This is a genomic window from Novosphingobium sp. BL-S-24 (genome assembly GCF_055521575.1).
Window position 1 is genome coordinate 2578880 of the sequence record NZ_CM145488.1, and the last position, 115343, is coordinate 2694222.

Here is a 115343-nt window from a genome sequence, read left to right on the forward strand (position 1 = left end):
GGGGCGCTCTCGGTGCCGGAAGGCATGGTGGCGATTTCGTGCCATGAAGATGACGGCCACGCCCGCATCGAATGGATCGAGCGTGGTGGTCCGTTGGTACAGGAGCCACTGGACTATGGCTTTGGCAACAAATTGATCGAACTGAGCGTCACCCGGCAGATGGGCGGATCGATTGAGAGGGTATGGTCGCCCGACGGCCTGCAGGTCGTGATCGAAACGAACAAGTCGGCTATGCTGCGCCCCCCGAAACCGCAGCCTGCGTAGCCAACTCAGGTTCGGCAGGACGAGCTTCATCTCGGTCGCCCGTGGCTACGGCAGCAGCCTCGAGAATCACGGCGTCGGTGAACGGTTTGGGGATGCACCTGACCATCGTGGCCGCCGGCTCATCGATCTGCCCTGGGTTCGCCGTGACATAAACGACCCGCACCCCGGAATTAGCCAGTTCTCGCGCGATATGCGGCCCAGTTGGACCGTCGCGAAGATTCAGGTCAACGAAAGCCATGTCTGCATCGCCACCAGACCGAAGGGCTTCCTGCTGATCGGCTGCAATCCCGATCACGCGATACCCCGCCTGTTCCAGAATGCGCTCGATTTCCATTGCGATGAAAATCTCGTCCTCAACGATCAACACCGACTTCAATGGTTTACCTTCCTGTCGCTCAATGGAAACAATGCGGCATGCGACACGTCGTTCCACTGCAATGCACAATAAGGTAGCCGTGAAAGATAACTTGAGCCCAATTCGGGTGGAAGCGCGTCCCCTTCCTTTACGCTTCCAGCGCCATGCACCCGAGTTTCGGGTCGTCGGTGAAGATGCCGTCCAGCCCTTCTGCCAGATAGCGGCGCATTTCTGTGATGCTGCCATTCGTATTACGCGTGTCGTCGCCCCCGTCGTCGCGAAAATTGGCAGCAAGAAAACGGTTTTCGGGACGGAACGTCCAAGTACCCGCCAGCAAGCCCGCGCGCTGAGCGGCGGCGGCAAGCCCGGTCGATGCGGCCAGCTTGCCCGATGCATCTAGCGGAATGTAGGCTCGGATGGGGGGCGCCAGCCAGTCCGCATATGTGGCGATTTCTGCAAGTCCGTTGGCTGACAGCATGTCGGCATAGGTCTGTTTTTTGCCCGCCGCCACGAGATCGTAGGGCGCTCGCTGAGGAGCATCGATTAACTGCATCAGTTGGACGTTCGCGAAACGGGAGATCTTCGATCGTAGCGCCTTGAGGTTGCCGACTTCGAACGACTGCAGGACGATGGGGGCTCGGCGCAGATAGCCGTCGCGCTCGAACATCGGGAGAAGGCGCGGTTCCAGCGCAAGGCCGATCCCGGTGAAATAGGTGCTGTGCTTCAGTTCGGGGATGAGCCCGATTGGCCGACCGCGCGCGGCAGCTTCGGCAGCGGTAAAATCGACGATTTCCTCGAAGGTGACGATCTGGAAGGCACCATCGTAGGATCGGCTTTCGGATCGCATCGTCTTAAGCCGCTCGCATGCTCGTAGCTGCTTCAGTTCGGCTAGCGTGAAATCCTCTGTGAACCAGCCGATCACCGGCAGGCCATCGATAACCTTGGTCTTGCGTCGGTCGCCAAAGCGCGATTGCGCCGCAACGTCGGTTGTCTCGGCAATGTTGTTTTCGTGGCGGGCGACCAGCACGCCGTCCTTCGTCGCCACCAGGTCGGGCTCGATAAAGTCCGCGCCATCCTCGATCGCCTTGGCATAAGCGCCAAGCGTATGCTCGGGCCGCAGCGCCGAAGCGCCGCGGTGACCGATTACCAGCGGGCGGGCAGGCCGTTTCGGCGCGGCCGTTGCCGGAAGGGCAGCGGCGCAGGCAAGCGCCGCGCCGCCGATCATCGTTGTCCGCCGGGAGAACATGGCGATCAATAAGCCGCCGAAAGCGTCAGGAACCACTGGCGCGGCGCGATCGGATAGGCCGAATAGCTGTTCGTGGCCGATCCGATCGAAAGGGTGGAGACGCCTTTCTTGTCGGTCAGGTTCGTGACGTTGAGCGCCAGTTCCACCTTGCTCAACGGCAGCGTTCCTTCAGGTACCCGCCCGGCGACGCGCAGCGACGTCAGGAAATACGATGATACGCTGGCGTCGTTGGTGAACGTGGCGAACCGACGGCCGACATAGTCGCCGATGGCCTGCACTTCGAAGGGGCCGACGTTCAGGGTCGCCACCGTCTTGTTCATCCACTTTGGGGTGCCGGGCAGCTGCTTGCCGCACGTCGGCACGATGCCTCCGGTGACGACGAAACCGCCGATGCAGCTGTCGGTTGCCGCTCCAATGCCAAGCGCGGTCGACGTATAGTCGTTCTGATACTTCGACAGGTTGTACGACACCGCGTTGTAAAGCGAAAACGTGTTGCCAAAGCGCACGGTGAGGGCGGCATCGACGCCGTCCGTTTTCACGTCACCGACGTTGACGAGCGTGGACGTGCCACCGGTGATGCCGCTGCCGGCAATGCCGCCCGGATTGGTCGGGATGGCGAGGAGGCGGTTGCTGAAATCGACGTGGTAGTAGTTGACCTGCGCCTGGATGGCGATGCCGTTGTCGAACGTGCGATTGGTGCGCAGTCCCGCTTCATAGGTCCAGCTGGTTTCCGGCTTGCCCTCGTCGGCGAAGGCATCGAACGCCGCCTGGCTTCCCGTGAACCAGGGGCCGCCGCCGCCCGCGAGATAGGCCTGATACTGCCGCAGGTTCTTCTGGACGTTGAAGTACACCTGTTCATGCCCGTTAAAATCATACGTCGCGCCGAATGCTGGCAGGAACCAGTTCCGGGTATTGATCTTGCCCTCGGGCAGCGCTGTCGTTCCGCCCAGCGAGCCGACTTTGGGCTGCACCGGGAAGCGCCCGCTTGCCCATTGCGCGCTGGGCTTGAAACCGCCCTGCACCAGCAACTGGTCGTTCACCTGCCAGGTGTCCTGGATATGCAGCTGCAACTGCTTGATCCGCGCTTCGCCCTGATACTGGGTGAACAGCGGATCCATGACTTCCCGCGGGCGCACGTATGGCGTGCTCAAGCCCGGGTTGGTCACAGGAACCGCGTACCAGCGGCGCCATTGGGTCGTGCTGTTGTGTTCGAACCAGCCGCCGAATTCGATGGTGTGGCGATCAAGTTCGATGGTTGCGGCAGAGATCACGCCCGCACGGTCGATGCGGTATTCGGTGGTGCGGGTAATCATCCCCGATCCGCCGCTTGCCGCCACCAGAGCTGCTCCGGACGCCGCTGCCTGTGCGCTTGTGAGAGTGGTGCATGCAGCGGGGCGGATGCCGTTGGCGTTCGCGGTAAAGCGGCAGTTGCTGGGAAGGGTGGCGTAATTGGGATCGAGGTATGCTTGCGCCGTCGTGATCGACTGGCCGAGCGGACCCGCGACGACGCCGACGCCGTTGTTGTGGTGGTAATAGCCGGTGGTCGACCAGGTGATCTTGTCCGACAGCCGCGCATCATAGCGGACGTAACCGAGGTAATCGGTACGCTGGGCGTCAGAGTAATAATTGCGATAGTTGCTGCCTTCGGCCGCCGGAGAGTTGCCGAGCGGGCTAAGGTAGCTGGTCCGGTACGTGTCGAAATCCGGGTAGAAGAAAGGCTTGGTATACGGGGTGAACAACTGAGCCGCAGTAGCCGTGCCGCCTGCCGAGGGCTTGAAGAACACGGTCGCGTCCTCGTTCGGCTGAGTCATGTCGTTGTAGTCGAAATAGAGCGTCAGCTTGCCGGCATCGTCGTCGTGGACGAACTTGGCGTTGGCCTGCCAGCCTTTCTGAATGCCGTTGAAATCCCAGGCCCGCGCCCTTTGGCGGACGCCGGAAATGTAGGCGGAATTGCCGCCACCGATGTCGCCACTATCGATACGCACATACGTTCTGGACGTATCATAGCTGCCCACGGTCTGCGCAGCCCGGATGCCGAATTCGGCCTGCGGATCGGATGAGAATGTTTCGACCGTGCCGCCAAGGTTGCTGTTGGAGGCGGTGGCGAGATCGCCCGCGCCGGTCGCCACGACGACGCGCGCAACGTTCTCGGAAATGACCGCGCGCTGCGGCGACAGGCCGTTGTAGTTGCCATAGCTTTGGTCGCCCAAGGGGATGCCATCCATCGTATAGCCAAGCTGGTTGCCGGCGAAACCGTGGACGAAGATCTGGGCGTTCTGCTCGTTGTTACCCCTGGGATCGGCGGTGATGTACAGCACGCCGGGCAGGGTCTGAATAGCTTTCAGGGGTGATACGCCGGGCAGGATCTTCTGAATCTCCGCTTCGGAAATGGCGGTGGCCGAACGGGTCGACTTCGCACCGGTGACGATGATCGAACCGGCATCGGCGGCGCTTTCCGCATCGGCTGCAGCAGTTGCGTCAGCCGCGTCGTCGCGCGCCATAGCCTGTGTCGCGGTGCACAGCGAAAGGGCGGATCCTGCGAGCATCGCCCAGCGCGCGGCGGCGGATGCCGATCGAATTGCCGTCATGGATTGTCTTTTCCCTAAACCTTTCCGGGCGGTGGAGTCGCCTTGGTGAACGGTCGGTTAGACAAGCATCGTGGCGGTTTGACTTACCTTTGGTGACGATACGACGGCAGTGTGCAAAAAGATGAACAAAACCTCTTGCTAGTGCGAGTGACTCTCAATATCAGCGCGTCAGTCACTTCCAAGGGGGAATACCATGCCTACTACGCCGTCCCATTCGGCTGCCCGCCGCACGTTCTTGGCCCTGTCCTGCATCGCGCCCGCCTTTGCGCCGGTTGCTTCTCTGGCGCAGGATGTTCCGGCCGAGCGTAGCCTTGGCGGGGTAACCGTTTCGGACACCGTATTGGAGGACGTTCCAGGTCGTCGGTTGGAATCCCCCAAGCGCACGCGTCCTGTCCGCGACACGCCGCAGACGATCACGGTTCTCAGCAACGAAGTGATCGAGCAGCAGAACCTGCTTACGCTGCGTGACGTGCTTTCAACCGTTCCCGGCATCACGTTCGGCGCGGGTGAGGGCGGCACTGGCCCTGGCGACAACATCACCTTCCGCGGATATAGCGCAGCCAACGACATCACCATCGATGGGGTTCGCGACAGCGCGCAGATCACGCGGACGGATTCGTTTAATCTCGATCAGATCGAAGTCACCAACGGGGCGAACTCGGTGATCTCGGGCGCCGGTTCGGTAGGCGGCAACATCAACATCGTCACCAAGCGGCCCAAGGCGGAAGATGCCTATGTCGCGACTGCCGGGATCGGCACCGACAACTATTATCGTGCTACGGTTGACCTGAACAAGCGGGTCAACGATCTGGTGGCGTTCCGTCTAAACGCCATGTGGCATCGAAATGACGTTCCGGGCCGTGATGTCGACAACTACAAGCGATGGGGTGTCGCGCCTTCGGTGACGATCGGCATCGACAGCCCCACGCGCCTGACGCTGCAATACTGGCATCAGGAAGATAACAATGTCCCGCAATACGGCGTGCCTTATTACGGCGGCAGCATTGTTCCCGGCGTCGATCGCAGCGACTACTTCGGCTACCGCAACGTCGACAAACAGCGGATCAACGTCGACCAGCTGACCGCCATCTTCGAGCATGAGTTCAGCGATACTGTATCCATCCGCAATCTCGCGCGCTGGCAGGATTCCCGCCAGTTGACGCGGGTCAGTCCGCCGCAGGGCACTTATTGCCTGGCCGATACCAATCGCACGCCCACCGGCGGAAGCTGCACGGTTGCAGCAGGTACGGTCCCGGCAGGATACTACCTGATCGGCGGGCCACGCGGGAACACACGGGACACCCGCAACCAACTGATGTTCGATCAGCTCGATATCAAAGCGGTTTTCAACACCGGCACCATCGAACACACGCTCAATATCGGTGGTGCGGCGACCTGGGAAAAGTATGACCTGTTCACCGGCAACTCGCTTCGCGCCGCGAACGGAGCGGTTGTTTACAACCCTTACCCGCTGGTCAACATTGGCAACCCAAGCGATGTCGTCGTGGGGCCACCAAGCGCTTCGTTCACGTACGGCAGCAACATCTATGTCGGACCGGTGAACTTCATCCGCGCGGGCCACACCATCGGAGAGCAGACCAACGTCGCGGGTTACCTGTTCGACACGATGAAGCTCGGCAAGTTCGAGCTAAGCGGTGGTGCCCGCATCGAGCGTAACGTCGGCACCAGCCGCGCTGATACCATCTGCACCACCGTGGGTGGATGCACGGTCAACGGAAGCCCGGTTGGTCTGGGCAGCGTCACGGCTGCCGGAACCGAGGCGCGCAACGCTGACACGCTGTTTTCCTACCGCGTCGGTCTGAACTACAAGCCGGTGGAGGCGGTGAGCTTTTATGCCGCCTATGGCAATTCGCGCACGCCGTCGAAGAACTCGGTCAACGGATCGTGCACGGCCGACACGCCCGGCGTCCCCAACACAACCTGCAACATCAACCCGGAATCCGCGAAGAACTACGAGATCGGCGCTAAGGCCGAACTGTTCGACGGTGGCCTGCTGTTGACCGCAGCCGCTTTCCGCAACGAGCGTGACAAGTACGCCGTCGTTTCCGGTGACCCGACGGTGCCGAACCAGCAACTCGACGGGAAGTCCCGCGTGGATGGCATCGCCCTTGGCGCGTCGGGCACCATCACTCCGGCCTGGACAGTCACGGCAAACTACACGTACCTGAAGGCCAAGCTGTTGCAGTCAGTTTCGGACAATTGCCTTGCCAATCCCGGCACCGGCGCCTGCACCAATACGCCCGCCAACCCCAACCCAGGCGCCGGGCAGTACCTCCCGCAGACCCCCAAGCACTCCGCCAGCCTATTCACCACCTATCGCCTGCCGTTCGGGCTGACGATCGGCTATGGCTTTACCTATCAGGGCAGCTTCCTGCTGACCGCCGCCACGCCGACTGCAGCAGCGGTTCGTTCCGATGACTTTCTGATTCATCAGGGCTATCTGGCGTACGACTTCTCTCCAAATCTGTCGGCGCAACTGAACGTCAAGAACATCGGCGACAAGCTGTACTTCACCCGCATCCGCAACAACGGATGGGCAACGCCCGGTGACGCGCGTTCTGCGGTGCTGACGCTGACCGCCAAGATGTAAGCGGAAGAGGGCGTCGTCAGGTGACGGCGGCATCAAAATGACAGGGCGCAATCACCAACGTAGCTCAGGTGGTTCGACAATTCGTTGCCGCCGTTGCGATACCACAGAGAAAGTCGGACGCGCCTATGTCGAATTATTAGGCAGCACACCCGCAGCGGATCTGGAATGAAGCTAAATGTATAGAAACGATCTTTAATTAAGCGGGAAATCCAAAGAAATACTCCGTTGAGCTACATCTGCTTTCAGCTTGCCCCGTTCTTCAAACAAAAGGTCTGGTTGGTTGCAACTGGAATGGGTCGGCAAGCGCTTGTGACGTGTAAGGCAGAGCGCATCTGCCGTTCACAGGAGAGTTTGCATGAATAAGCTTGCGATCGCCGTCGCCTTGTCGGTTGGCATGATTCCGGTTGCTTCGATGGCTCAAACCACGGGCACCACGACTACCACAACCAACCCCGGGACTGGGACCAACCCCGGAACCAGCAACAACCCGATGGGCAATGGGCCCACAGCGCAAGGCTCCACGATGGATCCTGCTCCGTCCACAGGGACAACGACCACAACCCGCAAGAACGATCGGACCAAACATAGTGGTCGTCATGGCGGCAAGACTGCGCCATCTGGGACCGCTACCGGTTCGACATCTGACACCGAAGGAACCATGTCCGGGTCTGACGGATCGACCGACACCATGGGCGGCACGACTGGGACCACAACCGGCAGTATGGGAACCGGCACCACCTCGGGCACCTCTACCTCGGGCGGTATGGGTCAGTAATCCTTTAATCAGGTATGAGGAAAAGGGGGCTTTACGCTCCCTTTTTCTTGTCGTGAGTTAAGGGCTGTTCACCAGCATGTCGCGTATTGCATCTATGGGGACATGGCGGCAGGGAGCGATGATGCGGATTGCTCTTTTCGAACCTGAGATCGCCGGAAATGTCGGCGCCATATTGCGCCTGGGAGCGTGCATGGGCGTGGAAGTCGATCTGATCGAGCCGATGGGATTTACTTGGGAAGACAGAAGGGTGCGCCGGGCCGCGATGGACTACATTGATCACGTCACGGTCGAGCGTCATGTCAGTTTCGAAGCTTTCAGGGAAAAGATCGGTGCGCGCAGGCTGATATTGTTCACTACCAAAGGCTCCGGATCTGCCTTTGATTTTCGGTTCGAGGTCGACGATGTGCTGCTATTCGGAAAAGAGAGTGCAGGGGTTCCGGCATTCGTGTCAGACGTATGCGATGCACGGGTACGCCTGCCCATGCGCCCGCAGGTTCGTTCGATGAACCTGGCGATGTCCGCTGCTATCGCACTTGGTGAAGCGCTACGTCAGTCTGGCAGCCTACCCGCCTGACGCCGCCCTAAGCTTGTCCGGCGTAGCCATCATTTTTTACGGAACGGTTCGCTGATCGACTGGTTGGCTCCTTGAACAGGGAGCCTTTTGAATGCCCATCACGCCTACCGCTGATAACTACGGAAACGATGCAGACCGACCGACAGTTATTCCCGCCGCCGGGTGGAAGCAGATCGCAATCCGTAGCTGGAAGGAAGCCAGCGAAGACAATCTGGGGCTGATTGCGTCTGGCGTGGCGTTCTGCGCTGTGCTTGCTTTGGTACCCACATTGGGTGCCATTGTGTTGACTTATGGGTTGATCGCCACGCCGGAAACCGTGTCGGCCAACATCGGGTCCCTGACCGCGATGATGCCGGAAGACGCGGCGCGGCTGATCGGAGAGCAGCTTGCCAATGTGGTCAACTCGTCGGACGGCAAGAAAGGGATCGGCCTGATCGTGGCTCTGGCCATCGCATTATATGGTGTGATGAAAGGGGCGTCTGCGCTGATTACGGCCCTGAACATTGCTTATGATGAAAGCGAGACACGCAGCTTCGTGCGCCTTAATTTGCTGACGCTCGGCATCGCGACGGGGAGCATTGTGGTAGCGATCCTGGCCATGATGGCGATCGCGGCGATGGCCAGCCTGAACAGCCTGTTCCCCGCCGCACCGTCAAATGTAACGACTATCGGCACGCTGATCTCCTATCTGCTGGTGGGAGCGGTAGGTGTCGGGCTGGCAGCTGTGGTGTACCGCTACGGGCCGGACCGGGAGCATGCCAAATGGAAGTGGCTTAGCCCCGGGTCCATCTTCGCATCGGTGTCATGGATGCTGATCACCTTCGGGTTTGGCATGTATGTCGCCAACTTCGGCAACTACGATGCGACCTATGGGTCGCTTGGTGCGGCGATGGTCTTGCTCACATGGCTGTATCTGTCCGCTTACGCGCTCTTGCTTGGTGCGGAATTCAACTGTGAGATAGAGCGGCAGACGGAGAAGGATACAACCACCGGCCACGACCGCCCCATGGGTTCACGCGGCGCTTATGCGGCCGATACAATGGTTGACCCGGCGGTGCCGTCCCAATCTGGTTGAGCCTTGATGTCTGCCGTCGCAAAAGATCTGACACTACGCCTTTTGCATTCGCGACGAGACGGCGCGACTGTGTGTCCCAGCGAGGTGGCGCGGGCGCTTGTCGCACAAGGCCCTGATCAGCAGGCAAGGGAATGGCGGAGCGTGATGCCGGAAGTTCACGAGGCAGTTGATGAACTGCTGGTTGAAGGACTGATCGATCTCAGCTGGAAAGGCAGTCGGCTTGATCGCCGATCCGGGCCATATCGGATCGGTCGCAACAGAAAGTGACTTATCTGCGCAGGATGACGGGTTGATCTTTTGACGTTCGGAGTGCCTAGTGGATGGTATGAATCCACATACTCGCGCCATAATTGCCGCTTCCGCCTTCAGTTTCGTCACCGGCAAGAAAGTCGCGGGCGTTTACGACCACTCAGCCGGACAGGACCGGCGGATAGCGTCGGAGGTAAGGGGCGACCGTATTCGGGGCTTCGATGAAAGCCGGGGCGCTAAATTCGGTGGTACGTTGCCAGAGTTGTTCGACGAGCGTGATAAGGCATATTTTTCGTGCGAAGTGGCAGGCAACACCGCGAAAGGATATGATCGCCTCTCTTCGCATTTCTATGAAGCCAATGTAGCCGATGGGATGGTTCAGGTGTATGATCACGGCGAAAGCGCGTGGTTCTCTTACGACATCCAGGATGCCAACGCCGCTGAAAGCTATTATCGCACTGGGGCGACAGGGGACTGATCTGCGCTAAGGCATTTGATGGCGCGACCGTGTATACGACCGAGCCATCAAATGGTGTATCAGCGTTAGTCTGCCGATCAGGACGCAGCCGTGCTGCGATGTTGTGCGGCGATGGTATTCAGGTGTATTGTCGGCTACTTTATGGACCCTACCAATGCCTGAAGATCCATCAATCCTCGGCCCATTGAAAGGCCCTGTGGTCCCGCGATGAAGCGCGGCTCCCACATCGGCGAGAACTTGTCCTTGTAAGCGCGAAGTCCTTCAAAGCCATAGAACGCCTCGCCATGCTTGTAGAGCAATGAACCGAGTTTGGACCAGAGCGGTGCCAGACGCCTCGCCTCAAGGCCTGCGAGCGGCGCCATGCCGATGTTGAACCGACCGTAGCCCTCGCTTTTTCCCCACAGGATCAGGTGAAGAAACAGGTAATCCATCGTGCCATAAGGCATCTCGTCGTCATGGCGCATAAGGTCAGTGGAAAGCTCTGTTTTGTTCGCGGTTTTCCAGATGTTGGCAAAAGCTACGATCCGTCCACCGACTTTGACAACGGCGCAGTCGAATCTGCTCACGTAATCTTGTTCGAAACGACCGATGCTGAACCCTTTTTCCCGATTGCCTTTTGATCGAAGCCAGCGTGTGGATATCGCTTCCAACTCTTCCATTATCTCAGGCAACCGCGCTGCGGGAATAATCTCGAAGATGGCTCCATCGCGGACCGCGCGGCGATCGGCATATCGCAACTGTTTTGCCGCCGGGCCCTCCAGAGTGAAGCTGTGGAGATCGATCAGTGCCTCTTCGCCGTACTTTACGATCTGAAGGCCAAGATCGATGGCGATCGGCAACACATCGAGGCTGATCTGGTACAGAATCAGACGGCCTTGCGCGGCATCGGCTTGCTCGCGCAATTGGCATAGAAGATCGTCCCATTCAGCCTTGATGCCGACAGGATCGCCCATGACGATCCAGCTATGTCCCTGGATCGCGTACATCACGAAGCATTGACCCGAAGCGGACACCAGGAATTGCTTGTCGCCTGTGTAGGCCAGATTGGCGTCGGTACGATCCGCAAGCGCGAGCATCTCGGTGCCGGGCATCTCTGAAGTGCTGCCTGCGGCGGGCCGTGCCGACGCCGGTCTGAGCAGGCGCCAGAACGCCACCGCAACCAGAAATACGGCCACACTGAAGCTGGCCCGCAGAAATTTGGATGGGTCGTCTTTCTGGGCGACGTGCCACCACAGGTCATTATTATAAGCGACGTGCTTGTACGCGAAAAAGCCAATCCAGATGGAAAGGCCGATAGCAATGGCCACGGTTGCCAACCATCCGGGCGTGAGGGCATCGGCGGTGAACTTTGTGCGGCGGTAGAATGCCGGCCGGGTCCATTGCAGAAGTCCGGCGATGACCAGCATCACCGTCGCTTCCTCGTAATCCAGACCCTTGGACAGCGAGAACACAGCGCCCGCAAGCGACACGAGCCGCGTCAACCAAAACGCGCCGTCCAGTCGCTTGTATAGGCCCGGAGCAAGCACCAGCAATGCGGCCCCTGCCAGGCTTGCTGCCATATGCGACGCTTCCATGAACGGAAGAGGGAGCAGTTCGACCAGAGTCTTTGTGCGCGACTGCAGGGCTGGAAGCGACCCCGAGACGAGCAGCACCATCCCGCCCAGAAAGACCAGCACCGAGATCATGGTGGGAGCAAGCCCGGAGGCGAAGGCTTGTGCGCCGCGGAAGGTCGCCGCGAAAGGATGCCACCATCACCGCCTCGAACACGCCAATGCCGCCCGGAACATGCGTCACCAGAACGATGATGATCGCCAGCGTATAGCCTACGAAGAATACCGGCCAGTCGGACAGGTGCACTTTAGGAACCAACAGGAACAGTGCGCCGCTTGCAGCCGCAAGGTCTGTGACGACGACGGCGATCTGCGTCAGCGCGAGATCGAAGCCCGGAATGGGCAGCGACCACTTGCTTAGGGAAAGAGTTCTGCCTTTCGGTCCGGACCCACCAACAGTGTCGCGATCGCGATCAGCATCACGACCCCGATCTTCAGGTGCTGCGGATCAATTTGCGTTATCGTTGAATAAATGTCCGCCCCATCGCGGGTACGTAAACCTGACCCTGCCATCGCCCTTGTCCTGTAGTCTTGACCCCGCCCTCGCGGCACGGACATCAGTGTGCTCGCAAATGCGATCGCGGCTATGATGATGAGCGTAAGAGCCAGCCCGACCAAGCGGCGTGCGGAGCACCCCCTACGTCCGCTGGGATCAAAGAAAATCGGCGTCATGTCCCGCACCCTCTGAAACAGGCGCATGTACATTGCGCCACACGATCGTAGATCGCATCAGACGGCATAGAAGGACGCGTATAAAGCGATGCTATTCGCTGTATTAAGTTTTGGTCATGAAAATGGCCGGCCGAATGCGCAAAAGTCTGGCAGGACAGGGCGCTCAATCTCTTTACGAGCGCCCTTTTAGAAACTGCCTGTCAATCGCGCCGAAGCTTAGTCTTTAAAGCATCTATACGTTTTGATGCTTCTGCCTTGTCGAGGTCTGAGGAAGGAAGTTCCTCTCCCGCTTCCTCACAAAGAGTGGTTAGATAGGAAGCCTGCGCTCCGGTCATCGGATCGTGACCAGACACCCAATTGTCCGGCGATTTTTCGGTATTAGAACCGGGATGTTCATCCATTTTGGGGTTGTGGGGCTGATCAGTCATGTCATCACCTTAGTTCTCTTTTTGTTCTAGCGTAACATAGTTGGTGCTGAAAAGGTTCCCTTCATCGACCTTGTTGCAACCGTAAGGGGCAAACCCGCGTTGGCGGTACCGGGGCAGATAAAGCTGCAGGAACAACAAGGAGAGATAGCATGAAACTCTACTATGCACCTGGGGCATGCAGCCTTGCCGACCATATAGCCTTGGTCGAAAGCGGACTGTCGTTTGAAATTGAAAAAGTAGACCTGAAGGCGCAGAAAACCGAAAGCGGTGCTGATTTCAAATCCATCAATTCCAAAGGCTATGTGCCGGCGCTAGAGCTGGAGGACGGTTGTATACTCACTGAAAACATAGCAATACTGAGCTATATCGCGGATCGGTCAGGCAAGCTGGTCCCTGCCGATAGCATGCAGCGATTTCGTATTCTTGAAGCGCTCGCCTACATCTCGACTGAGTTGCACAAGAATTTCAAGCCGTTTTTCAAGCCTGATGCAACGGCCGCTGAAAAGGAAGCCGCTCGCGAGGTACTAACCAAGCGGTTCGCATTCTTCGAACCGGCATTGCAAGACGACGGCTACCTGCTCGGCGACTTCAGTTTAGCTGATTGTTATCTGTTTGTGATGATCTTCTGGGCAACGAAAAAGGTCAAAATGGATATCTCCCCTGCACTACAAGCTTATTTCGATCGCGTATCCGGTCGTGAAGCGGTCAAGACGGCGTTGGGCAGTGAAGGTATCGGCTGACTGGACTGATTAACTGACCGAAAATATGTACTAAGAGCGCCGGATTTCCCTAGCGCTCTTAGTTTTATTCCCGTTTTCAATATAGCGGCAAGCCACTCCGGCTGGCTCATTTCTTGTGCAGTGCCTCAGGTTTATGAGCAGCTCGCTTGCCTTCATCGGTCTTCACCAGATATTCTGGATCATCTTTGGAAGCAGCTACCTTATGTCCTTTTATCGTGGTCGGCTTGGTCAGCTTCTTCACGACTTCGCCATGCGCTTCTCCGCCGTGGCTTTTCCAGCTAACCGCGTCGCCTGCTTTTAATGACTTTGCCATCGCATGTGTCTCCTTCATTTGGAGAACACCCGTCGGCATAAAGAGTTTTCAGAGCCTTTAGCACTTTGTCCCAAATCAGAGGTAATCCGTTTTATTTAGCGCGCATGTCATCGACAAAGTCGCGGCGTGGCGAAATGCATTGTCGTAAACCTCTAGCATTATTAACTAGCCCATAGCAGAGCACTGCGGTGACGCGGCAGACCCCGCGAACCGCAAAATCAGATATAAGAGGAGACGCAGATGCCGCATACCTTGGAAATCAATGACCGGGATGCAGCATATGCAGGTTCCCTTGAACAGTCTGATGCGTTCTGGCTTGACCAGGCATCGCGGCTGGAGTGGTTGACAGCGCCGACGGAGGCGGGCGATAGCTCGTTTGCCGAGGATGACTTTCGCATTCGCTGGTTTGCGGACGGGGTGCTCAACGTCTCGGCCAACTGCATCGACCGGCATCTGGCCGAACGGGACGAGCAGACTGCGATCCTGTGGGAGCCGGACGAGCCGGGCGAGGCATCGCGTAGCTTCACGTATCGCCAGGTGCACGAACAGGTCTGCCGCTTTGCAAATGTGCTGAAGGGGCTGGGCGTCGCCAAAGGCGACCGCGTCACGATCTACATGCCGATGATCCCGGAAGCGGCGTTCGCGCTGCTCGCCTGCGCGCGGATCGGCGCGGTGCACTCGGTGATCTTCGGCGGTTTCTCGCCCGAAGCGCTGGCCGGGCGGATCGAGGATTGCGAGAGCCGGATCGTCATCACCGCCGACGAGGGTCGGCGAGGGGGCAAGCGGGTGCCCCTCAAGGCCTACGTCGATGAAGCGGCGCAGATCACCAAACACATCGAGACGGTGCTGGTGGTGCAGGCGACCGGCGCGGATGTCGCGATCCAGGACGGGCGCGATCATTTCTATGCGCCGCTGGCGGCAAAGGCGGAGCCGGATTGCGATCCCGAGCCGATGGCGGCCGAGGATCCGTTGTTCATCCTCTACACCTCCGGCTCCACCGGCAAGCCCAAGGGCGTGGTCCATACAACCGGCGGCTATCTGCTGTGGGCGGCGATGACCCATGCCACGGTGTTTGACTATCGCGCTCCCGAAGTGTTCTGGTGCACTGCTGATATCGGCTGGATCACCGGGCACAGCTATATCGTCTACGGTCCGCTCGCCAACGGCGGGACCACGCTGATGTTCGAAGGCGTGCCGAACTGGCCGACGCCCAGCCGCATCTGGGAAGTCGTCGATCGCCATCAGGTCGCGACGATCTACACTGCGCCCACGGCTCTGCGCTCGCTGATGAAGGAAGGTGACGGCTTCGTGACCGCAACCAGCCGCGCGTCGCTGCGCCTGCTGGGCACGGTGGGCGAGCCGATCAACCCGGAAGCGTGGCGCTGGTACCATGATGTCGTGGGCGATGGGCGCTGCCCGGTCATCGACACATGGTGGCAGACCGAAACCGGCGGGCACATGATCACGCCGCTGCCGGACACTCCGCTCAAGCCCGGATCGGCGACACTGCCGTTCTTCGGCGTCGAACTGGCGCTGCTCGACAACGACGGGCGTGAACTGGACGGCGCGGTGGAGGGCAACCTTGTCATCAAGCGCAGCTGGCCCGGGCAGATGCGCGGGGTGTGGGGCGACGACAAGCGCTTCTTCGAGACGTATTTCCGCGCCTTCCCAAATGTCTACACCACCGGCGACGGAGCCCGGCGGGACGAGGACGGTTATTATTGGATCACAGGCCGCGTCGATGACGTGATCAATGTGTCAGGTCACCGGATGGGCACCGCCGAGGTGGAGTCCGCGCTCGTGCTTCACGATCAGGTGGCGGAGGCGGCCGTTGTCGGCTTCCCGCATGATGTGAAGGGGCAGGGCATCTACGCCTATGTCACGCTCAACGCCGGGATCGAAGGCGACGATGCGCTGCGCCGCACCTTGCGCGACTGGGTCCGCCGCGAAATCGGCCCGATCGCCACGCCCGACGCCATCCAGTTCGCTCCCGGCCTGCCCAAGACCCGCTCCGGCAAGATCATGCGCCGCATCCTGCGCAAGATCGCCGAAAACGAAACCGGTGCCCTAGGCGATGTATCAACCCTCGCCGATCCCGCCGTGGTCGATGACCTCGTCGCCAATCGTCAGGTTCAGGGCGAGCCGAAGCCAGCGGCCTGATCAGATCGGGCGGTCATTCTTCACGGAATGGGTCGGGCGTCCATCGTTGGCGCAGAAATTCCAGAAGTGCGGCCGCTCCGGAGGATAACCGTCCGCGCGGATGGACGGCATAGATACCCGCGCGGTCCGATCCACGCACGTCTGGCAGCACCCTGACCAGATCGCCACTGGCGAGCTCTTCGCTCACGTCCCACAACGACCTCAGGGCTATTCCCGATCCAGCCACGGTCAGTTCACGTATCAATTCGCTGCTGTTGGTTCTGACGCGACTTTTGACATCAAGGCTTAGTCGCCCATCCGGGCCAATCAGCTGCCATGGACTTTGGCCATCGGCAGCCAGGAAATTATGTTTCCCGAGATCTGACATCGATGCGGGGGTGCCGTGGGATTTCAGATATCCAGGTGAAGCGCAGAGAACCCGGCTATTCTCTGCCAGGCGGTGTGCGACCAATGACGGCGACGGAACTGACGTGATGCGGATCGCCAGATCGAAGTTGTCGCGCAAAATGTCGGTGAACCCATCAGACAGCTCGACCCACAGATCGACACCGGGGAACAATTGAAGGAAGGGTTCGATGCAGGGGGCAAGGTGGAGACGACCGAAAGAAGTCGGGGCGGTTATCCTCAACGGACCTTCCGGCACGGCGGTGCCATCCGTGGCTCGCGCTTCAGCTTTGGAAATAGTTTCGAGTATCTGGACGAGATCTTCGAAAAAGCGCCTTCCGCGTGCCGTGGCGTCCAGCGTTCGTGTCGTACGATCAAGCAAGCGCACGCCAAGCCGGGATTCTAGACGCGCCACGCGTTTTGACACCATCGCCGGCGATATACCGAGGTTTCTAGCAGCGGCACTCATGCTGCCAGCTTCCATCACTCGCACAAATAAAGTTAGATCAGGGTCCACATCTTTTCTCTGGAAGAAAAACTGAAATTACGTGATTTCTTCCGATGATCAAGGCAATCCGGGGGCAATCGAGCTATACCGAAGTTCGAAATATAACAGGAGCGACATGATGGACCGGATGGTGACACGTGCAGGCCTTAAAGTTGATCAAGACCTGGCTGCCTTCATTGAAGAGCAAGCCCTCTCGGGTACGGGCTTGGATACCGCCGAGTTTTGGTCAGGCGCCGCCAACCTTTTTGAGCGTTTTGCTCCCCGAAATCGTGATCTGCTTTTCAAGCGGGATGCGCTGCAGTCGCAAATCGATGCGTGGCATCATGAACGCGCTAGCGGGGTGATCGATGCGGACGAATATCAATCGTTTCTCCGTCAGATCGGCTATTTAACCGACGAACCCGCACCCTTCCAGATCGCCCCAGGATCATTGGATCCAGAGATCGCCAGCACGGCAGGTCCGCAGCTCGTAGTTCCTATCCTCAACAGCCGCTTCCTGCTGAACGCGGCCAATGCCCGTTGGGGCAGTTTGTATGACTCGCTTTATGGTACGGATGCACTGGAGGCACCAAGTTCCGCAAAGGGTTACGATGCCGAGCGCGGTGCAAAGGTCATCGCATGGGCCAAAACATTCCTCGATGAAGCCGTGCCCCTCGCCACCGGCGGATGGGCCACGCTTACCGGACCTGAAGCGATGACGCTGAAGAAGCCGGAGCAACTGATCGGGACGTCGGCAAACGGCTATTTGTTCCGCAACAATGGCCTTCACATCGAAGTGGTGTTCGATCGCGACCATCCGATCGGCAAGAATGATCCGGCGGGCATTTCGGACGTAATCCTGGAATCAGCGCTTACGACGATCTGCGATCTGGAAGACTCCGTCGCCGCAGTCGATGCTGAAGAAAAGATTGCCGGGTATGCCAACTGGCTGGGGTTGATGCGAGGAAATCTGGAAGCGACATTTGCCAAAGGCGAGGGCTTCATGACTCGCCGCATGAATGCTGACCGTCAATACAAGGCGGTTGATGGCGCGGAGATTACTCTTGCTGGGCGCAGTCTGCTTCTGGTTCGCAACGTCGGGCACCTGATGACCACGCCTGCGGTACTCCTGTCGGATGGTGGCGAAGCACCCGAAGGGATCCTCGACGGCATCGTCACCAGCCTTATCGCGATGCACGATCTCAACGGCTCGGGCGAGTGTGGAAATAGCCGCAGCGGTTCCGTCTATATCGTGAAGCCCAAGATGCATGGGCCGGAAGAAGCGGCGTTCACCAACGATCTTTTCGATGCGATCGAAGACTTGCTGGGGCTTGCCCGTCACACTCTCAAAGTCGGTGTCATGGATGAGGAACGGCGTACGTCGGCCAACTTGGCTGCGTGCATCGCCGCGGTGAAAAACCGCATATTCTTCATCAACACCGGCTTCCTCGATCGCACTGGTGACGAGATGCACACCTCGATGCACGCAGGCCCGATGATCCGCAAAGGTGAGATGAAAAGCAGCTCTTGGCTGACCAGCTATGAAGACCGAAATGTCCAGATCGGGCTGGCTGCTGGATTTTCCGGCAAGGCGCAGATCGGCAAGGGGATGTGGGCAGCCCCGGATCGGATGGCTGATATGCTGGAACAGAAGATCGGTCATCCGAAATCGGGCGCAAGTACGGCCTGGGTGCCATCGCCAACTGCTGCGGTCCTGCATGCCACTCACTACCATAAGGTCGATGTTTTTGCCCGGCAGGCGCAACGTGCTGATGAACCGGTGGCGTCCCTGTCTGATCTTCTTACGATACCGGTGGCAAGTGGCCGCAACTGGTCGTCAGAGGAGATCGAGCAGGAACTGGAAAACAACGCTCAGGGAATTTTGGGCTATGTCGTGCGTTGGATCGACCAGGGAATCGGATGTTCCAAGGTTCCGGACATTCATGACGTTGGTCTGATGGAAGACCGTGCGACCTTGCGCATATCTTCCCAGCATATTGCCAACTGGCTCCTGCACGGCATCGCAACCGAGGAGCAAGTCGATGCCGCGTTTCAAAAGATGGCGGCCAAGGTCGACGAGCAGAATGCGGGCGACCCGAATTATGTCCCGATGTCCGGAAATGAGGCGAACAGCGTGGCTTATCAAGCGGCGAGGGACTTGGTGTTCAAGGGGACATCGCAGCCCAATGGTTACACGGAGCCTCTGCTTCATGCCTTTCGGCTCAAAGCAAAAGATCAGAACGGGATCGCGTTGCCGGCGTAAGTCCAACCGGCCTCAGAAACAGTGAGACACATTCGGTTGTCACAAACGACATGAAAGTGTCATCAAAAAGTCATACGCCGCGCTTCGACAGATTCGGAGTGACGCGGGATGAAGCAGAGAGTTGCATCGGTAGCAGGCGTGATCGTCAGTCTTCTGGCGGTCGCGCCCGCCTGCGCATCTGAGGATGAACAGGCTTGGGTAGGCGGTACGGCCACCATCAAGCTCAGTGACAAATGGCGCTTTTCTCAAGAGGTGGTGTCGCGTTTCAGCAATGACCGCAACGGGCTGTACGAAGTGGAGATGAACTCCATGATCGGGTTGAAAGTGGCGGACAAAGTAACGGTTTGGGTGGGATATACGCATGATCCCAACTATGAAGCGGGTCATTTCACGGTGATGGAGCATCGTGCACGCCAGCAGGTCACGTTCGACAATTTTCTAAAAATCGGGCCAGGCAAGCTCAGCGCCAGACTACGGACCGAGGAGCGTTGGCGCGAGGGCATTGATGGTACAGCGTACCGAGTTCGCCCCTACGTCAAATATGTCGTGCCCTTCCACCCGGGCGGAAAGACCGCGCTGGTGCTCAGCCATGAGAGCTTCATTGACTTAAATAAGACCAATTTCCAGCGTGTTCAGGGCGAAGAGCGAATGCGCAATCAGGTTTCGGTAACCTCCGCCCTGACCAAGAAGATGAGCTTGGAAGTAGGCTATCTTCATCAGCATGGCTTTCGGCCGGATGCGGACGACAGCAATGACAATGTCGCAACCGCGTCTCTCAGTTTGAGTTTCTGACCGTCTGAGAATGCAAAAAACAGCCCGGGCAGTTGACCGCATCGCTTAAAAGCGTGAAGTCCCCCTTGGAGTATCGCGAGCGAGGCTGCTCAGCGTTTGGGGGGCGGATGTCGTACAGATTCAAAGTGATGCTTCAGCATCTGTTGCCCAAGCGTCACTTGACGACCTTTGCCGGCCGTGTAGCTCGCGCTCAGGCCGACAGATTAACGACCGGCCTCATCTCGTGGTTTGTCGGCAAGTACAAGGTCGACATGACCGAGGCGGCGGAACCTGAACTACGCCATTACAAGAGCTTCAACGACTTTTTCACTCGTGCTCTGAAACCGGGGGTCCGACCGCAGGCGGACGCTGACTTTGTGTGCCCCGTGGATGGAGCGATCAGCCAGTTTGGCGCAGTGGACGACCACCATATCCTCCAGGCAAAGGGGCATCGGTTCACCGTCACCGAACTGGTGGGTGGCGACCAAACCCTGGCGGTCCCGTTTAGGCACGGCAGCTTCGCGAACTTGTACCTGTCGCCAAAGGATTACCACCGGTTGCACATGCCGTGCGCTGGCAGGTTGAGGCGGATGATCTATGTTCCGGGGTCGCTGTACTCAGTCAATCCCGCCACCGCTCAGGGTGTACCCAAGCTTTTCGCCCGTAATGAGCGGGTCGTCTGCGTGTTTGATTCCGCCGATGTCGGGCCTTTCGTTATGGTGCTTGTGGGCGCCACGATTGTTGGAAGCATCGCGACGGTATGGCATGGGGTCGTCAATCCGAAGCGTACCGGCACCATGGCGGAATGGACCTATTCCGATCAGGAAATCGTTCTCGCAAAGGGCGAGGAGATGGGCCGGTTCTTGCTGGGGTCGACGATCGTAATGCTGTTCCCGTCCGACACAATCACGTTTAATCCGCAGTGGGCGCCAGAACGAAATGTCCGTCTCGGTGAGTACATGGGCAACCGTCCTGAACGATAGATATCCTTACCGCGCTAAGAGACGAGTGCTCTAAAAAGGTTACTCTAGACATCTTGCCAATCTTGCAATGAAACGCTAGCCGCAGCTGCCCGCAACTTCTTTGAGCTGCGGGCAAGATCGCGTTGGTGCTTCGCAAGGAGCTTAAAAGGGAACGCGGTGAGAAGGGTTTTCCCTTCGATGCCGAGGCTGTCCCTGCAACTGTAAGCGGTGAGTGCGATGCATATTCGCGGCAGGCCAAGGTGCCCTGTCGCAGCCACTGGGCCGGACGCTAACTCCTGCGAGGCCTGGGAAGGCCGTGCATCGTGCGATGACCCGCAAGCCAGGAGACCTGCCAGCGTCCGGTCGCTCTTGCCTGGGTCCAGGGGATGGCCAAGGCACGGTGTACTCCGTCTGAGCGACGACCGCGCGGCAAGGGGCCGCAGCGCCGGGGGGATCCGGCGGGTGTTGTTGCGCCCGCGCTCCCGCGTTGCAACTGTTTCGGTACGTTGCCGAAACGCCTCCCCTACCGTTCGTAACTTGCAGCTACGCCGCCTGCTTCTGCAGGATTTCGGCGTCCATGAACGGGGGAATGAACTTTGACTAATATCCAATTGCCCGCCCATCGTAAGTTGGCGGCGGGCGCATCCGTCTTCGCGCTGCTTCTAGGCTTGCCGGCTCGTGCGGAGGAAGCCGACAGCACATCCGCAGACAGCATTGTCGTAACGGGCCTGCGCGCTCAGGACCAGCTGGACACAGCAAGCAGCGCTAGCCGTCTTGGCATCACGGTGTTCGAGACGCCCGCCAGTATCGAGGTCCTCGACGGCGATGCGATCAGGGCGCGGGGGGATTTTTCCATCCAGGAAGCCGTCAGCCGCGCTACTGGCCTTACGTTTCAGGGCTCCCCTGGCAATGGTAACACGGCAATGGCTGCGCGCGGGTTTTCGGGCCAAGGGTCGGTCCAACTTCTGGTGGACGGGACCCGCCTGTTCGTGGCGTCCGGCACCTTAACTTTTCCCGTCGATCCCTGGACGGTGGACCGCATCGACGTGTTGCGGGGTCCAAGCTCTGTCATATCCGGCGAGGGTGCCATCGGCGGTGCCATCAACGTGATCATGAAAAAGCCTGTGACCGATCGCAACGTGATGCAGGCTCGTGTGGCCTACGGTTCGGACAATACGATGCAGATCGCGGCGGATGCGGGTGGGCCCGTGGGTGGCGGTCTTTCCTATCGCTTGGCCGCCAGCATCAGCAGATCCGATGGATGGTTGGATCGCAACAGCGACAACCAAAATATCGCCATTTCCGGCGCCCTACGCTGGGATGCGACGTCAACGCTCAATTTCACGCTGGCGTCCGATTATGGGGACGTAGAAATCCTGCCGTACTTCGGAACACCATTGAATGCTGGCCGGTTCGACAAGCGCTTGCGTTTCATCAACTTCAACATCGCGAACAACCAGGATCACTTCCGTGACAGTTGGACACGTCTGTCTGCTGAGTGGCACGCATCCGACGCGCTAACACTGCGTAACGTGGCTTATTACCTCAGTTCGAATCGCGATTATCTGAATGCCGAAAGCTATCGGTTTTCTCCAGCGACCGGACTGGTCACCCGAGGCGACTATCTCAACATCATCCATCGGCAGGATCAGATCGGCGATCGCGGCGATGTAACGGTAACGACACCGTTGGGAAGAGACGTGGAAAACCGGTTACTGGTCGGCTTTGACGTCAATCGGATCAAGTTTCGCCATATCAATAATTCGCCTTATGGCGGCAGCACGGTGGTCGATCCGTTCAATTTCGAGCCGGGTGGTTTCATCACACCTGTGCCTACTTCTCTTGGCTTCCGCACGGTGACCACCCAATATTCTGCGTTCATGGAAGACCAGCTTAAACTTGGCGAAATGCTTTCGCTGGTGGCGGGATTTCGGCAGGATTGGTACGACCTCGAACGCATTGATGCGCGCACGCCGGCAAACGGCTTTAAGCGCAAGTATCACAGCAGCTCGGGTCGGGTTGGGGTAGTGGTGAACCCGACAGCCGACACCGCCCTCTATGGTTCGTTCACGGTTGGCACCGATCCCATCAGCGCGTTGATAACTACCTCGAACGCGCAGAAGGACTTCGGCCTTTCGCCTGCTCGCCAGTTCGAATTGGGCGTCAAGCAGCGTTTCCTTGACGGACGCGGATCGGCCTCCGTTGCCTTGTTCGACATAGAAAAGCGCCGCCTCCTGACACCTGATCCGGAGAACCGCCTGATAACGCAGCAGGTCGGCAGGCGCACGTCGAGGGGCATAGAGGCGACGCTTGCGGTGCAGGTCACAGACGCGTTCGGGATCGAAGCCAATGGCACTGTGCTCAAGGCTCGCTTCAAGGAGTTCGGGGAGGTTGTAAACGGGGTGGTCATCGACCGTGCCGGCAAAACGCCGCCGGGTATTCCGACCAAAACGGCAAATATTTCGGCGAACTGGCGTTTCGTTGAGCCATTGCAGGCGCGGGTGTCCGCCCGTTTCGTCGCGCCGCGTTTCACCGACAACGCCAACACGCTACGGGTGCCCGGCTATGAAGTGATTGACCTGGGCCTGCGCTGGACCATCAGCGATAAGTTGGCGATCGATGGACGGGTCAGCAATGTTTTCGACAAGATCTATTCCATCGGCAGCAGTTCGTCGCAATGGCTGCTGGGAGCCCCCCGGCGATTTGACGTTCGCCTCGACATGAGCATGTAGTCCGATGGCCCGCCCGGCTTTCATCAAGGCTGGCTTGCGGTGGCTCTATTGGGTCCACCGCTGGCTGGGCATCGCAGCCTGCGTGTTGATCCTGCTTTGGTTCGTGTCCGGGCTGGTCATGATGTACGTGCCTTATCCATCGCTGACGGATGCTGAGCGATTGAGCAGGCTGACGCCAATTGATTGGAGCCGGATACGGATAGGGTCTGATGAGGCGCTGCGCCGCGCCAAGTTATCGGAATTCCCTGATGACCTGCGGCTGGACATGGCTGCTGGTGAGCCGGTTTGGCACATCAAAACCAAAGCAGGCCGACTGGCGCTGTCTGCCGTCGACGGCCGCGCGTTGGTTGCTGCTGACGCTGCGTCCGCTGCCGCAGTGGCGCGTCGGTTCTCGCATTCGGGGGCGATAAGGGCTGTAGAGCGGATCCACGACGATCAGTGGACAGTAGCGCAGGGCTTCAAGTGGGCTCGCCCGTTATGGAAAGTTTCGCTTGCTGATGGGGAGGGCACGCAGATCTATGTGTCCTTCACCACTGCCGAGCCGGTACAGATCACTACCGCCCACGAGCGCGCATGGAATTGGGCTGGCGCAGTGCCGCACTGGCTCTACCTGACCGCGATCAGGCGTGATGGCTCGATCTGGCGACAAGTCGTCATGTGGACCTCGGGCGCAGCCCTCATCGTGAGCATCAGCGGCTTATGGATAGGCATTTTGCGTCTGAGGATGCGAAAGCGATACAAGAGCGGCGCCGTCACACCGTATGTTGGCTGGATGAAATGGCATCATCTGACGGGACTGGTCGGGGGTCTGTTCGCCATCACATGGATGTTCAGCGGCTGGCTGTCGGTCAATCCGTTCGACTTGTTCGTGCGTGAAGGGCGGTCTGATGCGGTTGCTCTCTACGTCGCGCATGCTGGAGCAGACTTTCCGGCGATAGACAAAAACGCCTTGGCCGCGATCGCCCCGCGAGCAAGGGAGGCGAAATTTTCCTGGATCGGCGGGCGTGCCGTTGTGACACTTGTGGAAGGGGAGGGACGATCCACAGTCGGTCAACCCGACGGCAGGATACTGCAGTTCACCACGCAGGAACTCGTCGCGAATGCGCGGCGTACGATGCCCGGTATTGCAATTCGTCAGATCATAACGCTGCGAGAACCCGATCTCTATTGGTACTCCCATGGGCAAACGAAGATCTTGCCGGTGATCCGCGTTATCTTCGGTGACTCGCAACAGACATGGGCCACCATCGACCCACATAGCGGCAAGCTGCTGAGCCAACAGAATGCAAGCGGTCGAGGCTATCGATGGCTTTTCAACGCTCTCCACGACTTCGATTTGCCATTCCTGCTCGCCAACCGTTTCCTGCGCGATCCTTTGATGTGGCTATTGTCTGGACTGGGAGTCGTGATGTCTGTTTCGGGTATTGTTATTGGATGGGTACGATTGGTTAGATGGACCCGCGCACGCATTCTGCGGGGCGGATCCCGATCACCCACCCATCAAATCAGCTAATACCGATTTGGTTGAACGACAGGCTATCCGAACTGCTCGAAGGGTAGCTGCCGAGTTTGTCACCAATCGATGCATCGAAATGCTCCTCCATCGCAGTCGATGCAGCGATCGGATCACACTCGGCTATGGCGTGCGCGATGCGACGGTGGAGCGAAAGGATGGCCATCTTTTCTTCAACCGTCTGACGGGTTTCCCACGCCTTAGGCACGGCGATCTCCATCTGCGGGCCGAAGGAACGGACAATCTGAGCGAACAGCATGTTCCCGGTCGATGCCGCGATCACCTGATGAAACTCTGTATCGTGCGCTGTAACGCTGTGCATGTCTCCTTCCGCCTTCGCCTTCGCCATCGCTTCCGCGAGTGCGAGAATCTGCTGCGCCTGTGCGTCGGTGCGCCGTGCTGCTGCCAAGGCGGCAATGCGGACCTCCAGCGTTCGTCGCACGTCCCAGACATCTGCGACACTGACCTGTGAGGTGGCAACCGCGTGCTCAAGGGAAGTGCCGATAACCGAGCCATCGATCGCCCCCACCCGGGCTCTGCGGCCGTTACCGACATCCAGTAACCGCAAGGCGGCCAGTGCGCCGAACGCTTCGCGCATCACGGCGCGGCTGACGCCCAGTTGGCTCGCAAAATGACCTTCCCCTGGAAGACTGTCACCGACTTTCAAATCATGGTCACGGATATGACCACGGATGGCTTGGACGGCTTGATCGACCAGCGATCCGCCATGCTCCAACAGGCGCGTGCTCATGCAGCCACCTTTCTCGCTCGATATTGCGTAGGCGCTTCACCGAAATGCCGAGCGAAAGCCCGGGTGAAGCTTGCATTGTTCAGGTATCCACAGCGATAACCTATCGATGATATCGGCAGGTCGGTCGCCAGGAGCATCTGGCCGGCTTCCCGCAGCCTTTGACTGGATATGGCATCTGCCACAGTACAGTTGAACATCTCCCGAAAGCCGCGAGTGAGCTTGCGCCGATTGAGACCCGAAGCCCGGGCTATTCCGTCAAGGGTTAGCTTTTCAGCCCATCGTTCATCTATTACCTGCCGAGCTGCCATCAGCCGCTGCGTGTCCGCGCGTGACAGTATGCCCTCCGGACTTACCGGGATTAGGATGTTCCCACGCTGGGCCAGCAGGAGATCGCAAAGCAGCTCAATACTCTTGGCCAGCCGATAGGGCGTCCGCGCGGCGTCCGGCAAGTCACAGTCCCTGATGGCAATTGCAATGGCGCGCAGCTCAGCGGGGAGGTGATGCAGTCCTTCATCCGTCAACATCACGGGGCCACCGGCGATCCGCTCGCATGCATCGCGCGAAACCAGCAGAATGAGGCGCGTGCTGGTGTCGGCATCGAGCGCGGAACTGGTGGGATTTGCCAGGTACTGCACAGTTGCTGCCACGCCTGGGCCGCCGAAGGTAAGGATGAACGCGACGGCGCTTGGGGGCGCTGTGACGGCACCCACTCGGCCTGGACCGACCAGGCTCAGCATTTCCGGAGAGACCTGGATTGCAGCTATTTGGCCTTGCATGACGCCCCCTAAAACCTGTCCCTCTCCAATAACCTATCTGATAGCTTTTTACAAGAGGTATCAGATAGGTTCGAGAGTGGCGGAGAAGGGGGCATGGCGCATTGCCTGGACGAACGCGGCGACTGAGATGAGGCTTACGATCACGCCGACGATCGCCAGTCCTTGGCCAAGGTGTGCCTCTCCTCCCAAGAGATCACTGGCCAAGGCGACCAAAGACGGGGCAACGCCGAAGCCGACCAATCCCGCAAGCGCGATGAAGGCGCCTATGCACAACCCTCGCAATTCGTTGGGTATCAAAACCGTTAGCGCCACCGACGTCACCAGGCCCGTGATGGTGCCGCAAAACATCAACAGGCCGATCGCGGCCCCAAACAACGGCACGCTTGGAGCGACCGGGAACAATGCGGCGGGCACACCGACCGATGCTGCGACGATCGCTCCTAACAGCAGACCGCCGCGTCGTCCGCTACGTTGACCAAGATCGGCAGCGAACCCGCCCATGATGGAGCCCGCAAGCCCGGTCGCGAAGATCAATGCTCCCATCCATCCTGCGAAATCCTCTGGGGGCACGCCATAGCTGCGCGACAACACGGGCGATGCCCAAATGCTTGCGGCAGCATCGGCCATGACCACACTGACCTGGCCGATGAACAAGGGAAAAAGAAACGCACGGCGTGCCCAAAGCTCACCAACGACCACGCGGAAGGGGGCGTGGGTGCTGGCGACAACTTCCTTTCGGGACGGTTCGCGCAGCGTGACAAGTGGTAGCGTGAGACAGAGGCTGATGAGCGCAAGCAGCAGATGCACGCCGCGCCACGGCGCCAGCGCTCCCAACCCTGGCAGTGACAGGTGAATAAGCAGCCCGAGCAATCCGCCCGCCAAGGCGAAGGCTCCAGCTTGTCCAAGGCATTTTCCGACAGTGACGATCAGCATCGCCCGACCGCGCTGCTCCGGGATGCACAGGTCAGCCGTCAGCGACAGAGCGGCGGTGAGGGCGCCGGTCGTGCCGATGCCCGCCATCATTCGTGCTGCGAACAGGATCGGCACGGATTGCGCGAACGCCGTCAACAGAGTCCCCGCCGTCCAGATCAGGCTCAGAGCGATCAGCAACCGCACTCTGCTGGTGCGATCGACGAGAATGCCGATCGGGATCGAAAACAGGACCAGCGGAACCGCAGTGGCAACGCCCTGAACCAACCCGAGGGTGTGGTCACTGAGGTGCATTTCTGCCTTCGCGCCTTCCTGCACCATGCTGAACGAGCCCATCATGGTGAAACCCGATGCCATGGCGATCGCAAGAATGACTAGCGGCGCAAGCCTGTGGCGGAAAACAGAGGAGGCAGGAGCGGCAATCGTCGCCATCGGCTTGGACCTTTCAGGGCACGCGCAGGAGCCTTCCGGCCATCATGCCGGTCCGCCTTCTGGATTGGGTTTTGAAGCGAAGATCAGGCCGTGAGCGCGAAAATCTTGCCTGGATTGAACAGATCGTCGGGATCAATCGCCTTTTTGATGAGGCGCATCATTTCCACCGCCGCGCCAAGTTCTTCGACCAACCAGTCCTGCTTACCCAACCCGATGCCGTGTTCGCCGGTACACGTTCCATCCATTGCCAAGGCGCGACGCACAAGACGATCGTTGATCGCTTCAACTTCGACCATTTCGGCGGGGGCATTCGGATCAATGGAAAAGACGACATGGAAATTTCCATCGCCCACATGGCCGAGGATAGTCCCCGGTACACTGGACTTCTCAAGATCGAGCTTCGTTTCCGTAATACATTCAGCCAAGCGGCTGATGGGGACGCACACGTCGGTCGCCCAGCCAATCGCACCGGGCCTCAGATTGACGGCGGCGTAGTACGCCTCGTGACGGGCCTTCCAAAGTTTTGTGCGTTCTTCGGGTCTGTTCGACCAAAGGAACTCACCGCCACCGTTCATTCCGGCGATTTCTTCCACTGTCCGAACCTGTTCTTCGACATACGTCGGTGAGCCATGGAATTCGAAGAACAGCGTCGTCAGTTCCGGATAATCGAGCTTCGCCCATCGATTGACTGCGCGCATCTGCATGTCATCAAGGATTTCCACCCGTGCCAGTGGCACGCCGATCTGGATCGACTGGACCACAGTATCGACCGCACCTGATAGTGTCTCAAAGCTGCATACAGCTGCAGAGATCGCCTCAGGAATGCCATGAAGCCGCAGCGTCACTTCGGTGATGATTCCCAGGGTGCCTTCGCTGCCGATCATCAGGCGGGTCAGATCATAACCAGCTGCCGACTTCCTCGCCCGGCGGCTCGTACGAATGTCACGACCGTCGGGAGTAACCACTCGAAGCGATAGCACGGCTTCGCGCATCGTACCGTAGCGGACGGCATTGGTGCCAGAGGCGCGGGTTGCTGCCATTCCCCCGATGGTCGCATTGGCGCCAGGGTCGATGGGAAAAAACAAACCAACGTCGCGCAAATGCTCGTTCAGTTGTTCCCGCCGCACACCTGCCTGAACCGTGCAGTCAAAGTCTTCGGCATTCACCTCTAAAATTGCGTTCATTTCGCTGAGGTCGATGGTGACGCCCCCACGGATAGGGATGGTGTTGCCTTCTATCGACGTTCCAGCGCCAAACGGGATGACCGGTATTTTCGCTTTCGCGCACAACTTCACGAGATCGACCACTTCTTCGGTCGATCGCGGATATACTACCGCGTCAGGTAGGCTTGGTGTGAAGTGCGTTTCGCTGCTGCCGTGCTGCAGGCGAATTGCCTCTGCCATTTGCAGGCGTTCACCGAACAGCTCATGCAGAGCGGCCAGGAAATCGTCAGGCAGCGGAATGCGCGTTTGAGGTGTGTAGTGTGCTGACATGATGACCCTCAGAAACGGAAGCTGGCGCGGACGCCATAGCGGCGCAAGTCACCGATGATGCCGAGGTCCGACGCCGGCAGTCCCGCAAGGACGAGTGTCGTCTTTTCGATGTAGCTGTCGAAGTACTTTTTATTGAACAGGTTATTGCCGAAGATCGCGAGTTCGATCCCGCCGGTGCGATACGTGATGGATCCGTTGGCCAGCACGTAACTTTTGAGGATGGTGGGCGTGGTCTCGTTGAGGCTGGCTGCAGCGCGGCTGCCCTTGCCGTTGACGCTCGCGCTGAAGGTCAGGCTATCTTCGCCGAATGGCACGACGTAGTCGCTCGACACATTGAACATCCAGTCCGGCTGGAAGGTCAGTCTATCAGTGGCGAGCTGGCGACCTGTCACTGCGGTATAGGGGGCGGTATTTGTAAAGCGCGCGTGCATGTACGTGGCGCCGCCCGACAATGTCCATTGCTCAACTGGCTTGAAAGTGACTTCCAGTTCGGCACCGTAGCTTTCTACGTCGCCCGAATTGAGGTCAACTGTCACAAGACCTCCCGTAGAGGCGGGAGCAATCGAGTTTAGCCCGATGTAATCTCTATAGTCATTATAGAACAGCGCGCCCGCGACGGTCACCCGCCGATCGAGTGACGAGAACTTGGTCCCTAATTCATAGGTCCAAGCGGAGTCACCTTTGTACTTTCGGATCGGTGCGGTGACGGCATTAAAGCCACCCCCACGATAGCCGCGCGCTACCGATGCGTACGTCATCAGCTCTTTGTTCCAGTGCCGGGTCACCGAGAGACGTGGTTCGACCTGGTTGGATTTTAGGCCGACTGTGGTGGTCGCTCCGCCATTGACGGAACCGGACGATGATCGATCCTCATGGTCGTACCGCATGCCCAGTGCGACTTCCCAGTCTGCATTCGGTTTCCAGAACGCGGTGCCGAACACGGCATAGGTGTCTGCCTTGGTGCTGTTTTGCGCACGGTTGTTGATGCTAAGGCCGATCAGTGGAATGGCAATGTTCGTCAGCTGATTGGCTCGGGTCGTTTCGCGGCTGTAGAACAGGCCCACCAAGGTGGACAACTGGTCGCTCAGCTCGGTATCGAAGCGAAGTTCTACGGTTTTGGTGCGCAGGTTGTCGGTGCCGCTTTGGCGCACTGCGGGAATGGGAAGCGCCGGGTTGCTGGGTCCGAAATCGCCATCCGTGTCCGGCGAACTGGTGTTCCGCAGGTCATACGCGGCCAGAAGCGAGACTTTGGTATTTATGGAGTCGATCGGCGTTTCGATACGAGCATTTACGCCGCGATACTTATACGTGGTGGTACCGAGCGTGTCGAACTGGTTGTTGCGCGAATAGTCGGTCGGTCCGGCTACGCGAGCGTATGGAACGTTCACGCCCTTCACCCAGTCATAGTAACCATTCACTACAATAGTCAGGTTCTCGGTCGGGGTGGCCCTGATCGTCGTGCTGATCGAATCAGTGTTCAGGCGATTGGCTTTGCCGCCAATATTCGTGTTGTTGAGGAAGCCTTCCTGCTGGCGATGCGATGCACCAACCCGGATCGCCAGCTTGTCCTGCACGATGGGAGCAGAGACCGAACCTGACACCAACCAGGCATTGTCTGGCCCTGCATAGCTTGCCTGACCACGCGCCTCGAACTCGTTACCCGGCTGGCGGGTGATGACGTTGATCGCGCCACCCAGGGTGTTCTTGCCATAAAGCGTTCCTTGCGGTCCGCGCAGAACCTCGATGCGCTCGACATCGAGCAGTGGGTTGTTGAGGTAGGCGGTGTTGGGACGATAAATACCGTCCACGAACAAACCCACGCCCGGCTGCACGGACTGCACCAGCGTCACGCCTACGCCGCGGATTGAAACGAAAGCTCGGCCAGCGCCGTCGCTGCTGATGTTGAGGCCCGGCGTGAGGACTGCGGCCTCGCGGACGGAATTGATGTTGCGACGAGCCAACGCGTCCCCGCTCACCGCTGTAACGGCGACCGGCACATCAAGCAGAGTTTCCGCACGCTTGCGAGCGGTGACGACGATTTCGGGATCAGCGGCAACGGTGTCGACTGGTGCTGTGTCTTGAGCCAGTGCTGGCACGGAACCGGCTGCGGCGAACGATACACTAGCGAGAAGCCAAAACTTTTTCATTGTTCTCTCCCGAGGCCGCCACCCAATCCTTCGCGGGGTGATTCGGCTTATTACCTGTAAGATAGGTCTAACCTATCTGAAAGGTGGGGCAGAGTCCGTCGAGTATGCCGTTCGGGGCGAACCTTTGATTTATCGGGGCAGTCGCCAGATCACCAGCAGGTATAGCCGCCATCGGCTAGGACGATGCTTCCCGTCATCAAGCTGGCGGCGTCGGATGCCAGGAATGCAACGACCGACGCGACTTCCTCAGCTTCGCCAAGACGCGCCATAGGCGTCGAATCAATCCACCTGTGGTACATCTCACCCTGCTTGTCCGCGAACTCATTCAGCGGAGTTCGGATGTAGGTGGGGGCGACAGCATTTACTCGCACGCCCCGGTCGGCCCATTCGGCCCCAAGGCTGCGGGTAAGTTGATGCACCGCGGCCTTGGAAGCGTTGTAGTAGCTTTGCCCCTGCGGACGGTTCACGATGAAACCGCTCATCGATCCGACGTTGACGATGCTGCCGCGACCAGCCTGGAGCATGTGTCCGCCGAAGGCACGTGCGCACCAGAATGTGCCGTTTAGGTTGACGTCGATGACGTTGAGCCAATGCTCGTCGGCTACCGTCTCCGCAGCAGTTTCGCTGCGCGCGATTCCGGCATTGTTGACGAGGATATCGATGGCGCCAAGCTCATCCGCGACTTCGGTTACCCGGGCCGAATTGGTGACGTCCATGACGACCCCTTTACAGGCGTGACCCTTGGCCGCCATCGTCGCCTGTGCAGCTTGGATCACGCTGTCGTTGAGATCGGCGATAGTGACCGCAGCACCCAATTCAGCCATCGCTTCCACACAAGCCAAGCCGATGCCACTCGCTCCGCCGGTAACCAGCGCCTGGCGGCCGTGCAACTTCAGTCGTTCAAGATACATGGCATGTCCTTCAGGGGAGAAACGGGGCGATGGGGAAGGGCGCTTCTTCGATCGCTTCACCACGTTCCAATTGATAGACCTGTCGGTCGCCCCTAGTGAATTCAGGCCAGGACAGGGTGCCGTCGCGTGCAAAGTTGACCCAGATCCTGTGGATTCGCGCCGCCAATTCCTGGGGAGGCGCCTCACCACAAAGTCCATCAGGCCCAGTGGTCGTTGCTAGTGTGTCGAATACAAATGGCGCTTCCATCGCATGCGCCGCACCCAGCCCGTCCGATGCAGGCGTCCCGAACAATGGCGACTGCCAATCGAATTCGTACATATGCGTGCGGCCACGATGTTCTTCCGCGAACCGGCGCGCGGGCCAACGGAACACGAGGTCGTGCGCTGCATCGGTAAACGCGTGGCCAGGCTTCACGCCCTTTCGGCCCATGCCATACGCCTTGAGCAGCTTGCGAGCCTTGGGGTGATTTCGGTGAAAGATATACGTCGCCAGCAGTCGGCCGATCTTCTCGCGCACCCCGGTCGGAACGAAGTAGAGATTCATCTCCTGCGCGTTGGTCCCGATCAACAGATCGACATCCGATCCCGCTCCCGCCTTCAACGCATCCAAAGGCTTCATCGGCAGAACATCATCGCCGTGGACCGGTACGAACCTGCTGATGCCGAAAACAGGCTCGTACCCATCGGCGTCACGCAGATCGAGACGGGTCGTGGGCAGGCTGACCTTCTCTACTGCATCTAGCAAACGGTCACCCGCTTCCACACTCCTGAAGCCAGCCTCGTCGGCGGAGATGTTCAGGATTTTCGCCAGTTTGCGCACCAGTTTCTGCGCTACGCCGATGTCACGTGTCATGGCGCCATGGCCGCTTTGCACGATAGCACGCTTGAACAGCCCTTTGGCCAGCGGTGATGCGATGAGATTGGCGATTGCCATTGCACCCGCCGATTCCCCAAAGACCGTCACATTCGCTGCGTCACCGCCAAAAGCCGCAATGTTACCCTTAATCCACTCCAGCGCCGCAATCATATCCCGCAGCCCCAGGTTGGTCGGGATGCCCGGGATCGGCAAGAAACCATCGACCCCCATGCGATAGTTGATGGCCACGCATAGCACGCCATCTCGCGCAAAGCCGGTACCGTCCTGCACCGGCGCATCCTTGCTGCCGATCACGAACCCGCCGCCATGGATGAACACCATCACGGGCAGCGCTGCACCCGGCTCCGCAGGCGACCAGATGTTGAGCGTCAGATAGTCTTCGCCTGGTTCCCACCCCTTGCCAACCAAGGGCATCACGTCCAGGCCGGGGATCGCCTTAACTCGTTGCGGCGCGTTGGGACCTGGGGTCAAAGCATCGCGTACACCCGCCCATTGAACCGGCGTTTGAGGATTGGCAAACCGCCGCCCGTTCGAAGGCGGGGCAGCATAAGGCACGCCCAAGAACCGGGCGATCGCCCCCTCGACAGATCCGCGGACCTTCCCTGCGGTGGTCTGTACGATCACTTCATCCATTCCCATGACTCCGTTGGCTGCTACCAGCATAGCCCGCGAGGTGGGATTGGTGTTTGGTTTTTGGCTGTGCTGAGCGGGGCTAATTGGTTGCCCGTTGGCACATTTTGCGAGCGATCCAGTGAGGGTGACGCCGTGGATCGTTGCACGGTTTGAAGTTGGGGCGGGCCTTTCGCGACCCGCTCGTTCACTTCACCAGGTCGATGCTTCGATCTTGATTTTCCCATCGAGGACACCGATCGGATCGGCTGCGATCTGGGGGTAGTGCACTTTCAGCATTGCATGCCAGTCATCGGGAAGGTCGGCGAAGCGGCTTACCTTCCCTCCATTTCCGAACAGGGCGAGCGATCCGGGGCGGTCGTCCATTTTAAGCCACGCCGGCCAACTCCGTACGTCGTTGGACTGAACGCGTGAATTGATCGTCTTAGTTTTCGGGTCGAGCACAAGATCTCGGGCGCCGGAAATCGTGCTGACTTCGTTTAGAAAAGATACCGAACCATCGGGTGCTGTGACGCGTGCATGGGAACGGTCGCGCATGGCCAGTTCCGAACGGCCGAGCGGGAAGAAGCTGACCGGCACATGCTGATGATCGTATTTCGGCTGACCCGGGACTTCGGGAATGACGAACTCGTTGTCAGCAGACACTTTGAGGTGGGTGGGAATAGGCCCGCGGCCACCGACTTTCACGGTTTCGCCGGTTACAGGGTTGCGTAGTGTCTTCAATCGCTCGCCAGTTTCCACATCGACGCGAAAACTCACTTCCAAGTCGATGAGATCGAACCCGCCATCGGCGTTTTGCGTCACTCGCTGGATGGACCCCAGGTTAAGCGCATACATGGGAATGAGATTGCCCCCTGTCGCCGCCATATAAGGGCCTTTGATCCACGAGAAAATCAGCCCGTCGTCGGTGCGATAGCGGAGTTTGCGATAGATCAAGCGGGCGTCTGCCGAGTTCGCAGGGTCGAGCGGTCTTGTGGCGGCCCGAATTGACGTCGAGGGAAATACCGCCGCCGAGGCAGCGATCCCCAATCCTAGCTTCAGGGCATCGCGCCGTGCCGGACGGATCTCATCGAACATGCTCGTCATAACGTCCCCTCTTCATTGAGGGCGCAGTGTCAACCAACGATAGTAAATCGCTATCGCCTGTGTGCGATTGTCCGCTGTTCGGCGACTTTATCTCGGAACGGGACGACAGCGCTCATGCAATGAAGTCATAGAGCAGCAGGATACGCCCCCTCGACAAGACCTGGAACCGCTCCAACCGACGGGCACCCTCGCGTATGATGCGACGCCGGACCTGCAGGTCTATGCAAAGTATGCGACCGGCTTTTGCGCGGGCGGCGCCAGTTCGCCTACCGAGAACTACTAAGCGTTCCATTCTGACGATGCCGCCGAGCACAGCTCATGATCAAGCCCGGCCAAGGACACTAGCCGCCCCACACCGGATTTCTTGTACCAATTTCAACAGCACTACGAAAGAGGGCGAGTGCAAGATCGCACAATTCGCTGCGCTTCATCGGTACGTTGGTGACCGACGTCCAGACTGACGTCTCCGAAACTATAACTCGAGATATGCTGAAGCTGGTCACAACGTGAGAAAAAGATCGCCTCAACCATTATCCGGTTCAACGTATATCATTTGGTAAACGATAACTGATCAAAAATAATTTTGATATATTAATTGAAACAATGATTGCTTCCAGTGCCTGCTGGGCGCTCTACATCGTTTCGGGGAAGCGCGTCGCGGCAGTAAGTGGGTGGCGATGCGGCAGCTTGGGGCCTATTGATTGCGACGCTTGGTTTTTGGCCTGGAGGCATCGTTCAAGCTGGCTCATCGCTGCTCGCGGCGAATATTGTCGGCGGCATGATTATTGTGGCGCTTCTGTCCAGCGCGTTGCCATATTCGCTCGAAATAAAAGCAATGCGGCGCTTGCCATGCGGGTCATTTGCTCTGATCAGCAGCCCGGCGTCGTCTATCTTCTATTGGCCGAGCGGCTGACCAGCATGCAGTGGAGCGGCATGTTGTGCATTGTTATTGCATCGCCAGGCGGACCCTCGCAGCGTCCACTTTCGGCCAGCGCGGTGGTGACACCAGCGGCTGAAACGCCTTAGAGCAAAAAGGATACCGTCAGCAATCGACACCCGTGGCATGTCACCAAACGCCTGTTATTGTAGGCTTGAGCTTTGGTCTCATCACCAGTCAGCTTAAAATTCGCAGTGGATTTGAATGCTGGAGAGAGAAGCCTATTTCCCCTGACACAAAGCGGCAAGATCTTGGATCTGCAGCGGTCCGCGTCTAGATTATTGGGCTATGGCCATACGGTACCATCAGTTACTGCATTTTTTCATTGAAGCATGTGACCTCTAAAATAGCCATGTCGATCGGCGTCCCATCATGACGGGTTACGAACACCTGCGTGCGCTCCCCGGCGGCCAGATCGAAATGGTTGTCGTCAAAACGGAGATGAGGATCGTCAGACCGGATACGCACGGCAAGGGCGTAGCTATCGGCGGCGATCGTCAGGCGAAAGCCGTTCTCCATGATGGCATGCTCCACTCTCAGGCCCGGTTCCGGATTGAGCGCCAACTCCTTCACCGCAGCCAGCAGCAGTCGGTTAGCAGGAAATAGGCCCGCTGTGCTGCGAACGGTGAGGATCCGGTCCGTTGCGGCGAATAGGGGGGCACGCCAAACGCAATCGCTACTGTTAGGTGGGACGTCAAAGAGGACCTTCACCTGCCAGTCATGCCCGTTCTCCAGCTTGGCCAGGGTAACGTCCGCATTACCACCAACAGCGGAGAGCGTGTCGTTGGTGATCCACAACTCAACCTCGTCACCGGCCTGACGAAATGAGGCGAGAACGGGCGCAAAGGCGCGCTTCGTGGCATACCAGCTCGCTTTGGCAACACCGTCGTAATCGATCAGGCTCCAACTGATACCCGGCCAGCAATCATTGTGCTGCCAGATGAGAGCGCCAGAGCAATGCGGCTTGCGGCGGCGGTAATGTTCGATACCGAACTTAAGTCCCTCGGCCTGTGAGAGCATGGAGAAGTCGACAAACTGCTCGATCGTCTGCGGTGCCCCCGTGATTGGCAGCATCATGGGAGCGGCCTTATCCACCGTGTCCTTAGTTCTATCTAAAAAGCCCTCGCTGCCCAGTTTCAGGTCCTCGGGCGCCATCCAGCGCCTGAGCGTACCAATATCCGGTGCTCCCTGAAGCCCGAACTCACTGACGAACCGGGCCATGTCCTCTTGGTAGCGAGTGTAGGCGACGCCCTCTGGCGAAGTTTCGAACTCGCCAACCACATCGGCGTCGGGAACGTGCGGGGTGCCATGCCATACGGTCCAATTGTGTGAATCGCCGCCACGCATGCTGTTTGGCGATGGTCCGCCCCATGGGCTGCTGGGCCAATACGGACGGTGGGGATCGAGCGTCCCGAGCAACTCTGGCAGCACATCATCGTAGATCGGCAGGCCGACGATCGGTTCCGTCGTGCCGTTGACGTGATCCACGAAATGCTGGATCGATTGATTCTCGTTGTTGCCGCACCAGATCGCAAGGCATGCGCGATGGCGCAGTCGCTTGATCTGGTCGATGGCCTCGGCACGGACATTCTCCAGAAATGCCCCTGTTTCTGGGTAGGGCGCGCAGGCAAACATGAAGTCTTGCCAAACCAACAGGCCCAGCCGATCGCATTCGTCGTAGAAGATGTCTGATCCATAGATGCCGCCACCCCAGACGCGCATCATGTTCATATTGGCTTCGACCGCACGGGTGAGCAGGTCGCGGTAGCGCTCTGACTCGATCTCGCCGACGAACGAGCTGGCCGGGACCCAGTTCGCGCCTTTGGCGAATATCGGAACGTCGTTGATTACGAAGCGGAAGAAGGTGGTGCCGGGCTCATCCGGGTCTGGCGATTGATCTATGAGCACCGTGCGAATGCCGACTTGTTGACGGTGTTCCGCAGCGCCGGTTGCGCGCGTCACCAGCGTATAAAGCGGCTGATCGCCGAGATCGGCGGTCCACCATAGCTGCGCGTTCGGCACAGTCAGGTCAATCTTTCCAGGTCCCTGTCTGAAGCCATTTGCTACGAGCTTGCCTGCTGGACACAGCAATTCGACTTTAATATCGCCAACCCCATCACCCGCCAGGTCGACGTCCACTTCGACAGATGCTGTTGAACCGACGATCTCGCGGGTAGTGAAGTTGACTGAGCGGATCTTGGAGTCACAGCCTCGCTGGATCGACACTGGCCCCCAAATGCCGACGGTAGGCAAGTCGGGACCCCAATCCCAACCCCATGCGAACTGTGCCTTGCGTATCAGCGTGCGGCGTGAATAGCTGACACGACTAGTGAACGCTTTGAATAACGGCAGAGGTTGGTCGGCGACCTTATCAAAGCTGGGGTGAAAGCAGATGGCGAGGTCGTGCGAGCCGGCTGTAGTGGATGGCAGCTCGAACCGCCAGCTGCGGAACATATTGTCGGCGCTGCCTATCAGCATACCGTCGAGATAGATGTCGGCAAAGGTGTCGAGGCCATCAAGCACCAGCTCTATGTGCTCGCCAGGAGGAAGAGCGGGCACGGTGACCGTGCTGTGCCACCACCACTCACGGTGGCGGACCCAAGCAGCGGCGGCTTCGTTCCGCTCTCGATAGGGATGTGCCAGCCGACCGGCTTTGATCAGTGCCAGGTAGATATCGCCAGGCGCGGACACGTCGATCCATCCATCGCCACTGCCCGCAATGGCATTTTCACCCAGCCCCTTGCCAGGATCGAAATCGCGTGCGCGCCAAGTACCGATCATGCTTTCGTTGGTTGCCCGCGACATGCTGCCTCTCCAGTCAGGCGGCATATTTGACTACCGCTATGGACACCCCAATAATTTCATTTACTAATAAATCAAGATGTACAAATTAGGACTGATTGGTCTCGCCGCAATGGGCGAGTTCGAACGGCTGGAGAGGACATAACATGCCGACGGTAAGACATGACGGCGCAAATCTGCATTGGGACTCAAAGGGTGAAGGCTCACCGGTGTTACTGATCATGGGGCACGTTTACAGTTCGGCGCTCTGGTATCCGCTGCTGCCTGCGCTAACCCGTAACCATCGTGCAATATGGTTCGACAACCGCGGTACAGGGCTCAGCGATACCACCTCGCCGACCACGATTGAACAGTATGCCGCTGACGCGTTGGCGGTCATGAAGGCGGCGGGCGTACAAAAGGCACATGTCTATGGTGTTTCCATGGGTGGCGGCATCGCAGCCGAGTTTGCGATGGCCTATCCCGAACATACCCTCTCCGCGACGCTTGGCTGTACGATGATCAAGACCGAGAAGACCAAACGCAGCGGCGCGGGTTCGCTGGTTTACCGTATGCCGCTCTTCGTCGCGAAGTGGCTTATGAAGCGCGGCTCCTCACCGGACAAATATGGTCCAACAGTCCCGCGCGAGGTAGCGTTGCGCGACATTGAACTGCTCACCAACGATCGCTTCACGATGCGTGGTGTTCGTGCGCAGTCAAAGGCGATTGCCAACTATTCTACGACGAAGCAGCGTGCGGTCGAGCGACTGACGATGCCGGTGCTTATCCTGCATGGGGATGAAGATGATGCAGTCCCGGTCGAGCAGGGCCGTCGCTCACATGAGATGATCCCGGGCAGCGAATATGTCGAGTTCAAAGGCGCTGGCCACAACTATCTGATTGCAGCTAACGAGGCATCGACCAAAGCGTATCTGGAATTCGTCGCGCGCGTTGATGCAATAGACGGTGGGGTACGCGTCACGGAGCAAGAACGATCCCGTCCGCCGACCTAGCAAGGATTTAGGACGCGATTGTCGAATAGGAAATCTGACCCAAACGTGACCTGGAGAGTTCACAAACAGGTCCAACATCATGATTTTAGATAAAAATCGATCCCGTGGCCAGCCGGTTGACTATCATGATGCCCACATCAGTGATTACGAATCTTAGAAGCAGCCAGTCTTAGCCTAGGCCATCTCATTGTTTCTGCAAAAACCAGTCATAACACGCCAGAATCGGATTCTCGCTTGAATCCTCCACCCAGCATGTCGCTGAAAAACCCCAATTTGTTTTGTCCGGGTGTTTTTCCAAATCGCGTCCTACTGAGGCGAATCGAAAGTGACTGAGAATGACCCAGCGGAACCGTGAACTACTCATTTGGCAGGATCCACCTGCACCGGCACAATCGCGTCATGGCTTGGATACCGGCCTACCAGTACGACCCGCCCGTTCAGCTTCTGTGCCGATCGGTTGGCAGGCTGACGCTGCTAGTGATTTCGCGACGGATGCGGGTGTAGCAGAGACTTTGAACCGTTCTTAGCCTAGGGCAGTGGGTAGTGGGTTGATGAACTAATAACATTCATCATAGATTCAGCGTCGGCTCAACGGCAGCTTCGGAAAATGCAAAAACGACGAAAAGCCTTATTAACCTGTGAGTTTTCGTCATTTGTACGCATTCATAAGCGACCACTGAAATGCGGCCGCTGTGGGAGACTCCGGGATGCAAAAATCATTGTTGTAGCGGCACAATTGTGCAAATTATTTCCTCTGCCATAAGTTTAGACATAACTACTGGGGTGGCAGCAGGCGTATCACGGCGATCGATAGCGAACATGATCGATAATGGCCCGATCCCCAATGTAAGCAAGTCCGATGTGGCTGATCTAGGCGTTGTCGTTGGCCACAAAGAACATTCTGAAGCGCTGGCTTACAGGCTGGCCATATTGCAAGATGATACAAGGTACTGGTGTAACGGTTTCGCGTTCGCTAGAGAAGTGGCCGCAAATCGGCGGTTCGCTGTATGATGTAGGCAAGCGTGTGTCGCAGCCATTTGTGCCCATCGTCATCATTCGAGCGCGCGTGCCAGAACTGACGCACTGTGATCGTGGGTAATGCGATCGGATGCGGATGGATCGTCAATCCAGCAACACTTCTCATGATATGCGCCAGCACGTCTGGCACAGTCGCAAGCATGTCGCTTTTTGCAACGACGAATGCCAGGGGCAAGAATCCTGGCACCAAGGCGCCTATTGCACGATCACCGGCTGTCCGTTCGATCATGTCAAGCACCACGTCATGTCCCGAACCATTTGCGTGCGCAACAGCGTGGCGGCTACTGACGAACCTAGCGGCATCAATTTGGTCCGTGCTTCGCGAGATACAAACGTATCGGCATTCGAATAGCTTCTGTTGAATGACAGTTTTGGCAACGTCGGGGGCGAACCCTACTCCCAGATCGAGATTTCCCGATTGAAGAGCTTTCGATAGTTCGACGTCGGGCACAGGATGGACACGGAAGGACACGTCTGGAGCGATCTCGCGGCAGTGCTCGAGCAGAGGCGGAAGGATGACTGCTTCCGCGATGTCAGACATGGCGACGTCGAAGGCTCGCGTACTGAGAAGTGGATCGAAACCGCGAGGGATCGAAAGGGCGTCGTCCAAGCTTCCGAGACCATTCTCGACAAACGGAGCTATTCGAGAAGCGACATCTGTCGGAACCAACGTACCGCCGGCAGAAACGAACAGTCGGTCGCCAAGTATGTCGCGCATCCTTCGAAGCGCCTTGCTGACGGTCGGTTGAGCGACGTCTAGTGCGATCGCTGCTTTGGATACGGATCTCAAACGATAGATCATCGCAAAGATCCGCAAAAGATTCAGATCAAAATCATTATTCTCCATGGGCATACTGTTTATGCCTCCGGATATCTTTTTGTAAAGGTCGTGCGTCGTTAGTAATGGTGAATGACCAAAACAAAACTTGCAAAGCACCCGTCGATCGATCCGGGCATGAACATCCAGTATCCAGAGGGTAGTGGACCATTTCCCGCGGTAATCCTGCTGCCGGCAATCAGCGGGTTGAATGATTATGTCGACCGGGTCGCAGGCCGCTTAGTATCAGCGGGCTACGCGACTTTTGTTCTCGACTACTACACTGCCGACGGAAGGGCACCTGACACTTCCACTCCGCAAGCGATTAGCGTGGCTGTAGCCAACCTTAGTGATACTGCGGTTGTCGGTGGTATCAAGACCGCGCTGGACCTGCTGACACAGGATTCACGCGTGGATGCAGATCGCATTGGTGCGGTTGGTCTGTGTATCGGCGGAAGCTTTGCCATCCTCGCGGGTGCCGAAGAAAAGCGCCTGAAAGCAGCCGTCGTCTACTATGGTGGCCTGCGCTACGACGACATCACTGACAACAAGCCTGCCGCGCCGCTGGACCGGGCAGGCGACCTGGGCTGTCCGCTGATCGCCCATTACGGCACGTTCGATCGACTGGTGTCCGCAGAAGATATCGCAACGCTGGAGGGCAACCTTCAGAAGGCTGCTCGCCCATACGAACTCTACCTTTATCACGGGGCGCCGCACGCCTTCGACGAAGACCATCGGGCCGTGGTCTATCGGCCCGCCGCATCGGCCTTAGCATGGACCCGGTCACTGGCGTTCCTCAACTGGCATTTGCGCGGCCTGCCTGGTCGCTAAAACCTACCTCAACAAATTGTCGAAGGAGAGAAATTTTGACCGACAATCCAGCAAAAGAAGACATCCATCGGGACGCAATAGATGCTGTTGCCCACGATCCAGCACAGAGCGGTGTGCCGCTCGATGAACCCGGACAGGACATCATTCCGACCGATCAGACGCCGTGGGCGAAAATGATGACCGACGACGAATATTATCCGTTTCTGGTCAAGAAGAACCTCCGCCCGGCGATGTGGCGGTGGCGTGATCTCGTGCCGAAGTTGGAAGAGGTGCGCAAGGATCCGCTTCGCCGTGCCGATCGCCGGTTCCTGTCGTTAGTCAGCGAAGACACGGGCGAGGCGGGCGGCGTCCTGCCATCGCTGTTCCTGGGCATTCAAGTCATCAACCCAGGCGAACATATCGTCCCACACCGCCATAATAGCTACGCGCTGTATCATATCATCGAGGGATCGGGCTTCTCGATCGTGGGCGGCCACAAGTTCCTTTGGGAGCGTGGCGATACGTTCGCTTGCTCACCAATGGCGAGCCATGAACACTACAACAACGGCGACGAGCCGGCGATCCAGTACGTTATCCAGGACATGCCAGCCCGAGCGATGGAGCGGAACCTAATCTGGGAAGAGCCCGTGGGACGTACGTTCCATATGGTCGAGGGCAGCTTGCCCCACTCCGACTAATAAACACGGCGGTGTGACCGGCCGCAGGCGGCCGGTCAGCTGGCGGCGATCCCTCATCCCGATCTTCATAGCGGCTGCGCCGCCGAAAGCCCTGTGCCCATGATACTCCATGACTTTGCTTATTCTTCCGCCAGCTACAGGGTGCGCATTGCGCTCAACCTGAAAGGCCTGAAATACGAAAGCCGGATATACGTGCTGCGTGAGGGCGAGCAGCGTTCTAGGGAGTATCTGGCGATCAATCCAGCCGGGCTTGTCCCTACGCTTGAGGATAACGGGGTCCGCATCTCGCAGAGCCTCGCAATCATCGAGTATCTTGACCAGCAATATCCTGAGACGCGACTGATACCCGAGAGCGGGCTGGATCGGGTTCGAGCCATGGAACTCGCGCTTGTTATTGCCTGCGACATTCACCCGCTGAACAATCTTCGAGTGCTCAAGCAGCTCGAAGAGCGCGCAGGAATGTCCCAGGATGGGCTGGATGACTGGTATCGCCATTGGGTGGGTGTGGGCTTTGCCACGCTAGAGGCAATGCTGCCGGATGGCACCTTCGCTGGAGGCGACAAGCCTAACATAGCAGATGTCTTTCTGGTCCCGCAGATATTCAATGCGCGGCGGTACAACCTCGATCTCACTTCGTATCCGCGTCTGGTTGCTATTGGTGACAGAGCGGCGGCGCTGCCAGCCTTCCAGGCCGCAGCGCCGCCCCCCCGCTAATCGATCTGATCAAGAGGACGTGTGCCAGGAGGGCGCTGAGAAATTCAACATGCACAGCGGTCCTCAGACGATGGCGTGCACGGAGGGGTGAAATGACAAACATAGATATTTCAAAGCTTATCGACGAACGGAGTATGAGCGGGCTGCAGTGGCGGGCGATCGGCCTGTGCGCGGTTGTTGCCATGCTGGATGGTTACGACACCCAATCAATCGCGTTCGCGGCGCCAGCGATCGCGTCGGACTGGAAGATCGCCATATCGTCTTTTGGTCCCGGCTTTGCAGCAGGCTTGGCAGGTCTGACCGTCGCAGCGCTTACGTTGAGCGCGCTGGGCGACCGGATCGGTCGCAAGCGCGTCATCCTACTGTCTCTTTTGGTAATGGGCGTGTTCTCGCTCGCGACAGCCGCTACCCAGACCCTTCCACAACTTGTAGCCGCTCGATTTCTGGTCGGTCTGGGGCTGGGTGGCGCGATGCCGAATACCATTGCGCTGACGGCCGAATATTCGCCTGCTCGGCTACGCTCCCGCCTTATCACCGGAATGTTCATCGGTTTTCCAATCGGCGCCGTCGTCGGTGGCGTATTCGCCGCGAAACTCATTGCCGCATTTGGGTGGCAATCCCTTTTCGTGATCGGCGGGATATTGCCCCTTCTGCTCATCCCGATCGTGATGATCGCGATGCCGGAATCGGTGCGCTTCCTTGCTGGAGCAGAGCGGTCACAGGCCAAGGCCAATGCCATTGCCAGACAAATCGCTCCCGACCTCGCCGCCGACATCCACGTGGTGCGTAGCGATCCCCACGGCACGAAGCCTGGTTCTATAGCCGAGCTTTTCACTCAAGGCCGGACACGCACGACGCTTACCTTATGGGCCATCTGCTTTTGCACCCTGCTTGTAATGTACCTCCTTATCAATTGGCTGCCTGTCGTGCTTTCGGCGACCGGCATGCCTCGTGAAAAGGCCATCCTTGGCACAGTCCTGTTCAATCTCGGCGGCGCGATCGGTGGGCTTACCATCGCCCGAAGCCTCGATCTCGGACATGGCCGACGAGCGCTGCAAACAGCTTATATCTGCGGGGCCATGCTCACAGGCCTGATTGGCTTTGCCACCAATGACATGCGCTTGGCGCTAGCTCTTGTTTTTGCCGCTGGCTTCTGCGTCGTCGGTGCACAGCTTGGAATGAACGCATTTGCCGCAACCTTCTACGAAACCCGCATCCGATCAACTGGTGTGGGCTGGGCACTTGGAATTGGACGTATCGGGTCAATCGTTGGGCCAGTCATCGGCGGCAACCTGATCGGGCTCGGAGCTGACACGCGAACGATGTTCCTGGTCGCTGCTGCGCCGGTCGTCATCTGCTTCCTGGGCATGATCCTCCTCTCTAAGAGCGGCCAGCGTGCCGCCGACCATCAACCCGTGCAATTCACAGGAGCGCACTGATGACGAACTACACCCATGAACCTATGCCGATCGCAGCCGCGCGCGTGGACGGTACGGACGAACTCTTCCCCGTTCGTCGGATATTCTGTGTCGGACGAAACTATGCTGCGCATGCACGCGAAATGGGTCGTGATCCCGACCGCGAACCGCCCTTCTTCTTTACCAAATTCGCTGAGACGGTCGTCGAAAGCGGCGCCGAGATCGCTTATCCCCCGAACACATCCAATTACCATTATGAAATGGAGCTGGTCGTCGCGCTGTCAGGACCGCTCTTCAATGCCACCGTCGATGACGTCCGGGAAGCGATTTTTGGCTATTGCACTGGTCTCGACATGACCCGTCGCGATCGTCAACTCGAGGCGAGAGAGACCGGACGCCCCTGGGATCTTGGCAAGAATTTCGCCGAATCAGCAATTCTTGGTCCAATTGTGCCAATGAACGGAACCGTTTTTTCCGAGGGCGAGATTACGCTCGAGGTAGATGGTCACACGCGTCAAAAGAGCGACATTGCCAAGCTGATCTGGTCGGTCGACGAGATCCTCGTCGAGCTTTCTAAATCCTATCAGCTCGCTGCAGGCGATCTCATATTCACCGGCACGCCGGAAGGCGTCGGAGCCGTGAATCCAGGACAGAAGCTTCGCGGCGAGATCGCTGGCCTACCGCCGGTCGAACTCAAGATTGCGACCGCCTGAGCATAAATTCCAAGCGGTTCAAATAGAAAACTAATAGTGGAGGGGATAATGAAAAAAGCTGTGATCGCTCTGGGGGCGTTGTCGTTCTGCGCTCTTTCCCTGGCTCAGGCGGCGAACGCCTCGGAGGGTGGTGGCAACGCCTACCCTTTGGGCGCTGAGACAGTGAATCCCGGGATATTGCCACCTAAGCCGGGGCTGTATTGGCAACACTACACATTGCTGAACCATGCCGGGCAGGCGAACGGGTCAGACGGAGAGCCTCGCCCGGTAACCAACTTCGATTTGCGTGTAATAGGGAATGCGGAGCGTTTCATCTACGTCACCGACATGAAGCTCGCAGGCGGACAGGTCGTGTTCCAGACGATCGTCCCGCATGGAGATATCCGGTTTCGCGCCGGAGCAGCACGCCGTCATGCTTATCAGCTCGGTGACATCAGCGGCGGTGCTTTTCTGTCATGGCACAGCCCGAAGCTGCATGGCTGGATCGGTCCGAACATTTACCTTCCGACCGGCGGCTATGACCGCAACGCGCCAGCTAACATCGGCCGCAATGTCATGACCTACAGCCTTCAGGGAGGTGTAACGTACCTTCCCACGCCGAAGATCGAACTTGGCCTTAAAGGCTATGCGGCATTTACCAGCAAAAACAACGCGACGCAGTATCAATCTGGTGAAGAAGCCGCGATCGAATATTTGATTGCTTACCGGACAAAAAGCAAAATGAGATTTGGTATCCAGGGCTATTACTTCGACCAAATCACAGACGACAAGATCAGGGGAATGCGCGTGCCTGGCGGAAACCAAGGCAAAGCGTTCTCAGTTGGGCCGATGATCACGTTCCAAGTCGGTAAAGCTTTAATCGGCTTCAAGTATCAAGGTGAGGTCATGGCGCGTAACAGGGCGCAAAATGATCGTTTCTGGCTTCAGACGCAGATTCCTCTCTGATCGTTGTACTTGGATCGATTGATTAGCCGTCTGTGAAGGCATGTTAGGCATACCCATCTTGGATCATGAAGCCGCTATCGGCTACTACATGAAATCTGTTATCGAGCCAGCTATGAGACCAAAGACTGTTATAACTGATGTGGAGTAGGCGAACATCCTCGATACTTGCCAGTTTCAACTTCGCTCTGCGTGTTTGATTGCTTCCGGCGGGATTAGCTTAAAGCTGGATCAGCGCCGCTTGGCGGGCCGGTGCTCTTCTAGGTTGGTTGCGTGTTTAAGGGCGATGCGTCGAGCAACAACAACATCCGCTCCGGTCCAGATGCCAGCGGTATGGAGTTCAGCAAAATGTGGGTAGTGGCCCGTTGTGCGAATTCGCAGTAATTTTTTGCGAGCGGAGGCATCTCTTGCGATATATTAATTACGGGTCATCCCGAGCATTCGGACGGTCAGGCTCGCTTGCAGCGCCTGAAAAATAGAGAGTCAGCCGGATATGGCACACTGAATGGGTGTCGGCTGCTGGCTGATCGATACGAAGCTGCTTTCAACGCGCGATTGAGCGAGCAAAATCGCAAATAGCATCACCGACATGGACGCGGCATCGATCCTTTCCGTGTTAACATGATTCCATGAGGATATCGGAGGGTACCAGCCTAACGTGCCGTGACCGGGGCCGATCGTACTGGGGGAATGGAAATTGCCTGCTAGGAAGTTGGAAGGGTCTCGCATTGGTTTACTCACAGGTATAAGTGCCTGATTGGCTGCCGCCCTTCGTAGACTTGCGAGAGGTGCTATGATGGGGTTTACGATGAACTGGCGCTTGTTATTCGCGAAAGACCTGGGGGTGGCATGCTGGCCGTATTACGAATGCTTTTTCTAGCTTTTGCATTAGTGAGCCTTACCGCCTGCGCCACTGCATTGCCTTATCGAGAGCTTTCTTGTTCAAATGCAAGCGCACCCTTTTGGCACACAAGTGAAGGTGGCAGGAAGTCTACCACACTGTCTGTGCTTACCTACAATATAGAGGGCTTGGGGTTTCCAGCCCGCCGTGGTCGAGCGACATACCTGCGTGAAATAGGCCAACGGTTGGCCAAGTTACGAACCGGAGGTAGTGCGCCCGACGTTATTCTATTCCAGGAAATGTTCAGCGGCGCGGCGAAGCGTGCGGTTGCCGGTAGTGGTTATCCTGCGATTGTTGCGGGTCCCCATCGGACGTCAGCTGCCGGCAAATCCACCCAAGAGCGTTTGCCGGGTCGATCTCATATCACGCGAGGAGAAATAGGCATCCATCTGTCCGGCAGCGGGCTCGCCGTGGCTTCTCGATATCCGATCACCCAAGTGCACAAGCAGGCGTACGGGCGCCGCTCCTGCGCAGGGTTGGATTGTCTGGCCAACAAGGGGATCATGCAGGCGCAGATTTCGATTCCAGGTGTTCCGACCCCCATCGATATCTACGACACGCACATGAATTCACGCGCGGCATCGAAGACTCCAGCCGAACGAAACCTTGAAGCCCATAAACGTCAGGTGCAAGAGGCTTCGCAATTCATCAACGCCACGCACGACGACGCCTTTCCGTTGATATTTGGCGGCGATTTCAACATGCGACATTCGGAGCCACGCTGGGAAGGTTTCTCGATTTATCAGGAGTTGAGCCTGGTCCACCGTGTTTGTGCGGATCCGCAGTCTGACTGTGATGTTCGTATGTCATGGGATGGTGACGAACCATGGATGGATACGCAGGATTTGCAGTTTTTTTGGCACGGCGATGCTGTGTCTATAAGACCCATTCGAGTTGAAGCGATGTTCGATGGAGGGCCAAGCGGCCCGAGGCTATCTGACCATGACGGCTTTCTCGTCACGTATGAACTTTCGTGGCAGGACGACCTAAAGGCCAGCAAAAGTGGCTGCTGAATACCGCACTCCCTCATCAATGCGTTCGAACATTTAATTTTGCGAAGCCCCTTGCCAATCGACACAGATCCACGCGTCCTTGCATCGCGGAGCCTTTTCCCGCGCCTTCGCAAGCGTCACATCGAGGACCGAGCCTAGCCCCAGCTCGATTCGCTTGCCGTGCAGTTTGCCAATGTAAAACCACGATCGGCCGGAAGTACGAACGCGCAGGTACAATCCGCCGCCATCGGAATAGACCTTCGGCTCGGTGAGCGTGGCCACCTGCCGAGCCGTGAGCTTGTTACGCGCGCGTGAGGGCACGATCCGTCCTCTTAAAATAGCCTACGCGGGCAGATCAAGCCATAACCCTAGCCATAACTCCGGCGCTGGCTCGCCGCGTTTTTCCACGAGCGTCGGCGAACGCCAAAACCACGAAAAGCCTCAGAAACCTGAGGCTTTCCATAGTTCGCAAATGTTCGCAGAAGACCGCTGAAATGCGGCCGCTGGCGGAGACGCCGGGATTCGAACCCGGGGTGCCCCCTTAAGGGCACGACGGTTTAGCAAACCGCTGGTTTCAGCCACTCACCCACGTCTCCGGATGCGGCTCAGGGCGGTGCCTATAACGAGAGGTATTGCGGGCGGCAAGGGGCGATCTTCCTCCCACTGTCAATTTAGTTGAAAGCGCAAAATCGATAGGCAATCGGCACGATCCGTCGCAAAACGGAGTCAAGTTGTCGCCCGTTCATTGCGAGGTCAGGCGTGGTGGATTCTTTTAAGAGTGTACCAGTTCTGCACGCGCACGGGGCGCGGGGTGGGGATAGTCCGGCACATGCTGGAACAAGGCGTATGCCATGAAAGGGGTCATTCAATGCCGAACCGCGAAAAAGCCATGGAGCGTTTGCCGGCCGGACTCGTCGCGATGAAAGCGGGAACGTTGAGAACTGTCCTTAGCGCGATGGCGGCGATGCTGCTCACTGCGGTCACGCCGCTGGCGTCGGCTTCAGCGCAGGTCACCACGGTGGACCCCGACGCGGCTATTGATGGCGACCTCAATCAAGGGACAACTCGCTCACAGAATACGTCATCTTCATCTGCTCCTGGAAACGGGATGCCGGTGGACGCTCCCCCGGCGACCGACTGGACGCCTCAGCCTTCCCCCACTGAACCTGCCCCCACTGTGACGCCACCGCCCGCAGTCGCCACCGGCGATACCAGCGCGACATACCGTGAGGATGATCTGATCGGAGCAGCCGAGGGCGTATTCGGCAAAGGGGCCAAAGGTCTGGCCGACGTCATCCGCGATCTGTTGGCCAAACAGGGCGAACCGAACGCTTACATTGTCGGGCGAGAGGCCGGTGGCGCAATCGCAGTTGGTCTGCGGTATGGTTCGGGCACGTTGCACCATAAGATAGAGGGTGAGCGGCCGGTCTATTGGACTGGCCCTTCCATCGGTTTCGACGCCGGTGCGAACGCGTCCAGCGCGTTTGTGCTAGTTTACAACCTGTATGATACGCAGGAACTGTATCACCGTTTCGGCGCAGGCGAGGGGCAGGCTTACCTGATTGGTGGTTTCACGGTCAGCTATCTGCGTCGGGGCAATACCGTGCTCATTCCGGTAAGGGCGGGAGCAGGCCTGCGGTTGGGGGCCAATATCGGTTACATGAAGTTTTCGGAAAAGCAGCGCTGGCTGCCATTTTGAAATCTTGCCCCCGCATTGGCATGCAGACAGTCGTTTAGTTCATCTTACGCACAGTCGGGGCGACTCCCTGGTTGCACTGGTGGACGCGGGCGGTTAATGGCCGCCCGCCATGCTAAACGATCTCAAGCAACAGCCCGCTGACGCGCTTCTCGCGCTGATCAAGCTCCACAACTCCGATCCGCGTATCGATAAGATCGACCTGGGGGTCGGCGTCTATCGTACCGGACAGGGCGAAACCCCTGTGTTCGGCGCCATCAAGGCGGCGGAGCGCAAGCTCGTCGCGGAGCAGGATTCCAAAGCCTATCTCGGGCCGGAAGGCGATATGGGCTTCGTCGAAGCACTGATGCCTTACATCTTCGGCAAGGGCAGCCCGGACATGGGTGGCCGAATTGAAGGAATGCAGACGCCTGGCGGCACTGGTTCGCTGCGCCTGGCTCTCGCGATGGTCAAGCGCGCTGGCTACACCCGCGTGATTGTGGGCAAGCCCAGCTGGCCAAACCACAACCAGATCTGCGCCGACCTTGGCCTGGACGTTCTGGAGTTCAGCCATGCCGCAGCTGACGGCACAACGGACATGGATGTCTTGCGAAGCGCGCTTAGCGGCGCGACTGAGGGTGACGCCATCCTGCTCCACGGTTGCTGCCACAATCCCACCGGGATCGATTACTCGCGCACCGAATGGGATGAAATCGCCGGGCTTCTGTCGGACAGCAAAGTTCTCCCCGTTCTCGATCTCGCTTATCAGGGTCTTGGCCAGGGCATGGAAGAGGACGCCTACGGTGTCCGTCGCGTGCTCGTGGCGGTTCCGGAGGCACTCGTCTGCTATTCATGTGATAAGAACTTCGGGCTTTATCGCGATCGCGTGGGCGCGCTCTACGCGATGGTTGCCGATCCGGCCGACCTGACGCGCGTGATGTCGAACGGGCACTCGCTGGCTCGCGCCAACTGGTCGCAGCCACCAGATCACGGAGCCGCCGCAGTCCGGGTGATCCTTGAAGACGAAGCCTTGACGGCGCAGTGGCTCGACGAGCTTGATCAAATGCGCGACCGCATGCGTCAGGTGCGCGCTCGCCTTGCCGCGGCGGGTGAGACGGGCGGGGTCGATCTGGCGCCGGTTGGCGGCCAGAACGGGCTGTTCTCCATCATTCCGTTCACGCCCGAACAGGTTCAGGAAATGCGATCGAAGCATGGCATCTATTTCGCGGCATCGGGGCGCATCAATGTCGCAGGTCTGACTACCAGCAACATCGATCAGTTCATTGCAGCAGTGGCTGACGTAACGGGTTGAGAATGTTTTTCGGCCGGTGCTCGATGAGGACCGGCCGACTTCAAAAGTACTGCCGCTGGTTTCACGGCCGCATCAGCACTCGCCCGAACGGATGCTGTTCGGCAACAAAGCGATGCGCTTCCACCGCATCGGCGAGGGCAAACTCCCGTTCGATGGGCATGGCCAAGGTTCCGTCTTGGGCCTTATGAAACAGGCTGGTCAGCAAGTCATGAACGCGCGGCGTATGCATATCGCGGCCAAATGAAATGCCCGTGACCTGCATAGCCTTGCGGATCAGTTCGAAGAACCCGAAGCTGGGCAGGGTGCCCTCTGCGGCGCCGACGACGGCATACCTGCCATGGCCTCGCAGCGCATCGACCAGCGCATCCTTGCCCTTGCCGCCTGCTAAATCCAGAACGAGATCGACACCGCGACCGCCGGTTATTGCTTTGCAGCGTTCGGCTATGTCGTTCTCGAGGTAATTGATGCCGTGGGTCATTCCGTAAGGACTGATGCGCGCTAGCCTTTCGTCACTGGACGCAGTGCCGATAACCATTGCGCCGGCTTGTGCCGCCAACTGCACCGCCGCCAGTCCGACACCGCCAGCAGCGCCCTGAACAAGCACCGTTTCTCCTGCGGTTAGGCCGCCATATGTGAACAGCGCATCGTACGCGGTGCCAAATGCGATGGGAACGACTGCGGCAAGCGCGATGTCCAGTTGGTCTGGTAGGGGGTAGGTATGGTGCTCTTCAACGACGAACAGTTCCGCGTGGCTGCCGTTCCAATGGAAGCCGACCACACGGTCTCCCTCTTTGAAACGGGTCACCGCCGCACCGACAGACGCGACCGTGCCCGCTGCTTGATAGCCTGGCACAAAAGGCGTGCGGGAGGGCGGCGTGTGGATTCGGTTCAACAGGTCTCCGCCTTCTATCGCGATTACCTCCACCTTGATCAGAACCGAATGAGGTCCGACTGCCGGCTCTGGCACCTCGCCGAACTGCATCACCTCGGGTCCGCCATTCTCGCTGTACCAGACCGCTTTCATCGCCATTCTCCAAAAGCCGGCAATTCGCCGTCATCGGTAGTAGCAAATGCCAGCTTCGTGTGCGCCTGCGTAGCTGGTCAATCCCACAGCTAGTGAAGACTGGGTGTCAGATGATCGCAGATTGTCTAGGGCGTCACTCGCACGTAGGCGACGATCCGTGATCCATAGTCGCGATCGTAATAGGGCGCAGCGGAGTTCACTTCGCTGCGTCCAATTGAAGTCCCCGAATAGCGAAGTCCGGCAGCCAGATTTGCACTGTTTCTCTCGATGCCGATATGATGGTCCGCGTAGTCGCCGCCCGGACGCAATCGCGCCGAGCGTGGATCATTGCGCGACGATCCGGACGTATGCCCGTAGCCACCGTAAATCGTGAACGGCGTACCCGGGACGCTGACTGATGCGGCTGCATCAAGATAGAGGTTCGACCCGCCGATAGCATCTTGCGAGGGCGCGAAAGCAGCCCCGATGGTCACCTGAGCGGGGCCTATAGTGCGACTGACATCGCCCATCAGCTCATAGTAACTCATGCCGGATTTCCCTACGAAGACGTTCGCACGCGCGGCTGTACTGAAATCCCAACCGGCGCTCGATAGGGTATACCTTGGCGTGATCGTCAACGCTCCGTCCGCGCCGCCATGTCGCGCGCTGTTTCGTAGAGTGGAAGCTTCAACTGCGACCGAGATATTATAAGCAGGGTTCAGATCCGCGCTAATGGACAGAGCGGGTTTGCCATTGCTCCAGCTTATGCCGCGCTCTCTAAGATCAGTCTGGGCTTCGACCGAGATGGTCGAAGGGGCGGATTGGGCATGGGCGGTATACGAACAAAGGCCGCCGCACACGGCGGCGGCCGTAGCCAACAAACGATAGTGCATCGGGTTAATGGGTCTCTTCAATTTGCCGCGAGATGATGAGCGGCGTCGATCGCCGCTATCGCATTATGCCGATCTGCAGCAGCAAGTTCCACCATATGTGAACCGATCGCTGCCGATTTATCTGCGACCAGATCGTTCGCCTGGCCTTGTCGTCCCTTGCAGTCACCTGGAAGATGACGGGTAAACTCTTTTTCCGCAGGGAGCATCGATGTCAATTCCTGTGGGGACTGCGGGCTCACGATAACGCGCTGCACCGAGATCGTTGCGGTGATGATGCAGCGCTGGGTGGACGTACGGGTGGGAGGTGCGATACCGATCGTGCGCCAATTGGTTTCGACCATAGGACGGTAATCCACCCGATAGGTTCCCCCATGATGCTCGATCTGGACGGAATGGTCAGCAACGGAGGGCACGCCCGTGCTTGCGACCATCGCTGCGGCCAAAATCGTCACCACGCTCATATTCCCTCCTGGCTGCGCAAAAAGCAGGCATCTATGCCCAATCCTTAAGCATTGCTAAAGTCAGATTGCTTCTGCTCTGTGTCGCAAGTGTATGGAACTTAGCGCAGTTGCGGTGCCAACCTGATGGATGCAGTGCCCTCAGCCCAGACTGGTAAAAACAGTCCACGCCCCGCGGCCCGGATCTGTCCCGTCCGGGTCTTTGTCACTTCCGCGCTGATGATCAGATCGCCTTCGCGCTTGTCTTCGAGGGCCCGGTCAATCTTGCCGAGAAGCTTGCGATAGTCATTTTCGAAGTTCTGGGCGAGAGAAGCCGCAATCGTGGCATCCAAACCAGGGGCGTTGGCCATCCTGAGAATAAGGTCGCCACCCTTCATATCGGTCGTGCCGCTGACCTCAAACTGGTCAAATCCGATCCTGCGTGAATTCGTATTGTTAGTAGGAATGCCGGTCATCCAAACGGTGCCGTGAGTGGGCCCCACCCGGTTCGCAGCATCTCGTGCGATGAAATTGACACCAACGGCGATCCGCCCACCAGTAGTTCCATAGATCGTTGCCTTGCGAAATTCTGCATTGACAGACCCTACGCCCGGAACCTCGAAAGGCCTGGCGGATCGCTTGCGCAACGCTTTCATCAGGACCGGTTCGAGTTCACGATAGTCTGCTACGACGGGTATGAAGAAAGACAGCCATCCGGCCTGTGTTTCCAAAGTTTTGAGTAGCGGGAGTGGCGAGGGCGCCGGATCTGGCGGCCGCTTCCCGACGAATGTCTCGGTAATGGCTTTCAATCCGAGACGCAGGACGAGGTTCTTGCCGTCAATTTCATAGCCGCCGTACTGAACCTCCTTGGGGCTGATCCGCATCCAAACCGGCGGATTGTCTCGGTTCAAAGAGAGGGTGGTGAAGGCGGACGCCCACGCTTTTTGCACTTGTTCTCGAACCTCGAGTCGTCCCAACTGCCCAGGGAGTTGTTTCTCCAGCCGAGCAACGACCGGTTCCAGCTGGCGTTCGGCTTGCTCGGTAAGGTCGATCCTCTGACCCAGAAACTCGACATGAGGATTGTTTGTCCAGTCGTAGCTGATGCGGACCGTTCCGCGCGGTGTCCAGTCAGAGGCCAATTTCACGGAAATCACCGCATGCGCCGTGGCATCGGCTGTTGCGGTTTCCTGCTTCAGGATACCGGCGATGTCACGAGCGTGAATGACGGCATGGATCGGCATCGCCAACCGGATCTGCTCGCCCTTGCCCGCAAACCGTAATGGCCCTCGCGTTACCGCTCCAACGATACGACACTTGATGGTTGGCGTTTTGATCTTGGCGATGCCGATATCGACTTTGCGGGATGGGGCACATGTCTGGTCGGGCTTGTCTATCCTCCAGAGCGTGGTCGGTATTTCGCGATCCAGCGCCTTGGCTAGGCGGTCTAAGTCAGCACGGACAGGTACTGTGATAAGAGATGCCTGAGGTTCGATCTTGACTGTATCATGGGCACGAGGTGGCGCCCCCCCACCGCGATCGCGGTTGCATCCCGATACTACCAGTAGTGTCGCAACGGCTAATAGCCCCGCGCATTTCTTATAGAAGTTCCGCAACATCGATCGTGAAACGCCCCGTGAAACACTAGGCGAAGAATAGCCAGAAGGGCATTTCGGTTCCGTATCTGGCTACCCAAACGGAAAAGGCCAGCGCCGCTCACGCAGCGCTGGCCTTTGATTAAAGCCGCTGATCAGGAAGATCAGATATGTATGGGCTTGCCCGTCACCGCCATCGCCGCTTCCTTGATCGCTTCGGAATGCGTTGGGTGAGCGTGGCAGGTGTAAGCGATATCCTCACTGGTTGCGCCGAACTCCATAGCCTGCGCAGCCTGAGCGATCATCGTTCCGGCCACCGTTGCGATACACCAGACCCCTAACACGCGATCGGTTTCGGCATCGGCGATTATCTTGACGAACCCGTCCGGCTCATGATTTGTCTTGGCGCGGGAATTGGCCAACATCGGGAATTTCCCGACCTTTACCGCTCCCAGTTCTTTTGCCTGTTCTTCGGTAAGGCCAACCCCGGCGAATTCAGGGACCGTGTACACGACGCCTGGAATGATGGCGTGGTTCACGATGCCCGTCAGGCCAGCAATATTTTCGGCGACCGCGATGCCTTCGTCTTCTGCCTTGTGGGCAAGCATGGGGCCGGGGATGACGTCCCCGATGGCCCAGACGCCATCGACCTTGGTGGCGAAGTCGTGGTCCGTTTCGATCTGAGCGCGCTGGTTCAATTCGATACCGATATTGCCCAACCCGAGGCCCTCGGTGTTCGGACGACGGCCGATCGAAACGAGAACAACGTCCGCCTCGATCACTTCCGCATCGCCGCCCTTGGCTGGTTCGATGGTAACCTTCGCCGCTTTGTCCTCAACCGAAACACCGGTGACCTTGGTGCCCAGCTTCAGGTTCATTCCCTGCTTCTTGAAGATCTTGCCGGCTTCCTTGCGGACTTCATTATCCATGCCAGGCAAAAGCTGATCGAGGAATTCGACCACCGTGACTTCAGCGCCCAGACGGCGCCATACGGATCCCAGCTCCAGGCCGATCACGCCCCCGCCGATGACGACCATCTTCTTGGGTACGGAGGTTAGTTCGAGAGCACCGGTAGAATCGACGACCACGCCCCCCGCGTTGTCGATCTCGACTCCAGGAAGCGGTGTCACCGACGATCCAGTGGCGATGACGATGTTCTTGGCGGTGACGGTCTTGCCCGCTACCTCGACGCTGTGCGCATCCTTGAACTGAGCGTAACCCTTCAACCAGTCGACCTTGTTCTTCTTGAACAGGAATTCGATGCCGCCGGTCAGGCCCTTCACCGCGTCCTTGCGCTGCCCGTGCATGGTGTCGAGGTCGAGCTCTGGATTGACCTTGATACCCATGGCCGCCATCGCGCCGTTCTTTGCCGCGTCGAAGTACTCCGATGCGTGCAGCAGAGCCTTTGACGGAATACAACCAACATTGAGGCAGGTGCCGCCCAAAGTCTCGCGACCTTCGGCGCAGGCGGTCTTCAAGCCAAGTTGCGCTGCACGAATGGCCGCAACATACCCGCCAGGGCCGGCACCGATCACAAGAACGTCGTAGTCGTATTCAGCCATGTTGAGGCCTCCGTTCCAGCGTAATGCACCTAACCGGTCATACGCGGGTCTTGGTATTCAAAAAATGGTCCCGCCAGCCGAAACAGGCCAGCAGAACACCGGCATCAAAGATCGATCAGCAGCCTTGTGGGATCCTCAATCGCTTCCTTGATGGTCTTGAGTGCAGTGACCGCCTCACGCCCGTCAATGATGCGATGATCATAGGACAGGGCAATGTACATCATCGGACGGATGACTATTTCGCCATTGCGCACCACGGCTCGGTCTTCGATGCGGTGCAGACCCAGAACTGCTGATTGCGGGGGGTTGATGATCGGGGTCGACATCAGGCCGCCGAACACGCCGCCGTTGGAAATCGTGAAGGTGCCGCCCTTCATGTCTTCCATGGTAAGCTTGCCATCCTTGGCCTTCTTGCCGAAATCCGCGATGGCTTTTTCGATGCCGGCAAAACCAAGCTTGTCACAGTCCTTGACGACAGGGACCACAAGACCGGTTGGCGCCGAAACCGCGATCGAGATGTCGACGTAATCGTGATAGATGATCTCGTCGCCGTCGATCTGGGCATTGACTGCAGGAATATCCTTCAGCGCCAGAACCGATGCCTTGGCGAAGAAGGACATGAAGCCAAGTTTGATGCCGTGCTTCTTCTGGAAGACATCCTTGTACTTTTCGCGCGCCTCGATAACAGCGGACATGTCCACGTCGTTAAAGGTGGTGAGAAGGGCGGCGTTATCTTGCGCGGATTTCAGACGCTTGGCGATCGTCTGGCGCAGGCGGGTCATCTTAACGCGCTCTTCGTTGCGAGCGGCTGCCGGCACCGACGCGGCAGAAGATGCACTGGCTGCAGGCGACGCGGCAGCGGGCTTGTTCTTGGCCGCCTCGACTACATCATCCTTGGTGATGCGGCCGTCTTTGCCGGTTCCCTTGATGGTGGCAGGGTCGATGCCGTGCTCCAGGATCGCGCGGCGCACGGCGGGCGACAGCACGGAAGCGCCGCCGGACGCTTCATCGGCGGACGGCGCGGATGCAGCAGGTGCTGGTGAGGGCGTTGAAGCAGGCGCACTGGCTGGTGCAGCCGCGGGGGCCGACGCGGGCTTGGCGGCCGGAGCGCCTGAACCTTCCTCGATCGTTGCGATCAGCGCATCGACGGTGACCGTGTCGCCCTCCTTGGCCAACTGCTGACCCATTACGCCTGCGTGGGGGGACATGACATCGATCGCGACCTTGTCGGTTTCGAGGCTGGCAATGGGCTCGTCAGCGGCAACGGCTTCACCGGGCTGCTTGAGCCATTGGCCGATGGTGGCCTCGGAGACGGACTCGCCGAGCGTGGGGACCTTGACTTCAGTGGACATGATTTATCTCAAGCCTTCTGCTTGCGACGGAGTTCGGAACGGACGGATAGATTTAGCGCATCGGCAACGAGCGCCGCCTGTTCGGCAGCATGGCGCTTGGCAAGACCTGTAGCGGGCGATGCCGAAGCGGAACGACCGGCATAACGCGGACGAGGCGCCGATACGCCGGCTTCCTTGGCCGCATCCTCTACGAAGGGCTCGATGAAAAACCAGGAACCATTGTTCTTGGGTTCTTCCTGGCACCAGACGATTTCTTCGAGGTTCGGCATTCGAGCTAGTCGGTTAGTCAACGGCTCGCCTGGGAAGGGGTAGAGCTGTTCAACGCGGACGATCTGCGTATCCGTGATTTCGGCAGCATCGCGCGCTTCAAGAAGGTCATAGAACACTTTGCCCGAGCAAAGGATAACCTTTTTGGTGGCTTCGTCCGCCGAGCCGTTCGGATCCGACAGCAGGCGCTTGAAATCGCCTGCCAGGAAATCCTTGGCGCTTGATTTGGCAAGCGGATGACGCAGCAATGACTTGGGAGTCATGATGATCAGCGGCTTGCGGAATGGGCGGTGCATCTGCCGACGCAGGACGTGGAAATAATTCGCCGGGCTGGTGATGTTGCAGACCTGGATATTGTCCTGCGCACAAAGCTGGAGGTAGCGCTCCAGTCGGGCGGAGGAGTGCTCCGGACCTTGTCCTTCGTAGCCGTGGGGCAGCAGCATCACGAGACCGTTTGCGCGTAGCCACTTCGATTCGGCGGATGCGACATACTGGTCGATGATGATCTGCGCGCCGTTGGCGAAGTCACCGAATTGCGCTTCCCACAAAACGAGCGTCTTGGGGTCAGCGCTGGCGTAACCGTACTCGAAGCCAAGCACGCCGTATTCGGACAGCGTGGAGTCCAGCACTTCGAAGCTGCCATGGGGCAGGGTGGTCAGCGGCACGTACTTGTGCTCGTCTGCCTGGTCGGTCCAGACCGCATGACGCTGGGAAAACGTGCCGCGCCCACAGTCCTGGCCAGAAAGGCGCACGCCATAACCTTCGGTCACGAGGCTGCCGAAAGCGAGCGCTTCCGCCGTCGCCCAGTCGAAGCCGTCGCCCGACTTGAACATTTCTTCTTTAGCGGCCAGCACGCGGGCGAGCGTCTTGTGGACGGTCAGACCTTCCGGGACGTTCGTGAGGGTCCGGCCTAGGCTGTCGAACAGCTTCTGCTCGATCCGTGTATCGACGTTGCGCCGCGCGGTTTCAGGGTCGGCAGGTTTGTGGAATCCGCTCCACTGCCCCGCGAACCAGTCAGCCTGGTTGGCCTTGTAGGTTTTGGCAGCCTCGAACTGTTCCTCGAGATGAGCGGTAAACGCACCCTCGGTCTGCGACAGGAAGCTGTCGTCAATCACGCCTTCGCCCTTCAGACGATCAGCGTAGATTTTACTCACCGGAGGGTGCTGCCGAATCTTGGCGTACATCAGCGGTTGGGTGAAACCAGGCTCATCGCCTTCGTTATGACCGAAGCGGCGATAGCACCACATGTCGATAACGATGTCACGACCGAAAGTCTGGCGGTAGTCGATGGCCAGTTTGCAGGCGAACGTAACCGCTGCCGGATCATCGCCGTTGACGTGCAGGATCGGCGCCTGAACGCCCTTCGCCACGTCGGAAGGATACGGCGAGTTGCGTGCGAATTGCGGGCTGGTGGTGAAGCCGATCTGGTTGTTGATCACGAAGTGAATACAACCGCCGGTGTTGTACCCCTTGACTCCGGACAGGCCGAAGCATTCCCAGACGATACCCTGGCCGGCGAACGCGGCGTCGCCGTGGATCAGAACGGGGAGCACCTGCTTGTGTTTCGCATCCGGGCCGATGTCGTCGCCGATATCATCCGCGATGACCTGATAAGCGCGGACTTTGCCCAGAACGATCGGATCGACGGTCTCGAGGTGAGAGGGGTTGGGCATCAGGCTCATGTGAACCTTGATGCCATCGAACTCACGATCGGCCGACGTGCCGAGGTGATACTTGACGTCGCCAGAGCCGCCGACGTCTTCCGGATTGGCAGTGCCGCCCGAAAATTCGTGGAAGATGACCTTGTACGGCTTGGCAAGAACGTTGGCGAGGACGTTCAGTCGGCCACGGTGAGCCATGCCATAGACGATTTCCTTCACGCCAAGCTGGCCGCCGTACTTGATGACGGCTTCCAGCGCGGGAATCATGGACTCGCCACCATCCAAGCCGAAGCGCTTGGTGCCGACGTACTTCTTGCCGAGGAACTTTTCGTACTGCTCGCCGCGAACGACCGCAGCCAGAATTGCTTTTTTGCCCTCTGGCGTGAATTCGATTTCCTTGTTCGCGCCTTCCATTCGTTCCTGCAGGAACCGACGTTCTTCAGTATCCGCGATGTGCATGTATTCAAGGCCGACTTTGCCGCAGTAATTGGCGCGCAGAATCTGGACGATTTCACGGACGGTCGCCCACTCCAAACCAAGCGTGCCACCGACGTAGACCTTTCGATCCTGTGCGGCGCCAACAAAGCCGTGAAATTCAGGCGTGAGGTCGGCGGGTAGCTTGCGCTGGTTCAGGCCCAAAGGATCAAGATCGGCGGCAAGGTGGCCTCGCACGCGATAGGTACGGATCAGCGTCATGGCGCGGAAGGCATCCGCAGCAGCCTGATCGATGCTGGCCTGATCTACTTTGCCGCCACCCTTGGCTGCGGACTTTTCGATCTGCGCCTTTAGAACCGTAGGGTCGAGGCCCTGAGTCCAGTCGTCCTCGGCATCACCGCCGACCAGCGGCCAATTGCCGCGCTGCCAGCTTGGGCCCGCCTGCGGTTCTTCAAGTCCCATGTCGGGAGTGAAATCGAAACTCTCGTCGCCCATAGGAATCACCTATCGCCACACCGGACGCAATTGCCCAAGCGTTTTACTGTGTTTGCGGTTCGGACGGTTCCCGGGGAGGAGGGACCGAATTTCCGCTCGGAAGTGCGCAGGTTCGCCACGGGCGGTGCGCTACATGGTAAGTGCCCGGCGATGGCGCGGTTCCAAAGAACCACGCCGATCGCCAGAGGTATCGGATCAGGCGAGTTCCTTGAGGACTTCCACAAGGGTTTCACCAAGCAGTGACGGGCTGGACGAAACCTTGATGCCGGCTTCTTCCATCGCTGCAATCTTGTCTTCTGCGCCGCCCTGGCCGCCAGAGACGATGGCTCCAGCGTGGCCCATGCGACGGCCCGGAGGCGCCGTGCGGCCGGCGATGAAGCCCGCCATTGGTTTCTTGCGACCGCGCTTGGCTTCGTCCTTGAGGAACTGCGCAGCTTCTTCCTCGGCGCTGCCACCAATTTCACCGATCATGATGATCGACTTGGTTTCGTCGTCCGCCAGGAACAATTCCAGCACGTCGATGAAGTTGGTGCCGTTGACCGGATCGCCGCCGATGCCGACAGCCGTGGTCTGGCCGAGGCCAGCGTTGGTGGTCTGGAACACCGCTTCATACGTCAGCGTGCCCGAGCGCGAGACGACGCCGACCGAACCCTTGGAAAAGATCGAACCGGGCATGATGCCGATCTTGCACTCGCCGGGGGTGAGAACGCCGGGGCAGTTCGGGCCGATCAGGCGTGACTTCGAACCCGAAAGGGCGCGCTTCACGCGAACCATGTCCAGCACGGGAATGCCCTCGGTGATGCAGACGATCAGTTCCATCTCGGCGTCGATCGCCTCGAGGATCGAGTCGGCGGCGAATGGCGGCGGCACATAGATGCACGATGCGGTCGCGCCCGTTGCAGCCTTCGCTTCCGCGACAGTGTTGAAGTTGGGCAGACCGATGTGGGTCGTGCCGCCCTTGCCCGGAGTAACGCCGCCGACCATCTGGGTGCCGTACGCCAGCGCCTGCTCCGTGTGGAACGTGCCGGTCGCGCCGGTCATGCCTTGCGTGATGACCTTGGTATTCTTGTCGATGAGAATGGACATGGAGTATTCCTGTTCCTGGTCATGGGATCAGCCGGGAAGGGCCGGGAAGATCCCAAGAAACTTTCTGGTCCGCGCGATACTGGCCATTGGTTAAGGCCGTACCGCGCGACACCGTGTGCCTTCAGGCGAGCGTGCTGTCGATGCCTTTGCAAGCAACCAGCAGTTCCTTGACCGCATCGACTGAAACCTGGAGGTTGGTCTTTGCTTCTGCATCCAGGTCGATCTCAACGATCTGCTCGATGCCGCCGGCACCGATCACGGCGGGGACACCGACGTACAGTCCTTCAACGCCATACTGCCCATCGACGTAAGCGGCGACCGGCAGAATGCGCTTCTGGTCATCGAGGTAGGCTTCGGCCATGGCGATGCCCGACGCTGCCGGAGCGTAGAAAGCGGAGCCGGTCTTGAGCAGGCCGACGATTTCGCCGCCGCCCGAACGGGTGCGCTGCACGATCGCGTCGATCTTTTCCTGCGTGGTGCGGCCCATCTTAATGAGATCGGGAACCGGGATGCCGTTTACCGTCGAATACTGCACGACGGGAACCATCGTATCGCCGTGGCCGCCGAGCACGAAAGTGTTCACGTCACGGATGGATACGTCGAATTCCCAGGCGAGGAAGGTGGAGAAGCGAGCCGAATCAAGCACACCGGCCATGCCAACAACTTTGTTGTGTGGAAGACCGGAGAATTCGCGCAGTGCCCAGACCATCGCGTCGAGCGGATTGGTGATGCAGATCACGAAAGCATTTGGCGCGTTCGCAGCGATGCCTTCACCGACAGCCTTCATGACCTTGAGGTTGATGCCGAGAAGGTCATCACGGCTCATGCCGGGCTTGCGAGCGACACCGGCGGTGACGATGATGACGTCAGCCCCGGCAATGTCAGCGTAATCGTTGGTGCCGGTGATCTTGGCATCGAAACCTTCGACCGGGCCGCACTGCGATAGGTCGAGGGCCTTACCCTGCGGCAAACCTTCAGCGACGTCGAACAGGACGATATCGCCCAATTCCTTTTGCGCCGCGAGGTGCGCCAGCGTGCCGCCGATATTGCCAGCGCCAATAAGGGCAATCTTCTTACGAGCCATGATCCGTGCTTGTCCTTCCCAATGGCGGGATTCAACGGACTTCAAGACGGCCTGCTTTCAATCCCGCAGAAAGACAGGCGCCGGGTTTCAGGTGGCGCCCTACGCCCCTGAGTTCCACATTGCAACCGCCAAACGGCAATCAGAGCACCCGCTGCAACACTTTTCAGTGATAATAGTTCGCAATTGCATTAGTAGTCGTATAACTGTATTTGTTCCTTGTTTTCCGCCATGCAAACTTCAAGTTGCTAGGAGTTTCCGGCACTGGTCACATAGCAGTTAAGCTTGAATTCGCCGTGCGGTAGCGGCAGCCATACGCCGATCAAGTTGATGGCAGATGCCGAGCCAGTGAGCGCTCCGGTGCTTGTCACCAGCCGCATGGGCAGCTTCGGCTTCCTTTTGCGCTCTGGCTGCTGCCGACAGGCCGTGTCTTGCGAAATGCATCAGCGCGGCGGCCAAGATGGCTTCGTCCTCCTCCAGAGTAGGCTGATAGGCCTGCTTGATCGCATGGAGGCGAATGCGTGGCATAGGATGATTGTCGTTCATCGCCCCCAAGGGTGCGCCACGGCAGACGGACCGAGCGATAGCCGGATTTGTCCCCCCCAGCGCGGCGGCAAATCGGATGGTCATGAACGGGGGCCTCTCGTTACTCTTCGGTACGAGCACCTTTTACTGCAAAGGCGCTAATCCATCGTGAGAGGAAATGGTTGCTTAAATATTGACCATGCCCCTTAGGGAGATTCCCCAAGGTAAGTAGTTGCGATCGATTGATTTTATGTCCCCACGTCAATCGTGGGGCGGGGCGATCCAGCGGCCGGAGTTAGCATATTCAGCCTTGATCCCTTGTGATGAAGGCAGGTTTTGTGCGCGATACAGCGCATCGCCACCGCGCTGCTCGACTTGCGACGAGTAGACGGGAGCAGATGCCGGCGCGATCTGCTGATCGGCGATGGGCCTTGCGGGCTCGGCCAGCCCAAACGCGCGCTGCAATGCGACAGGATCCAGCGCGGCGGCAGCGGCGGCGGCGCTGGAGGAAGCGCTGCGGGGATGGGGTGCGGCGATTGGCTCCCCGCCGAAATAGGCGAAGCGGAACGTCGCCGGATTGCCTGCCGCGCCCTTGAAGCTGTAAAATCGGTGCGCGCCTATCGTACCCAGATAATTCAAGCTCGGCGCCCAGTACGGGCTTACCTGAACCGTATGGTAGTGGGTTGCCAAGCCAACCGGCGAATAGACATAGCCAGCCAACGCGGCACGCGCGACGTTCTCGGCCCGATCCCAGAACAGGTGTTGCGGGCGCCGGGCGAGCGACCCATCGCAGGTGAACGAAAACTGGCACCCGGTCGGTCTTTCAGACCCTTCGTAGACCACCCCGCACACGGTCTTTGGATAGGCCGGATGAGCCACGCGATTGAGCACGACTTGTGCCACGGCACGTTGCCCGGCGTCGGGTTCGCTTGCCGCTTCATAGTATATCGCCGCGGTCATGCATTGCACGGCGCGGGAGCGATCCACGCCCGAATTGTCGATCCGAAGAGCACGAGCTGCGGGACCGGAGCCCAGTGTTGGGCCGGACGGAATGTCGTCAGCGTCCGATCGGATTCCTTCGCCCACCCGCAGAGGAGCCAGGCTATTGTCGAGGTAATAGAAAGCTGATCCGGGGAAGCTTGCGCCTGCCTGTTCGAAAGGCATTGCAGTGCCCGGGCCGTCTGGCGAACCGGCGTCAGCTATCGAGAAGCGATCCCATCCGTCACCCCACCCCCCCGGTGCCGCGAAGGCGGGGAGTGCAATGGCCGCTAGAGCAGTGACGCCCAGGGTCCAGCGTCGACGCAACTTGATCGGGCGTTCCCGCACCCCGTATGTGCGGCGCGCAAATCGGCCGTTAAAGTCGCGCGGACGTTCGAAACGGTCTGGTAGATTGGCCGCGCAACTCCGCAAGACCGCGTGAGCAGCCATCTTGTCAGTAGGGGAGAGGGCTGCGGACACACGCTTCCTTCGATGGGCGCATATTTGGAGATTGACGACCTAGTCGGCTGCGCTGGCAATTGCACCTGACCATTGATCGTCGTCCCGTTGCGGCACAGGGACTGCTCTAACCACTAACTCTTAAGAAGTTGCATGAATGGCCGTGTCGCTTGCCTTAGTCGGGGGCAGGCAGTATCGGCGCGGCTTCGTCATGGGTGCCTGCGATGCCAGGCCTAAGAGGGAAGCCGGCTGGGATTGTCGGCGCTGCCCCCGCAACTGTGACCGGAGAGCGCGCCTCCATTGCGCCACTGGACGGCCCCGTTGCGGGCCCGACCGGGAAGGCGGGGGCGGGCCATGATCCGGAAGCCAGGAGACCTGCCCATGGTCGTCGTTCCGCAGCCGAGCGGGGAAGTTCGGCATGCAGCGAGCAAGCGAGCCTTGAGGACGGCGCGCCTGCCTCCGCCATGAACGGCAATACGTTCAAAGGTTTGGAGGAATTGCTGTGAAGTATCTGTTTTTGCTTGGCTGTGCCATGGTGACGAGCACCCCTGCGGTTGCAGAGGACGCCGATGGTTGCGCCGATTGCCGCCCGTTGTCCCCCGCGATCGTGGTAACCGCAAATCGTGAGCCGACGCCGATCACTCAGGTCGGCCAGTCGATCAGCGTCATCACCCGCGATGATATCGAGCGTGTCCAGGCGACCACTGCCACTGATGTCCTGGCCCGCGTACCGGGTGTATCGGTGGTCCAGTCAGGCGGTTTTGGTCAGCCTTCCAGCGTCTTCATTCGTGGCGCTGAGAACGCACAGAGCCTGGTGCTGATCGACGGAGTGCGCATCAACGATCCGGGCGACGTTGGCGGCGGCTTTGACTTCGGGGCGCTTACCATCGGACAGTTCGACCGGGTTGAAGTGCTGCGCGGGTCCTCCGGCGTGCTGTGGGGCAGCCGGGCGATCGGCGGCGTCATCAACTTCATCACCGAGCGGCCAACCGAGGAATGGACCGCCCGCGCTCAGGCTGAATATGGCTGGCGAGATCGCCGGCAGGTCGCTGCATCGGTTGCCGGCCTGATCGGGCCAATCGGTCTGACTCTGGGCGGAAGCTGGATGAAAGGTGACGGCTTCTCGGCGTTCAATGAACGCCGTGGCGGCACGGAAAAGGATGGGTTCGAAAGCCGGAGCGCGAACGCGCGGGCGCAAGTTGAACTGGCGCAAGGGCTGTCCGTCGATGCCGGTGGATTTTATACCAAGGCGAATTACGACTATGACAACACGGGCGCGGATGCGCTCAATGTCGGGCGTAAGCGGGACACGCTGGGCTATGCCAACGTGCGCTACAAGGGACTGGACGATCGCCTTTCAGCGCGGATCGGGTTCGGCCTTAACGATACGCACCGTGTTTCGGACGATGCTGTTTTCGGTCCCTACACGACCGATGGGCGGACCGAACGATTTGAGGGGCAGTTGCTGGTTTCGCCGGTGGACATGGCGAGCGTGCAGCTTGGCGCCGAAACCGAAAAGCAGAAGTTCGCCGACAACTTCGGGTCGAGGGACTCGACGTCGATGGACAGTTTCTACGGCAATCTTACGTTGCGCCCTTTGACGGGACTAACTCTCAACGGGGGTGTCCGCTACGATGACCATCGGGATTTCGGCCACAAGACGACTTTGGCGGCCAATGGTGCCTGGCTTCTCGGCGAGGGTGTGGATGCTCCGGTTCTAAGGGCGAGCTATGGCGAAGGGTTCAAGGCGCCTTCGCTCTATCAACTTTATTCGAACGGTGGCTTCAGAGCTCTGGATGCCGAGACATCCACGGGCTGGGATGCCGGGATCGAACAGCCTTTTGCCGAAGGAACGGGGCGTTTCACGCTGACCTATTTCGATCGCAAGACCAAAAACCTCATCGACTATGATCTCACGCAGTTCAACTACTACAACGTGGGTCGCGCCCGCGCAAAAGGCGTGGAACTGGGAATGCAGGTTGTCGACTGGGAAGGGTTCGACGTGAATGTTGCGGCCACTTACCTCGATGCCACAAACGCTCTCACTGGCACCCGTTTGGCACGCAGGCCGCGCACGAACCTGTACGCAAGCATCGACAAGGCGTGGGAAGTCGGCCTCAGGCTGGGTATGGACCTTCGCGTCGGCGGCGGCCGGTATGACAACACGCTCAACACCCAGTATGTTGGCGGTCACGCGGTGGTCGGATTGCGCGGGGCGTTTGCTGTGAGCCCCAAGATCGAAGTTTACGGCCGTGTCGAAAATCTCTTCGATGAGCACTACGAGGTCGTTCGAACTTATGGCACGCCGGGTAGGTCAGCCTATGCCGGCGTTCGTCTGAAGATGTAAAACGACAGCGGCGGTACCTCATTTGGGTGCCGCCGCCATTTCAATGGGCTTTAGCTCGTCACGAAGTGGCCTTTGGACCAGACCCACATCTGGCTGTTATGCTGCTCTTTCTCGCGCTGATGTTCTTCGCGCTGCCTGTCGAAGATCAGCGACCCGGTTGCGCGGGCAAAGCGGCTGCGACGGAAGGGGATTTCAGCTCCGATGCTCATGATCTCTCTCCTCTTTCAACAAGAACGCTCCTGTAAGCAGGCCGGTTCCTTGATGTCAGCCTACCGGTTTCCGACCCCTCGAGCGAACTGCTGTTGCAGGCTGCCCAGCGCATACGGAGAAATCGGCGCCAATCCAGCTGCTGGACGCCCTTTGCGCAAGGCTGCGCGATCGTTGTTGGATGGGTCGACCACGCGAACCCGCACGGCCGCTTTCCCCTTTTCGCGCACGCCCAGTAATTCGGCCGCGCCTTTAGACAGATCAATGATCCTTGCGCTCTCTCCGAACGGGCCGCGATCGTTTACTCGTACGATGATCCGCCGCCCCGTATCGAGTGACGTCACTTCGACATAGGATGGTAGGGGCAAGGTTTTATGGGCTGCCGTGGGCCAGTCGGGTCTGAATCGTTCACCATTGGCGACCTGGTTGCCGCTTTCGTTGCCATACCACGTGGCATATCCAAGCATGTCATAGTCGGGCTGAGCTTGAGGGACGAATGTTTGCCCGCGAACCTGGTACGGTGGACCAATACGGATCGGAAGGTCGCTCACCGGTCGGTATTTCGTACCGCCTCCGCAAGCTGCAAGCGCGAACGTAACGGCGCAGATCAGAATGTTACGGCAGGGGCGTAACATCAACCAGATGCTAGAGCCGACAGGTCGACCCTCCAACCGGGGCCTGTTTGCTTTCCACAAACTATGGCCTCGTCGTCATTTAGTCGCAGCGGTCGTAATATCCCGCGCGACAGGCCGAGGCATCTTCACGCCATTCCTGCATGGCACGATCATAGTCATTCCGCTGCCTCTCATAATCCTGACGCTGCCGGGCATAGTCGGCTCGCGCCAGGTCATAATTTTGTAGGTCTGTACGGTAACCCTTGTCATCCAGCTTTGGACGGGAGCGGGTGGAATTATAATCCGACCAGCCTTGCGCATATCCCGCATCCCGGTTGCGCACGTAGTCGAGCTGATCCTGGTTCATCCGGCGAATTGTCGCTGTGTCCCGCGCTATTTCGTCGGGCGTCAGGTCGGGATCATAGGGATCATCCGCGATCGCAATCGAACTGATGCTGAGCGCAATGACCACCGCCAGACAACGACCAACCGTGTACCCCATCGAAGCACCCCTTCCACCTCAAGCTTACTGTATGCCAGCGGGATGGAAGCGATGCAAAGCGGTTGCGACAGGCGGTTGGTCGTTCTGGTCGCGGCAGAGCCGGGATCAACCCCCGACTGCACCGGGTCCGGCATCGTCCGCAGGGCACCGGATCGCATCACCTTTCCAGCATGCCGGGTTGCTACGTTCCCAGTCCTTGCGTTCAGCCCGATACTCCTGAACGGCGGCTTCGTTGTTCTGCAACGCCTGCTGATAGGCCGCTTCATTGCGCTCGGTGCGCACTTCGGTAGCTGCCATCTCCGCGGCCGCTGCATTTTCGCGCGCGATGTTTTCATCGACCTGGCGCTGTGCGGCCTGTGCCTGTTGTTCGTTGAGCGCCTGACGCTCCGCTACCGGATCACCGGGTTCGGGAATGGTCGACAGATCGGCGTGCGAGGTTTGCGAGTTGCTGGCGAGCGCAGCGCCGGGGACGGCCATAGCCGAAAGCGCAATCAGGGACACCGGAGCGATCATCCGGGCGATGGGGCGCATGATAGAGCGCATGGGGCATTCTCCTGTCTTCATGTCTTCCCTTCCGGTCATTAACGCACAAACCAGGCATGGTTTCCCTGTGCCTTGGCAGACAGGCGACATCGTCGGCCAATGACCCTCCCTGGTCCTTGCCATGTCGCGTTCGTGTCCCATTTAGGAAAGCACGCCGAGCCTGCCGCTTGATCCACGCGAACAAATCTGGAACATACCGCCTCCATGAGTCTCACCCACATCACCGTGCGCGGCGCGCGCGAGCATAATCTCAAAGGCTTCGACATCGCGCTCCCGCGTGAGAAGCTGATCGTGATCACCGGCCTTTCGGGGTCGGGGAAATCCAGCCTCGCGTTCGATACGATCTATGCGGAGGGCCAGCGTCGTTACGTGGAAAGCCTGTCGGCCTATGCCCGGCAGTTTCTCGAAATGATGCAGAAGCCGGACGTCGAGCATATCGACGGGCTGTCTCCGGCGATCTCGATCGAGCAGAAGACGACGAGCCGCAATCCCCGGTCGACCGTTGCGACCGTGACCGAAATCTGGGATTATATGCGTCTGCTGTGGGCGCGGGTGGGCATTCCCTATTCGCCCGCGACCGGCCTGCCGATCGAGGCGCAGACGGTATCCAACATGGTTGATCGCGTCATGGCGCTGCCGGACGGCACGCGGCTCTATCTGCTCGCCCCAGTAGTTCGTGGGCGCAAGGGCGAGTATCGCAAGGAACTCGCCGAATGGCAGCGGGCCGGTTACACCCGCGTCCGTATCGATGGCGAATTCTACGAGATCGAGGATGCCCCGGCGCTCGACAAGAAGTTCAAGCATGACATCGAGGTCGTGGTCGATCGCATCGCCGTGAAGGAAGGCATTCAGACGCGTCTGGCGGACAGTTTCGAGCAGGCGCTGAAGCTGTCCGACGGCCTTGTCTATGCCGACATGGCGGACGGCACTGTCCCGGGTCGCGAGGATGAAGATGCGGGCGGAGCGATGAAAGGCGCGGGGCTTCCTGCCAATCGTATCGTTTTTTCCGAGAAGTTCGCCTGCCCGGTAAGTGGTTTCACGATCGAGGAGATCGAGCCTCGCCTGTTTTCGTTCAATGCGCCGCAGGGCGCATGTCCGGCATGCGATGGCTTGGGTGAAAAACTGCTGTTCGATCCGCAACTGGTCGTACCGAACGAGCATCTTACGCTGAAGCAGGGCGCCATCGTCCCTTGGGCAAAATCGAACCCGCCGTCGCCTTACTACATGCAGGTGCTGTCCAGCCTCGCCAAACATTTCGGTTTCGACCTGACGACCGCATGGGACTCGCTGTCACCTGAGGTGAAAGTCGTGATCCTCCACGGTACGGCAGGCAAGGCGGTGCCGCTGACGTTCAAGGACGGACGCAAAGAATATACCGTTAACAAACCGTTCGAGGGCGTCATCGGCAACCTGAATCGCCGTATGATCCAGACCGATAGTGCTTGGATGCGAGAGGAGCTCTCCAAGTTCCAGACCGCCCAGCCGTGCGAAACCTGCCATGGCAAGCGGCTCAAGCCTGAGGCGTTGAGCGTGAAGATCGCCGGCAATGACATTGCGGACGCCGCCCGGTTTTCCGTTTCAGATGGTTTTGCGTGGTTCGGTGCGCTTGAAGAGAAACTGACGGAACAGCAAAAGCAGATCGCCAAGGCGATCTTGAAGGAGATCAACGAGCGGTTGGGTTTCCTCAACAACGTCGGCCTTGATTACCTGAATTTGGATCGTACCAGCGGGACTTTGTCTGGCGGTGAAAGCCAGCGTATTCGCCTTGCCAGCCAGATCGGATCGGGCCTGTCCGGCGTGCTGTACGTGCTGGACGAGCCGAGCATCGGTCTGCACCAGCGCGATAACGACATGTTGCTTGAAACGCTCAAGCGGCTGCGCGACCTAGGCAATACGGTCATCGTCGTCGAGCATGACGAAGATGCGATCCGCACTGCAGATTACATCGTGGACCTTGGCCCCGGAGCCGGTGTGCACGGCGGGCAGGTTGTGGCCGAAGGCACGCTGAAACAAGTGCTGAAAAGCAAGCAAAGCCTCACCGCTGCATATCTCAACGGCACTCGCGCGATCGACGTGCCCAAGAAACGGCGCAAGGGGAACGGCTCTTTTATCACGGTGGAAAATGCCCGCGCTAACAACCTGACCGGCGTAACGGCCAAGTTCCCGCTCGGCACGTTCTGCTGTGTGACGGGGGTGTCGGGATCGGGAAAGTCGTCGCTGACCATCGACACCTTGCAGGCAGGCGCCAGCCGTCAGCTGAATGGCGCGCGCGTGATTGCCGGCGCGCACGACCGGATTAAGGGTCTGGAAAAGTGCGATAAGGTGATCGAAATCGATCAGTCCCCGATCGGGCGTACGCCGCGATCCAACCCAGCGACCTATACCGGAGCATTCACCCAGATTCGCGATTGGTTTGCGGGCCTGCCCGAGAGCCTTGAACGCGGCTACAAGCCTGGCCGCTTCAGCTTCAACGTCAAGGGAGGGCGATGTGAGGCGTGCCAGGGCGATGGTCTGATCAAGATCGAGATGCACTTCCTGCCGGACGTCTACGTCACGTGCGAGGAATGCCATGGCAAGCGCTACAACCGCGAAACGCTGGAAGTGAAGTTCAAGGGCCTGTCGATTGCCGACGTCCTCGACATGACGATTGAGGATGCGGAAGAGTTCTTCAAGGCGGTCCCGTCGATACGCGACAAGATGCACATGCTGAACGAAGTCGGGTTGGGCTATGTGAAGGTCGGACAGCAGGCGACGACGCTTTCAGGCGGGGAGGCGCAACGTGTGAAGCTGGCGAAGGAACTAGCGCGCCGGTCAACGGGGCAAACGCTGTACATCCTCGATGAGCCGACCACCGGTCTTCACTTCGAAGATGTGCGCAAGCTGCTGGAGGTGCTGCATCGCCTGGTCGATCAGGGCAATTCTGTCATCGTCATCGAGCACAATCTCGACGTGATCAAGACCGCCGACTGGATCATCGACATGGGGCCTGAGGGCGGGGTCCGTGGCGGAGAGATTGTCGCCACGGGAACGCCGGAACAGGTCGTCAAGGAGCCGCGGAGCTTTACCGGGCACTATCTGAAGCCGTTGCTCGTTAACTAAGGCTGCTGCGCGCGATCATATTTTGTGATGTTATGATCGCGCACAATTCATAGACCCTAGAGCGATTCAGCCGTGGCAAAATTGAAGGTGCAGCGCAAATGAGTGCGGAACGGCGGAAATTTGCCGGAGTTGATCATCCCGCAATCCGGCGGATAAGGTTGGCTGGGGCGGCAGGATTCGAACCTGCGAATGCCGGTACCAAAAACCGGTGCCTTACCACTTGGCGACGCCCCATCAGGTAGGCAGACTGCAAGCCGCCCCCGAGGAGAGGCGCGCTTAGCGAGTTATTTCGATGCTGAAAAGGCCCCTTTGAGGTTTTCAGTCGCGGGCGGCTCAACTTTTGCCGTCGAGCACCTTGTTGATGTCTGCAGTGCTGTGGCGTTCAAGAACAAAGCCATCGCCCTTTCGATTGACGATCCGGCCACGGCGAACAGCGTCGCGCGCGCCGATTTCCTCCCCCCAGCGCATCAGGTTGGTGAAGCTCGCGACATCGAGGAACGTCGCGGCATCGCCATAAGCGTCCCCCCGAATGAAGCCGCCGAACCAGCCATAAGCGGCGATATCGGCAATGGTGTACTCGTCACCAGCCAGAAAGCGTTTCTCGGCAAGGCGTTTGTCGGCGACATCCATGATCCGCTTCGCTTCCATGGCGTACCGGTTGATCGGGTATTCAAACTTTTCCGGCGCATAGGCATAGAAATGGCCGAACCCGCCGCCAAGCAATGGCGCAGTTCCCATCTGCCACATCAGCCAGGACATACATTCGGATCGTGCCGGGCCGTGCTGCGGAAAGAATGCGCCGAACTTTTCAGCCAGATGGAAAAGGATGGCTCCCGATTCGAACACGCGCACCGGGTCGGGACTGGAATAATCGAGGAGGGCAGGAATCTTCGAGTTCGGATTGACCGAGACGAAGCCTGAAGAAAACTGATCGCCCTCGCTGATATCAATCAGCCACGCATCGTATTCAGCCCCGGCATGACCTGCCGCGATCAGTTCTTCGAGAAGGATCGTGACCTTTTGACCATTCGGCGTGCCGAGGGAATAGAGTTGCAGCGGGTGATCCCCGCGCGGGAGTTCCTTGTCGTGGGTGGCGCCGGACACCGGTCGATTGATGCTGGCAAACTGCCCACCATTTGCTTTGTCCCAAGTCCAGACCTTGGGCGGGGTATAGGTGGGATCGGCCATAACGGGCTCCTGACATGGTAAGATGCCAGCCCAGTTAGGTTTACGCACCTGCGTCTACAAGTGCGCGTTTTTGATCCCACGCCATATTCCGATCCTGACACGAGGCGGTGTCGTCAGGCTCCATACTATTGTGACCTGACGATTGACTTTCAGGCGACCTTGTGGATCCAGTCATGGGTATCGGCGACGTCGCCGCGCTGAATATCGACAAGGCGGCTCTTCAATCTACCCGTCAACTGCCCGGGGCCGCCAGACCCGATGGTGAACTCGCCGTCGCGACCGGTTACCTTGCCAACCGGCGTCACGACGGCGGCGGTGCCACAAGCGAACACTTCGATTAGTTGCCCTGACGCGGCGTCATCACGCCATTGATCAAGGCTGTATCGCTCTTCCTTGACTGTCAGACCTTCCTCACGCGCAAGCGTGAGCAAGCTGTCCCGAGTGATGCCCGGCAGAATGGTGCCGGTGAGAGGAGGAGTAATCAACGTTCCGTCGGCGAACACGAAGTAGAGGTTCATGCCTCCAAGTTCTTCGATCCATTTATGCTCGGCGGCGTCAAGAAACACGACTTGGTCATGCCCGCGCGCGATCGCTTCCGCCTGCGGAACCAGACTGGCCGCGTAATTGCCGCCGCACTTGGCAGCACCCGTGCCGCCTGGAGCCGCTCGGGTGTAGTCGCTCACCCAGATCGATACTGCAGGAGCACCGGATTTGAAGTAGTTTCCGGCGGGGCTGGCAATGACGATGAACTTGTACTGCTTGGCCGGGCGCACACCAAGGAACGCCTCAGTGGCGATCATGAAAGGCCGCAGATAGAGGGCGCTTCCATCGCCATCGGGAATCCAGCTCTTATCGGCGCGGACTAGCCGTTCAATCGACTCGATGAACAGGCTCTCCGGCAACTCTGGCATCGCAAGGCGTTTCGCCGATTGATTGAACCGAGCGGCGTTCGCTTCCGGGCGGAACAGGGCGATCGAGCCATCTGCGTGCTTGTACGCCTTCAGACCCTCGAAGATTTCCTGAGCGTAGTGAAGGACGGCTGCCGCAGGATCGAGCGCGATCGGCTGGCGCGGACCAATGACCGCATCGTGCCAGCCATCGGCTTCGGACCACTCAATCGTCACCATGTGATCCGTGAAGTGAGTCCCAAACCCAGGATTCTCCAGAACGTGCGCTCGCGCGTCGTCACCGGCCAACGCAGGGTGTGAAACCGTCGAGAACGACAATCCGACTTCGGCGACGCTCGCCATGACAAACTTCCTCTAGCTAAACTTCGCTGAGTGCTTTGTACTATTATTTCGCGCTTTGCAATCGTTGAGCAACAATAATTCTTACGATTATCGTCGAATTTTAGGAGTGTGAGTGTGCCAGGGGCATTATGCGGGACGAATTAGCGCGCTATCCGGCTTTGATAGGCGTGATTGTATCTGCTTTTGGAAAGTTGTCAAAAAGAGCGCCAGCGAGTTTCGTCGCTATGAAGCTGTCGCTCCATTTGTCATCGCCTTCGCGGGTCGCGATGGTGGCGTAACCTTCCCAAAGCACCTTGCCCGTCGCCTTGTCGACGATTTGGGCGTCAAGCCGAGTAGCAACCAAAGCCGATCTGGGTTTTGTCAGGTCCACATTGATACCTAGCCCATATGATTGCCCGTAAGTGCCGACCTCCATCGCAGCGGTGCCGCTCACGGGATTTCGCTTCTCTTCGGCGGAGGCGAGGACCTGTTTGGAAATCTTGAGTTTTGCAATCTGGGGCTGGGGGACATCCGGGTGCAACGTGTCATAACCGGCCCCGACCAGCGCATCGATGATAGCGGCCTCGTACGTTCGTCTCGTGCTGGGCTGTACCCACGGTCCATCACCCGCTTCGGATTCGACAGATACCGGGCCTTTGCCCAATTCCGTAGCGATTGGATCGGATGTGACGAACCGGGTCACGTCCACCCTGCCTTCGCGCGAATCGCTTGTGCGTGAATTTGTGCGCGGCGAATCGAGCATCGTGCCGCGACCTAGCCCAGTCCATCCCGATCGCCACCCCGGGCCCCATTGCGCATGAGCAGCAGGCGCCATCAGCACGGCTGTCACCAGGGTGACGATGGCGACCGATCTTCTGAGCTTTTCCATCTTAGAATGCCATTCTTTGTTCGAATGTGGTGGGGTCGCGCCGCGCAATCTGTTATGCGCGCGGTAACTTGCCAGCGGATGAACACTACAGATGGGCATCCCTGGTAGATGCGCAATGGTCGGGAAATGGAGCAGGCTGCTTGACTTCGCGGCATGCTACCACTAACGGCGCCACTTCGAATTTCCGGCGGTCGGTAACCGCCAAGACGACACGGACGAGATTGACCCATGAAGATTCGTAACAGCCTCAAGTCGCTCAAGGACCGTCACCGGGACAACCGCGTGATCCGCCGTCGCGGCCGCACGTACGTCATCAACAAGACCAATCGCCGCTTCAAAGCCCGCCAGGGCTGATTCTATTCGCCAGCGCCCGTCGATCGTGACGGGCGACTTCGGCGGATGGTTTCGCGTGTGAACATGAGGCCCCCGTCGATTGCGGGGGTCTTGTCGTGTCTATAGTACATGCTGCAAAGCAGGTGAAAGCCGTCGTCTTCGATGTGGGCCGGGTGCTGGTCCAATGGGATATGCGCCATCTATTCGCGAAGCTGATTGACGACGCAGATCGGCTCGAATGGTTCCTGGCGAATGTCGTGACTGAAGAATGGCATTTCCAGCATGACGCCGGTCGCGACCTTGCCGAAATGGTCGCCGCTCGAAAGATCGAGTTTCCGGGCCACGATGCGCTGATCGATGCTTACGCGTCCCGCTTCATCGAGACGATACCGGGCAACGTGCCGGGAAGTCACGATTTGGTTCGTTCGCTCGCCGAGCGGGGGATGCCACTGTTTGCAATCACAAATTTCGCCAGCCCTTTTTGGCGCGAGTATCGTGGCGGCGAACCTTTGTTTGACTTGTTTCAGGACATCGTTGTCTCGGGCGACGAGAAGATTGCCAAACCCGATGCCCGCATTTTTCGGCTGGCTGCCGAGCGGTTCGGGTATGCGCCATCGGACATGCTGTTCATCGATGACAACGCAGCCAACATCGCAGCAGCACAGGCGCGAGGCTGGCAGGTCCACCTTTTCCAGGATGCGGTGGGCCTTCGAAGCGATTTGCTTGTTAGAGGTCTTATCGACTGAAGTTTCGCCAGTCCTTTTGAGCTTATGACAGAGGGCAAATTCGACTTCAGGATATTTATCTTCGCACTTGCAGCGAGAATGCTTGGCAAGTCTCAAAACGTGTTGCATCATTTGCGGAACAGGGAGTCCCGATGTCCGCAAAGAGCGTTACGAATTTCGACGAAATGCTCAACTCGGACGGCTCTGTTCGTCCGGCATACTCCGAATTCCGCCAATGGTTCGATGGGCAGGACAACGAATGGCTCAAGCGGCAGGACGCGGAAGCCGAAAGGTTCTTCCGTCGCATTGGCATTACATTTAATGTCTATGGTGATGATGCCGCCGAAGAACGGCTGATCCCGTTCGACATGATCCCGCGGATCATTACGGCCCGGGAATGGCGCAAATTGACCCGCGGTATCGAACAGCGGGTGAGGGCGCTGAATGCGTTTCTCCACGATCTGTACCATCGGCAGGAAATCATCCGGTCGGGCCGTCTGCCGATTGCGGCTTTACGCACGAATGAAGCGTTTCTGACGCAGATGGTCGGCTTCACACCGCCGGGCGGAGTGTACACCCACATCGTCGGCATCGATCTGGTTCGCACTGGCCCCGACGATTTCATGGTTCTTGAGGACAATGCCAGAACACCTTCGGGCGTCTCGTATATGCTTGAGAACCGCGAAACCATGATGGCGATGTTCCCGGAGCTTTTCACGAAGATCCCGGTGCGCCCGGTGTCGGATTATCCCCGCCGTCTCGCCCGCTCGCTAAGAGCATGCGCGCCGCCCGCATATCACGCTGCCAAGGGGAAAAGCGGGCGCCGGCCGGTAGTGGCAGTCCTCACACCGGGAATCTACAACTCGGCCTATTTCGAGCACGCTTTCCTAGCCGACCAGATGGGCGCGGAACTGGTGGAGGGGAATGATTGCCGCGTTGTCGATGGCCGTGTCTGCATGCGGACCACCACGGGATACAAAGCGATCGACGTGCTCTATCGCCGGGTGGACGATGACTATCTCGATCCCCTGAGCTTCAATCCCAATTCGCATTTGGGCATCGCTGGGATTTTTGACGTTTATCGTTCTGGCGGAATCACCATTGCCAACGCGCCGGGCACGGGCATTGCCGATGACAAGGCGATTTACAGCTACATGCCAGAGATCGTCGAGTTTTATACGGGCGAAAAGCCCATCTTGCAAAACGTCCCTACCTGGCGTTGCGCAGAGGCTGACTCGCTTGGCTATGTGCTCGACAATCTCAAGGACCTTGTGGTCAAGGAAGTTCATGGGTCGGGCGGATACGGGATGCTTATCGGGCCGACATCGTCCAAGCAGGAGATAGCGGATTTCGAAGTGAAGCTTCGCGCTCGGCCTGGCAACTATATCGCCCAGCCGACCCTGTCGCTTTCCACGGTACCCATTTTCGTGAAAGAGGGGCTCGCGCCGCGGCACGTCGATCTGCGGCCCTTCGTCCTCGTATCACCTGACGGCATCGACATAACCCCGGGTGGGCTGACGCGTGTAGCGTTGAAAGAAGGGTCGTTGGTCGTGAACTCTTCGCAAGGCGGCGGTACCAAGGACAGTTGGGTGCTGGACGAGTGAAGGGGGGCACGAACTGATGCTGGGACGTGCCGCCAATGGCGTCTTCTGGATGTCTCGCTATCTGGAGCGGGCCGAGAATACTGCGCGCCTGATCGATGTGGGCTTTCATCTCGCACTCACGCGAGGCAACCGGCAATCGCAGGACGAGGAATGGAAGTCCGTCCTGACGACGACCGGCCTGCTGGAAGAGTACAGGGCCAAGTATCCGGACTTTAGCGGATCGCAGGTGTTCAACTTTCTGCTGCGCGATCGAGATAATCCCGGTTCGGTTCTGTCGATGGTCGAGAATGCCCGTACGAATGCGCGGGTGGTGCGAACCAGCCTCACCAACTCGGTGTGGGAAGCCACCAACGAAGGTTGGATGACCTTGCGGGATCTGCTTTCCCGACCAGTGCGCGAGACCAACCTTGGCGAAGTGCTGACCGCCATCCGCCGGTCCGGGACGTTGGTCAGGGGTGCGCTGGAAGGCACTATGCTCCGCAACGAAGTCTTCAACTTCGCGCGGATCGGGACTTTCATCGAACGTGCTGACAACACCGCCCGCATTCTCGACGTGAAATATTACGTCTTGCTGCCGTCGGCTGCATGGGTGGGATCAAGCCTGGACAACGTGCAGTGGGATACCTTGCTTCGCTCGGTGGCGGGCAACCGCGCTTATTCCTGGCTAAATGCTGGTTCCATGGATCCGCGTGGCATTGCCCGCTTTCTGATCCTGGACGGTCAATTTCCGCGCAGTTTAGTCTTTTGCTATGAGAAGTTGCTTAGCAACATGGCCGGTCTTGCGAAGGAGTACGGCCAAGAAGTGTCAGCCCACCATCTGGTTCGCAACACCGCCGCTGCGCTAAACCGAACCAGCATCGACGATGTTTTTGAAGCAGGCCTGCACGAATTCCTGCAGGGGTTCATCGCCAAGACAATCGACATTGGCAGCGCCATTGCCGCCGATTATCGTTTCAGCGAGTAGGAGAGCGTCGTGCTCCTCACTGTCAAGCACACAACCCGCTACACCTTCGCCGGTCAGGTGACGCACGGCCTTCAGCGGTTGCGATTGAAGCCCAAATCGACGCATGGGCAGGAAGTCGTCGAATGGAAAATGGACTTCACGGGGGCGAAACGAGAAGCCGCTTACGACGACCAGCATTTCAACCATATCGATCTGATTTCGATTGCCGCCAGCGCCCCGGAGGTCATCGTGACATGTGAAGGCACGGTACGGACCATCGATAACAATGGCGTCACGGGGGCGCATACGGGGCTCATGCCGCTCTGGTGTTTTCTGCGGCCGACACCGCTGACGCGGCCCGGCCCTAAAGTGCGCCAGCTGCTGGCGGCGATCGAGGCTGATCGATCGGACACGCTTGGGTATCTTCATGTCCTTTCGAATGCCATTGCCGAGCAAGTCGAGTACGTCGGCGGCACGACAGACGCGTCGACGACGGCCGAGCAGGCTCTCGCGGCCGGGAAGGGCGTGTGCCAGGATCATGCCCATATCTTCATCGCCGCTGGCCGCATGCTGGACGTGCCGATGCGCTATGTCGGCGGCTATCTCCATATGGACGGTCAGACCGAGCAGGAAGCTGGACATGGCTGGGCGGAAGCGCACGTGCCGGGCCTCGGTTGGGTCGGGTTTGACGTGTCGAACGCGATCTGTCCGGATGAACGCTATATCCGAGTGGCGACGGGTTGCGACTATGCCGAAGCTGCGCCGGTGACCGGCATAGCGACCGGGGCGGGTGAAACCCGGTTGGACGTTCATCTATCGGTAGGCCAATCGGGGCTACAAGCTCAGGCGCAGCAGTCTGCATCTGGCGGACAGCAGCAAGTGCAGGGCGGCTGACCCGCTCTTTCCTTGACTGCCTCCGGATCGGAAGCAAGGAGGCTAGCAGTGCCGGAAAAGGTTTGCAGGGACACTGATTGAATGACGTATTGCGTGGGTATGATGCTGGACCGCGGGCTTGTCATGATGAGCGATACCCGCACCAACTCCGGGGTCGACAACATCTCCACCTTTCGGAAGATGTATCATTGGGAGGTTCCGGGCGAGCGTATCATCACGGTGATGACGGCGGGAAATCTGGCTACGACGCAGGCCGTTGTCAGCAAGCTGGAGGAACGCAACAAGGCGCCTTCCGAGCGACACAACTCTCTGCTTGAAGCACCTACCATGTTCCAGGTCGCCTCGATCGTTGGCCACCTCCTTCAGGATATCATCGCCGGGCGGGCAGCCGACAACGGGCAAAAAGCAGCTGGTACCTTCAGCGCATCCATGATCGTCGCTGGTCAGATCAAAGGCATGGAACCACGCCTCTTCCTGATCTACCCGGAAGGCAATTTTATCGAGGCCAGCTTCGATACGCCCTTTTTCCAGATTGGCGAGACGAAGTATGGTCGGCCCATCCTGATCCGTGGGTACGATCGGGGGATGAGCTTCGAAAGTGCGGTGAAGCTGCTGACGGTTTCATTCGACTCGACGCTCAAGGCCAACTTGTCGGTCGGATTACCACTGGACTTGCTGGTGATAGAGCGCGACCGCTTTACGCCGCTGCATCAACGACGGGTCGATGCATCCGATGCCTATTTTCGATCGGTGTCGATGAGTTGGAGCGAAGCATTGCGCAGCGCGTTGGATGGATTGCCGGACTATCGGTTCGACACCAGTCCGGAACATATCCTGGGCTGAGCAATAAGGCGGCGCACTTCGTCAGTTACGATAGAAGAGCGTGATTGATGCAACGTGGTTCATGCGAAGGTTGCCGCCAGCCCGATTGATGGTTTGGTTCAGGTAACCCAGTTCCAAGGTTGACGGGCCTTTCAGTCCCACTTCGGCGCCGACGAAGCTGCGCAGTTGATCGAAGCCCGCTCTAGCGCCCCAATCGGTATCATTCAACGCAACGAAGCCCTCGGCATAGACGAGGGCATTCACCGCGTCGCTTCCCGGCTTGAGGGGGTGTTCGTACCGCAGCATTTCGCGCAGGCGCCAGCCCATATCGTTGCCGTCTGATCGCCAGCGCTGTTCCAGCCGCGTTCGCGACGAGAGTTCCCCGCCGAAAGGCTTGCCCAGCGCGAGATTGAGCTGCTGAAAGCTACGCTCCTCATTAATGTCGCGACCACCCTCGATGGGGGAAATGATGTGCGCGTACCCTTGATAGAGCGTTACGGCAGGAGCGAATTTCCAGCCGACCGCCCCGCGCAGCAGCAAGGCATCGAGCCGGGAAAGGCCATCGCCCGTCCGAGGCTGGAATTCGGCAAAATACACTGCTTGGCGCGACACCGAACCCATGGCTGTAAGATTCACCCACACTTGCTCGTCGTGTACGGTTTCCGCCGTCGAGGCAGCAGGCGCCAAAAGAAGGGCGGAAGCAATGGCTATGGCTGCGAGGGCTGGGGCGCGCATATCGTCCTGTCATTTTGGGGAAGCCGACCAACTATGGCTCATGTGTTGCTGGAAGCTTGCCGGACTAACAGCTGTTCTTTCCCGTCAAAGGCAGCCTTTAGCGAAGGCGCTCAGGGACAGTGTTAGCCTCTTCGATTATCGCGGTTTCGGAAGCGAGGGATTCCCAAGGGAAAACGAACCAGCGCTTATCGGTATTCCGGTCTATGTGCTCCGCCCAAAGATCGACGTCGGCGCGCGAACGAGTGTTGTTGAGCAGAACCCCGAAACGGACGTTGCTCAACGCGGCATAGTGTTCGTTCAACAGCGCCTTGATGTATTCGATAGTGCCGCCACTATCGTTGATATCATCGACGAACAGGATCTGTATGCCGGATGCGCTCATTGCCGCGAGCTTGACTAAAAGCTCGTCTGCGAACCCTGGCATTTTCGATGAGTGATCGACGGACAGCATCGGCACGTTCAGCCGATGGGAAAGATAGACCGCTGGAACCAGCCCGCCACGCCCAATTCCTACGACGAAACCGGGCTGCCAGTCGTTTTCGGCAATCTTCCGTGCAAGGCCGTCAACAAGGAGTAGAAAGTGCTCCGAGTGGTCCAGGTAATACAGATCAGGTTCGGGGCTGGCAGTCATTCGCTGCATATTTCCATTGCGCAGGCCCGTCGATTACAGCGCGCCAATTGCGAGGAAGCGATCTTCGCGCTGGCGTACTATGTCCGCCGGACTTTGTGCCGATAGCGCATCAAGCTGCATCCCGATCGCGTTTGCCAGTGCGCGGGCGGTAGCCGCCGGATCTCGTTGAGCCCCGCCTGCCGGTTCAGGAACGATCGCATCGATTACCTTGAGCGCGAGCAGATCCTGCGCTGTCACCTTCATTGCCGTGGCCGCATCCGATGCCTTATCTGAAGTGCGCCACAGGATCGACGATGCCCCTTCCGGTGAGATGACGGAGTAGATCGCGTGCTCCAGCATCAGGACCTTATTGGCACTGGCGATGGCGACTGCACCGCCGGATCCACCTTCACCGACGATAGCGGCCACCATCGGCACTCCGAGCGCCAAGCACGCTTCGGTGGAGCGGGCGATCGCTTCGGCCTGACCGCGTTCTTCCGCCTCGATGCCCGGGAATGCTCCAGCGGTATCGACTAGCGTCACTACTGGCAGCCCGAATTTGCCGGCCAGTTGCATAAGCCTGATCGCCTTGCGGTAGCCTTCCGGCTTCGCAGAGCCGAAATTGTGCTTGATACGGCTCGGCGTGTCATGACCCTTTTCGTGACCGATCACGACGACTTTGCGCCCATCCAGCCGAGCAAGCCCGCCAACGATCGCTTCATCCTCGCCGTAAACCCGGTCACCTGCCAAAGGCACGAAATCCGCGAATATCAGGCGGATATAATCAAGGAAGTGCGGCCGCTGCGGATGGCGAGCCACCTGCGTCTTCTGCCAGGGCGTCAGCTTCGCATACGTCGCGGTCAGCATGCCCGCGCTCTTTTTTTCCAGCTTGGCAATCTCGCTCTCGATATCGAGGTCGCTGCCACTTGCGGTTGCGCGCAGTTCCGCGATCCGTGCTTCCAGTTCGGCTATCGGCTTTTCGAAGTCCAGAAACGAAATCATGCTCATCCAGTCCGTGTCGTCGGCATATGGCCGATAGCACAATGCGTCAGTCCTTAGGGCCGCTTTGACGTTGATCGCGCCGACCCATATCAATTTAGTTTGCGGAGCGCTTGGCGAGCCAATCTTCCAACCACTTGATAGTGTAGTCCCCCGACTGGAATTCAGGATCGTCCAGTAGCGCCTGATGGAGGGGGATGGACGTCTTCACGCCATCGATGACCATTTCTTCCAGCGCCCGCTTCAGTCGCATGATCGCACCATTGCGGCTACGACCCGAAACGATCAGCTTGCCGATCATCGAGTCGTAATAAGGCGGAATGCGGTATCCGGCATACAACCCGCTGTCGACGCGCACATTCATGCCGCCCGCAGCGTGATAGTTGTTCACCAGCCCGGGCGAAGGCGCGAAGTTCCACGGATCTTCCGCGTTGATGCGGCATTCGATGGCATGGCCTTTGAACTCGATCTGGTCCTGCGTGAAGGCCAGCGGCTGGCCGTCCGCAATCCGGATCTGTTCGCGCACCAAATCGACGCCGGTGATCGCTTCGGTAACCGGGTGTTCCACTTGCAGGCGGGTGTTCATCTCGATGAAGTAGAACTCGCCGTTTTCCCACAGGAATTCGATGGTGCCCGCGCCGCGATAGCCCATGTCGGCCATGGCCTTCGAGACGATGCCACCCATGCGATCACGCTCTTCGGACGTGATGACGGGCGAGGGCGCTTCCTCCAAGACCTTCTGGTGACGACGCTGCAAAGAACAGTCGCGCTCGCCGAGATGCACTGCAGCACCGTTTCCATCGCCGAAGACCTGGAATTCGATGTGGCGTGGGTTTCCGAGGTACTTTTCCATATAGACGGTGGCATCGCCGAAAGCCGCCTTAGCCTCGGACCGAGCCTGACCCATCTGGCTTTCGAGTTCTTCGGCGTTGGTCACGACTTTCATGCCTCGTCCGCCGCCGCCCGAAGCCGCCTTGATGATGACCGGGTAGCCGATCTGTTCTGCAAGGGCGCGTGCTTCGTCGAAATCCTCGATTGCGCCGTCAGAGCCGGGGACCAGCGGCAGGCCCAAAGCACCCGCGGTGCGCTTGGCTTCCACCTTGTCACCCATGGTGCGGATGTGCTCAGGCTTGGGCCCGACCCACTTTAAGCCGTGCGCCTCCACGATCTCGGCAAACCGGGCGTTTTCGGACAGGAAGCCATAGCCAGGGTGGATCGCGTCGGCCTGAGTGATCTCGGCCGCGGAAATGATGGCCGCGACGTTGAGGTAGCTGTCCTTCGCCGCCGGTGGTCCGATGCAAACCGCATGGTCCGCCAGTCTCACGTGCATTGCGTCGGCGTCGGCAGTGGAGTGCACGGCGACAGTCTCGATGCCCATCTCGCGGGCGGCGCGATGGATGCGCAGCGCGATTTCGCCGCGATTGGCAATCAGGAGGCGCTTGATGGCCATGTCAGTTCCGCTCTCAGTCGATCACGACGAGCGGCTGGTCGTACTCGACCGGCTGCTGGTTGGAGACGAGAATGGCTGTGACCGTCCCCGATTTGGGCGCAGTGATCTGGTTCATCACCTTCATGGCCTCTACGATCAGCAGCACATCGCCTTGTTTGACGGATTTGCCAACCGAGATGAAGTCAGGCGCCCCGGGTTCGGCGGCGAGGTAGACGGTGCCGACCATCGGGGACTTGACCGCATCGATCGGAGCGGCAGCAGGAGCGATTTCTGCCGGCGCGGCAGCGGCAGCGGCAGGGGCGGCGGCTGGCGCAGTCGGCGCGAACGCAGGAGCGGACGCCATTGGCTGGATCAGCTGGCGCGAAACACGGATCTTGCGTTCACCGTCCTCCACCTCGATCTCCGAAAGGCCGGTCTCCGCCAGCAATTCGGCAAGCTCGCGAACCAGGGCGCTATCGATATTCACGCGACTTCCTTTCGTGCAAGGTATTCAAGCAGCATCACCAGCGTGCCTTTGAGGTCCTTGCGATGGACCACCATGTCCACCATGCCGTGGGCATGGAGGTACTCGGCGCGCTGAAAGCCGTCGGGTAGTTTTTCTCTGATGGTATCCTGGATGACCCGCTGGCCGGCAAACCCGATAAGGGCACCCGGCTCAGCGATTTGTACATCGCCCAGCATGGCATAGCTGGCCGTGACGCCGCCGGTAGTCGGGTCAGTCAGAACGACGATATAAGGCAGGCCCGCAGCAGCAAGACGACGTGTCGCCACTGTGGTCTTCGGCATTTGCATGAGCGACAGGATGCCTTCCTGCATGCGCGCTCCGCCCGCTGCGGTGCAGATGACGTAGGCGCAGTTCTCGGCGATTGCCTTGTTTACACCGGCAACGAATGCTTCACCCACCGCCATGCCCATGGAGCCGCCCATGAACGCAAAGTCCTGCACGCCCAGCACCGCTTTCGATCCTCCGATGGCGCCGAAAGCGTTAGTCAGCGCATCAGGAAAGGGATTGGCGGCGCGAGCAGCTTTCAGCCGGTCAGGATACTTCTTTGTGTCGCGGAAATTGAGAGGATTTTCAGGCACTTTTGGCGTCGCCAGTACCGTATATCCCTCGTCCAGAATCTGATCGAAACGCGCCCTTGAACCGATCCGCCCGTGATGCTCACAATTTGGGCACACCGAAAGATTGGCTTCGAAGTCCTTTGCATACAGCATTTCGCCGCAGCTCGGGCATTTCATCCAGAGCGTATCCGCCGTGTCGCTTTTCGCCAACCCGGATAGGGAATTACGTACTTTGCTGAGCCAACTCATGTCGTACCGATCTTGCCCATGGTGAGCAGAGAGCCTTCCGTGTCGCCCCTGCGAGCATTGTTTAAAAACGCTTTCGACAGCCGATCAGCGGCATAACATCGCCGAAATCAACAGTCGAAGGTGCGCCATTAGAGGAATCGCCGGGGCCGTCGCAAGCCAATTTGGGTGATCCTGTGGGCAACTGCTTGCGATCGGGTTCGTGCAACGGCCTCCGCGACCTCGCTCCATGACCGCTAGGCTGTAAATTTATTCAATGAAATCAGTGAATAGGAGCATCTAGGCGTTGGCTATCCATGCTGAAAGGCGGAGGGCGTCAAGTCAGAATGGCCGCGCACGAACGATCTTTACAACGACGATTTCTCAGGCGGCCAAGCGATGTGGACGATGAGATTTTCCACGAAAGCCTCATGTTCGACCCGGGTATAAACGTAAGGGCTAGTCAGGATTTCAGACCTGTACCCCAAGACCGCCGGGACTATGAACTGCGTAAGACGCCTCGCATCGTCTCCATCGAAGCTGGTCGAGAGAAATTCGATTATGCGGGCGCGCATTTTCAATGGGCCGCGCTGATAGAACAACTGCCGGATTTCGGGAAAGCGTGCGCCTTCACTCGTGACGAGACGGTATAGCAGGATCGATCTGTCATCCAGCAGTCGCTCGATGAATCGCAGGCAAATGCTTTTCATGTTCGCTTGGGAAAATGCCTGCCCAACCAACACCCGATCGACGTCTTTGGAAAATACCTCGACATGCAGGTCAATCACTGCAGCAAAGACATCCTCCTTTGATGGGAAGTGCGTCCACAAAGTCGTCTTTGAGCCGCCCAGCTTGTCAGCGATAGCCGACATGCTGGTTGCACCGTAGCCATGATTTAGAAACAAATCACTGGCAACGCGAACGATCTCGCCGCGTTTGCGCTCTTTGTTCAGTTCACGCTTTCCAACCAGTATTGTCATAACCGTACTGAATGGTACACTTTCTATTGACAGGCGCAATGATGATCTCGATAAAAGTGTACTGATGGGTACACATATATTCTCGCGAGTCGCAGCGGCAGGCCTGATGTCGTCGGTGTTGGTTCTCGCCGCCTGCGCGGCGCCCGACCTCGGTCCTCGCCCACGGTTGGCGACGACGCAGGAGCTCGCTTCGTCTCGCTCCTTGGCAAGTGTGACATCGGTCGGTGATTGGCCTCGCCAGGAATGGTGGACCGCATATGGCGATCCGCAACTGGACGCCCTGGTAGCAGAGGCGCTGGCTGGCTCGCCAAGCGTCGCTGCCGCGCAGGCTCGCATTCGTCAGGCGAGGGGGGCGGCCGGCATAGCTGGTGCAGCGCTGCTTCCGACCATTGCGGGACAGGGGTCTGCAGGCGTAACCAAGCAAAGTTATAATAATGGAATCCCAGCGGAATTCGTCCCCAAAGGTTGGAACAGCACGGGCACGCTTGCGCTGTCCGGCGACTTTGACCTCGATCTCTGGGGTGCCAATCGCAAGGCCTTGGCGGCCGCCACTTCCGAAGCCGAGGCGGCAGAGGCGGATGCACGCCAGGCCGAGTTGATGCTCTCAAGCAATGTTGTATCGTCCTATTTCGATCTTGCCCGTTTGATCGAGCGGGGCCAAGCGCTGGGCACAGCCGTGCAGTCACGTCAGGACTTTGCGGACCTCACGGGGCGACGCGCGCGCCAGGGCATTGATAACCAATCCCCCATGCGCCGTGCCGAAGCCGCTCTCGCGACAGCACGAGCGCAATTTTCGGCAAATCAGGAGCAGATTCTTCTTCGACGTCATGCGCTCGCAGCGTTGCTTGGCAAGGGCCCGGATCGCGGCTTGGCGATTGCTCCGCCAGCCATCGTCAGCGTCCCTGCCGCCGGTATTCCAGACGACGCCGGAATAGCTCTCGTCGGACGTCGCCCGGATATAGTGGCTGCTCGCCTTCGGACTCAGGCGGCCGGCGCTCGGATCGACCAGGCGAAGGCGGCGTACATGCCCAATATTTCGCTTCGGGGCTTGATCGGGCTGACCTCCTTGGGATTGTCGAACTTGATCGATAGCGGATCGACGTACGGCAATGCTGGGGGGGCGCTGAGCCTGCCGATCTTCCAGGGGGGGCGGCTGAAAGGCCAGTTCATTCAGGCACGCGGGGGCTACGACGCGGCAGTCGCCAATTATAACGAAACCGTCATTGGCGCTTTCCAGGAGGTCGCCGACGCAATCGCGAGCCGTGATGCGGCGGCGGGCCAAGAGCAGGACGCGACTGAAGCGGCGAGCAAATCGCAGGTGGGATACGACCTGGCGATGCAACGCTTCCGTGGCGGACTATCGAATTATCTTGAAGCGTTGACGGCACAGAATGATGCCCTGCAGGCACGTGAAGCCGCCGTTGATGCCCATTTCCGTACACTTGCCACCGAAGTAGCGCTGCAACGCGCGCTTGGCGGTGGATTTGCAGCCCCTACAATTGCAAAGGCTTCCGACGATGAGTGATGACGTGCAGGATCGGCCTGCGGATCCGGCAACGGACGAAGCCGGGAGCGTGATCGAAAAGAAGAATCGCAAGCCTTTGCTGATCGGGCTTGCGATTGGCGTTGCCGTGCTGGTCGCCCTGTATTTCTTGTACGACGTTTTCATCGCCAGCCGGTCTGTCTCCACTGACAACGCTTACGTTGGAGGCGAAACCGCTGAAGTCACGCCGCTGACCGCAGGCCAGATCGCCGAAGTGCTGGTCACCGATACGCAGCCCGTCCGCAAGGGGCAGATTCTGTTCCGTCTGGACGACAAGGACCAGCGCATAGCACTGGCTCAAGCCGAAGCGCAGGTCGAATATGCGACGCGTCGGTATGGGCAGTCGCTTGCCAACAACAACGCCCTCGGCGCAGCGGCCGACGCAAGTGCGACGCAGATCAACTCTGCGATTGCGAAGCAAGCGTCGGCTCAGGCAAGCCTCGTCCGCGCGCAGGAAGAGTTTCGGCGGCGCAATGCCCTTGCTAGCGGCGGCGCTGTTTCCGCTGAGGAAGTGACGGCCGCACGCCAGGCGCTGGCATCGGCACAAGCCAGCGCGCGGGAAGCTTCCGCAGCCGTTGCGCAGGCCCGCGCCAGCACGGAAAACGCCCGCCGCCAGGAGGAGGCCGCCCGTGCCCTGACGAAAGGCACAAGTTCACAAACGGCACCGGAGGTTTTGCTGGCCAAGACACAACTCGCGACTGCTAAACTGGCGATGGCGCGAACCGTGATCCGTGCTCCGATCGACGGCGTCGTGGCGCGCCGGACCATTCAGGTCGGCCAACGGATAGAGACCGGCACCGTTGCCATGATGATCGTTCCGGTTGGCGCGCTTTACGTGGATGCCAACTTTAAGGAGGACCAGCTTGGCAAAGTCCGGTCCGGCCAGACCGCGACGCTGACGTCCGACTTCTATGGCGATGATGTGGAATTTCGCGGGAAGGTTGTCGGCTTTGCGGGTGGTACGGGTGCCGCGTTCTCTTTGATCCCTGCCCAGAATGCGACTGGCAACTGGATCAAGGTGGTGCAGCGTTTGCCGGTACGGATCGAGCTGGATCCCAATCAATTGAAGGAGCATCCGCTGCGCATCGGCTTGTCGATGGAAGCCAAGATCGATCTGACGAGTAAGGACTGATGGCTGGCGCCGCAGCAGCAACGGGTTCCGGCAGTCCATCGCAGCCGTTGACCGGGGCGAAACTCGTCCTGGCGGGCCTGGTCCTGGCGATGGCGAACTTCATCGTGGTCCTCGATACCACGATCGCAAACGTCTCCGTCCCGCACATCGCTGGCGGCCTGGCTGTCTCCGTTTCCAGCGGCACATGGGTCATCACCTCGTATGCGGTAGCGGAGGCAATCTGCGTCCCCCTGACCGGCTGGCTGTCCAATCGTTTCGGCACGCTGCGCGTCTTCATGTTGTCGCTGATCGGGTTTGGTCTGTTCTCGACGCTTTGCGGCCTATCCAGTTCGCTGTCGATGCTGGTGGTCTTCCGGCTTGGACAGGGCTTTTGCGGCGGGCCGCTGATGCCGCTGACCCAGACGCTGCTTCTGCGCATCTTTCCCAAGGAATTGCACCCCAAGGCAATGGCCATGTGGGCAATGACCGTCGTGACTGCGCCAATCGCCGGGCCGATCCTGGGCGGATACATTTCCGACAACTGGTCCTGGGAGTGGATATTCTTCATCAACGTACCGATCGTGGCGTTGATCTTCTTCGGGGTGTTCACTCTGCTTCGTGGCGCTGAAACCCCGACGCAGAAATTGCCGATCGACAAGATTGGTCTGCTGCTGCTGATCATCTGGGTCGGTGCATTCCAGATGATGCTTGACCTTGGCCGGGAAGAGGATTGGTTCTCATCCGGCAAGATCGTCATGCTGGCCTGCATCGCGGCCGTGTTCTTCGTGGTGTTCCTTATTTGGGAATTGACCGAGGAACACCCGATCGTTGACATCAGCGTATTTCGACATCGAGGATTTTCCGCAGCCACCCTGTCGCTTACGATCGCCTTTGGCACGTATTTCGCGTCGATCGTCATCATCCCCCAGTGGTTGCAGACATCCATGGGGTACACGGCCACAGACGCAGGGTATGCCATGGCCTTCAGCGGGGTTCTTGCAGTCGTCGCATCGCCTTTCGTGCCCAAACTGATGCAACGTTTCGATCCGCGGCTCATCGTATTCGTCGGGATTTCGTGGATCGGCATCTGTGCTGCGATGCGTATGATCTGGTCGACGGAAATCACGTTCTGGACCATCGCCACGCCGCAATTGCTGCAGGGGATAGGGGTGTCGTTCATGATCGTGCCTTTGACGACCATCAGTCTAAGTTCCGTGCTGCCAAGAGAAACCGCTTCGGCAGCGGGCATCGCAAATTTCGGCCGAACGTTGGCCGGCGCAGTAGCCACCGCCATCATCACTACCGTCTGGAGCGATATGTCGCGTGAACGGTCAGCTGAGATTGCAGGGACCCTGAACGGCGCGGCCGAGACATCCCGAATGTTGCAGCAGCAGGGCCTATCGGCTGAGCAGGCGCGAGGGACTATCGCTCGGCTTGTCGAAAATCAGGGTACGGCGGTGGCCACGGGGCATCTATTCGGCATCGCGGCGGTCGCATTGTTCCTGGCGGCGCTGACTATCTGGTTCGCACCGCGTCCGCCCAAATCGGCCAAGCCTGCAGCCGGACACTGATCATCTGTTTCAGGTCACGAATGTCCGGCGGGTAAGTGCTGGAAGGATCATCGCTTGCCCGATTGCGCGGGCGAGGAGAAATCCGATAAAAGCGATCCATAGGCCGGTATTGCCAAGGGGGCGAAGGCCGATCAGTAGCGCGACATAAAGCAGCATCGCCGCCGCCATTGTCCCGAGCATGGCTCGTGTCCAGCCAGCGCCGACGAATACGCCGTCCAGGACGAACGACGCCGCCCCTACTGCGGGCAATAGCGACAGCCAAAGGGCATACTGCGCAGTTGCCTGCACCACTTCCGGGTCGAGGCTGAATGCGGCAGCCACCCGGGCCCCCACGAGCACGTAGATAGCGGACAGTGCCAGCCCCGAAATGCCGCCCCAAAGCACGGCGCTTCGGACGAAGAGGGCAAACCTTTCCTTCGCGCCCGCGCCGCGCGCCTCGCCGCATAGGACCTGAGCAGCGCTCTCAAATCCGTCCAACAACAGCGTGGCGAGCATGAACAACTGAAAAAGGATGCCATTGGCCGCCAGCGTTACGGGTCCAGCCTGAGCGCCGCTTCGTGCAAAAATCAGCATGGCCGCTGTCAGCAGCAACGTGCGGAGAAACAAGTCACGATTGAGTGCGAACAGCTTCAGCACGTCATGGCGTCGCCAAGTCGATTTGCGCCGTATCGATGCGATGGCCTGCTGCGCCACGCCCGTGCGGACAACCACACTTGCGAGAAGGACGAGCTTTAGCATTTCGGAGCTTACGGTTGCGACCGCGACACCGGCGACGCCCCATTTTATGACAAGCACTAGCACAAGGTCCAAAGCGATGTGTGCGATGTTGGCCACGATCTCCACGCCAAGAACGAAGCGAATGCGACGACGACCGATGAGCCATCCCACCAACACGCAGTTCGCCAACCATATAGGGCCTGCCCAATATCGGATACCAATATACGTGGCGCTGTCGGCCCGCAACGGTCCATCAGCCTGCAACAGATCCAGACCTAGCGACATCGCCCACGGTCTTACAATCAGTAGCAATGCACCGATGCCGAGAGCCACGGACATGGCGCGGGCAAGAGTTGCCCCCTGAAGGTCCGTATCCCGGCGGCCTGCGCTTTGCGCAGTTAGCGCAATGGTGCTGGTTCGCAGGAAGTTGAACACATTGAGGAGGCCAAACATGTACTTTGCGCCCAACTCCACCGCGCCTTGGGCCGGAGCATCGCCGAGCGTGCCGATCGCCCACATATCCGCCAAGCCGAACAGGGCGGTGGCGATGTTGGTCAGCATTGCGGGAAGGGCGATCGACCATAACTGCGAACTTGGACCGTTATCTGCCGCCATCACTGCCTGATCGCCCCCCGAGTGGCTCGCTCCCGTCGTGAGAATCTCTCCGGAACGCAAACACCTTATTGGGCATCATCAACGCGAATCACCAAGGTCCGATTTTCCCCGATCACGGGTCGATCAACATCGTGTTGCACCGCAAAAAAGATTTCCGAAACCAATCCCTGGCAGGGAGTAAACAATGCTTGCTTTGCTAGTGAATTGGGGAGATGATCTGGCCGTTGGGTCTGCGAATGGTAATGCTGCGCTGCATTAAAATCGGCGCGCCGGGTCGAAATAAATCGTCCCCGGCGCGCTCTCTCCCAACTTCGGTAAGGTTGCAGGAACCTTTCAAGAAGTAGTCTGCATTAGAATTTCCGGCTGGCCAAGCTGGAAACTACGTATGCCGTTAGAATTCGTATTTTTTATGGTCTGATCAGGCCGCACGAGAGGCTGCGGCTGCGATGCTGGTTGGCGGTTCCGCTCGTCCAAAGAGGTAACCCTGACCTTGGGTACACCCTTCCTCACGCAGGTAATCGCGTTCAGCCTCACGTTCGATTCCTTCCGCCGCCACGGTTAGGCCAAGGCTGCGGCCCAGACCGATCACGGCACGAATGACAGCGCGCGAGCTTGCTTCTTCTTGAAGGTTAAGGATGAACGCTTTGTCGATCTTGATCTTGGTGAATGGGTAATTGAGCAGGTAGCTCAAGGATGAATAGCCGGTGCCGAAATCATCCAGCGATATGCCGATCCCGAACGATCGCAGGTTGCGGATAATGGCCGCTGGGCGCGGGCCTTTTTCCATTAGGACCGCCTCGGTGATTTCCAGTTCGAGGCGCTCTGCGGACAGACCGGACGTGGACAGAGCGTTGATGACCGTGCTGAGCAGGTTGCCGTTGCGGAACTGTAGGGGCGATACATTCACCGACACGCGAACGTTCTCGGGCCAGCGGATAGCTTCGGAGCATGCGCAATTGAGGACATACCGCCCGATCTGGTCGATCAACCCCATTTCTTCGGCAAGCGGGACGAACACATCCGGAGGCACCGATCCCCGTTCCGGGTGGTGCCAGCGCAATAATGCCTCATAGCATTCGATCGCTCCCGTCTGGAGATCGACTATCGGCTGGTAATAGACATCCAAGGTCCGTTCTCGAACCGCCTGACGCAGATCCTTTTCCAGCCGGTTTTTTTCCTGCGCGGCGGCGTCCATGGCGACTTCGAAGCCGCGACAGGTGCCGCGCCGTTCGCCTTTCGCGGCGTACAAAGCCAAGTCGGCATAGCGCATCAGTGTCTCGGCATCCCGGCTATCGAACGGCGCAGACGCAAGCCCGATCGTTGCGCCGATATGGATCATATGACCTTGGACGAAGAACGGCTCCGAAAGTGTAGTGATTATCGATTTCGAAACGAGCTCGGCTTGCGTCTGGCTCGATCGGCGGAAGATGACGGCGAACTCATCTCCTCCGATACGACACAGCAGCGCATTGGCGGGGATAAGCTCACGCATCCGCGCGGCCGCTTCGGTCAGGACGATGTCGCCGAACTGATGGCCATATGTATCGTTGACAGGCTTGAAGTGATCGAGGTCGACCAGCGCAAGGGTGACGGTTTCGGCGCTACCCGCGCCTTCGAGCAGATCGCGTAGATGCTTGCGGCAACTTGCGCGATTTGCCAAGCCCGTCAGCTCATCGTGCCGGGCCATATGGGCCATGCGCTGTTCGATCTGCCGACGTTCGGTAACGTCAAAGATCGACACGATCGTTCCGGCATAGTCCTCCATTTCGGACAGCCGTGTCGAGATAACGGCATGTACGTAGGTCCCGTCTTTACGAAGCATCTGCCAACCATCACTTGTATCCGAATGGTCGGCTCTCAGGAGTTCGGAAGCGCCTTCCCAATCGTTCGGGACAAACAGATCGCGGGCAGCCATTCCTTCCATCGAGCCCGGTTCATATCCAAGCAGATTGCAGGTCGCTTCGTTCGCGGCGCGGATCAAGCCGGTTTCAAGGTCGTAAACCAGCATTGAAAGCGGATTACGTTCGAATAGCACCCGGAAGGTATCTTCTTTCTGCTTAAGATCGGTAATGTCGACACGGATGCCGATCGTTCCGCTGCCTTCGATCTTGCGTTCTTCGATCAGGATACAACGTCCATTGGACAGACGTTGTTCATGCCGCTGACCCGGTGCCTTGAGCTGCTCCAGACGCGCCGCTAGCCATTCGTCTTCGCGACCCTCGGCTTCCGGGTAGTCGCCACGAGCCATGCCGATGCGCAGCACATCCACCAGCTTGACGCCGGGTTGAAGAAGGTCTGCTGACCTTTCGTATATTTGCGCGTATTTCTCGTTCCAGAGGACATAGCGGTCTTCCTCATCGAGGAAGACGATGCCCTGCGGCATGGCTTCGATCACCTCGCGCAGACGCGTTTCGGCAATAGACGCAGCTTGAAGTGCCTTATCGAGCGAAGGCTTCGATTCACTGCCTTCCACCGCTCCGCCTTCGTACTCGTCTAGACCCAGGTGCACGGCTATCCCCAAATGCTTATGGCATGTTTTATGACCGTGACGGTTAACATCTCACCAATGATGTCGGGGGTCATCGGGCGGTGCGCAATACAATATCAAAAGGAAATTGGAATTCGCCGCCAACCGTGCGGTAATCAGCCATGCATGGTTTTGGAAATTTCAAGACTTGGCGCTGGTGAGGGGCGGCCGAAATAGAACCCCTGAGCTTCATCACAGCCCTCGGCTTCAAGGACACGAAGCTGGCTTTCGGTCTCTACCCCTTCCGCCAAAACCGGGATGCTCAGGCTTTTCCCCAGCGCCAGCACTGCGCGGATGATCGCGCGCGCCTGAGCGTTACCTTCCGATTTGAGCAGAAACGATTTGTCGATCTTGATCTTGTCGAAAGGGAAGGACTGGAGCGTGTCGAGCGAGGAGTACCCCGTCCCAAAGTCGTCTATAGCAACGCTGGTGCCCATTGCCTTTATCTGCCGCAGGCAGTGCAGGGCGCGGAGTTTGTCGTGGATAATTGCGGTTTCCGTGATCTCCAGTTCCAACCGCCAAGCCGGCAGTCTGGTCTCCATCAGCACGGAGCGTACCATCGACACCAGATCGCGCTGCAAGAACTGCACGGGCGAAAGGTTTACGGCAACTTTCTCCTCGCCGGGCCAGGCACATGCTTCCGCGCAGGCCTGCCGCAAGACCCATTCACCCAGCTGGATGATGTCCCCGTTCTCTTCCGCTATGGGGATGAATTCAGCCGGAGAGATCGAACCACGCAGGGGATGTGTCCAGCGGAGCAGCGCTTCGTATCCGATGACCGCACCGGTGTGCAGCGAATGTTGCGGCTGGTACAGCACGCTCAATTCGTCACGACCGATGGCTTGCTTCAAATCTGCTGCAAGTAATCGGCGATATCGAGCGGTCTCGTCCATGCCGGCTTCAAAGAAGCATACGCTCTCGCCAACGTTACCCTTGGCTCGATACATAGCAAGGTCAGCATTGTTCAGCAGTGTTTCACGCGATTGGGCGTCATGTGGATAGACAGCGATGCCGAGGCTGGCTCCGACCGTCAGAGGATGACCCTCATCTGACACCGGCGATGCGATACACGCCTGGATGCGGGCGATGAATTCGTTCAACTCGCTCTTTCGAGTGAACGATATTGTCGCGGCGAATTCATCTCCGCCCAGACGCGCGATCGCCTCGCCCTCGCGACGACAGGCCATGAAGCGTTCGGCCAATACGCGCAGCACATGATCCCCCGACGCGTGACCGAACGTGTCGTTGATTTCCTTGAATCGATCGAGGTCGATGGCCACCACGGCGATGTGGTCGGTTGGCTCTGCCTTCTCGATCATGAGGTCAAGGCGGTGATAGAACTGAGTACGGTTGGGTAATCCGGTCAGCGCATCATGCATCGCCATGTGCGCTATTCTAGCTTCGATCCGACGCTGACCGGTGATGTCTTCGCAAGTGACGATCCATCCGCCGTCCGGAACCGGGCGCTCTGAAACGGCGAGGATAAGATCGTCCCTCAAAGTCATGACTCGGGCCTGGTTGCCACCGGTGGCATGCGCCTGACGAACGGAACGTCGAATACGGTCGAGTGTCTCGGCAGGGGGGTGGCCGACGCTGAAATAACCGGCGTCAACAAATTCTGATAATGAAATGCCTGGACGGCGATGTTCGGGGCGTATCGACCACACTTTGTAGAACGCTGCGTTGGCGAGCAACAACTGTTCGTCTCGGTCGAACATGCACAAGCCTTGATGCATATTCTCAATGGCAGTATCGAGTTGTCCGGTCGTTATCGCCAGCGCGTCTTGCGCTTGCCTGATTTCCGACACGTCACGGGTGATGATCGAGAAGCCGATGTGCTGCCCGTTATCGTCGCACAGTTTTTCCACGGTCCCGTGGGCCCAGAACTCCGACCCGTTTTTGCGTTTGCAGGCCCATTCTCCTTTGGCGATCCCATCCTGCAATGCCTCGAGGAGGGCATTTTGCGGACGCCCCGCCTGGCGATCCGCCTCATTGAAAAAGCTGCAGAAGGGAAGGCCGGTGGCTTCTTCGGCATCGTATCCGATCAGCGCATGGGCACCGGCGTTCCATAACGCGACGACTCCCTGCCGATCCAGCATGCATATGGCGTAGTCCGAGGTTCCGCCGATAAGTTTGGCGAACTGCAAATCTTTGAGCTGGCGAGTGGCATGAACGGTTTGTCGGCGCTTATGGACATGACCGCTGATCGCCAGCGTGGCCAGCGAGAACACGCAGATCCACGCGGCCAGGACATTCTGCTGGACGGTAGCGCCATCATTGGCCTGCTTCGATGGGATGAACGACAGCGCCTCCGTGCCGATGTTGTGCATCATGCTGACGGCAACGCACATTATGGCGATTGCGGCGGCGATGTCCCACCTCTGGCGCGCTTTCGTGACGATAATCAGCGCCGGACATATCATCAGAAGGGGTACGATGATCGAAACCGCAACGAGAAGCCAATCCCACTTCAGCGTTGCCGGCACGCGAAGCGCGGAAGTTGCAATATAATGCATGGCGGCCAGGCCCATCGCTAGCAGCGACCCAGCAACCAATCGGCCCAGCAACGTGTTGGCATGCAGCAGGATGTAAAGTGCCATCTGAGCGCTGCAGATGCCGACGACCAGCGATGCCGTCGTCAATGCTGCGGAGTACCCGGCGATGTAGGTATTTCCGTACCCCAGAACCGTCAGGAAATGTCCTGACCAGGAGCCGAACCCGAGGATCAGCCCGGCAAGCAACGCAGAATCACGGCGTTGCGCCCCCTGAATACGCTTCGACTGGGCTACGATGGACAAGGCGATGGCATTGGCGAAGGCACTGGCGATCGTCGCCAGGATTATCATCTCCGGGCGATCGCTGTTGTGCATCGAGGCGATCACCTCCTGAACCTGGACTGTTGCCGTTCCACTCATGCAATTGGAGTTATACGGGCAATGCTTAAGGCGACTTAAAGCAATTTACGGCAACAAGGACCGCTCCGGCAGTATTCGATACTGCAGTCTGCAAAAGCAAATGGCCCGCCACCGAGAAAGGTGACGGGCCAAGCTTTTCCTCCCCAGGAAAAACTCTGTCCTAGCGGCGAACTGCGCTGCCGAGACGGTGATAGAGATTGGAATACTTGGACGATATGGGATCGTCTTCGTGTGCCTTCAGGTAGAACAGCACCGCTTCCTGCAGCAGCTTGAAATCCTCGTTGGAGAGCACCGCGCGGGCGCGGGTCGGTTCGGCGGTCATGGTCGTCATGCTCATTCCTTTCCTTGCTTGCGGGTACTCAGGCTGCGAACTGGTTCATGGTATTGTGCGCGCCGCCTGCCTTGAGGGCGGCTTCACCGGCGAAGTATTCCTTGTGATCGTCGCCGATGTCGGATCCGGCCATGTTCTGGTGACGGACGCACGCGATTCCCTGGCGGATTTCCTGACGTTGCACGCCTTTGACGTAGCCGAGCATACCCGCCTCGCCGAAGTATTCCTTGGCCAGATTGTCGGTTGACAAGGCAGCCGTGTGATACGTGGGCAACGTGATCAGGTGATGGAAGATACCTGCCTCGCGCGCCGCGTCTCGCTGGAACGTGCGGATGCGCTCGTCGGCTTCGTCGCCAAGTTCGGTGCCATCGTAGTCCACACTCATTAGACGGGCACGGTCGAACGCGGAGACGTCCTTGCCAGCGGCTTCCCATGCATCGTACACCTGCTGGCGGAAGTTGAGCGTCCAGTTGAAGCTGGGCGAGTTGTTGTAGACCAGCTTGGCATTGGGGATCACTTCGCGGATGCGGCTGACCATTCCGCCGATCTGACCGATGTGGGGCTTTTCGGTTTCGATCCAGAGCAGGTCCGCGCCATTTTCCAGTGCATGGATGCAGTCCAGAACGCAGCGGTCCTCCCCGGTGCCCGGGCGGAACTGGTACAGGTTGCTGGGCAGGCGCTTTGGCTTCAGCAGCTTGCCATCGCGGCTGATAAGCACGTCTCCATGGCCAAGGTTCGCGCCGTCAATTTCATCACAGTCGAGGAATGCATTGTACTGGTCGGCGATGTCACCAGGCTCGCGAGTGAAGGCGATCTGCTTGGTGAGGCCCGCCCCCAGCGAGTCCGTGCGGGCGACGATCAGGCCTTCGTCAACGCCCAGTTCCATGAAGGCGTAGCGAACGGCGCGGATCTTGGCGATGAAGTCCTCATGCGGGACCGTAACCTTGCCGTCCTGATGGCCGCACTGCTTTTCGTCGGACACCTGGTTTTCGATCTGGATGCAGCAGGCGCCTGCTTCGATGAACTTCTTGGCGAGGAGATAGGTGGCTTCCGCGTTGCCGAATCCGGCGTCGATGTCGGCGACGATCGGAACGACATGCGTTTCATACGTATCGATCGCGTGCTCAAGGCGCTTCGCTTCCATCTCGTCACCAGCGTCGCGAGCCTTGTCGAGATCGCGGAACATCATGCCGAGTTCGCGGGCATCGGCCTGGCGAAGGAAGGTGTACAGTTCCTCGATCAAGGCAGGGACCGACGTCTTCTCATGCATCGACTGATCGGGGAGGGGGCCGAACTCACTGCGAAGCGCGGCGACCATCCAGCCTGACAGGTAAAGATAACGGCCCTTGGTGGTGCCGAAGTGCTTCTTGATCGAGATCATCTTCTGCTGGCCGATGAAACCGTGCCAGCAGCCGAGCGACTGTGTGTAGTTGGCCGGGTCCTGATCGTAGGCGGCCATGTCCTGACGCATGATGTTTGCCGTGTAGCGTGCAACGTCGAGGCCGGTCTGGAAGCGGTTTTGCAGGCGCATACGGGCGACCGATTCCGCTTCGATCCCATGCCAGCGGGTTTCGGTGCTGATGGTGTTGCCGGCTTCAGTGATCTTGGTCTGGTACGTCACGTTCAGTGTCCTCTGTGCAGAGACGATGCGTCTGTTGCGATCGAGGTATGCTCATTTGATCGGCCCGGAAATCGCCTGCGACGTGCGTTTGTAAAACTTTACATATTTTCCTTGTAAAGTTGTGCGGTCCTTACAATGGTGGCGATCATGGCTGATAACAGACCTCTCTACATGGGCCCGCGCCTGCGACGGCTGCGGCGCGAATTGGGGCTTACCCAGCTGGCGATGGCTGACGATCTGGAGATTTCGCCCAGCTACATCGCTCTGCTCGAGCGTAACCAGCGTCCGGTGACAGCCGACATGCTGGTGCGGCTCGCCCGGACCTATCGGCTGGACGTGGCCGATCTGGCGGGGGATGACAGTCAGGAATACGCCCGGCGGCTGGCGGACGTGCTGCGCGATCCCATCTTCGCGGACATAGATTTGCCTCCGCTGGAAGTGGCCGACCTTGCCACCAGTTTTCCCGGCGTGTCCGAAGCCCTGCTGCGGCTCCATCAGGCCTATGTGACGGAGGCACAGGCGCTGGCCGAGCAACGGGCGGCGGGCCCCGGCGCGGACGAAAACGAACCCGTTCGCGAGGCACAGCGGTTTCTGGCGACCTCTCGCAACTACTTCCATACGATCGATAGCAAAGCCGAGGAATTGGCGGCCGAGATCGACAAGGGTGGCGGCGCGAGTGCGTGGCTTGCGCAGCAGGGTGTGCGCGTCCGCTTCCTTCCTCCCGATGTGATGATGGAATCGTTGCGTCGTTTTGATCGCCATAATCAGCAGTTGCTGATTGCCGATACTCTCGACGCGGCCAGCCGCGCTTTCCAGATCGCGACGCACATCGCCCATTCCGCTTTGCGCAGCGAGATAAAGCAGGCGATCAGGGCCGAAAGTTTCTCCAGCCGTACGACCGCGACCTTGCTGCTTCGGGCGCTTGCGGGATACGCGGCGGCGGCTATCGTGATGCCCTACGGCAAGTTTGCCCGCGCGGCTGAACAGCGGGGATACGACATCGATGCTCTGTGCGCGCTGTTCGGCGTCAGCTTCGAACAGGTCGCGCACCGCCTAACCACCCTGCAGCGCCCAGGTGATGAGCGCGTGGGCTTTTTCTTCATTCGGGTCGACGAAGCGGGCAACGTTTCCAAGCGGCTGGACGGCGCGGGCTTTCCCTTCGCCGCGCATGGGGGAGGATGCCCCTTGTGGAATGTCCATCAGGTATTTCGGCGCCCCGGCGAAATCGCAACGCAGTGGCTTGAACTGCCAAGCGGAGAGCGCTTCTTTTCCATTGCACGAACGGTGATCGGCGGCGGTGCTGGTCACGCCGGGCAGGCGCGTGGATCACGGGTCATCCGGGCCGTAGCGCTTGGCTGCGAAGCGGGACAGGCGAGTCGTCTGGTTTACGCCGCAGATACGCTGCCCGCCAATGCTCCGGTCACCCCGATCGGAGTGACGTGCCGCCTGTGTCAGCGTGCCGAGTGCACGGCGCGATCGGTGCCCCCGATCGGCCGGGAGGTGCTGTCCGATGACTATCGCCGTGCCGCGCAGCCCTACACTTTCGCCGAAAGCTGAGCCCGGTCCTCGATCATCAGTTTGGCACCTCGCAGGCCAAGCGCCATCGCCGGAGCATTGGTGTTGCCGGTGACATGCCCTGGCATGACAGAGCAATCCGCGACACGGACACCTTGAACCCCGTTCACACGTAAGCGGGGATCAACCACCGCATCCGCGTCCCCGCCCATGCGGCAGGACCGGATCGCGTGAAGTCCGCAACTTGATAGACGGCGGAACATTGCGAGTATTTCCTCGTCGCTCCGCACGTCGTCGCCGGGGACCAGTTCCTTGCCGACCATCCGGTCCAGCGGGGCAGCGCGGACATACTCCCGCATCCGCCGCACCAGCGCGATGGCGGATCGCCGGTCGTGGTCGGTGCTGAGGAAATTGTGGTGAATATCGGCAGGGTCCGCGCTGGCAGGGCCGGTGGCGCGCACGCTGCTCTCGCTGGTTAGGCGGAGGAGCTGACCGTAGATGGTGACGCCGGGCAGGGGATCGATCCTGTCGAGCGGGACCGGGTCCTTGTCGTCCCCGACCTTGAACGTGTAGCCGCCAAGGTAGAACTGCGTATCGGTGCGACCATCCGGGTGGGCAACGTTGCAGAACGCGCCGACTTCGAACGGCCCGGTCGCCAGCACGCCGTCACCCTTGATGAGATAGCGCAGCATGGCGAGCGCCGCGCCAAGTCCGAAAAAGCTTTTGTTGGTGCCTTTGCCTTGATCGAGCCGGAACGGCATCGAGAGCGACAGGTGCTCGATCATCTTCTCGCCCACGTCGGGTGAGTGCGCGACCAGCGGGATGCCCGCCGCCGCCAGCCGGTCACGATGACCAATGCCGGATCGCTGGAGCAGCAGCGGGCTTTCCATCGCGCCTGCGCTCACCACGATTTCGCCGGAGCAGTCCAGCCGCTGCGGGCGACCGTTCACGGTAACGTCCAGGCCTGTCGCGCGAGTGCCGTCGAAAACGATGCGTTCGGCCATCACGCCGGTTATCACCGTGACGTTTGGCCGCTTTCGGGCTTTCGCTAGGTACGTGCGTGCCGCCGAATCGCGCTTACCCTTGCGGATGTTGTGGCTGTAATAGCCAACGCGCGGACCCGCCGTGCCGTTCAGATCGTCCACGCGCTTCAGGCCCACCGTCTCGCCCGCCTCGATCATGCGCTCTGCAAGGGGGTATTTGAAGCAAGCCGGATCCACGCGCACGAGACCGCCCGATCCGCGCATGGGGCCGGGCCCGGCCTTGTGGTCTTCCAATTCGAGAAACGCCTGTGTCATGCTGGCGCCGTTCCAGCCGGTGGCTCCGGCATCGGCTTCCCATGCGTCGTAGTCGGCGGGCTCGCCCCGGCTCCAGATCATGCCGTTGATCGAGGATGACCCGCCGAGGCCCTTGCCGCGAATCCATACCTCGCCGCCCGGGCTGTTGCTGCCCGGATCGCGAGGCTGCGCGACGTTATAGGCCCACATATGCTCGGGCTTCTTGACGAGCTTGGCGACGCCCTTGGGCAGGGTGACCCAGAAACTGTCGTTCTCTCCGCCCGCTTCCAGCACGAGGACTTGCGATTTGCCGTCCGCGCTGAGCCGCTCGGCCATGACGCAGCCAGCGGACCCTGCCCCGACGATAATGTAATCCCACGCTTTCGACATGCTTGATCTCTCCCGGCGCAGAGACGTGGCACGAACTAGCGCAATGACTACCCTAGCGTTTTGATGAGTCACAATGCCGGGGCGGGCAGGCTTAAACGGGGACATGACCGGAAGTGAAAAGCCGGAACGGGTCGAACGGTGGGATGGGAGTGCAATGAAAGCGATCGCGAAAGGCCTGTTCACCGATGAAGCGCAGCCGCGCCTGATCGGTGGCAAGGACCGGCAGAGTGGCCGGATCGTCTTTCCATGCCCCGATGCACCCACCCATGAACCCGTGCCGCTATCGTCAGAGGGCAAGTTGTGGTCCTGGACCGTCCAGCGCTATCGACCCAAGACGCCTCCCTATGCCGGACCTGATGCGTTCCGGCCGTGGGTGGTCGCCTACGTCGAGCTTCCCGGCGAAGTGATCGTCGAGGCCCGCTTGAACGACGTCGCATTCGAAGACGTGAAGATCGGCATGCCGGTCAGGTTCTCTCCCGCGCCGTTGAACCCCGACGATGCCGACAGCGTGCTGATCCCCGCCTTCGTGCCAGCAGGAGAAGCCTTGTGAGCGACGTGTGCATTATCGGCGTGGGTATCCATCCGTTCGGCCGCACCGATGGCCTGTCCGGCGTCGATCAGGGTGTGTTCGCCGTTCGGCAGGCCTTGGCGGACGTCGGTATTGAATGGCCCGACCTTCAGTTTGCTTACGGAAGTTCCGACGCTGCGGGCAATCCCGATACGATGGTCGATCGTCTGGGCCTGACGGGCATGCAGTTCATCAACGTGCGCAATGGCTGCGCGGCGGGTGGCTCTGCGCTGTTTTCCGCGCAGATGGCGATCAAGTCCGGCGAGTTCGACATCGGCCTGGCTGTCGGTTTCGACAAGCATCCGCGCGGCGCTTTCAACGCCCTTCCCGCGGAATACAACCTGCCCGACTGGTATGGCGAGGTCGGCCAGATGGTCACCACCCAGTTCTTCGCTGCGAAGATCATGCGGTACATGAGCATGTTCGGCATCTCGCAGGAGAGCCTTGCGAGAGTCGCGGAGAAGGCGTTTCGAAACGCCGTGCACGCCCCGCATGCCTGGCGCCGCCAGCCGGTGTCGATGGAGGATATCCTGCAGGCACCGCTGGTCAGTGATCCTTATACGAAATACATGTTCTGCTCTCCTGCGGAGGGCGGTGTCGCACTGATCCTGGCGAGCGAGAAAAAGGCGCGCGAACTGGGCAAGCCGCTGATCCGCCTGAAGGCTGCGACGATGCGTACCCGGCCGCCGCACAGCTTCGAAGTGTTCGCGCCCTCCGTCGATGTGGTGGAGGACGATACCAAGCCACGCGGTACCGCTTCGCGCATCGCCTCTGCCGACGCCTATCGTCTGGCCGGGATCGGGCCGGGAGACATCGACGTCGCGCAGCTTCAGGATACCGAAGCCGGGGCCGAAATCATGCACATGGCCGAAAATGGCTTCTGTGCGGATGGCGATCAGGAGAAGTGGTTGGCCGAAGGCCATACCGAAATCGGCGGTGCGCTGCCGGTCAACACCGATGGAGGCTGCCTTGCGTGCGGGGAGCCGATCGGAGCGTCGGGCCTGCGGCAGGTCTACGAAAACGTCGTGCAATTGCGCGGAGATGGCGGTGGCCGCCAGGTGCCTGGCAATCCCAAGACTGCTTACAGCCACGTCTATGGCGCCCCGGGCGTCTCCGCCGTCACCATTCTGGAACGCTGATGGATATCGAACTTTCCCCCGCAGACGCCGCATTTCGCGAAGATGTGCGCGCGTTCCTCCGCGATAATCTGCCTTCGGACGTGAAAGCGGGCGCGGCCGCAACTCCTTCGGTCTTCGTGGAACCGGACATCGGGCAAGTTTGGAACGCGGTTCTGCACAAGAAGGGCTGGCTTGGCTATCAATGGCCTGCCGAACATGGCGGAACCGGCTGGACCCCGCTGCAACGATATCTTTTCGAAAAGGAATGCGCCGCCGCCGGGGCGCCCAACCTGACGGTGCTGGGCCTGAAGCTGCTGGCGCCGGTGATCTATAATTTCGGGACCGAAGCGCAGAAGGCGGAAGTCCTGCCGCGCATCCTCTCGGGTGAGGATTACTGGTGTCAGGGCTTTTCAGAACCGGGTTCGGGCTCCGACCTTGCCAGCCTGAAGACCCGCGCCGTTCGCGAGGGCGATCACTACCGGGTCACGGGTTCGAAGATCTGGACCACGCACGCTCATCATGCCAACCGCATGTTCACGCTGGTGCGCACAAACACCGAAGTGAAAAAGCAGGCGGGCATCTCCTTCCTGCTGATCGATCTGGCCAGTCCCGGCGTTTCGGTCCGCCCGATCCTCACGAACGCGGGCGATCACGAAGTAAACCAGGTGTTTCTTGAGGACGTGATGGTCCCGGCCGACAATCTCGTTGGCGAGGAAGGACAGGGCTGGACGATTGCCAAGTTCCTGCTGGAAAACGAACGCGGCGGATCGTGTCACGCGCCCAAGCTCGGCTATGATCTCGACCAGATCGAGAGCGCATCGAAAGAGGAAGGCGATGGCCGGGGGGGGCGGTTGTTCGATCAAACCGACTTCCGCCGTCGTCTGGCCAAGACGCGTTTGTCCGTCAACGCGCTGGAAATGATCGAACTGAAAATCATCTCCGAAATCGCGAAGGGTCGCCCCGCCGGCCCGCAAACCTCGCTGACCAAGCTGCTGGCGTCCAATCTGCGGCAGGATATCGACCTTCTGGCGGTAGACCTTTACGGGCCTGCCGGTCTGCAGCTTGAAACGGCGCGTCCGCTTTATGGTGACAATGCCCCACAAGGCATTCATTCCAAGGAGGCGCAAGTCGCGTCTGCCCGCTATCTCAACAGTCGCGCCTGGACCATCTTTGGTGGCACCAACGAAGTCCAGAGCACGATCATCGCCAAGTCCGTGCTGGGCCTGTAATGGCCCTTCACGATAATAACGAGAGGAACCCGACATGCAGCTGAACCGCGAGGCGCTGACCCGCGCCTATCGGCAGATGAAGCTGATCCGCGAATTCGAGGAACGGCTCCATGAAGAGATCCAGACCGGCGAAATCGCGGGCTTCACGCACCTTTACTGCGGCCAGGAAGCCGTCGCAGTCGGCGTCTGCGAGCATCTGACCGAACGGGACAAGATCGTTTCTACCCACCGCGGCCACGGCCATTGCCTTGCCAAGGGCTGCGACGTGGAGGGCATGATGAAGGAGATCTGGGGTAGCCAGGAAGGCCTTTGCAACGGCAAGGGCGGATCCATGCACATCGCCGATATCGACAAGGGCATGCTCGGGGCGAACGGCATCGTCGGCGCCGGAGCACCGATTGCGGTCGGCGCGGCCATTTCCAACAAGATCGACGGACCGGACGAGAACGGCAAGCTCGCCGTCGCGATCGCGTTTTCGGGCGACGGCGCCTGCAACCAAGGCACCACGTTTGAGGCGATGAACCTCGCCGTGGTCACCAAGGCACCCGCAATCTTCGTCTTTGAAAACAATCACTACTCCGAACATACGGGTGTGGACTACGCGGTCGGCACCGTGCGCGACATCGCCAGCCGCGCCGAAGCGTTCGGCATGAAAGTATGGCGCGCAGACGGGACCGACTTCTTCGCCGTCTACGACGCGTTCCGCGAAGTGCTGGAGTATGTCCGCGTCCCCGGCAACGGTCCGGCTGCGGTGGAATTCGACACCGAGCGTTTCTTCGGCCACTTCGAAGGCGATCCGCAGCGGTATCGCGGCGATGGCGAACTCGATCGGCTGCGTGCCGAGCGCGATTGCCTCAAGATTTTCCGCAAGAGCGTGACGGGGGCCGCGCTGCTCGATCACGGGGACCTCGACACGATCGACACGGACGCTCTCAAGGCAATCGAGGATGCGGTCACCGCCTCTCGCGCGGCGGCTCGTCCGCAGCCCGAGAATGTCCTCGACAACGTCTACATCAGCTACTGACGGCAGGAGCGAGAACCATGGCAAAAATGTTGTATCGCGATGCCATCCGCAACACGATCTTCCAGGAAATGCAGCGTGACGAACGCGTCGTCGTACTGGGCGAAGACGTCGTCGGCGGTATGGGTACGGCCGGCGGACCAGAAGCGATCGGGGGCATCTGGTCTACATCGACGGGTCTATACGAGGCGTTCGGACCGGACCGCGTCATCGACACCCCTATCAGCGAAAGCGCGATCATGGGCGCAGCGGGCGGTCTCGCTCTCGCCGGCAAGCGCCCGGTCGCGGAGATCATGTTCGCTGACTTTATCGGTGTCTGCATGGACCAGCTCTGGAACCAGATCGCCAAGTTCCGCTACATGTTCGGTGGCAAGTCGATCTGCCCGGCGGTGATCCGCATGCCGGTTGGTGCAGGCTACAACGCCGCCGCGCAGCACAGCCAGATGATTAGCCAGTTCGTGACCAACATGCCCGGCATCAAGGTTGTCATGCCGGCAACGCCGGAAGACGCCTGCGGCCTGCTGCGTCAGGCGATCCGTGACGATGACCCGGTGGTCTTCCTGGAGCACAAGTTCCTCTACGCGATGAGTGGGGAAGTGAACGACGACCCGGATTTCTGCATCCCCTTCGGCCACGCCCGGCTCGCCCGTGCAGGTCAGGATGCGACGATCATCGCCAGCGGCATGATGGTGCGGTATGCCGAGACGGCAGCAGACGATCTGGCGCAGGACGGCATCGGCTGCGACGTTATCGACATTCGCACCACGTCTCCGCTGGATGAGGAAGCGATCCTCGATTCCGTCGAGGTTACCGGCCGCGCGGTCATCGTCGACGAAGCGCCTCCGCGCTGCTCGCTCGCGACCGACATTTCCTCGCTGATCGCCCAGAAGGCCTTCGCCAGCCTCAAGGCCCCGGTGGAGATGGTGACCCCGCCGCATACGCCCGTTCCGTTCGCCCGCGAACTCGAAAGCGCCTATCTGCCCAGCCCTGCGAAGATCGCGGCGGCCGTGCGCAAGACGCTCGACTACCGTTGAAGGGGGCGCAGACATGAGCCGCATACGCGCATTCACGATGCCGAAATGGGGCATCGAAATGACCGAGGGCACGATCGCCGACTGGATGGTGAAGGAAGGTGACACCTTCAAGCGGGGCCAGACGCTGTGCCTGATCGAAACCGCCAAGATCACTAACGAGGTCGAAGCCGAGTACGACGCCACCGTTCGCCGCATTGTGGTTGGCGGCGGTACCGACGCAGAACCTGTGGGCGCCTTGCTGGCGGTCTTCGATGAAGGGAGGCACTCGGACGAGGAGATCGATGCATTCGTCTCCAACTTCAAGCCGGCCGAGGGCGGTATCGCCAAGGGTGCGGAAAAGTCCAAGGAGCCCGAACCGAAACCCGCCGCCGCTATTGATCCCGAGCCTGAAAAGCACCGCGTCAAGATCGACACGAACCGTCCGATCAGCCCCGAAGCTCTGCGTCTGGCAGAAGATGAAGGCGTGGATATCGCCGGGATCGAAGGGTCCGGACGTGGCGGTCGCATCACGCATCAGGACGTGGTGAAGGCACTGCGTGGTCCGGCGCAAATGGCACCTAAAGGTACATTGGATGTACCTGCCGACGACATCAAGGTCCTGGCCTCTCCCCTGGCCCGCCGGATCGCGGCATTGCACGGGCTTTCCCTGTTGGGTCTTACCGGAACCGGCCCTCGTGGCCGCATTTCGAAAGCGGACGTGCTCGCCCTCGTCCCCGCGCCCAAGGCGTCGGCCGGTGCGATCGGTACGCCGGAATTCGTGGCTGGTGAAAACCGCCCCGAAGTCGTGCCTTTCGATCGCGTTCGCAAAGTGGTGGCGCAGCGGCTGACCAAGGCCAAGCAGGAGTTGCCGCACTTCTACCTGCGGATGTCCGCCAGCGCCGATGCGCTGATGGAGATGCGCAAGACCGCCAACGTCGTGTTGGGGTGCAAGGCATCGGTCAACGACTGGATCGTCAAGGCCTGCGCCATGGCGCTTGCCCGTCATCCCGATGTCAACGTCCAGGTCCATGGGCAGGAAATCCATCGCTTTCCGCACGCCGACGTGTCGATCGCCGTGGCCAGCCCCAAGGGCCTCGTCACTCCGGTCGTTCGCCAGGCCAATCTCATGCGCATAGACCAGATCGCAGCGGAAACCCGCCGCCTTATCGACAAGGCGCAGGCCGGCAAGCTCAGCATGGACGACATGGAGGGGGGCACTTTCTCCGTCTCCAACCTCGGGATGTTCGGGATCGAGAACTTCGATGCCATCATCAATCCACCGCAGGGCGCGATCCTTGCCGTAGGTGCAGCGCTGCGCCAGCCGATAGAGACACCGTCCGGCGACATCGCCTTCGAAACGCGCATCTCGGTCACGTTGTCGGTCGATCACCGGGCGATCGACGGGGCGGCGGGGGCGCAGTTCCTGCAGACGTTGAAGGGCCTGATCGAACAGCCAGAGGGCATCTTCGCCTGAAAGGAAATGCAATGACCGGAGCGGCAACCACTCCCATCAAGCCCGGACCGCTCAAGCGGCTGGGCGATGTGATCCAGCTCGCTTATTTCCCGACCGATTTCGATGCCACGATGAAGTACTGGATCGAGACGGTCGGCGTCGGCCCGTTCTTCGTGCTCAACGACGTGCGGCTTGATGACATGAAGTACAAGGGCCAGCCTACCGACGCCACGTTCTCCATGGCGATAGGCTACTGGGGCGATATCCAGATCGAGCTGATCAAGACCGACAGCGATGCCCCCTCGCTCTATTCAGGCGAATATGCCGTGCGCGACCGGCTGCATCATGTCTGCATCTTCGTCGAATCCATCGCCGAAGCGCGGGCCGCCTGCGCGGAAGCAGGGGCGGAAGTGATCGTCGAAGGCAAAGTGGGCGCCGATGGCGAAGTGATCTACGTCGATCCCGGCCAGGGCCCCGGCCATGTAATCGAATACCTTCAGCCGCTTACCGGCACCGAAGGTCTGTTCCAGATGATGAAGGATGCCGCCCGCGACTGGGATGGTTCCGATCCGATCCGGGTGCTTCAATAATGACCGACATTTCCCAGCACGCGCAGTACCTGGCCGACAAGGTCGAGGCATTCGTGCGCGAAAAGATCATCCCTTACGAGAAGGATCCGCGCCGCGATCATCACGGTGCGCCGACAGACGAACTGGTGATGGAAATGCGCATGCTGGCGCGTGAGGAGGGTGTGCTCACCCCGCACATCAATCAGGACGGATCGCATCTGACGCAGCGCGAGACGGCGGTTGTCCTGATCAGATCAGGGCTGTCCCCGCTTGGTCCGCTGGCCTGCAACACCAACGCACCGGATGAGGGTAACATGTACCTCATCGGCCATGTCGGTTCGCCGGAACTGAAGGATCGGTTTCTCAAGCCGCTGGTCGAAGGAAAGGGCCGTTCGGCTTTCTTCATGACCGAACCGGCCGACTGGGGCGGCGCCGGTTCCGACCCGTCGATGATGAAGACCACCTGCCGCAAGGACGGCAACCATTGGGTGGTCAATGGGCGCAAGACTTTCATCACCGGCGCTCAGGGTGCGATGGTGGGCATCGTCATGGCCGCGTCGGAAGAGGAAGACACCAAGGGCGGCGCCTGCATGTTCCTGGTCGAACTGCCGGATGACGGCATTCGCATAGACGAGGTGCCCAATACCATCGACACGTCCATGCCGGGCGGCCACGCCACGCTGACGATCGATAACTTGCGGGTGCCGGCGGAACAGATGCTCGGCAATCCGGGCGAGGGCTTCAAATACGCGCAGATCCGCCTCAGCCCGGCCCGCCTGTCTCACTGCATGCGGTGGCTGGGAGCGTGCATGCGCGCGCACGAGATCGCCAGCGATTACGCCTGCCGCCGCATGGCCTTCGGCAAGCAGCTGATCGAGCACGAAGGCGTGGGCTTCATGCTCGCGGAGAACCAGATTCTCATCAAGCAGTGCGAACTGATGATCGACTGGTGCGCCAGCGTTCTCGATTCGGGGTCGCTCGGCACCATCGAGAGCTCGATGGCCAAGGTTTCGGTGTCCGAAGCGCTGATGAAGATCGCCGACAACTGCGTGCAGGTGCTGGGCGGCATCGGCGTGACCGAGCGCACCATCGTGGAGCAGGTGTTCCGCGAGATACGGGCGTTCCGCATCTACGACGGCCCTACCGAGGTCCACAAATGGAGCCTTGCGAAGAAGATCCGCCGTGACTGGCGCAAGGCGCAGGAGGCTGCGGCGCAATGAGCGACGTCGCGCCCGATCTGTCTGAGGCCAACTCCGGCACCACCGCCGTTCGCGAAGGCTACGCTTTCGACGAGGCGGCGCTGACGGCGTGGATGGAGTCCAATGTCGAGGATTTTGCCGGTCCGCTAAGCGTCGAGCAATTCAAGGGCGGTCAGTCAAACCCGACATACAAGCTGGTGACGCCGGGGCGGTCCTACGTACTGCGGCGCAAGCCTCCCGGTCAGTTGCTGAAAGGTGCACACGCCGTCGAGCGCGAGGCGAAGGTCCTATCCGCCTTGCACGGCGCGGGTTTTCCTGCGGCGCGAGTCTATGGCTTGTGCACCGACGACGCCGTGCTCGGCACCTGGTTCTACGTCATGGAGATGGTGGAAGGCCGCATCTTCTGGGACGCGAGTGTTCCCGGCGTTTCAAACGAAGAATGCGCCGCGATCTTCGATGCCATGAACGCGACGATTGCGCAGCTTCATTCCTACGACCCGGACGCCATTGGCCTGGGTGACTATGGCAAGCCCGGCAATTACTTCGCACGTCAGGTAGGTCGATGGTCTAAACAGTATGTCGAAGACGAGGCCGCCGGCCGTAACGACGACATGGATGCGGTGATCGCCTGGCTCGAAGCGAACATGCCGGCGGACGATGGCGCCTCCAGCGTGATCCACGGCGATTTCCGCATCGACAACATGATCTTCCATCCCACCGAGCCGCGCGTGCTGGCGGTGCTGGATTGGGAACTGTCGACGCTGGGCCATCCCCTGGCAGACTTCGCCTACCACGCCATGATGTATCACATGCCGCCGCATATCGTCGCCGGACTCGGCGGCGTGGACATAGCCGCGCTGGGCATCCCGAGCGAGGAGGACTATGTCGCCGCCTATTGCCGCCGAACGGGCCGGGAAGGGCTGGCCGACTATCGTTATTACATGGCGTTCAACTTCTTCCGCCTCGCTGCGATCTTTCACGGCATCAAAGGCCGAGTGATACGGGGCACGGCGTCCAACGCACAGGCCAGGGACCGGGCCGAAGCATTTCCGGAACTGGCCCGACTGGCGTGGGGGTTCGCGGAAGGGTAGGGGCTCCTTAGCGATCGCCTGCCCCGATATCCTTGACTTTGCCGATGTCGGGGACTATCTGCCGGCCTTTCCGAACCTTTCAGATTCTTTCCGGGAGTGCCCATGGCGCGCGTAACTGTCGAAGACTGCGTCGACAAGATCCCCAACCGCTTCGATCTCGTCCTGCTCGCCGCTCAGCGTGCGCGTGAGATTTCGGGCGGCGCGGAACTCACTATCGATCGCGATCGCGACAAGAACCCGGTCGTCGCCCTGCGCGAAATCGCCGAGCAGACCGTCACGCCGTCGATCCTCAAGGAAACGCTCGTCACATCGATGCAGCGCGTCCTGCCTGACGATGATGACGAAATGGACGATGTCGGCTCTCTCAGCCAGTCGGCAGAGGCTCTGCGTATCACGGCATCGGCTCCGACCCGCAATACGTCGCTCGGCGGCGATTACGACGGTTGATGTGTTTTCGTTGACTGTCGATGTTTGACAGGCAACGATCGGTGCAGTGTCCGCGAAATCGAAACTGCCTCGCATCATCGGATTTTCCGGGGGACCGCCCAAAAGGGCTGGTCCCCTTGATGCGTCTGTGAAAGACGCTTCCGCCTTGCCTGAACGCGGTGCGACCATCGCGGTGTACAGCGTGAAAGGCGGGGTGGGCAAAACGACCTTCGCAGCTAATCTCGCGTGGTGCTCGGCAACCGGATCGCGGCGCACGCTCCTGTGGGATCTCGACGCGGCGGGCGGTTCCGGCTTCCTGTATGGCGTCGAACCAACCGGCTCCCGCCTCGCGGAAGAGGTCTTTGCACGCGATCGCCCGGCATCCCGGCTCATCCAGCGGACCGCCTTCGATGGCCTGGACATCCTGCCCGCCGACGAATCCATCCGCAGCCTCGATGCGCAGTTATCCCGCATCGGGAAGCGTAAGAGATTGGCGAAGCTGACCGAGGAACTGGCGGGCGACTACGCGCGCATCATCCTCGATTGCCCGCCGGTGATGAACGAACTGTCTGCACAGATCGTGCGAGCGGCCGATCTCGTGATCGTGCCGCTGCCGCCGTCACCGCTCTCGGCGCGGGCGTTCGACCTCGTCGTCCAGGAAATTGCGGGCAACACCAAGCGCCACCCGCCGATCCTGCCGGTTCTGTCGATGCTCGACATGCGGCGGGGCCTGCACAAGCAGGCGCAGGAAACCAACCCTAGCTGGCCGTCGATCCCTTATGCCAGCGTGGTCGAACAATGCGCCGTGCAGCGCCAACCGGTCGGCGTGTTGGCCCCGCAAAGCCCCGCGTCGCAGTCATTTGCCCGGCTGTGGGGCGCGATCGATGCCAAGCTCGCTCAGCGCAAAAGCTGACAAGCGTTAGACCACAGCCTCGCTCACCAGGCGGCACGGCCCATGTTCTTCGGTTTCCACCTGGATGGTGGGATGGCCGATGCCGAACTCATGTTCCAGATCATGGGCAAGATCGTGCAGGAAATCATCGCCCGGCTGCCCACCCGGCATCACCAGATGGGCGGTGAGGGCAGTCTCCGTCGTGCTCATCGGCCAGATGTGAAGGTCGTGCACGCGCGTCACGCCCGGCCGTCGTTCCAGAAATGCCCTTACTTTGCCTCCGTCGATACCGGCCGGAACGCCCAGCATCCCCATGTGCACCCCGTCCCGTAGCAGGCCCCAACTCGACCACCCGATGACGGCAGTGATCACCAGTGAGGTGATCGGGTCCACCAGCGCCCACCCGGTCATGGCAATGACAATACCCGCGATCACTACGCCGACCGATACCAGCGCGTCGGCCATCAGGTGAACGAACGCCGCACGAAGGTTGAGGTCCGATTTCGCTCCTTTGGCAAACAGCAGCGCGGACAGGGCGTTCACCGCGATTCCCAATGCCGCCACGATGATCATCATCGTCCCGGCCACCGGCTCCGGCTCGGCGATGCGGCGAATCGTCTCGACCAAAATCGCGCCAATCGCGATCCACAGCAGTGCCGCGTTTGCGATCGCCGCGAGGATAGATGAGCTTTTCAAGCCATAGGTAAAGCGCTCCGATGGCGGGCGGGCCGAAAGGATCGCCGCCGCCCATGCCAGTACCA

At 59.3% G+C, this 115343-nt stretch carries 98 protein-coding genes, 2 tRNA genes and 2 riboswitches (2 of these 102 running past the window's edge); of the genes, 48 read left to right on the forward strand and 52 right to left on the reverse strand.

The window, feature by feature from the left end; translation table 11 throughout:
• Positions 1 to 264, forward strand: the end of a protein-coding gene (locus tag ACZ1JM_RS17740; protein WP_465133662.1) for a sensor histidine kinase. It extends 1251 nt beyond the left edge of the window; only the last 264 of its 1515 coding nucleotides appear in the window; the start codon falls outside the window, past its left edge; its stop codon occupies positions 262 to 264.
• Here the strand turns inward: ACZ1JM_RS17740 and ACZ1JM_RS17745 are convergent.
• The 3 genes from ACZ1JM_RS17745 to ACZ1JM_RS17755 form a co-directional block, all read right to left on the reverse strand.
• Positions 230 to 631 carry a response regulator gene (locus ACZ1JM_RS17745; protein WP_465135123.1) on the reverse strand — a complete coding sequence of 134 codons (402 nt, stop codon included), beginning with the start codon at positions 629 to 631 and terminating at the stop codon, positions 230 to 232. The genes ACZ1JM_RS17740 and ACZ1JM_RS17745 overlap by 35 nt on opposite strands.
• Before the next feature lie 136 nt (positions 632 to 767).
• Entirely contained in the window at positions 768 to 1865 is a 1098-nt protein-coding gene (locus ACZ1JM_RS17750; RefSeq protein ID WP_465133663.1) for a glycerophosphodiester phosphodiesterase family protein, read from the reverse strand.
• A 5-nt stretch (positions 1866 to 1870) separates the two neighbouring features.
• A complete protein-coding gene (locus ACZ1JM_RS17755; protein WP_465133664.1) occupies positions 1871 to 4453 on the reverse strand; it encodes a TonB-dependent receptor in 2583 nt (860 codons plus the stop codon).
• 193 nt (positions 4454 to 4646) lie between these two features.
• Between ACZ1JM_RS17755 and ACZ1JM_RS17760 the strand changes: the two genes are divergently transcribed.
• The 6 genes from ACZ1JM_RS17760 to ACZ1JM_RS17785 all read left to right on the forward strand — a co-directional run bounded on the left by ACZ1JM_RS17760 (position 4647) and on the right by ACZ1JM_RS17785 (position 10215).
• Positions 4647 to 7064 (forward strand): TonB-dependent receptor, encoded by a 2418-nt coding sequence (locus ACZ1JM_RS17760; protein WP_465133665.1) that lies wholly within the window; start codon positions 4647 to 4649, stop codon positions 7062 to 7064.
• Positions 7065 to 7419: 355 nt separating this feature from the next.
• Positions 7420 to 7839, forward strand: coding sequence for a hypothetical protein (locus ACZ1JM_RS17765; RefSeq protein ID WP_465133666.1), 420 nt, complete (start codon positions 7420 to 7422; stop codon positions 7837 to 7839).
• A 121-nt stretch (positions 7840 to 7960) separates the two neighbouring features.
• Entirely contained in the window at positions 7961 to 8413 is a 453-nt protein-coding gene (locus ACZ1JM_RS17770) for a tRNA (cytidine(34)-2'-O)-methyltransferase (RefSeq protein WP_465135124.1), read from the forward strand.
• A gap of 91 nt (positions 8414 to 8504) precedes the next feature.
• Entirely contained in the window at positions 8505 to 9488 is a 984-nt protein-coding gene (locus ACZ1JM_RS17775) for a YihY/virulence factor BrkB family protein (RefSeq protein ID WP_465133667.1), read from the forward strand.
• A gap of 6 nt (positions 9489 to 9494) precedes the next feature.
• Positions 9495 to 9755 (forward strand): DUF3253 domain-containing protein, encoded by a 261-nt coding sequence (locus ACZ1JM_RS17780; protein WP_465133668.1) that lies wholly within the window; start codon positions 9495 to 9497, stop codon positions 9753 to 9755.
• A 58-nt stretch (positions 9756 to 9813) separates the two neighbouring features.
• Positions 9814 to 10215, forward strand: a complete 402-nt coding sequence (locus ACZ1JM_RS17785) for a hypothetical protein (RefSeq protein ID WP_465133669.1) — start codon at positions 9814 to 9816, stop codon at positions 10213 to 10215.
• Positions 10216 to 10349: 134 nt separating this feature from the next.
• On the opposite strand, the gene mprF is transcribed toward ACZ1JM_RS17785, so the two are convergent.
• Both mprF and ACZ1JM_RS17795 read right to left on the reverse strand, forming a co-directional pair.
• Entirely contained in the window at positions 10350 to 11900 is a 1551-nt protein-coding gene (gene mprF, locus ACZ1JM_RS17790; protein WP_465133670.1) for a bifunctional lysylphosphatidylglycerol flippase/synthetase MprF, read from the reverse strand.
• 797 nt (positions 11901 to 12697) lie between these two features.
• Positions 12698 to 12925 (reverse strand): DUF3072 domain-containing protein, encoded by a 228-nt coding sequence (locus ACZ1JM_RS17795; protein ID WP_465133671.1) that lies wholly within the window; start codon positions 12923 to 12925, stop codon positions 12698 to 12700.
• Positions 12926 to 13074: 149 nt separating this feature from the next.
• Between ACZ1JM_RS17795 and gstA the strand changes: the two genes are divergently transcribed.
• Positions 13075 to 13665 carry a glutathione transferase GstA gene (gene gstA, locus ACZ1JM_RS17800; protein WP_465133672.1) on the forward strand — a complete coding sequence of 197 codons (591 nt, stop codon included), beginning with the start codon at positions 13075 to 13077 and terminating at the stop codon, positions 13663 to 13665.
• Positions 13666 to 13771: 106 nt separating this feature from the next.
• Here gstA and ACZ1JM_RS17805 read toward each other — a convergent pair whose 3' ends face one another.
• Positions 13772 to 13978: a hypervirulence associated TUDOR domain-containing protein gene (locus ACZ1JM_RS17805; protein ID WP_465133673.1), complete on the reverse strand. Its 207-nt coding sequence runs from the start codon at positions 13976 to 13978 to the stop codon at positions 13772 to 13774.
• 240 nt (positions 13979 to 14218) lie between these two features.
• On the opposite strand from ACZ1JM_RS17805, the gene acs reads away from it, so the two are divergent.
• Complete coding sequence (gene acs / locus ACZ1JM_RS17810) at positions 14219 to 16138, forward strand: acetate--CoA ligase (protein ID WP_465133674.1); 1920 nt, start codon at positions 14219 to 14221, stop codon at positions 16136 to 16138.
• A gap of 13 nt (positions 16139 to 16151) precedes the next feature.
• Here the strand turns inward: acs and ACZ1JM_RS17815 are convergent, their stop codons facing one another.
• Complete coding sequence (locus ACZ1JM_RS17815) at positions 16152 to 17006, reverse strand: LysR family transcriptional regulator (protein ID WP_465133675.1); 855 nt, start codon at positions 17004 to 17006, stop codon at positions 16152 to 16154.
• A gap of 139 nt (positions 17007 to 17145) precedes the next feature.
• Between ACZ1JM_RS17815 and ACZ1JM_RS17820 the strand changes: the two genes are divergently transcribed.
• The 5 genes from ACZ1JM_RS17820 to ACZ1JM_RS17840 all read left to right on the forward strand — a co-directional run bounded on the left by ACZ1JM_RS17820 (position 17146) and on the right by ACZ1JM_RS17840 (position 25250).
• A complete protein-coding gene (locus ACZ1JM_RS17820) occupies positions 17146 to 19272 on the forward strand; it encodes a malate synthase G (RefSeq protein ID WP_465133676.1) in 2127 nt (708 codons plus the stop codon).
• Between the two features lie 108 nt (positions 19273 to 19380).
• Positions 19381 to 20064 carry a DUF2490 domain-containing protein gene (locus tag ACZ1JM_RS17825; protein ID WP_465133677.1) on the forward strand — a complete coding sequence of 228 codons (684 nt, stop codon included), beginning with the start codon at positions 19381 to 19383 and terminating at the stop codon, positions 20062 to 20064.
• A 107-nt stretch (positions 20065 to 20171) separates the two neighbouring features.
• Positions 20172 to 21026, forward strand: a complete 855-nt coding sequence (gene asd / locus ACZ1JM_RS17830) for an archaetidylserine decarboxylase (protein WP_465133678.1) — start codon at positions 20172 to 20174, stop codon at positions 21024 to 21026.
• Positions 21027 to 21132: 106 nt separating this feature from the next.
• Positions 21133 to 21376, forward strand: a riboswitch (cobalamin riboswitch).
• 225 nt (positions 21377 to 21601) lie between these two features.
• A complete protein-coding gene (locus tag ACZ1JM_RS17835) occupies positions 21602 to 23737 on the forward strand; it encodes a TonB-dependent receptor (RefSeq protein WP_465133679.1) in 2136 nt (711 codons plus the stop codon).
• 4 nt (positions 23738 to 23741) lie between these two features.
• Complete coding sequence (locus ACZ1JM_RS17840; RefSeq protein WP_465133680.1) at positions 23742 to 25250, forward strand: PepSY domain-containing protein; 1509 nt, start codon at positions 23742 to 23744, stop codon at positions 25248 to 25250.
• Here the strand turns inward: ACZ1JM_RS17840 and ACZ1JM_RS17845 are convergent.
• From ACZ1JM_RS17845 to ACZ1JM_RS17880, 8 genes are all read right to left on the reverse strand, one after another.
• On the reverse strand, positions 25243 to 26001 hold the full coding sequence (locus ACZ1JM_RS17845) for a FadR/GntR family transcriptional regulator (RefSeq protein ID WP_465133681.1): 759 nt from the start codon (positions 25999 to 26001) through the stop codon (positions 25243 to 25245). The two genes, ACZ1JM_RS17840 and ACZ1JM_RS17845, sit on opposite strands and share 8 nt — an antisense overlap.
• Entirely contained in the window at positions 25998 to 26777 is a 780-nt protein-coding gene (locus ACZ1JM_RS17850; protein ID WP_465133682.1) for a helix-turn-helix domain-containing protein, read from the reverse strand. The genes ACZ1JM_RS17845 and ACZ1JM_RS17850 overlap by 4 nt, the downstream gene beginning before the upstream one ends.
• Before the next feature lie 60 nt (positions 26778 to 26837).
• Complete coding sequence (locus ACZ1JM_RS17855) at positions 26838 to 28064, reverse strand: MFS transporter (protein WP_465133683.1); 1227 nt, start codon at positions 28062 to 28064, stop codon at positions 26838 to 26840.
• Between the two features lie 158 nt (positions 28065 to 28222).
• Positions 28223 to 29632 (reverse strand): FAD-binding oxidoreductase, encoded by a 1410-nt coding sequence (locus ACZ1JM_RS17860; protein WP_465133684.1) that lies wholly within the window; start codon positions 29630 to 29632, stop codon positions 28223 to 28225.
• Between the two features lie 8 nt (positions 29633 to 29640).
• On the reverse strand, positions 29641 to 31779 hold the full coding sequence (locus tag ACZ1JM_RS17865) for a TonB-dependent receptor (RefSeq protein ID WP_465133685.1): 2139 nt from the start codon (positions 31777 to 31779) through the stop codon (positions 29641 to 29643).
• A gap of 149 nt (positions 31780 to 31928) precedes the next feature.
• On the reverse strand, positions 31929 to 32690 hold the full coding sequence (locus ACZ1JM_RS17870; protein ID WP_465133686.1) for an SDR family NAD(P)-dependent oxidoreductase: 762 nt from the start codon (positions 32688 to 32690) through the stop codon (positions 31929 to 31931).
• Positions 32691 to 32700: 10 nt separating this feature from the next.
• A complete protein-coding gene (locus tag ACZ1JM_RS17875; protein ID WP_465133687.1) occupies positions 32701 to 34200 on the reverse strand; it encodes a carboxylesterase/lipase family protein in 1500 nt (499 codons plus the stop codon).
• 189 nt (positions 34201 to 34389) lie between these two features.
• The gene (locus ACZ1JM_RS17880) at positions 34390 to 35283 is read right to left on the reverse strand and encodes a DUF1838 family protein (RefSeq protein ID WP_465133688.1); all 894 of its coding nucleotides are present in this window, start codon (positions 35281 to 35283) and stop codon (positions 34390 to 34392) included.
• Positions 35284 to 35950: 667 nt separating this feature from the next.
• Here ACZ1JM_RS17880 and ACZ1JM_RS17885 point away from each other — a divergent pair.
• Entirely contained in the window at positions 35951 to 36196 is a 246-nt protein-coding gene (locus ACZ1JM_RS17885) for a hypothetical protein (RefSeq protein WP_465133689.1), read from the forward strand.
• A 333-nt stretch (positions 36197 to 36529) separates the two neighbouring features.
• Here the strand turns inward: ACZ1JM_RS17885 and ACZ1JM_RS17890 are convergent, their stop codons facing one another.
• Positions 36530 to 39049 carry a glycoside hydrolase family 2 protein gene (locus ACZ1JM_RS17890; protein ID WP_465133690.1) on the reverse strand — a complete coding sequence of 840 codons (2520 nt, stop codon included), beginning with the start codon at positions 39047 to 39049 and terminating at the stop codon, positions 36530 to 36532.
• Between the two features lie 119 nt (positions 39050 to 39168).
• On the opposite strand from ACZ1JM_RS17890, the gene ACZ1JM_RS17895 reads away from it, so the two are divergent.
• Positions 39169 to 40014, forward strand: coding sequence for an alpha/beta fold hydrolase (locus ACZ1JM_RS17895; protein ID WP_465133691.1), 846 nt, complete (start codon positions 39169 to 39171; stop codon positions 40012 to 40014).
• A 973-nt stretch (positions 40015 to 40987) separates the two neighbouring features.
• On the opposite strand, the gene ACZ1JM_RS17900 is transcribed toward ACZ1JM_RS17895, so the two are convergent.
• Positions 40988 to 41905 carry a LysR family transcriptional regulator gene (locus ACZ1JM_RS17900; RefSeq protein WP_465133692.1) on the reverse strand — a complete coding sequence of 306 codons (918 nt, stop codon included), beginning with the start codon at positions 41903 to 41905 and terminating at the stop codon, positions 40988 to 40990.
• A 57-nt stretch (positions 41906 to 41962) separates the two neighbouring features.
• On the opposite strand from ACZ1JM_RS17900, the gene ACZ1JM_RS17905 reads away from it, so the two are divergent.
• The 7 genes from ACZ1JM_RS17905 (at position 41963) to ACZ1JM_RS17935 (ending at position 49078) form a co-directional block, all read left to right on the forward strand.
• Positions 41963 to 42700, forward strand: coding sequence for a dienelactone hydrolase family protein (locus tag ACZ1JM_RS17905; protein ID WP_465133693.1), 738 nt, complete (start codon positions 41963 to 41965; stop codon positions 42698 to 42700).
• 35 nt (positions 42701 to 42735) lie between these two features.
• Positions 42736 to 43377, forward strand: a complete 642-nt coding sequence (locus ACZ1JM_RS17910; RefSeq protein ID WP_465133694.1) for a cupin domain-containing protein — start codon at positions 42736 to 42738, stop codon at positions 43375 to 43377.
• A gap of 99 nt (positions 43378 to 43476) precedes the next feature.
• Positions 43477 to 44091 carry a maleylacetoacetate isomerase gene (gene maiA, locus ACZ1JM_RS17915; RefSeq protein ID WP_465133695.1) on the forward strand — a complete coding sequence of 205 codons (615 nt, stop codon included), beginning with the start codon at positions 43477 to 43479 and terminating at the stop codon, positions 44089 to 44091.
• A 92-nt stretch (positions 44092 to 44183) separates the two neighbouring features.
• Positions 44184 to 45530 carry an MFS transporter gene (locus ACZ1JM_RS17920; RefSeq protein ID WP_465133696.1) on the forward strand — a complete coding sequence of 449 codons (1347 nt, stop codon included), beginning with the start codon at positions 44184 to 44186 and terminating at the stop codon, positions 45528 to 45530.
• On the forward strand, positions 45530 to 46222 hold the full coding sequence (locus tag ACZ1JM_RS17925; RefSeq protein ID WP_465133697.1) for a fumarylacetoacetate hydrolase family protein: 693 nt from the start codon (positions 45530 to 45532) through the stop codon (positions 46220 to 46222). Before ACZ1JM_RS17920 ends, ACZ1JM_RS17925 begins: the two co-directional genes overlap by 1 nt.
• 48 nt (positions 46223 to 46270) lie before the next feature.
• Entirely contained in the window at positions 46271 to 47167 is an 897-nt protein-coding gene (locus tag ACZ1JM_RS17930; RefSeq protein WP_465133698.1) for a SphA family protein, read from the forward strand.
• An 864-nt stretch (positions 47168 to 48031) separates the two neighbouring features.
• Positions 48032 to 49078: an endonuclease/exonuclease/phosphatase family protein gene (locus ACZ1JM_RS17935; RefSeq protein WP_465135125.1), complete on the forward strand. Its 1047-nt coding sequence runs from the start codon at positions 48032 to 48034 to the stop codon at positions 49076 to 49078.
• A gap of 33 nt (positions 49079 to 49111) precedes the next feature.
• On the opposite strand, the gene ACZ1JM_RS17940 is transcribed toward ACZ1JM_RS17935, so the two are convergent.
• Positions 49112 to 49378, reverse strand: coding sequence for an Arm DNA-binding domain-containing protein (locus ACZ1JM_RS17940; RefSeq protein WP_465133699.1), 267 nt, complete (start codon positions 49376 to 49378; stop codon positions 49112 to 49114).
• Positions 49379 to 49561: 183 nt separating this feature from the next.
• A tRNA-Ser gene (locus ACZ1JM_RS17945) sits at positions 49562 to 49653 on the reverse strand.
• Positions 49654 to 49925: 272 nt separating this feature from the next.
• Between ACZ1JM_RS17945 and ACZ1JM_RS17950 the strand changes: the two genes are divergently transcribed.
• Positions 49926 to 50756, forward strand: coding sequence for a DUF1134 domain-containing protein (locus ACZ1JM_RS17950; protein WP_465133700.1), 831 nt, complete (start codon positions 49926 to 49928; stop codon positions 50754 to 50756).
• Positions 50757 to 50865: 109 nt separating this feature from the next.
• Positions 50866 to 52044 carry an amino acid aminotransferase gene (locus ACZ1JM_RS17955; protein WP_465133701.1) on the forward strand — a complete coding sequence of 393 codons (1179 nt, stop codon included), beginning with the start codon at positions 50866 to 50868 and terminating at the stop codon, positions 52042 to 52044.
• 61 nt (positions 52045 to 52105) lie between these two features.
• On the opposite strand, the gene ACZ1JM_RS17960 is transcribed toward ACZ1JM_RS17955, so the two are convergent.
• The 11 genes from ACZ1JM_RS17960 to ACZ1JM_RS18010 all read right to left on the reverse strand — a co-directional run bounded on the left by ACZ1JM_RS17960 (position 52106) and on the right by ACZ1JM_RS18010 (position 65861).
• On the reverse strand, positions 52106 to 53074 hold the full coding sequence (locus tag ACZ1JM_RS17960; protein WP_465133702.1) for a quinone oxidoreductase family protein: 969 nt from the start codon (positions 53072 to 53074) through the stop codon (positions 52106 to 52108).
• A gap of 119 nt (positions 53075 to 53193) precedes the next feature.
• Positions 53194 to 53940, reverse strand: a complete 747-nt coding sequence (locus ACZ1JM_RS17965) for a TorF family putative porin (RefSeq protein WP_465135126.1) — start codon at positions 53938 to 53940, stop codon at positions 53194 to 53196.
• A 17-nt stretch (positions 53941 to 53957) separates the two neighbouring features.
• Entirely contained in the window at positions 53958 to 54401 is a 444-nt protein-coding gene (locus ACZ1JM_RS17970; protein WP_465133703.1) for a hypothetical protein, read from the reverse strand.
• 98 nt (positions 54402 to 54499) lie between these two features.
• On the reverse strand, positions 54500 to 55993 hold the full coding sequence (locus ACZ1JM_RS17975) for a DUF4403 family protein (protein WP_465133704.1): 1494 nt from the start codon (positions 55991 to 55993) through the stop codon (positions 54500 to 54502).
• 140 nt (positions 55994 to 56133) lie between these two features.
• On the reverse strand, positions 56134 to 57531 hold the full coding sequence (lpdA, locus tag ACZ1JM_RS17980; RefSeq protein WP_465133705.1) for a dihydrolipoyl dehydrogenase: 1398 nt from the start codon (positions 57529 to 57531) through the stop codon (positions 56134 to 56136).
• A 104-nt stretch (positions 57532 to 57635) separates the two neighbouring features.
• Complete coding sequence (gene odhB, locus ACZ1JM_RS17985; protein ID WP_465133706.1) at positions 57636 to 58883, reverse strand: 2-oxoglutarate dehydrogenase complex dihydrolipoyllysine-residue succinyltransferase; 1248 nt, start codon at positions 58881 to 58883, stop codon at positions 57636 to 57638.
• Between the two features lie 8 nt (positions 58884 to 58891).
• The gene (locus tag ACZ1JM_RS17990) at positions 58892 to 61741 is read right to left on the reverse strand and encodes a 2-oxoglutarate dehydrogenase E1 component (protein ID WP_465133707.1); all 2850 of its coding nucleotides are present in this window, start codon (positions 61739 to 61741) and stop codon (positions 58892 to 58894) included.
• A 195-nt stretch (positions 61742 to 61936) separates the two neighbouring features.
• Positions 61937 to 62827, reverse strand: a complete 891-nt coding sequence (sucD, locus tag ACZ1JM_RS17995) for a succinate--CoA ligase subunit alpha (protein ID WP_465133708.1) — start codon at positions 62825 to 62827, stop codon at positions 61937 to 61939.
• Positions 62828 to 62948: 121 nt separating this feature from the next.
• Entirely contained in the window at positions 62949 to 63911 is a 963-nt protein-coding gene (gene mdh / locus ACZ1JM_RS18000; RefSeq protein WP_465133709.1) for a malate dehydrogenase, read from the reverse strand.
• A gap of 276 nt (positions 63912 to 64187) precedes the next feature.
• The gene (locus tag ACZ1JM_RS18005; RefSeq protein ID WP_465133710.1) at positions 64188 to 64538 is read right to left on the reverse strand and encodes a hypothetical protein; all 351 of its coding nucleotides are present in this window, start codon (positions 64536 to 64538) and stop codon (positions 64188 to 64190) included.
• A gap of 156 nt (positions 64539 to 64694) precedes the next feature.
• Entirely contained in the window at positions 64695 to 65861 is a 1167-nt protein-coding gene (locus ACZ1JM_RS18010; RefSeq protein WP_465133711.1) for a cell wall hydrolase, read from the reverse strand.
• 205 nt (positions 65862 to 66066) lie between these two features.
• Positions 66067 to 66267: riboswitch (cobalamin riboswitch) on the forward strand.
• 105 nt (positions 66268 to 66372) lie between these two features.
• Between ACZ1JM_RS18010 and ACZ1JM_RS18015 the strand changes: the two genes are divergently transcribed.
• Positions 66373 to 68217: a TonB-dependent receptor plug domain-containing protein gene (locus ACZ1JM_RS18015; protein ID WP_465133712.1), complete on the forward strand. Its 1845-nt coding sequence runs from the start codon at positions 66373 to 66375 to the stop codon at positions 68215 to 68217.
• Positions 68218 to 68267: 50 nt separating this feature from the next.
• Here ACZ1JM_RS18015 and ACZ1JM_RS18020 read toward each other — a convergent pair whose 3' ends face one another.
• The 4 genes from ACZ1JM_RS18020 to ACZ1JM_RS18035 all read right to left on the reverse strand — a co-directional run bounded on the left by ACZ1JM_RS18020 (position 68268) and on the right by ACZ1JM_RS18035 (position 70083).
• Positions 68268 to 68426, reverse strand: coding sequence for a hypothetical protein (locus ACZ1JM_RS18020; RefSeq protein ID WP_465133713.1), 159 nt, complete (start codon positions 68424 to 68426; stop codon positions 68268 to 68270).
• A 60-nt stretch (positions 68427 to 68486) separates the two neighbouring features.
• Positions 68487 to 69059, reverse strand: coding sequence for a septal ring lytic transglycosylase RlpA family protein (locus tag ACZ1JM_RS18025; protein ID WP_465135127.1), 573 nt, complete (start codon positions 69057 to 69059; stop codon positions 68487 to 68489).
• A 79-nt stretch (positions 69060 to 69138) separates the two neighbouring features.
• Positions 69139 to 69540, reverse strand: coding sequence for a hypothetical protein (locus tag ACZ1JM_RS18030; RefSeq protein ID WP_465133714.1), 402 nt, complete (start codon positions 69538 to 69540; stop codon positions 69139 to 69141).
• Positions 69541 to 69645: 105 nt separating this feature from the next.
• Positions 69646 to 70083 carry a hypothetical protein gene (locus tag ACZ1JM_RS18035; protein ID WP_465133715.1) on the reverse strand — a complete coding sequence of 146 codons (438 nt, stop codon included), beginning with the start codon at positions 70081 to 70083 and terminating at the stop codon, positions 69646 to 69648.
• A 204-nt stretch (positions 70084 to 70287) separates the two neighbouring features.
• Between ACZ1JM_RS18035 and uvrA the strand changes: the two genes are divergently transcribed.
• The gene (gene uvrA, locus ACZ1JM_RS18040) at positions 70288 to 73182 is read left to right on the forward strand and encodes an excinuclease ABC subunit UvrA (protein ID WP_465133716.1); all 2895 of its coding nucleotides are present in this window, start codon (positions 70288 to 70290) and stop codon (positions 73180 to 73182) included.
• A 159-nt stretch (positions 73183 to 73341) separates the two neighbouring features.
• Here uvrA and ACZ1JM_RS18045 read toward each other — a convergent pair.
• From ACZ1JM_RS18045 to ACZ1JM_RS18060, 4 genes are all read right to left on the reverse strand, one after another.
• A tRNA-Gln gene (locus ACZ1JM_RS18045) sits at positions 73342 to 73416 on the reverse strand.
• 99 nt (positions 73417 to 73515) lie between these two features.
• Positions 73516 to 74370 (reverse strand): glutathione-dependent disulfide-bond oxidoreductase, encoded by an 855-nt coding sequence (yghU, locus tag ACZ1JM_RS18050; RefSeq protein ID WP_465133717.1) that lies wholly within the window; start codon positions 74368 to 74370, stop codon positions 73516 to 73518.
• A 149-nt stretch (positions 74371 to 74519) separates the two neighbouring features.
• Positions 74520 to 75620, reverse strand: coding sequence for a branched-chain amino acid aminotransferase (locus ACZ1JM_RS18055; RefSeq protein ID WP_465133718.1), 1101 nt, complete (start codon positions 75618 to 75620; stop codon positions 74520 to 74522).
• Between the two features lie 148 nt (positions 75621 to 75768).
• Positions 75769 to 76536 (reverse strand): DUF4136 domain-containing protein, encoded by a 768-nt coding sequence (locus ACZ1JM_RS18060; protein ID WP_465133719.1) that lies wholly within the window; start codon positions 76534 to 76536, stop codon positions 75769 to 75771.
• Between the two features lie 180 nt (positions 76537 to 76716).
• Here ACZ1JM_RS18060 and ykgO point away from each other — a divergent pair, with 180 nt between their 5' ends.
• The 6 genes from ykgO (at position 76717) to ACZ1JM_RS18090 (ending at position 81830) form a co-directional block, all read left to right on the forward strand.
• On the forward strand, positions 76717 to 76842 hold the full coding sequence (gene ykgO, locus ACZ1JM_RS18065) for a type B 50S ribosomal protein L36 (RefSeq protein WP_003046794.1): 126 nt from the start codon (positions 76717 to 76719) through the stop codon (positions 76840 to 76842).
• Positions 76843 to 76937: 95 nt separating this feature from the next.
• On the forward strand, positions 76938 to 77567 hold the full coding sequence (locus ACZ1JM_RS18070; RefSeq protein ID WP_465133720.1) for an HAD-IA family hydrolase: 630 nt from the start codon (positions 76938 to 76940) through the stop codon (positions 77565 to 77567).
• A 131-nt stretch (positions 77568 to 77698) separates the two neighbouring features.
• Positions 77699 to 79150, forward strand: a complete 1452-nt coding sequence (locus tag ACZ1JM_RS18075; protein ID WP_465133721.1) for a circularly permuted type 2 ATP-grasp protein — start codon at positions 77699 to 77701, stop codon at positions 79148 to 79150.
• A 16-nt stretch (positions 79151 to 79166) separates the two neighbouring features.
• Entirely contained in the window at positions 79167 to 80114 is a 948-nt protein-coding gene (locus tag ACZ1JM_RS18080; protein ID WP_465133722.1) for an alpha-E domain-containing protein, read from the forward strand.
• Positions 80115 to 80123: 9 nt separating this feature from the next.
• The gene (locus ACZ1JM_RS18085; RefSeq protein ID WP_465133723.1) at positions 80124 to 80987 is read left to right on the forward strand and encodes a transglutaminase family protein; all 864 of its coding nucleotides are present in this window, start codon (positions 80124 to 80126) and stop codon (positions 80985 to 80987) included.
• A gap of 81 nt (positions 80988 to 81068) precedes the next feature.
• Positions 81069 to 81830 (forward strand): proteasome-type protease, encoded by a 762-nt coding sequence (locus tag ACZ1JM_RS18090; protein WP_465133724.1) that lies wholly within the window; start codon positions 81069 to 81071, stop codon positions 81828 to 81830.
• Between the two features lie 21 nt (positions 81831 to 81851).
• On the opposite strand, the gene ACZ1JM_RS18095 is transcribed toward ACZ1JM_RS18090, so the two are convergent.
• The 7 genes from ACZ1JM_RS18095 to ACZ1JM_RS18125 all read right to left on the reverse strand — a co-directional run bounded on the left by ACZ1JM_RS18095 (position 81852) and on the right by ACZ1JM_RS18125 (position 87909).
• A complete protein-coding gene (locus ACZ1JM_RS18095; protein WP_465133725.1) occupies positions 81852 to 82544 on the reverse strand; it encodes a DUF2490 domain-containing protein in 693 nt (230 codons plus the stop codon).
• Positions 82545 to 82641: 97 nt separating this feature from the next.
• Positions 82642 to 83175 (reverse strand): phosphoribosyltransferase, encoded by a 534-nt coding sequence (locus ACZ1JM_RS18100; RefSeq protein ID WP_465133726.1) that lies wholly within the window; start codon positions 83173 to 83175, stop codon positions 82642 to 82644.
• Between the two features lie 33 nt (positions 83176 to 83208).
• Positions 83209 to 84156: an acetyl-CoA carboxylase carboxyltransferase subunit alpha gene (locus tag ACZ1JM_RS18105; protein WP_465135128.1), complete on the reverse strand. Its 948-nt coding sequence runs from the start codon at positions 84154 to 84156 to the stop codon at positions 83209 to 83211.
• A 94-nt stretch (positions 84157 to 84250) separates the two neighbouring features.
• On the reverse strand, positions 84251 to 85603 hold the full coding sequence (gene accC, locus ACZ1JM_RS18110) for an acetyl-CoA carboxylase biotin carboxylase subunit (protein WP_465133727.1): 1353 nt from the start codon (positions 85601 to 85603) through the stop codon (positions 84251 to 84253).
• 13 nt (positions 85604 to 85616) lie between these two features.
• On the reverse strand, positions 85617 to 86069 hold the full coding sequence (gene accB / locus ACZ1JM_RS18115) for an acetyl-CoA carboxylase biotin carboxyl carrier protein (protein ID WP_465133728.1): 453 nt from the start codon (positions 86067 to 86069) through the stop codon (positions 85617 to 85619).
• Positions 86066 to 86914: an acetyl-CoA carboxylase, carboxyltransferase subunit beta gene (gene accD / locus ACZ1JM_RS18120; RefSeq protein WP_465133729.1), complete on the reverse strand. Its 849-nt coding sequence runs from the start codon at positions 86912 to 86914 to the stop codon at positions 86066 to 86068. Before accD ends, accB begins: the two co-directional genes overlap by 4 nt.
• A 344-nt stretch (positions 86915 to 87258) precedes the next feature.
• A complete protein-coding gene (locus tag ACZ1JM_RS18125) occupies positions 87259 to 87909 on the reverse strand; it encodes a TetR/AcrR family transcriptional regulator (RefSeq protein ID WP_465133730.1) in 651 nt (216 codons plus the stop codon).
• A 25-nt stretch (positions 87910 to 87934) separates the two neighbouring features.
• On the opposite strand from ACZ1JM_RS18125, the gene ACZ1JM_RS18130 reads away from it, so the two are divergent.
• From ACZ1JM_RS18130 to ACZ1JM_RS18140, 3 genes are read left to right on the forward strand one after another with little or no spacing between them, the layout of a single operon-like run.
• Positions 87935 to 89395 carry an efflux transporter outer membrane subunit gene (locus tag ACZ1JM_RS18130; RefSeq protein WP_465133731.1) on the forward strand — a complete coding sequence of 487 codons (1461 nt, stop codon included), beginning with the start codon at positions 87935 to 87937 and terminating at the stop codon, positions 89393 to 89395.
• The gene (locus ACZ1JM_RS18135) at positions 89388 to 90545 is read left to right on the forward strand and encodes an EmrA/EmrK family multidrug efflux transporter periplasmic adaptor subunit (RefSeq protein WP_465133732.1); all 1158 of its coding nucleotides are present in this window, start codon (positions 89388 to 89390) and stop codon (positions 90543 to 90545) included. Before ACZ1JM_RS18130 ends, ACZ1JM_RS18135 begins: the two co-directional genes overlap by 8 nt.
• Entirely contained in the window at positions 90545 to 92095 is a 1551-nt protein-coding gene (locus ACZ1JM_RS18140; RefSeq protein ID WP_465133733.1) for a DHA2 family efflux MFS transporter permease subunit, read from the forward strand. Before ACZ1JM_RS18135 ends, ACZ1JM_RS18140 begins: the two co-directional genes overlap by 1 nt.
• 9 nt (positions 92096 to 92104) lie before the next feature.
• On the opposite strand, the gene ACZ1JM_RS18145 is transcribed toward ACZ1JM_RS18140, so the two are convergent.
• The 5 genes from ACZ1JM_RS18145 to ACZ1JM_RS18165 form a co-directional block, all read right to left on the reverse strand.
• A complete protein-coding gene (locus tag ACZ1JM_RS18145) occupies positions 92105 to 93427 on the reverse strand; it encodes an MATE family efflux transporter (protein ID WP_465133734.1) in 1323 nt (440 codons plus the stop codon).
• A gap of 418 nt (positions 93428 to 93845) precedes the next feature.
• A complete protein-coding gene (locus ACZ1JM_RS18150; protein ID WP_465133735.1) occupies positions 93846 to 95936 on the reverse strand; it encodes a putative bifunctional diguanylate cyclase/phosphodiesterase in 2091 nt (696 codons plus the stop codon).
• 134 nt (positions 95937 to 96070) lie between these two features.
• Entirely contained in the window at positions 96071 to 98869 is a 2799-nt protein-coding gene (locus ACZ1JM_RS18155; RefSeq protein ID WP_465133736.1) for a bifunctional diguanylate cyclase/phosphodiesterase, read from the reverse strand.
• A gap of 160 nt (positions 98870 to 99029) precedes the next feature.
• Positions 99030 to 99200: a hypothetical protein gene (locus ACZ1JM_RS18160; RefSeq protein ID WP_465133737.1), complete on the reverse strand. Its 171-nt coding sequence runs from the start codon at positions 99198 to 99200 to the stop codon at positions 99030 to 99032.
• Between the two features lie 28 nt (positions 99201 to 99228).
• Positions 99229 to 100821 (reverse strand): isocitrate lyase, encoded by a 1593-nt coding sequence (locus tag ACZ1JM_RS18165; RefSeq protein WP_465133738.1) that lies wholly within the window; start codon positions 100819 to 100821, stop codon positions 99229 to 99231.
• 147 nt (positions 100822 to 100968) lie between these two features.
• Here ACZ1JM_RS18165 and ACZ1JM_RS18170 point away from each other — a divergent pair, with 147 nt between their 5' ends.
• The gene (locus ACZ1JM_RS18170) at positions 100969 to 102378 is read left to right on the forward strand and encodes a helix-turn-helix domain-containing protein (protein ID WP_465133739.1); all 1410 of its coding nucleotides are present in this window, start codon (positions 100969 to 100971) and stop codon (positions 102376 to 102378) included.
• Here the strand turns inward: ACZ1JM_RS18170 and ACZ1JM_RS18175 are convergent.
• Positions 102357 to 104003: a GMC family oxidoreductase gene (locus tag ACZ1JM_RS18175; RefSeq protein ID WP_465133740.1), complete on the reverse strand. Its 1647-nt coding sequence runs from the start codon at positions 104001 to 104003 to the stop codon at positions 102357 to 102359. The genes ACZ1JM_RS18170 and ACZ1JM_RS18175 overlap by 22 nt on opposite strands.
• A 154-nt stretch (positions 104004 to 104157) precedes the next feature.
• Between ACZ1JM_RS18175 and ACZ1JM_RS18180 the strand changes: the two genes are divergently transcribed.
• From ACZ1JM_RS18180 to ACZ1JM_RS18230, 11 genes are all read left to right on the forward strand, one after another.
• Positions 104158 to 104553 carry a Zn-ribbon domain-containing OB-fold protein gene (locus ACZ1JM_RS18180; RefSeq protein WP_465135129.1) on the forward strand — a complete coding sequence of 132 codons (396 nt, stop codon included), beginning with the start codon at positions 104158 to 104160 and terminating at the stop codon, positions 104551 to 104553.
• The gene (locus ACZ1JM_RS18185) at positions 104550 to 105710 is read left to right on the forward strand and encodes a thiolase family protein (RefSeq protein WP_465133741.1); all 1161 of its coding nucleotides are present in this window, start codon (positions 104550 to 104552) and stop codon (positions 105708 to 105710) included. Before ACZ1JM_RS18180 ends, ACZ1JM_RS18185 begins: the two co-directional genes overlap by 4 nt.
• Complete coding sequence (locus tag ACZ1JM_RS18190; RefSeq protein ID WP_465133742.1) at positions 105710 to 106918, forward strand: acyl-CoA dehydrogenase family protein; 1209 nt, start codon at positions 105710 to 105712, stop codon at positions 106916 to 106918. Before ACZ1JM_RS18185 ends, ACZ1JM_RS18190 begins: the two co-directional genes overlap by 1 nt.
• 34 nt (positions 106919 to 106952) lie before the next feature.
• The gene (locus ACZ1JM_RS18195) at positions 106953 to 107942 is read left to right on the forward strand and encodes a thiamine pyrophosphate-dependent dehydrogenase E1 component subunit alpha (RefSeq protein ID WP_465133743.1); all 990 of its coding nucleotides are present in this window, start codon (positions 106953 to 106955) and stop codon (positions 107940 to 107942) included.
• Positions 107943 to 107959: 17 nt separating this feature from the next.
• Positions 107960 to 108973, forward strand: coding sequence for an alpha-ketoacid dehydrogenase subunit beta (locus ACZ1JM_RS18200; protein ID WP_465133744.1), 1014 nt, complete (start codon positions 107960 to 107962; stop codon positions 108971 to 108973).
• A 13-nt stretch (positions 108974 to 108986) separates the two neighbouring features.
• Complete coding sequence (locus tag ACZ1JM_RS18205) at positions 108987 to 110426, forward strand: 2-oxo acid dehydrogenase subunit E2 (protein ID WP_465133745.1); 1440 nt, start codon at positions 108987 to 108989, stop codon at positions 110424 to 110426.
• Between the two features lie 11 nt (positions 110427 to 110437).
• Positions 110438 to 110995 (forward strand): VOC family protein, encoded by a 558-nt coding sequence (locus ACZ1JM_RS18210; protein ID WP_465133746.1) that lies wholly within the window; start codon positions 110438 to 110440, stop codon positions 110993 to 110995.
• Entirely contained in the window at positions 110995 to 112194 is a 1200-nt protein-coding gene (locus ACZ1JM_RS18215; RefSeq protein WP_465133747.1) for an acyl-CoA dehydrogenase family protein, read from the forward strand. Before ACZ1JM_RS18210 ends, ACZ1JM_RS18215 begins: the two co-directional genes overlap by 1 nt.
• A complete protein-coding gene (locus tag ACZ1JM_RS18220; RefSeq protein WP_465133748.1) occupies positions 112191 to 113264 on the forward strand; it encodes a phosphotransferase in 1074 nt (357 codons plus the stop codon). The genes ACZ1JM_RS18215 and ACZ1JM_RS18220 overlap by 4 nt, the downstream gene beginning before the upstream one ends.
• A 102-nt stretch (positions 113265 to 113366) precedes the next feature.
• On the forward strand, positions 113367 to 113711 hold the full coding sequence (rpoZ, locus tag ACZ1JM_RS18225; protein ID WP_465133749.1) for a DNA-directed RNA polymerase subunit omega: 345 nt from the start codon (positions 113367 to 113369) through the stop codon (positions 113709 to 113711).
• A 127-nt stretch (positions 113712 to 113838) separates the two neighbouring features.
• The gene (locus ACZ1JM_RS18230) at positions 113839 to 114603 is read left to right on the forward strand and encodes a ParA family protein (protein WP_465133750.1); all 765 of its coding nucleotides are present in this window, start codon (positions 113839 to 113841) and stop codon (positions 114601 to 114603) included.
• A gap of 6 nt (positions 114604 to 114609) precedes the next feature.
• Here ACZ1JM_RS18230 and ACZ1JM_RS18235 read toward each other — a convergent pair whose 3' ends face one another.
• Positions 114610 to 115343: the 3' portion of a cation diffusion facilitator family transporter gene (locus ACZ1JM_RS18235; RefSeq protein WP_465133751.1), read on the reverse strand. Its footprint extends 223 nt past the window's final position; the window shows 734 of its 957 coding nt (coding positions 224-957); the start codon falls outside the window, past its right edge — the gene reads right to left on this strand; the stop codon is at positions 114610 to 114612.

Coding starts and splice junctions, on each gene's coding strand:
- ACZ1JM_RS17750 (WP_465133663.1), bottom strand. CDS start 1,865: ATGTTCTCCCGGCGGACAACGATGATCGGCGGCGCGGCGCTTGCCTGC.
- ACZ1JM_RS17755 (WP_465133664.1), bottom strand. CDS start 4,453: ATGACGGCAATTCGATCGGCATCCGCCGCCGCGCGCTGGGCGATGCTC.
- ACZ1JM_RS17760 (WP_465133665.1), top strand. CDS start 4,647: ATGCCTACTACGCCGTCCCATTCGGCTGCCCGCCGCACGTTCTTGGCC.
- ACZ1JM_RS17765 (WP_465133666.1), top strand. CDS start 7,420: ATGAATAAGCTTGCGATCGCCGTCGCCTTGTCGGTTGGCATGATTCCG.
- ACZ1JM_RS17770 (WP_465135124.1), top strand. CDS start 7,961: ATGCGGATTGCTCTTTTCGAACCTGAGATCGCCGGAAATGTCGGCGCC.
- ACZ1JM_RS17775 (WP_465133667.1), top strand. CDS start 8,505: ATGCCCATCACGCCTACCGCTGATAACTACGGAAACGATGCAGACCGA.
- ACZ1JM_RS17780 (WP_465133668.1), top strand. CDS start 9,495: ATGTCTGCCGTCGCAAAAGATCTGACACTACGCCTTTTGCATTCGCGA.
- ACZ1JM_RS17785 (WP_465133669.1), top strand. CDS start 9,814: ATGAATCCACATACTCGCGCCATAATTGCCGCTTCCGCCTTCAGTTTC.
- mprF (WP_465133670.1), bottom strand. CDS start 11,900: ATGATCTCGGTGCTGGTCTTTCTGGGCGGGATGGTGCTGCTCGTCTCG.
- ACZ1JM_RS17795 (WP_465133671.1), bottom strand. CDS start 12,925: ATGACTGATCAGCCCCACAACCCCAAAATGGATGAACATCCCGGTTCT.
- gstA (WP_465133672.1), top strand. CDS start 13,075: ATGAAACTCTACTATGCACCTGGGGCATGCAGCCTTGCCGACCATATA.
- ACZ1JM_RS17805 (WP_465133673.1), bottom strand. CDS start 13,978: ATGGCAAAGTCATTAAAAGCAGGCGACGCGGTTAGCTGGAAAAGCCAC.
- acs (WP_465133674.1), top strand. CDS start 14,219: ATGCCGCATACCTTGGAAATCAATGACCGGGATGCAGCATATGCAGGT.
- ACZ1JM_RS17815 (WP_465133675.1), bottom strand. CDS start 17,006: ATGGAAGCTGGCAGCATGAGTGCCGCTGCTAGAAACCTCGGTATATCG.
- ACZ1JM_RS17820 (WP_465133676.1), top strand. CDS start 17,146: ATGATGGACCGGATGGTGACACGTGCAGGCCTTAAAGTTGATCAAGAC.
- ACZ1JM_RS17825 (WP_465133677.1), top strand. CDS start 19,381: ATGAAGCAGAGAGTTGCATCGGTAGCAGGCGTGATCGTCAGTCTTCTG.
- asd (WP_465133678.1), top strand. CDS start 20,172: ATGTCGTACAGATTCAAAGTGATGCTTCAGCATCTGTTGCCCAAGCGT.
- ACZ1JM_RS17840 (WP_465133680.1), top strand. CDS start 23,742: ATGGCCCGCCCGGCTTTCATCAAGGCTGGCTTGCGGTGGCTCTATTGG.
- ACZ1JM_RS17845 (WP_465133681.1), bottom strand. CDS start 26,001: ATGAGCACGCGCCTGTTGGAGCATGGCGGATCGCTGGTCGATCAAGCC.
- ACZ1JM_RS17850 (WP_465133682.1), bottom strand. CDS start 26,777: ATGCAAGGCCAAATAGCTGCAATCCAGGTCTCTCCGGAAATGCTGAGC.
- ACZ1JM_RS17855 (WP_465133683.1), bottom strand. CDS start 28,064: ATGGCATCGGGTTTCACCATGATGGGCTCGTTCAGCATGGTGCAGGAA.
- ACZ1JM_RS17860 (WP_465133684.1), bottom strand. CDS start 29,632: ATGTCAGCACACTACACACCTCAAACGCGCATTCCGCTGCCTGACGAT.
- ACZ1JM_RS17865 (WP_465133685.1), bottom strand. CDS start 31,779: ATGAAAAAGTTTTGGCTTCTCGCTAGTGTATCGTTCGCCGCAGCCGGT.
- ACZ1JM_RS17870 (WP_465133686.1), bottom strand. CDS start 32,690: ATGTATCTTGAACGACTGAAGTTGCACGGCCGCCAGGCGCTGGTTACC.
- ACZ1JM_RS17875 (WP_465133687.1), bottom strand. CDS start 34,200: ATGGATGAAGTGATCGTACAGACCACCGCAGGGAAGGTCCGCGGATCT.
- ACZ1JM_RS17880 (WP_465133688.1), bottom strand. CDS start 35,283: ATGACGAGCATGTTCGATGAGATCCGTCCGGCACGGCGCGATGCCCTG.
- ACZ1JM_RS17890 (WP_465133690.1), bottom strand. CDS start 39,049: ATGCCGCCTGACTGGAGAGGCAGCATGTCGCGGGCAACCAACGAAAGC.
- ACZ1JM_RS17895 (WP_465133691.1), top strand. CDS start 39,169: ATGCCGACGGTAAGACATGACGGCGCAAATCTGCATTGGGACTCAAAG.
- ACZ1JM_RS17900 (WP_465133692.1), bottom strand. CDS start 41,905: ATGCCCATGGAGAATAATGATTTTGATCTGAATCTTTTGCGGATCTTT.
- ACZ1JM_RS17905 (WP_465133693.1), top strand. CDS start 41,963: ATGACCAAAACAAAACTTGCAAAGCACCCGTCGATCGATCCGGGCATG.
- maiA (WP_465133695.1), top strand. CDS start 43,477: ATGATACTCCATGACTTTGCTTATTCTTCCGCCAGCTACAGGGTGCGC.
- ACZ1JM_RS17920 (WP_465133696.1), top strand. CDS start 44,184: ATGACAAACATAGATATTTCAAAGCTTATCGACGAACGGAGTATGAGC.
- ACZ1JM_RS17925 (WP_465133697.1), top strand. CDS start 45,530: ATGACGAACTACACCCATGAACCTATGCCGATCGCAGCCGCGCGCGTG.
- ACZ1JM_RS17930 (WP_465133698.1), top strand. CDS start 46,271: ATGAAAAAAGCTGTGATCGCTCTGGGGGCGTTGTCGTTCTGCGCTCTT.
- ACZ1JM_RS17935 (WP_465135125.1), top strand. CDS start 48,032: ATGCTTTTTCTAGCTTTTGCATTAGTGAGCCTTACCGCCTGCGCCACT.
- ACZ1JM_RS17950 (WP_465133700.1), top strand. CDS start 49,926: ATGCCGAACCGCGAAAAAGCCATGGAGCGTTTGCCGGCCGGACTCGTC.
- ACZ1JM_RS17955 (WP_465133701.1), top strand. CDS start 50,866: ATGCTAAACGATCTCAAGCAACAGCCCGCTGACGCGCTTCTCGCGCTG.
- ACZ1JM_RS17960 (WP_465133702.1), bottom strand. CDS start 53,074: ATGGCGATGAAAGCGGTCTGGTACAGCGAGAATGGCGGACCCGAGGTG.
- ACZ1JM_RS17965 (WP_465135126.1), bottom strand. CDS start 53,940: ATGCACTATCGTTTGTTGGCTACGGCCGCCGCCGTGTGCGGCGGCCTT.
- ACZ1JM_RS17970 (WP_465133703.1), bottom strand. CDS start 54,401: ATGAGCGTGGTGACGATTTTGGCCGCAGCGATGGTCGCAAGCACGGGC.
- ACZ1JM_RS17975 (WP_465133704.1), bottom strand. CDS start 55,993: ATGTTGCGGAACTTCTATAAGAAATGCGCGGGGCTATTAGCCGTTGCG.
- lpdA (WP_465133705.1), bottom strand. CDS start 57,531: ATGGCTGAATACGACTACGACGTTCTTGTGATCGGTGCCGGCCCTGGC.
- odhB (WP_465133706.1), bottom strand. CDS start 58,883: ATGTCCACTGAAGTCAAGGTCCCCACGCTCGGCGAGTCCGTCTCCGAG.
- ACZ1JM_RS17990 (WP_465133707.1), bottom strand. CDS start 61,741: ATGGGCGACGAGAGTTTCGATTTCACTCCCGACATGGGACTTGAAGAA.
- sucD (WP_465133708.1), bottom strand. CDS start 62,827: ATGTCCATTCTCATCGACAAGAATACCAAGGTCATCACGCAAGGCATG.
- mdh (WP_465133709.1), bottom strand. CDS start 63,911: ATGGCTCGTAAGAAGATTGCCCTTATTGGCGCTGGCAATATCGGCGGC.
- ACZ1JM_RS18005 (WP_465133710.1), bottom strand. CDS start 64,538: ATGACCATCCGATTTGCCGCCGCGCTGGGGGGGACAAATCCGGCTATC.
- ACZ1JM_RS18010 (WP_465133711.1), bottom strand. CDS start 65,861: ATGGCTGCTCACGCGGTCTTGCGGAGTTGCGCGGCCAATCTACCAGAC.
- ACZ1JM_RS18020 (WP_465133713.1), bottom strand. CDS start 68,426: ATGAGCATCGGAGCTGAAATCCCCTTCCGTCGCAGCCGCTTTGCCCGC.
- ACZ1JM_RS18025 (WP_465135127.1), bottom strand. CDS start 69,059: ATGTTACGCCCCTGCCGTAACATTCTGATCTGCGCCGTTACGTTCGCG.
- ACZ1JM_RS18030 (WP_465133714.1), bottom strand. CDS start 69,540: ATGGGGTACACGGTTGGTCGTTGTCTGGCGGTGGTCATTGCGCTCAGC.
- ACZ1JM_RS18035 (WP_465133715.1), bottom strand. CDS start 70,083: ATGCGCTCTATCATGCGCCCCATCGCCCGGATGATCGCTCCGGTGTCC.
- uvrA (WP_465133716.1), top strand. CDS start 70,288: ATGAGTCTCACCCACATCACCGTGCGCGGCGCGCGCGAGCATAATCTC.
- yghU (WP_465133717.1), bottom strand. CDS start 74,370: ATGGCCGATCCCACCTATACCCCGCCCAAGGTCTGGACTTGGGACAAA.
- ACZ1JM_RS18055 (WP_465133718.1), bottom strand. CDS start 75,620: ATGGCGAGCGTCGCCGAAGTCGGATTGTCGTTCTCGACGGTTTCACAC.
- ykgO (WP_003046794.1), top strand. CDS start 76,717: ATGAAGATTCGTAACAGCCTCAAGTCGCTCAAGGACCGTCACCGGGAC.
- ACZ1JM_RS18075 (WP_465133721.1), top strand. CDS start 77,699: ATGTCCGCAAAGAGCGTTACGAATTTCGACGAAATGCTCAACTCGGAC.
- ACZ1JM_RS18080 (WP_465133722.1), top strand. CDS start 79,167: ATGCTGGGACGTGCCGCCAATGGCGTCTTCTGGATGTCTCGCTATCTG.
- ACZ1JM_RS18090 (WP_465133724.1), top strand. CDS start 81,069: ATGACGTATTGCGTGGGTATGATGCTGGACCGCGGGCTTGTCATGATG.
- ACZ1JM_RS18095 (WP_465133725.1), bottom strand. CDS start 82,544: ATGCGCGCCCCAGCCCTCGCAGCCATAGCCATTGCTTCCGCCCTTCTT.
- ACZ1JM_RS18100 (WP_465133726.1), bottom strand. CDS start 83,175: ATGACTGCCAGCCCCGAACCTGATCTGTATTACCTGGACCACTCGGAG.
- ACZ1JM_RS18105 (WP_465135128.1), bottom strand. CDS start 84,156: ATGATTTCGTTTCTGGACTTCGAAAAGCCGATAGCCGAACTGGAAGCA.
- accC (WP_465133727.1), bottom strand. CDS start 85,603: ATGGCCATCAAGCGCCTCCTGATTGCCAATCGCGGCGAAATCGCGCTG.
- accD (WP_465133729.1), bottom strand. CDS start 86,914: ATGAGTTGGCTCAGCAAAGTACGTAATTCCCTATCCGGGTTGGCGAAA.
- ACZ1JM_RS18130 (WP_465133731.1), top strand. CDS start 87,935: ATGGGTACACATATATTCTCGCGAGTCGCAGCGGCAGGCCTGATGTCG.
- ACZ1JM_RS18135 (WP_465133732.1), top strand. CDS start 89,388: ATGAGTGATGACGTGCAGGATCGGCCTGCGGATCCGGCAACGGACGAA.
- ACZ1JM_RS18140 (WP_465133733.1), top strand. CDS start 90,545: ATGGCTGGCGCCGCAGCAGCAACGGGTTCCGGCAGTCCATCGCAGCCG.
- ACZ1JM_RS18145 (WP_465133734.1), bottom strand. CDS start 93,427: ATGGCGGCAGATAACGGTCCAAGTTCGCAGTTATGGTCGATCGCCCTT.
- ACZ1JM_RS18155 (WP_465133736.1), bottom strand. CDS start 98,869: ATGAGTGGAACGGCAACAGTCCAGGTTCAGGAGGTGATCGCCTCGATG.
- ACZ1JM_RS18160 (WP_465133737.1), bottom strand. CDS start 99,200: ATGACGACCATGACCGCCGAACCGACCCGCGCCCGCGCGGTGCTCTCC.
- ACZ1JM_RS18170 (WP_465133739.1), top strand. CDS start 100,969: ATGGCTGATAACAGACCTCTCTACATGGGCCCGCGCCTGCGACGGCTG.
- ACZ1JM_RS18175 (WP_465133740.1), bottom strand. CDS start 104,003: ATGTCGAAAGCGTGGGATTACATTATCGTCGGGGCAGGGTCCGCTGGC.
- ACZ1JM_RS18180 (WP_465135129.1), top strand. CDS start 104,158: ATGAAAGCGATCGCGAAAGGCCTGTTCACCGATGAAGCGCAGCCGCGC.
- ACZ1JM_RS18190 (WP_465133742.1), top strand. CDS start 105,710: ATGGATATCGAACTTTCCCCCGCAGACGCCGCATTTCGCGAAGATGTG.
- ACZ1JM_RS18195 (WP_465133743.1), top strand. CDS start 106,953: ATGCAGCTGAACCGCGAGGCGCTGACCCGCGCCTATCGGCAGATGAAG.
- ACZ1JM_RS18200 (WP_465133744.1), top strand. CDS start 107,960: ATGGCAAAAATGTTGTATCGCGATGCCATCCGCAACACGATCTTCCAG.
- ACZ1JM_RS18205 (WP_465133745.1), top strand. CDS start 108,987: ATGAGCCGCATACGCGCATTCACGATGCCGAAATGGGGCATCGAAATG.
- ACZ1JM_RS18210 (WP_465133746.1), top strand. CDS start 110,438: ATGACCGGAGCGGCAACCACTCCCATCAAGCCCGGACCGCTCAAGCGG.
- ACZ1JM_RS18215 (WP_465133747.1), top strand. CDS start 110,995: ATGACCGACATTTCCCAGCACGCGCAGTACCTGGCCGACAAGGTCGAG.
- ACZ1JM_RS18220 (WP_465133748.1), top strand. CDS start 112,191: ATGAGCGACGTCGCGCCCGATCTGTCTGAGGCCAACTCCGGCACCACC.
- rpoZ (WP_465133749.1), top strand. CDS start 113,367: ATGGCGCGCGTAACTGTCGAAGACTGCGTCGACAAGATCCCCAACCGC.